We start from the raw sequence: 111,283 nt of genomic DNA on the forward strand, positions 1-111,283 counted from the left end.
CTGCTCGTCGTCAACCTTTCGGCCTCCAGCGACAGCGAGTTCTTCATCAGCGGCTTCGGTGGAGACTTCTTCCACAACGTCTGAACCTGCGCGACACGGCCGATCACGCCGTACGCGCCGCGCAGGTGCGGCGTTGACGGCGTGCACCTGCACGAGACAGCCGAACCGCGCCGGCTTCGGCACTGCTTCGCCGGCGTCACCCTGGCAGGCGGTGCCACCATCGACGTCCCGGTCCGCGCCCGGATCTTCACCTGCTGCAGAAGAACCAGCGCGACCTCGGCGTCGCCTGCCTGTTCATCTCCCACGACCTCGGCGTCGTCCACCACCTGCGCGACCCGGTGACGGTGATGTGCCTCGGCGAGGTCGCCGGGATCGGCCCGAAGAACGGCATCTACGCCAAGCCCGCCAGCCCTTCACCTCGGCGCTGCTGTCGGCCGCGTCCGGCGTCGACGATCGGCGGGAGGCCGACCGCCAGGGGATCGTCCTGTCGGGAGATGTTCTCTCCCCGTTGGCGCCGCCGACAGGCTGCCGTTCCCGCACTCGGGGCCGGCTGGCCCAGGATCTGTGCTGCGAAGAGGAACCCGCACTGATCGAAAGAGGCGCCGGTCACCCGATCGCCTGCCACTTCGCCGCTTCCTAAGGAGATCTCCGTGACCAAGACGGTCATGTCCGTGCTGGCCGCCGCAGCGCTGGCCGTACCACTCGCCGTGTCCGCCCCCGCGTCGGCCGCGACGAACACCGCCTGCGCCGACGCGCCTCCCGTCCAGGTCGCCACGGGCGCCGTGTTCAACAACCCCGTCGCGGATGAGGGCGCCGCCCTCGTCCAGCGGCTCTGCTCCATGGTCAAGCAGGCCCCGGCGGGCGCCAGGATCAGGGTGGCGCACTTCGTCATGTCGGGTACGGCGGGCGAGGGCTTCGCGACCGAGCTGATCAAGGCTCGCGACCGCGGCGTGGACGTGCAGGTGGTCGTGGACGGCGACGCCCGCGGCGGCAAGGTCGCCGCCCAACTCGCCGCGGCGCTCGGCACCGACATCACGGCGAACTCCTGGCTGCATGTCTGCACGGGGCCGATGTCGGGCGGCACCGCCGCGTGCATCGGCAACAAGGGCCAGCACAACAAGTTCTACCTGTTCTCCCGCACCGGCCACGCCTCCGACGTGGTCGTGCAGTCCTCGGCCAACCTCACCGACCTGAACTCCACGACGTACTGGAACAACGCTGTCATCTTCGCCGGCGACAGGAAGCTGTCGCGCGCGTACAACAGCTACTTCGAGGACCTCGCGGCGGAGCGCAAGAACCTGGACTACAACCGCACCGTGCACGCCGGCCGCGTGGTGGCCACCTTCTTCCCACAGGCCGAAGGCGACCTCATTGTCGACAGCCTGCGCAGGGTGTCGTGCAGGCGCGGCGAGAAGATCCGCGTGGGCATGTCCGAGTGGGACACCTTCCGCATCGCGATCGCCGACCGGCTGCGCGAGCTGGCCAGGCGCGGGTGCGACGTGCAGATCGTCGCCGGGATCCTGAGCCCGGAGGTCAGTCAGAGCCTCCTCGCCGAGCCGGGCATCGACCTGCGGCTGCTCGCCGACGGCAGCGCGCTGCCCGGGCGCATCCACTCCAAGTACCTGCTGGTGGACGGCAAGGTGTACACGGGCAGCCACAACTTCAACGAGACGTCGCTGCGCCGCAACGACGAGACCCTGCTGCGTGTGGACGACCGACACATCTACGGCCAGTACGTCGCCAACTTCGAAACCCTCCGCGCCGCCGCCCTCCCCGTCAAGGCCTGACCTCCTTCCCCGGCCCGCCTGCTCTGTCGGCTCACGGTCTGGGTGGTCGGCTGGCTCATGTTGCTGGGCCGTAGCCATCAGCGGTGTCGGCGTCGCGCTGCTCAGAGGGAGCCTTCGGATCCAGTAGGACTGGCTTGCCGGTTCATGACCGTTTGGGGCCAGGAGTTTGGCAAGGGGTTCACGGACCCGAAACAACCCCTTCGTAGCCTCGTGAGATGGCAAAACGGACATGGACCGCTTGGCCGCGTGTACTTGCCGCCCTCACCGTGGCCGCCTACGGAACCGGCCTGAGCGTGACTGCGATGTTGCCCCGCGATGACATGTCTCGGAGCCTGCCGATCGCCGCGTCGATCTCCGGCTCGGGTTCAAGCGCGCAGAAGGGCGCGATGGACGCCTGGCGTGCCGAGTTCCACCAGATTCACCCAGAACTGCGGGTGGACTACCGGGCCAACGGGTCGGAGGCCGGCATTCGCGACTTCATCGCGGGCGCCACCGCGTTCGCCGGCTCCGACGTCGCGATGCGACCCGGCGAACAGGCGCTGGCCGACAGGCGCTGCCGCGGCCGCGTGGCGCACCTGCCCATGGTGGTCGGCCCGATCGCGTTGGCCTACAACCTGCCGTCCGTGCCGGATCTGAAGCTGTCGCCCACCACTGTGACCGGCATCTTCAGCGGGCGGATCACCAGATGGGATGCCCAGGAGATCGCCGCCGACAACCGCGGCAGGCGTCTGCCGCACACCCCTATCCGGCTCTTTCATCGCTCCGACGACTCGGGTACGACCCATAACCTCACTGCCTATCTCAAGGCGGCGGGCCGCTGGCCGTACGAGCCGGCCAGGAAGTGGACCGGCTCCGGGCAAGGCGTTGCGGGCTCCACGGGGATCACCGAGGCCGTCCAGGACACCACGGGTTCCATCGGGTACGTGGAGTACGGATTCGCCAGCAACGCCCGCCTGCGCACCGCCAAGGTGCGCAACGCCTCCGGCCATTTCGTCGCGCTCTCGCCCCAGAGTGCCACCCAGGCCCTGAGGGGCGCCCGCGTCGTGGGCGAGAATGATGGTCCGGTGGTGAAGCTCGACTACCTGACCGAAGCCAAGGGCGCCTACCCCATCATCCTGGTCACCTACGCGATCACCTGCTCGAACAACTCCGACCCGCTGGTGCGGACCTTCCTGCGCTACACCGCGAGCGACGCCGGCCAGTCCTACCTCTCCCTGCACGGCTACGCGCCCCTCCCGGACGACCTCCTCACCAAGGTGCGCGCCCGGCTCGACGCCACGCGCTGAAACTCGGGCATCGAGCCGGCCGACTCCATGTCACGCGCGTCGCGGGCTGACGGGCGGCGCTTTCCCCGCGGTGGTTCTTGCTCACACCCGCAACCCAACCGGGGAGGCATCAGCGTGCCTCCCCGGTTCAGGCCTCAGCTACACGTCCCCGCGTACGCCCTTGGCGAGCTCGGCCGTGAGCGTCCGGACCGCCACGAGCCCGGCCGCCTCGTCGGGTGCGTCGAGCAGCGCCTTGACGAAGGCGGAGCCGACGATCACACCGTCCGCGAACCCCGCGACCTCGGCGGCCTGCTCCCCGTTGGAGACGCCGATGCCGACGCAGACCGGGAGGTCGGTGGCCTCCCTGGTGCGCCGCACCAGGGCGCCCGCGGCCTGTCCGACGGAGGCGCGCGTGCCGGTGACCCCCATCAGCGAGGCGGCGTACACGAATCCCGAACCGGCCGCGGTGATCTCCTTCAGCCTCTCGTCCTTGCTGCTCGGCGCGACGACGAAGACGGTGGCCAGGCCCTGCTTCTCGGCGTGCTCGCGCCAGGTCGCCGATTCCTGGACGGGCAGGTCGGGCAGGATGCAGCCCGCGCCGCCTGCCTCGGCGAGCTCGGTGGCGAAGCGTTCGACGCCGTAGCGGTCGACCGGGTTCCAGTACGTCATCACCAGGATGGGCTTGCCCGTGGCGGCGTGTGCCTCGCGGACGGTGCGCATCACGTCGGCGATCTTGAGCCCGCCGCGCAGGGCGATGTCGTCGGCCGTCTGGATGACCGGTCCGTCGAACACCGGGTCGCTGTGCGGCAGCCCTACCTCGACGACGTCCGCGCCGGATTCGAGGACCGCCTTGACCGCCTCGATGCCACCCTCGACGGTCGGGAATCCGGCCGGGACGTAGGCGATGAGCGCGGAGCGGCCCTCGGCCTTGGCCCGGGCGAGAGTGTCGTTCAACAGCTGGATGTTGCCACTCACTTCGACTCCCCCTCGGCGGCGTCGTACAGCTCGAAGTAGCGGGCGGCCGTGTCCATGTCCTTGTCGCCGCGGCCGGACAGGTTGACGATGATCAGCCCGTCCTTACCGAGCTCCCTGCCGACTTCCAGGGCACCGGCGAGCGCATGCGCGCTCTCGATCGCCGGAATGATGCCCTCGGTCCGCGAGAGCAGCCGAAACGCCTGCATCGCCGCGTCGTCGGTGACCGGACGGTACTCCGCGCGGCCGATGTCCTTCAGATACGCATGCTCGGGCCCGATGCCCGGATAGTCCAGACCGGCCGAGATCGAGTAGGGCTCGGTGATCTGACCCTCCTCGTCCTGTAGGACATACGACCGCGAACCGTGCAGAATGCCCGGCTCGCCCGCGGAAAGCGAGGCCGCGTGCTCACCGCTCTCCACGCCGTGCCCGGCGGCCTCGCAGCCGATGAGACGTACGCCGCTGTCGGGAAGGAAGCCGTGGAAGAGACCGAGCGCGTTCGAGCCACCGCCGACGCAGGCGATGGCCGCGTCCGGCAGTCGCCCGGCCCGCTCCAGGATCTGGCGGCGGGCCTCCACGCCGATGACGCGGTGAAAGTCGCGCACCATGGCCGGGAAGGGATGCGGTCCCGCGGCCGTGCCGAAGACGTAGTGCGTCCGGTCGACGTTCGCGACCCAGTCCCTGAACGCCTCGTTGATGGCGTCCTTGAGCGTGCGGGAGCCGGACTTGACCGGGATGACCTCGGCACCGAGCATCCGCATCCGGGCGACGTTGAGCGCCTGCCGCTCGGTGTCGATCTCGCCCATGTAGACGGTGCATTCGAGACCGAACAGCGCACAGGCCGTCGCGGTGGCGACACCGTGCTGGCCGGCGCCGGTCTCCGCGATGACCCGGGGCTTGCCCATCCGCTTGGTGAGCAGGGCCTGCCCGAGCACGTTGTTGATCTTGTGTGAGCCGGTGTGGTTCAGGTCCTCCCGCTTGAGGAAGATCCGCCCGCCGCCGGCGTGCTCGGCGAACCGCGGCACCTCGGTGAGCGCGCTCGGGCGCCCGGAGTAGTTGACGAGCTGATCCTCGAACTCCGCGACGAAGGCGGGATCGGCCTTGGCCTTCTCGTACTCGACGGCGACCTCGTCCACGGCGGCGACCAGGGCCTCCGGGATGAACTTGCCGCCGAACGCACCGAAGTACCCTTCGGCACTGGGGACTTGACCCTCCGGGTCCGGGATGAAGAATTCGCTGAACATGCGACATGCTCCTATGCCGGGGCAACACGCCCCGGATGCCTGGCTGTGATGGTCACGGGACACGTATCCGCGCGGCGGGGTGGAGAGGCCTTTCCCCTTGCCCCTGCCCGAAAGGCGTGAGCCCCCAGCAGCCCGGCCTGCGGGCACGCTTGGGGATCTGGGGGACAGCGCCCCCGGTTTCGGGTGAAGAGTCAGGGCCGGGGGAGAAGAGATCCCCTCAGACGCCCCGCGCCATGCGCGGCGCGCAAAGCCATCGCATCCCGTTGACCTGACCAGGATCGGAGCCGATCACGTACCGCACCCGGCGGCCGTGCACACGCCGCGCAGGCGCCCGGCAGCCGCGCGGGCGGCAACCAGGGGCAAGGCGGACGGCAAGCGGCATGGCTGAAGCCTAGTACTTCCGGGGGCGTGGGCACCATCATGCCCCGAGGAGGAGTCCCTCAGCGTCCCGGCCACCGAGATCGAGCCGACCCACCGAACCGATGTGGATCTCGCCGCGGTGGGCGGGGAGGACGGCCAGCGGGTCGGCGGGCAGCCCCAGGGGCGTGGTCACACCTTCAGTCCCTCGCGATCTTGTCAGTCGGTGCCGTCGTGGTGAACCATGGGTCCGGCAGCGCCCAGTACGGCTTTCGACGCATCACTGAGCCACGGCTTGGTACTGCGGCCAGTAGCGAGATTCTCGTACAGAGCCAAGCTCGAGATGACGTACCGATGGCTGTTCTGGGTCCATCCCCAGATGTACGCCGAGGACCAGCTACCGCGGCCGTTGGCGCACAGCTGGGATCCTGGCCCTTTCATGGGACACATGAAGCCCCAGTCCCTCGAACCTGCCTGGAGTCTGTCGAACGCGGTTTCGGCCGTGTCCGCGTCCTTGAAGGGAATGACCCGCACGACCACCATGATGCGATTCTTCTTCGTCGAGTTCGCGCTGGCGTAGATGCCCGAGATCATCTCGCGGCAGCGCGCCTTGCGCAGGACTTGCCGGACATGGCCTTCCTGGAACCAGGCGGGGCAGTCATCTGACCTGGTTCCCTTGAGGGTGTAGCGCACGCCCTTGCGGGTGGTGAAGGAGCCGGCGAGCAGCGCGTCAGGCGTGATCGGGGTCTGATCGGTGTCCTCGTCGTCGAGGACGGCCGGGTCGAACGGCTCCTCGGACGGGGAAGGGTCGGGCTCGGCGGTCGGAGAGTACGTATCAGAGGGTGTCGTGGGGGTGTCGAACGGCGAGACGGTGGGCGCGGCCGTCTGGTCCGAGGCGGCGAGGCTCTGGCTGACACCCGTCCTGACCAGGCGCTTGACACCGACGATCCCTCCGGCCACCAAGGCGGCGACCAAGACGCTTGCGACCCCGCCGATCACCCAGCCCACTCGGGAACGCGGCGCCCGAGCCCCGTTCCTGAGCTCCTCGATCAGCGCGAACAGGACGAGGAAATTCGGGATGTCGCGGACGTGAGTGGTCGTCAGCGTCTGCCACTGCTCCCCCACCTCGGCCACGGCGGCGCCGTTCTCGACCCTGACCTCGCTGATTCTGGGCCACGGCACCGCGCCGGTCGGGGTGAGCAACGCCTGCTGGGTGACGGTGATCTCACCGAAGGCGACGGGACGGCCCGCCTGCAGAGCCGCCCGCGCCTGCGGCAGATGCGCCCGCAGGACAGCCCCATGAATGGCGGGTCCCCACTCCTCCGCCCTGTCGAATCCATCGATCACCACCGCCGGCGCGACGCCGTCATTCAGCGAGTACACGCTCCTGAACGGGTCGATGACATCCTTCAGCACCGTCACCGAGCCCCAGGGGAAGCCCTGAACCCTGCCATCGGCTAACCGGACGACCACCCCATGCTCGAAAAGATGCAGCTCCCGGTCCCACGGAGTCACTCCGTCCGCAGGCCCGTAGACCGCTTCAGGCCTGCCGGCTCCGATGCGGGCGGCGATGTCCCTGATCTGATCATTCATGCCCCCATGTTCTAACATCTCTGGTGAATGCAGGCTTCAAAGCGGGACCTGTCCCATGGCCCATCCTGCGCGGGCGCGGCGGCTGTCCGCCATAGATCCGGGCCGCCGCAACCGCTGACCACCATCCGGAGCCGTCGCGTCATGTCGAGCGCAGGCGCGCGGCCGAGACCGGCGCGGGCAGCTCCTCGCAGAGCACGATCGGCATGAGGTCGAGCAGGCTCGAGCTGGACCAGGTCCGTCCGGAGTGGGCGCCGCGGGCGACGAACCGCTCTCCGTCCCACAGCTCGGCGAGAAGGGTGCTGCGCATTCGATCGGCGGCGGCGGACCAGTCGGCCGCCGCGCCGGGATCGCCGAGGTCGGTCGCCAAGCGCGCGAGTTCGCGCATCTGCAGCACGAGGAAGGCGGCAAGGTCGGCGTTCTCGACGACGCGTTCGCGGTCGAAGGTGGTGGCGTTGTCCCAGCCGCTGTCGTTGCCGTGCTGGTAGTGCCGCGGCTCACGGCCCCGGGCGCGCCGGGAGTCCAGCAGAAACGCGCCCAGCGTTCCAGCAGCCGGCAGGTTTCGGCCGGCAAGGCCGCCGCCCTGTGAAAGCCACGTACGAGGCCGAGGACGCCGCCCACAGCGGCACCGGTTACAGCCGCTACGGCCCCGAAGGCCCGATCCGGCAGACCGAAATGGGATCACATCGGGATCGCCCCTGATGGCTCGAATACCAGGATCAGGCCGAGAGCTTCCTGGACGGCGTGAGCGTCGGCTGGGCGCTCAGCGGGACCAGGGACAGCGCGGGGGCGAGGATGGCCTGGAGCGCGAGCCTGCGTGACCGCTCACAGCCCCGATGGGAAAGGCGCATGGCCGTACCCCTGTCCCGTGTGGCGACAGGGGTTCCCTCCCAGACAGCTATCGACTATCGTCGATTATCGATGAACGAAGATGTGAAGCCGCTGGATCGGGCCGAGGCCGAGGAGTACGCGAGCTGGTTCAAGGCGCTGGCCGACGCCACACGCATCCAGATCGTGTCGCTGCTGGCGCGCCGCCGCGAGCCGATGACCGTGGGCGAGATCGTGAGCGTCTCCGGCGTCGGCCAGTCGACCGTGTCGCACCACCTGAAGATCCTGGCCGAGGTGCGTTTCGTGCTGGTCGAGCGGCAGGGAACCTCCAGCCTGTACCGGATCAACGAGGCCTGCGTGAGCTGCTTCCCCACCGCCGCCGACGTGGTGATGGGCAAGCCCGTACCGGCCTCACCCGTTTGCGACTGAACAGGAGATCGCGATGGCACATGACGAGGTCGTGGAGCGCTACTCGGGCCTGGCACGTGCCGCCCTCACCGGCAAGGTCGTCGTCGACTGCGAAGCGGAAGAATTCGACCAAGGCTGCTTCGGGACGGCCGGATACGACGACACCACCGGCGTTCCCGAGGGGGCGTTGCGGGCCGGTCTGGGATGTGGCGACCCGGTGGCCGTCGCCGAGTTGCACGAAGGGGAGATCGTGCTCGACCTCGGCTCGGGCGGCGGCATCGACGTGCTGCTGTCCGCGCGCAGAGTCGGCCCGTACGGCAAGGCCTACGGCCTGGACGCCAGCCCCGACATGCTGGAACTCGCCCGCGCCAACGCCGCCCGGGCGGGCGCGACCAACGTGGAGTTCCTGCACGGCACGATCGAGGCCGTCCCGCTGCCCGGCCACTGCGTGGACGCCGTCATCTCCAACTGCGTGATCAACCTGTCCGACGACAAGCCCGCCGTCCTGGCCGAAGCCTTCCGGGTTCTACGGCCCGGCGGGCGGTTCGGGGTGAGCGACGTGGTCACCGACGGGCCCGTGGATCCGATACGGCGGGCCGCCGCCGAGCAACGGGTAGGTTGCGTGGCCGGATCCCTGACAGTCGAGGAGTACCGCGCCCTGCTCCGCCAGGCGGGCTTCGTCGGCATCGTCATCACTTTCACCGCCGACCACGGTGACGGGGTCCGCTCGGCCATCGTCCAGGCGCACAAGCCCGCGATCGGGCCTGGCCTGGAGATCAGGCCGATGCGAGAGGCCGACGCTAGCCAGGTGCTGTCGATCTATCAGGCGGGCCTCGATACTGGCCAGGCCAGCTTCGAGACCGTCGCGCCGAGCTGGGAGGGCTTCACCGCCGGCAGGGTGCCACACCTGCGATACGTCGCCGTCGACACCGAGACGGACGAGGTGGTCGGCTGGGTCGCCGCGTCAGCCGTCTCGGCCAGGCCGGTCTACGCGGGCGTGATCGAGCACAGCGTCTACGTCCATCCCGGCTGCCAGGCCCACGGCATCGGCCGCGCCCTGCTCATCGCGTTCATCGCCGCCAGCGAGGACGCCGGGATCTGGACCATTCAGTCCGGCATCTTCCCTGAGAACACCGCCAGCCTGACGCTGCACCAGGCGCTGGGCTTCCGCGTCGTGGGCATGCGCGAGCGGGTTGGACGCCACTACGGAGCCTGGCGCGACGTCCTGCTGATGGAACGGCGCAGCACGGTGGTCGGCGCCTGACGCCCTGGAGGTCGCGCCCGAGGCGGCACCCCACTGCCAATGGGGCGCCGCACGCCGCATCCGCACGCTGCCGGAGGAGCGGAAGGTGCCGGCTCAGGAGTCTGCGTGAGCCAGCCGCCACACCGTGGCGGTGAACTGGGCAGCGACGGCCAGGCGTGCTGCTCCTGGGCGTCGAGAATCACGAAGTCGGCCTTGGCCCGGCGCAGGTAGTATCCGGCCGCCAGGCCCGCCTGGCCGCCGCCGATCACCAGGACGTCGACCTCGCGGGTCCATCGGTCATGCGGGGGTGAGCTCCAGCTCCACCGACCTTGGCGCGGGCTCTGTCAGTGGCGCGAACAGGGCGCCCAGCTTGTTCACCGCCTCGGGGATGATCCGGTAGTAGACCCAGGTGCCGCGCCGCTCGCCGTCGATCAGGCCCGCGGTGCGCAGGACCTTGAGGTGGTGGGAGATCGTGGGGGCGGTCAGGTCGAAGGCGTCGGTGAGGTCGCAGACGCAGGCCTCACCGCCGGCGTGGGAGCCGATCATCGACAGCAGGCGAAGCCGTACCGGGTCGGCGACCGCCTTGAGCATGACCGCCAGATCAGCCGCGTCGGTCTCCGACAGCGGCTCCCGAGCGATCGGCGCACAGCACTGGATCGTGACAGCGGTCATGCGGCACTCCCTACTTCGACATCTATCGAAACTATAGGCGATGGTAGGCGACCAAAGCCAACGCGGCGATCACGCAGGCGAGGGCCACCGCGCCCATGACCCAGCCGTAGCCGACCGCCTGGGCCAGCGCCACCGCTCCGAGCGGGGCCAGGGCCTTGTCGGTGACGGAGAAGGCGGCGATGCGGCCCGACAGCGAGGCGTATGCCGCCGCGTCGTACCGCTGCAGGAGCAGGTGCGGCAGCGTGATGGAGGCGATGCCGAAGCCGAGCCCGAATCCCAGCACGCAGCCGATCGCCCCCGAGACCGTGTGCCCGACCAGCGGCAGCAGCAGGACGGCGACCCCCTGGAGGGCGAAGATCGCGGCGGCGATGAGCGCGGCGGGCAGACGGCGCTGCAGGCCGGTGGTGAGCAGGCGCCCGGTCACCGACAGCACGCCCAGCAGCCCGGCCAGCGTCGCGGCCAGAACGGGCGAATGCCCGAGGTGGACAAGGTAGGTGATGAGCAGGACTGCCATCACCGCCGCCGCGCCGCCGTTGGCGGTGAAGGCGATCACCAGCAGCCAGAACGGCCGCCGCCGGGTGGCTGCCTTGACGATCTCGGCACGTTCTTCCCCTGTGGCGGGCTTCTGCTTGGTGCGGGTACGGCGGCGCACGACGAGCGCGTGCAGGGGGATCGCGGCCACGCCGTAGACCAGCGCCAGGATGACGAGGGCCTGACGCCAGCCGTGCCACTCCACCAGCAGGCCGGTGAGCGGCAGGAAGATCGAGGAGGCGAACCCGGCGACGACGGTGAGCGCGAGCAGCGCGTTGGCCCGGCCGCGCGCGCGAGCAGGGCCGTCGAACCAGCTGACGATGACGGCGAAGGCGCTCTCATAGAGCACCATCGAGCAGGCGACGCCGATGGCGGCGAAGACCGCGTACAGCTGGGGAAGACTGTCAACTCGGGACCAGGCGAGCACGGCGAGGGTGCCAAGGACGGATCCGGCGCTCATCAACCCCCGGCCGCCGTACGTGTCGAGCAGGCGGCCGACCAGCGGGGCGCACAGCGCGGCGACCAGGATCGAGGTAGTGAGGCCGGCGGCGATCTGAGTGGTGCTGGCCTGCAGGTCGGCCGCCATGGGGGTGAGGAAGACGGAGAAGGCGTAGTAGAGCACGCCGTACCCGATGGTCTGGGTCACGGCGAGGGCGGCCACGATCTGCCAGCCACGGCTGAAACGCGGCTGGCCGCCGTCCCTCGTGGGGACGGCGGGCCGGACGGTGGAGCTCATCTGCGTTCACCGGTGCAGGAGATCAGCTCACGCCCGTCTGGCGTGGTCGTCCAGAGGTCGCCCGCGTGGCCTTCGGCGATGAACCCCTGGGCCTGCAGCCGCCAGGTCAGAGTCCCGGCCATCCTGGCGATCGCGGGAGCGTAGCCGGGATCACTGCTCAGCCCGCGGGCGGTGACCAGGCGCTCGCCCAGCTGGTGGGTATCCAGCGGACCGTGCTCGCAGATGAGACGCAAAGCCTCCTTCTGCGCCGCGATCGGGTAACCCTCAGACATCAGACGCTCCTTGTTCTGCGGCTTCGGCGCTCGTCGGAAGCCGGCGAATTCAGCCGCAACCGCCGGTGCCGCAGCTGTCGCCACTCGCGCCGACGCTCGCCAGCGCGAGGGGCGTGGCCAGCAGGCCGCCGCTGATGCCGGTGGCCAGGCCGACGCGCTGCTCCTGGGCCTCGGCGAGGTTGGAGGAGCACACGCCGGTCTCGGGCAGGTCGAGCTGCACGTCTCGTGCGGCCTGCCAGTCCCCGGCGACCGCCGCGACGACTGAGCGGACCTGCTCGTAGCCGGTGGCCATCAGGAAGGTGGGGGCGCGGCCGTAGCTCTTGACGCCGACGGCGTAGTAGCCGGGCTCGGGGTGGGCGAGCTCGTCGACGCCGTGGGCGGGGACGGTGCCGCAGGAGTGCTGGTTCGGGTCGATCAGCGGGGCCAGTTGTCGGGTGGAGCCGAGGATCGGGTCCAGGTCCAGGCGCAGCTCGGAGGCGATGGTGTGGTCGGGCCGGTAGCCGGTCGCGGCCACGATGCGGTCTGCCGTGACGGACTGCTCGGCGCCGGACGGGTCATGGCTGACCACGGTCACCTGGTCGCCGCTCCGGGTGAGGGAGTGGGTGTAGAAGCCGGTCAGCAGGTGGATGCGGCCTGACTCGACGTGGGCGCGCAGGCGGGTGCCGAGCGCGCCGCGCGCGGGCAGCGCGTCGGCCGCGCCGCCGCCGTAGGTACGGGCGGCGCCGCCGGCGCGGATCGCCCAGGTGATCGGGGTGTCCTCCAGCTGTGCGAGGGCGAGCAGGGTGGTGGCGGCCGAGTGGCCGGCGCCGACGACGAGGGTGTGTCTGCCCTCGTAGCGCTCGCGGTCGGCGCCGAGGACGTCGGGCAGGGCGTGGTCGACTTCCACGGTGTTCTCGCCGTATGCGGGCAGGCCGCTGGCGCCCAGGACGTTCGGTGTGACGTAGGTGCCGGAGGCGTCGATGATCGCGCGGGCGCGCAGCTCCGCGCCGCCGTCGAGCCGGATCAGGAACGGGACGTCTTCGCGGCCGTTGGTCCGGACCCGGTCGTAGCCGAGGCGGCTGATGGCCGTCACCTTGGTGTGCAGCCGTACCTTGTCGCCGAACAGTTTGGCCAGCGGGGCGAGGTAGTCGGTGATCAGCTCGGCTCCGGTGGGCAGCCACTCGGGGTCGGGCTCGCTCCAGCCGTCGGCTTCCAGCAGGCGCTTGGCGGCGGCGTCGATGTTGAACTTCCACGGGCTGAAGACCCGGACGTGGCCCCACTGGGCGACCGAGGCGGCGACCTGCCGGCCGGCCTCCAGGATCAGGAAGTCCTGGCCGCGCTCGGCCAGGTGGGCGGCGGCGGCGAGCCCGACGGGACCGGCGCCGATCACCGCGACCGGCAGCGCGCCGGTGGCGCCGGAGGTGGCGATCTGCTCAAGTTCAAGGGACGCGGTGGTGCCGCAGCAGCTGTCGCTCATGAGGGCTTCTCCTGGGTCTCTGAAGGGTTAGCGGAAGAGCGGGACGGAGGTGCGCGAGCGGTCCGCGGCGGCGGCCGCGCGGCACGCGGCGTCGCACACCACGGCGTGTGCCTCGTCGAGCGTGACGTCCTGAACCCGGCGGATCCGGCGGAACAGAGCGCGCATCGCGCACCTCCTGTTTAGAAGTTCGTCGAATTAGTTGGCAGCTTGCCTCATTGATTAGAGAGATGTCAAATTAGAGGGGAGCCTAAGCTGCGAGGTGCATCCCTATCGGCCCGGCCGCGTCTACCCCAGTGACTCGCCCGAACCGACATGGAGGCACCTGATGACCACCCAGTGCTGCACGCCCGCCGCCCAGGAAACCTGCTGCGCCCTCGAAGCCAAGGTCGAGTGCTGCGGCACCGTCGACGACGAGGCCGCCGCCGAAGCGCCGAGCAGCTGCGGCTGCCAGTAACTGCCCGACAGGAAGTCCAGCTCATGACCCAGGCCGATCCCGCCGAACTCTGGCGGCAGATGCGCGAGCGCCTCGTCACCTTCGTGGCCCGGCGCATCGACCAGCCCGGCGACGCCGAGGACATCGTTCAGGAGGTCTTCCTGAAGATGAGCCAGTCCATAGACGGCGTCCGGCAGGAGGAACGGCTGGAGGCCTGGGTCTACCAGATCACCCGCAACGCCATCATCGACCACCACCGCCGATCAGCGACGATCGCTCGAACGCGTGCACAGGTCGCCGCCGACCGCAGCCTGCAGTTCGATGAGAGCGACGCCGAGGAGTCGGCTTTGCTGGCGCAGTGCCTGAAGCCGCTGGTCGCCGGGCTGGCCGAGCCCTACCGTGAGGCGATCGTCCTCACCGAGTACGAGGGTCTGACCCAAGCCGAGGCCGCTCGGCGGGCCGGCGCCTCCGTCCCCGGCATGAAGTCGCGGGTGCAACGCGCGCGCAGGCAACTGGGGGACCTGCTGGGCGCGTGCTGCCAGGTCGAGCTCGACGCGCGCAAGGCGGTCCGCTCCGTGGAGAAGCATGGGCACTGCCCCTGTTGAGGCTCAGCCGCAGCCGCCGCCGGGAGTACAGTCAGCCGGCGGGCAGCACGCCTGCAAGCTGGCCTGCAGGTCGCTCAGCGCTCTGCCGATCCTGGCCGGGTCGGCGCGGTAGTAGACCGTCTTCCACTCCCGCCGCGAGGTCAGCACGCCGCCGTCGCGCAGGGTCGCCAGGTGTGTGGAGGTGGCCGACTGCGCCAGCGACATGCGCTCGGCGACCTCGTTGACGGTCAGCTCGATCCCGCCGGAGAACAGCATGAGGATCTGCTGACGCGTGTCGCTGGCCATGGCCTTGAGGAAGCCGCGTGCCGCGTCGGTCAGCTCGATGTCGCTCGCCATCTCCATAGGATGACCCTACTCTTTCATATTGTCATTTCCTTATATGAGGATATGATGCCGCGCATGGACACCATCGTCATCGGCGGCGGCCAGTCAGGCCTGGCCGCGGCTCGATCTTTGCGCGACGCCGGACTCACGCCCGTCATCCTGGAGGCGGGCGAGCACCCCACCGGCTCCTGGGCCCACTACTACGACAGCCTCACCCTCTTCTCACCCGCCCGCTACAGCGCGATGCCCGGCCAGCCCTTCGACGGCGACGGCGACCACTACCCGCACCGCGACGAGGTCGTCGACTACCTGCGGCGTTACGCCGACCGCCTGGACGTGGAGATCCGCACCGCCACCCGCGTCAGCGCGGTGGAGGCCGACGGCTCCGGCGGCTTCCTGGTGCACCTCGAAGGAGGCGACACCCTTCGCACGGCCGGCGTGGTTGCGGCCAGCGGCTCCTTCGGAAACCCGTATGCCCCCGAGTTGCCTGGCCAGGAAGGCTTCACCGGCCAGCTCTTGCACGTGGCCGACTACCGCAATCCCAAGCACTACGCAGGGCAGCGGGTGGTCGTGGTCGGCGCGGGCAACTCCGCCGTCCAGGTCGCCTACGAACTGGCCGACAGCGCCGCCGTCACCCTGGCCACCCGCCAACCGGTCCAGTTCATGCCCCAGCTGGTCGACGGCAAGGACATCCACTACTGGCACACCACCACCGGCTTCGACTCCCTGCCCCCGCAGTGGCTGGCCCGCATCGCCACCGGCACGCTCGTCCTGGACACCGGCGACTATGCCGCCGCCCTGCAGGAGGGCCGGATGGACCGGCGCCCGATGTTCACCGGCTTCGACGGCGAGGACATCATCTGGTCCGACGGCACACCGGAGCGGGTCGACACGGTCATCTTCGCCACCGGCTACCGACCTCACCTGGACTACCTTCAGCCGCTCGGGGCCCTGGACGCCAGCGGGCTGCCGCTGCAGGTCGGCGGTCTGTCGACCACCCACCTGGGGCTGAGTTACGTGGGCCTGGAGTTCCAGCGCTCTTTCGCCTCCAACACCCTGCGCGGGGTGCACCTCGACGCCGCTCATGTCGCCACCCCGATGGCCGCCTACGCCGGTGGCGCTCTCGCCGCGTACGGCCTGTGACATGGGTGTGCCCGCCGGCGGTCCATCCGCTCCTGCGACGATCGCCTTCTGGGTCGCCATGTCAGATCTCCTCCTTTCTCCCAGCCTTCCGCTCGGACTGCTCGAAGGGATGAGGAGGAGGTCCCACCGTCGATCAGATAGGAAGGCGGCGAACGCTTCTCGGCAGGCCTCGAAGGGCCGTGGCGTTCAGCGTTGGTTCTCCGAGTTCAGCGGCACGCGTGACCACGTCGTGCAGGTCCTTGGCGATCCTGTCGCGGTCCTCCAGCAGGCCGAGCCGCTCGGCGTCCCCGCGCGCCTCCGCGCGCCTCCGCGAGCTCGAGAGCGATGGACGCCTGTCCCGCGAAGGATGTCACCATCTTCCTGTCGCCGCCGGTGAACGGGAGCCTTCCCGGGTGCTTCACCAGGGTGATCACCCCTCGTACGGCCTGTGCCGCACCGAGCGGCACCATGAGGGCCGGACCCGCGCCCAGCTCCGCCAGGCGATTCCGGAGACGTGTGCAGGTTGAGCTCCGTCGCCGGATTGCCGGTACTGAAAACAGCACCGGAGGCCGTCCCCTCAACAGGTACCCATGGGCGGGTGGCCGGGAGGGAAACCGTGCCCACGGACACTACGGCGTCCAGCAGCGCGTGCACCCTGTCACGCGTGGCCAGGACGGCGTTGAGCCGCGCCTGAAGCTCTTCCAGCAACTCGTCCAGGCGCATGTGTGGCATCAGCGGATTGGACGTATCGACCAGTCTTCCATTCGCAACGATGAATGGCCCATCCCTCGGAGATCTGTACGGCTATGCGGGCTCGCCTCCACCCGTTGCGGCCAAAGGCGCGGGCCCGTCTCGACCGGGCTTCACGCTCCCGTACAAGTCCGCGGTCTCTCTACCGGGTGCGGCTCCGCTCCCTGCGGATACGCCCTCTCCTCGCGGCTGAGCCGCCGATTCTTGACCGCCCCTCCTGTACGGGGATCACGCACCACATCAGTCGTCCGGCGCGGCGAAGGAGCATCGTTCATGGTGGACGAGGCCGACAGCGCCATTACCTTCGGGTGGTCGACACGATCGGGGCGCCGCCTCTCCGATGAGGCAGACGTCGGGCGGGCAAGCAGGCCGCATCCCGCCGCTGCCCATCTATGTCGACATCCCATGGGATTGGCCGCCTGAGACGCCTGCCCCGACGCCATCGACTCCCTCCGGACGACCATTGGCGGCCGGATCCTCCACCACCTGCGCCACATGCTGCCCGGACCTGGGACGACCGTGATGATCGGGAGTTTGCAGTGCTCGGCATACGAGCCCGAAGCTGGTAAGTGGGGCGGCATCCGTGAGAATCCATGACCAATCCAAAGACAGGCCAGATAGCCACAGATTCCCCCATGGCCTCTGTCGTGCCGCTCCACTTCCTGACGAACGCGCGAATCTCTTATCTTCAGGACCAGGAACGGTGGCGCGATGGATGAGGACCTGCGCACCGGGCTGGACGGCGTCGACTTCAAGATCGCCTTCGAGGTGGACCACGTGGACGAGGCCACCCGGCAGGGGTGGAGCGTGCTCATCCGGAGTCCCGTTCATCACCTTCCGCAGGGTGAGCGCTCGTCGGACGTCGAACCCTGGGCGGGTGGCGAACGCGACCTGTATGTGAGGATCCAGCCGCAGGAGATCACCGGTCGCCGGATCGTCATGCTCTGATCTTCGTGCCGATCGAGCCGTGGAGCCGTCCGGGCGCCCCGTGACAGCAGGTCCGACGCTGACGGGGCGTCATCGGCCGGTCAGCGGGTATGCCGTCCCGGTGAGGCTCTGCCGGCCCGGCCCGGCCCGGCTCGGGTCGGGTCGGGAGAGGCCTGTGTCGATCACGACGGTGAGGGCGTCAATCGGCGCAACAGCCACGAGGAGACAAGCCATGACCGCGGGAAGCGACCTAGGACGCCGCATCGCACACCATCGCGAGCGCCTCGGGCTCAGTTACGACGAGCTGGCCGAGCGGACGGAGCTGTCCTCGGGATATCTCCGCTACCTGGAGGAGAGTCCGGGCTCGCCGACGACAGAGTCGCTCATCAGGCTCGCCCAGGCTCTGGACACGACCGTCGACGACCTGCTGGGCGAGGGCACCGACCGTCCGCAGGGGCAGGGGCCCGCCATGGCACATCCCACGCTGGAAGTGCTGGAAGAGGACGAGTGCCTGCGCCTCGTCGCGCCCGGCGGCATCGGCCGCGTCGCCTTCGGCGGCCAGCGGGGGCCGACGGTGCTTCCGGTGAACTACCACTTCGTCGACGGTGCGGTGGTCTTCAGGACCGCGTACGGCGGGCCCATGGACGAGGACCTGCGCACCGGACTCGAGGGCGTGGAGATCAAGGTCGGTTTCGAGGTCGACCGCATCGACGAGGCCAGACGCGAAGGATGGAGCGTGCTCATCCAGGGACCGGCCCACCACGTCAAGCCCGACGAGATACCGCAGGTCAGCGTGACACCGTGGGCGGGAGGCGAGCGTGAGCTCTACATCCGCATCGTACCCTCGCAGATCACCGGCCGGCGCATTCACAACCTTTGAGCCGCTGGCGAGGAGCGAGCAGCGGCTGGCATCAGCGGAAGAGAACCTCGTCGACGGTGCACCAGATGACGTCCTCTCTCTGCCACGAGCACCTCAGGTCTGAGGGAATCGTGAAGCCGTCGAACAAGATCTCGCGCCCGAGCAGGCGGCGGTGAATCTCTCGTAGCGGTCCTCGTGCCAGCGGGACAGGCTGACAGACTCCAGCCGGCCGTCGGCCGCGATGGCCAGAGTCATGTCATGGTCGTGCAGACGGGCGATGACGTGCCGCTCGTCGACCGGCTTCCAGACGACACTCGGGTCGAGAGCGACGGCGGGAACCATGACGAACTCGGAGGCCAACCTTCCGAGGGCGCTGCGCGCCGTGTCAGGGCTGCTTGAGGACCGCACGGGAATGAGGCCGAGAAGGTGCCAGCGCATCTCGCCCGAGCCGTCGCGGTAGGTCGAACCCGTTCGCCAGGAGGGTGCTGGTCGCCCACACGTATCCCTCCAAGGGCGCGAGCACCTGCCGGGCGTGGAAGCCCCGCCACGACGAGCCCAGCTTGATCGCTTCATCGCGACCTCCCCACGAGTTCGTGCGCGGGCTGGACGACCACGACGGGACAGCGAGAGTGGTGCGGCGCGCCGTGGCTGACCGAGCCGAGCAGCGCGGAGCGGAGCGGACCACGGCAGCGGGAGCCGACGACCACCACATCGGCCTCGGCCGAGGCGCGCCTGATCGCGGGCACGGCCGCGCCGCAGATGATGTCCTCGACGACTTACACCTGGGGGTAGCGGTGGCGCCATGGCGCGAGCAGCGCCTGTGCTTTCCGCTTCTCCTGCTCGAACAGCTCACCGAAGACCGGGCCGTGGCCGAGGGCGAACGGCGAGAAGGCCGGAGGCTGCCAGGCGTGCACGGCTCGCAGCCGTGCCCCGCGAAGACCCGCCTCCTCAGAGGCGTTACGCAGGGCCGCCTCGGAGTGCTCGTCGAACCCGACGGCGACGACGCCGTGCTGCTCTTGGGCGACCTCGTGCACGACGGCGACGGGGCAGTCCACGCGACCGGCGAGCGCCGCGCCGGTGGAGCCGAGGCGCGCGCCGGGGAGCACCCTGGAGCCTCCCGCGCCGACCACGAGCAGCTCGGCGTTGGCCGCCTCCTCCTGCAGCGCCTCCACAACCGGGCCTCCGGCCAGCGTGGTGGTGATGCCCAGGTCCGGCCGGTGCTCCCGAGCGTCGGCCGCTGCCGCGTCCAGTACGGCCTGGCCGTACTCCGCGAGGCTCGGGTAGGCGTCGGCGGAGGACGGCCGTAGGCATGGACTCCTGCCACGTGGACGATCCTCAGCGGGCGGTTCCTGCGGGCGGCTTCGTCGGCGGCCCAGTGCGTGGCGGCCCGCGAGGCGGGCGAGTCGTCCACTCCGACGACGATGTCTCTTGTCATGTTCTCATCGCACCGCGCGCGCCCCTCTGGCGCTGGGGGCGAACGTCCCTGATGTATGGGACTTCCGTACCTCCCGCGGGGGCGACGGGGTGAGGCCGGACGAGGCTTTCCCGGCACAGAGAGGACCTTCGTCCCTACTGGTGCCCTCGCCCTCCCGCGAAGACTGGTCTCGGGGGCCATGTCCCGCCTCCCAGACACGACCCGGAGACATCACGTGGCCATGGACGAGACCCGACTGGAGCAGATGCAGCGCGAACATCGAGGTCTCGGCGTGCTCCTTGTCCGGGCCGGTGAGAGCGCCATCCTTGCCGAAGTGCAGGACGGTGTTCGCGCTGTTCCAGTTCTCGAGACCTGGAGGCCGCCGTGGATCTCGCGGCCCAGGTCGGTGCTGGCGAGGTGGTCGCAGGCGAAGATGGTGCGGACGGCGCGGCCGAGTTCTTGGTAAATGAGGTGTTCGGGGCCGCCGCGAGTGAAGCGGCACTCGAGAAGCGGGCGTGGGACATCCCTTTGATCTTCGACGTGTAGACACTGTCTACTCGGCTGTGGTAGACAGTGTCAATGCGCGAGGAGGACGCGGGGCTGCGTGCCCGTCTGATAGAGGTCGGCGTGGATTTGGTGACCCGCGAGGGGACGCAGGCGCTGTCACTGCGTGAGATCGCCCGGCGGGCCGGAGTCTCGCACGGCGCACCGCGCCGCTACTTCCCCACCCACCTGGAGCTGCTCTCCGCCATCGCCCGCGAGGGCTTCGCGGCCCTGGGCGCCGAGGTCGCCCGGGCGCTGGGCGATGGCCGGGCGGATCCGCGCGCGCAGTTGACCACGCTGGGCCGGGCATATCTCGACTTCGCGCTGGCCAACCGCGGCATGTACGAGCTGATGTTCCGCCACGACCTGCTCGAGAGCAACCATCTGGGCCTGCGGGAAGCCAGTCTTCCGCTGTTCCACGTCGTGATGGATCTGCTGGCCCGGGCAGGCCTGCGGCCGGGCGTGGACCCGCGGATCGCCACGGGCGCCCTGTGGGCGAACGCGCACGGCATCGCCCAACTATGGGCCTGGGGCAGCCTGCAAGTGACCACCGGATCGGCCGAGCCCGAACCGCTGCTGCGGGCCGCCCTGGAGGCGCACCTCGGGCCGGAACCGCGGTGAGGCCGGGACGCCACCGCCAACTCACGCTGGCCGCCAGCGTCACGGGGGCGGTCATCGTCGCCCTCGACGGAACCGTGCTCACCATCGCCCAGCCCGCCCTGCAACGGGACCTGCACGCCTCGTTCGCGCAGGTCCAGTGGACCAGCACCGGCTACCTCATCGCCGTGGCCGCCCTGCTCGTCCTCGCAGGCAGGCTCGGCGACCGCTACGGTCACCGGGAGGTCTTCGCCGCCGGAACCCTGGGCTTCGCCGCCACCTCGGCGGCGATCGCGCTGGCGCCCGGCATCGGCTGGGTCGTCGGCCTGCGCGTCGCCCAAGGACTCTTCGGCGCGCTGCTGCAACCGGCCACCCTCGGAATGCTCCGCGCCGCGTTCCCGGCCGAGCGGCTCGCGATGGCCATCGCGGTGCGCAGCGGCGCCATCGGCCTGGCGGCCGCCGCCGGCCCGCTCGTCGGCGGCGCGCTGACCGCCCACTTCGGCTGGCGTTCGGTGTTCCTCGTGAACGTCGCTCCCGCGCTCGCGATCGGCGTGGCCGCTCTGGCAGTGCGCGTGCCTGCACCGCGCGACTCCGGCGCGGGCGTCGGCACCGGTGCCAAGGCCGCTGCCGACGGCCGCACCGCCCGGCTCGGCCTGACCGGCGCCTGCCTGCTGGCCGCGGCCCTGGCGTGCCTGGTCCACACCCTGGTGGAGGTACCGCGCACGGGATGGACCGTGGGCACCGCGCTCGGGCTGACCGCGGCCGTCGCGGCGGGCGGCACGTTCGTCCAGCACCAGCGGGTCGCCGCCCACCCGCTGATACCCCGGCATGTGCTCGCGTCGGGGGCGCTGACAGCAGCGCTGGCCGTCCTGCTGGCGGCCTCCACGGCGATGTTCGGGGCGCTGTTCGTCGGCAGCTACTTCCTGCAGGAGGTCCTGGCGCTGGACCCGCTGCAGAGCGGGCTGCGCGTGCTGCCGCTGGCGGTGATGATGGTGGTCGGCGCGCCGGTCGCCGCCGTGCTACTGCGCCGGCAAGGTCCCCGCCGGACGGCCCTGGCGGCGATGGCCCTGGTCAGCTCGGGAATGCTGCTGCTGGCCGGCGCGGACCGGTCGGCGGACTCACCGGCGATGGCGGGGGCGTTCCTCATGCTGGGCGCCGGTTTCGGCACGGTGATGGTCACGGCGACGGCCGTCGTCGTGCAGCAGGCGTCCGCCGACGACGCGGGAGTGTCCGGCGGGCTGAAGCAGACCATCATGAACATCGGCCCGGCGCTGGGCATCGCCCTGGCCACCACGTCGATCACGCTCATCGCGCCCGGCCTGGCCGCCGGACAGGCCGTTGACGGGGGATCACGGTGGACGGCCGCGGCCTTCGGCGGCGCGATGGGGCCCACGCTGCTGCTTCTCGCGGCCGTCGTCGCGCTCGGCGTCCCAGCCGCAGCCAGGCTGCCCTCGCGCGCCGCCGGCCCGCTGCCGCCGCCCGCCAGCGGTGGCAGCGGGCTGCCGCGTCGCCCGTAACGGTGATGCGCAGGATGTCATCCAAGTGCAGGCTGATGAGAGCGACATCGATGCACCCACTGGCGGCGGTGTTCTGTGGCCCGTAGTCCGCCGCCGCATCGAAGGCCACAGCTCGTTGCCCCGACGTTCATCCGCACCCCGGGGTACGGCCGAGGCGCTGTCCGACCCGGCGTTCGAGGCGGACGTGATCGAGCGCATCGCGGCGCTCCACCCGATAGGAGAGCCCATGGACGTGGCCGGGCCCGCCGCCTCCCTGATCACGGGGCACACACTGGTCGTCGACGGAGGATGGACGGTCCGATGAGGAAGCTGGAGTTCGAAGACACCTTCGAGGGCGATCGTGTCGACGAGACGAAGTGGGTCCCCTACTACCTGCCGCAGTGGACCACGCGTACGGCCGCGGCGGCCCGCTACCGGCTCGGCGACGGCATGCTCCGGCTGCGGATCGAGGAGGACCAGCCGCCCTGGCGCCCCGAGACGGAGGGTGACCTGCGGGTCTCGTCGCTGCAGACGGGCCTTTTCTCCGGTCCGGCAGGCACTCGCATCGGGCAGCACGGCCGCGGCGCGGTGGTCCGGGAAGAGCAACCCGAGCTGAGGCTCTACACCCCCCAGTACGGCCGGATCGAAATGCGTGCGAAGGCCGTCGACGACCCACGCTGCATGGTGGCGCTGTGGATGATCGGCTTCGAGGACGAGCCGGAGCGCTCCGCCGAGATCTGCGTGGCGGAGATCTTCGGCCGCGACGTCGGCCCCGATGAGGCGCGAATCGGCATGGGCCTGCATCCCTTCGGCGATCCGTCGATCACCGACGACTTCACGGTGGAGACCCTGCCCATCGATGCCCGCGAGTTCCACGTGTACGCCGCCGACTGGACGCCCGGCCACGTGTCCTTCTCCGTGGACGGGCAGCACGTCAGAACCGTGAATCAGGCGCCGGCGTATCCGATGCAGCTCATGCTCAACATCTACGAGTTCGAGCCAGGAGGCGCCTACCCGAAGGAGTTCGCAGTCGACTACGTTCGCGGCTACGCATAGCGGCCCACAGCGCGATGGCGATGTACGGGGTTGAGTAGCAGTGGTACAGCCGTCAGTGGTGAGATTCATCTTGCTCGCCATTGGGCGGCAGGGCCGCCTGATACCCGGAGTGTCGTTACCGCTTCCCGCTGTCGAAACTGACGGGCGTTGCGGCGGGCCCGTAGCTCGCGCAGGTCAGGAATGTGGTTGTACAGCGTGCCCGCGCTCACCTCGAGCAGCTTGGTGATCGAAGTGACCGAGTGTTAGGGGTTGGGCAGCAAATCCCGGGCCGCGCTCAGGCTCTCGGGGGTGGTGACGCTGGGCCGGCCGCCGACGCGCCTCGGGCGGGGGCTTCGGCCAGACCGTCGCGGATGCCGGCGATGACGAGTTCGCGGATGAATGCGGCCAGGGCGGTGAAGACGTGGAGGACCAGCCGGCCGCCTGGGGTGGTGGTGTCGAGGTCGAGAATCTCTTCATTGCTACCGGGACCCCCCATAGTGCTGCGGGACAGGGCCCGGCTGATGGCCGAGGAGGCAGAGAACGCCAACGCGTACGGCTGGTCCGTCCACGACCTCGCCTCCCTCTCCAGAACGACGCCGACGTCGCCCGAGCGCTGGAGAAGTTCGTGGAGGTCCAGCACGACGAGCACGCGCACGTACGCGGCGCCCGGTGGGCGTGACCGCTACATCGTGGTGCCCGTCGAGCAGGTGTCCGGCCGCAGGATCACCACGGCGGGCCTTGCCCAGCCGGCTTTCGAGTCCTGGCCAGACACGCCTCAGCCCAGGTCGGCCGCGACGTCAGGCACAGAGGTCTCCAGTCTGCGGGGGGGACGCCGATAGCCGGTCGAAGGCGGCCTGCGCGGCATCTCCATCCTCGTCCGCCGCACCTCCTGGTAGGGGATCGTGGACAGCAGGTGCGAGATCATGTTGATCCTGGCTCGCCGCTTGTCCTCGCTCTCCACGTCATACCAGGGCGCCTCCGGAATGTCGGTGTGGACGAGCATCTCGTCCTTCGCCCTGGAGTACTCCTCCCACCTGGTGACCGACTCCAGGTCCATCTCCGACAGCTTCCACCGCCGCATCGGGTCGTCCAGACGCGCCCGGAAGCGCCGCTCCTGCTCCTCGTCGCTCACCGAGAACCAGTACTTCCGCAGCAGGATGCCCTCCTCCACCAGCAACCGCTCGAAGATCGGGCACTGATGGAGAAACCGCGTGTACTCCTCCTGGGTGCAGAAGTCCATCACGCGCTCGACCCCGGCCCGGTTGTACCAGCTGCGGTCGAAGAGCACGATCTCCCCCGCGGCGGGCAGATGCTGCACGTATCGCTGGAAGTACCACTGCGACCGCTCTCGTTCCGTCGGCGCGGGCAGTGCCGCGATCCTGGTCACCCGCGGGTTGAGGTATTCCGACACTCGCTTGATCGCGCCGCCCTTCCCGGCCGCGTCACGGCCCTCGAAGAGCACCACGACCCGCTGTCCTTCGGCGCGGACCCACTCCTGCAGCTTCACCAGCTCGCCTTGAAGACGCAGGAGCTCCTTCTCATAGAGCTTGCGCGGCAGTTTGTCCCGTCCCATGCCATCGGATCCTAAGTTGAGCTCTTCGGGGATCCGCTCAAGGGCGTGCGCGTCCTCACCCGCGAGTCTCGGCTGCACGACGAGAGGACCGAGGTCCTCTTACGGTGAAACCTTCGGCACTACGGCACAGCCCTTCTCCGCGATTGCATGAGACGACACAGAGGAGGACGTCATGATCGTGGTCGGGATGATGGTTCGCGTGCCGGTCTGGAGGCCGTCGACTGGGCCGCAGGAGAAGCGGCCCTTCGTGATGTTCCCCTGCGGGTGGTCCACGCCATACCAAGTTGGGCGTGCGAGACCGAGCAGGTCCGCTACGCCGAGGTCGCGCGGTGGATGCGCCAGGGAGGCGAGACCGTTCTGGCGGCAGGCGTGGAACGGGCCCATCGTCAGCAGCCGAAGCTGACGGTGGAGACAGGGATTCTGCCTGGAGACCCTCGCGCCGCGCTGATCCACGAAGGAGAGGCGAGATCGTGGACGAGCAGAACGAGATCCGCCAGCTGAAGGAGACGCTGGCGGGGTGGCGCGAGCGTCACCTTGTCCGCGGCCACCGCAGCAGGGCGGGTACGCGGCCGGCCGGCCGGACCGGGGATGCGGATCTTGTTCAGGACGGTGATGAATCGCGGGCAGTCGGCGACCTGTCCAGGCGTGAGCACGAAAGCCAGCGGCAGCCCGGCGGCGTCGACCGCGGCATGGACTTTGCTGCTTAACCCGCCTCGGGATCGGCCAAGCCCGGCAGCCTTGGCCCGGGCCTTGCGGCGTCGCCGCGTGGCGCCACGATCCTGGCCCGACGATGCGTTCGCGTCGTCCGCGTCGTCGGCGCTGGGTGTGGCCTGCGGCGCATCACCCGCAGCACCGGCGGCTGCTCCGGAAGCGGAGCCCCCTTTTCCTCGGTCAGCGCCTGCTCCAGCGCATCCAAGGTCTCTCCGGCGACCGCCAGCCCGGCCGACTCCTGATGCGCCCGCACGATCGTGGAGTCCACGCTGACCAGCTCCGACCCGACCTGCCCACGCGATGCGGCCTCGGCGATCAGCGCGTCCATCAGCCCTTGGAACACGCCGGCTTTGACCCAGCCGTTGAACCGGGAGTAGAGCGTGGATCAAGGCCCGTAGCGGTCTGGGACGTCACGCCAGCCGGATCCGGTGCGGAACCGCCACAAGATCCCGTTGAACTGATCACGCACCCGCCGTGGCAGCGGCCCGGTAGCCGCCACCGGCAGATGCGGCTCGATAAACGCCCACTCGGCATCTGTCACATCGAAGCGCGCCACATCCGAGTTCTACCAGCCACGGCCAGGCCCCCACTGGGCCTCACCTAGATCCGAACCCCAAATAGCTCCTAGGGCCTGTACGGAGTTGAGATCAGAGGGATCGCCTGCGCTTCGGTTACCGGTCCTGCTAGTGCACTTCCCCTCGTAACGTGGAGACCGAACCAGGAGAGGTTTGGTCGTGGCAGCAGTCACGCGGCGGCGCTTTGATCGGTGCCAGTGCCTAACGCTCGCCCGGAGTGACAACGCCGGATTCGTACGCTAGGACCACCGCCTGGACCCGGTCGCGCAGCCCGAGCTTCGTCAGGATGCGCCCCACGTGGGTCTTGACCGTGGTCTCCGACAAGAACAGCTCGACCCCGATCTCGGCGTTGGACGCGCCTCGGGCCAGGCTGAGGAAGACTTCACGCTCGCGCTCCGTGAGCACCTTGAGCACGGCGTCCGGGTCGGTGTTGGCCTTCGCGACGAGCCGCCCGATGAGCCGCCGGGTCGTGGCGGGCGCGATGATCGAGTCGCCCCGGTGCACGTACCGGATCGCAGCGATGATCTCCTCTCCTGGCGCGTCCTTCAACATGAACCCGCTCGCACCGGCGCGCAGCGCGGCCAGGACGTGCTCGTCGAGGTCGAACGTGGTCAACACCAGCACCTTCGGCGGGTTGTCCAGCCGCTGGATCTCCCGGGTGGCGGTGACACCGTCCATTCGGGGCATACGGATGTCCATCACCACCACGTCGACGCGCCGCGACTCCAACGCCTTCAGGGCCGCCAGGCCGTCAGCGGCCTCGGCGGCGACCTCCATGTCGGGCTGGGACCTGACGACCATGGTCAGGCCGTTGCGCAGCAGCTCATGATCGTCGACGATCATGATCCTGATGATGGGAGACTCCTCGGTTCATAGGGCACGGTGGCCGACAGTTCGAAGCCGGCGCCGGGACGTCTGCCGGCCTCCAGGGTGCCTCCCACCATGCTGAGACGTTCGCGCATCCCGGTCAGCCCGACGCCTGCCTCTTCGGCGGGCGGCCCGTCGCCGTCGTTCGTGATGGTGATGTGCAGTCCGTCCGGGCGCCACGCCAGCATCATGTCGGCCGCGGCCGTCGCCCCCGCGTGCTTGATTACGTTGGTCAGCCCCTCTTGGATGACGCGATAGGCGGTCAGGTCGACGGCGGGACGCAGCGGTCGGGCGTCCCCGACCTCCTGTACGGCGACGCGTACGCCCGTATCGCGCACATGGTCGAGCAGGTCGGAGAGGTCGCCGAGGCCCGGTTGCGGAGCGGTGCCGCCGTCGGTGCGTAGCACCCCCAGGAGCCCGCGCATGTCGCGCAGGGCCTCGCGCCCGACCCCGGCGATGGTGGCGAACACGCCCGCCCCGGGCGAGTCCGGATCGGACAGCCTGCCACCCTCCGCCTGGCTGACCATGACGGCGAGCGAGTGGGACACCACGTCGTGCATCTCGCGGCTGATGCGGTCGCGCTCCGCCCGCGCCGCCTCCTTCCGCTCCCGCGCACGGTCGGCCTCGGCGCGCTCGGCCTTCGCTCTGAGCTCGGACAGGAACAACACCCGCATCCGGCTGAGGCGGCCCAGCGACCAGAAGCACGCCGCCGCGGCGACCAGGCCGACCGACAGCCCGATCCGCCACGCGACCAGCTCGTAGGAGCCCGACGAGCCGCCCCACGAGGCCGGATTCCACAGACGCGCCAGGACCAGGACCACACCCGTCAGGGCGACGGCCAGGCAGAACAAGCTGGGCAGCAGGCCGAGCCGGCCGGACGCCGTGTAGAGCAGCAGCCCGAAGACCAACGTGCTCGGCAGCAGCACCGCCGGATAGTAGGCGCCGCCCGGGTCGTGCAGGGGCGGCAGCGCCACCAGCAGCAGCATCGCCACGGCGGCCAGTCCGTACGCCGCCAGCGGGCGCAGCCGACGCGGAACGACGCAACCATGCAGCACCAGTAGGCCGAGACCCGCGAGCAGGCGGAGCGACAGGGGACTGTCCGAGGCCCGGAGCAGGCTCAACGAGACCAGGCCGAGCGGCAGGACGAGCAGGACGGCGAGCATGGCATCGGCGCTCACCTGATGCCGGTTGAGAAACGAGTCCACCACGGCGCCGGCAGGGGACGGGGACTCTCGCACGCCCACCATTATGGTCGGCGTACGTGAGCGAGGTGCCGGCGGCGGGAGAGGTACGCCAGCGCGGCCACCGCCAGGGCCACACCCCACAGCGGCCACAACATCTCAGGCAGCCAGGCGCCCAGCTCGTCGGCCGCCCCCGCCGGGCCAACCTGCTCGCCGGTGAGCTTCTTGCGGACGTACATCAGTCCGGCGGAGGTGATGGGGAGGGAGACGGCCAGAGCCGAGTAGGCCGGGAATCGCGCCGGAATCGGCCGCCCGCGCAGGAACGGCACCCAGCGCGGCCAGATCTCGCCCCACGGCCGGACCAAGCCGACGGTCAGGACCGCGCCGACGAGACCGAGCGTGCTGAGACCGGCGCCGATCGAAGTGATCTCGGCGATGTAGGCCAGGAACTGGTCGCTGATGCCGACGGGCACGCCCAGGAGCCAGCCGAAGCGGGTGACGGCGTAGACGACGGGGACGGCGACCGCGACAGCGGTCGCATACCGCCCGATCCGTAGCGCGCCGGCGGCGCTGCCGGGCCGCCCGGGCCCTCCGATCAGCGCGCGCGTCCCCAAGAGCATCAGGCTGACGCCGGCCGCCATCAGGATGAGCAGGTTGACGCTCGGCCACGTCAGCATGGTCGCGATCATCGAGAACTCGGCCTGGCCGGCGAGCGCGGCAGCCAGCATCACCGGCAGGTACCCGGCGGTCATCATGATGCGCACGTCGGGCAGGAGCACCGCCAGGCCGACGCCGGCCACGACGGCCACGACGGCGGGGGCCCGGTTGAGTGGGCCTCTGGCGGCGAGCACGGCGACGACGCCGGCCACCAGCGCCGACATCGCCAGCACGCCCCCGCCGGCCGCTGCCGGAAGAGGGTCGAGCAGGGTGTTGCCCGCGCCCGCACGGCTGGCGTCGAACGGATATCCGGGCCCTCCGAAAGCCCAGAGCAGGCCGAGGGCCAGATAACTCGCCGACCAGACGACGATGATCAGGGCCGGCACGATCGTACGGCGGCTTCCTGGAGGAGAGGTGTTCACCCTGCCTAATCTGCCGCCGCGGCGGTGCCCCGCACATCGTCACCGGGTCTCGGCCGGCTCCTCCGGAGGTCGCGACGGCGTCGTCCCAGAGGAGGACCTCACACCGCGCATCGCCGCCGGATTGCAGTCCTGCGTTCTGAGTCCCTGCCTCACCGACAATGCGGCCGCCACATTCTGTTTGGGCCTGTACGGAGTTGAGATCAGAAAGATTCGCCTGCGCGGTGGTTCGCTGTCCTGGTAGGCCATCGCCATGGCGCGTGGAGAGCTCATCGATGGCCTTCCCCTTCTAGCGTGGAGACCTGACCTAAGGAGAAGGTTGGGTCGTGGGAGAGACCAGACGCAGGTTCGATCCGGATTTCCGGGCGGGTGCGGTGCGCATCGTGCGGGAGGAACTGGCGGCGCTGCGGCGGGAGAACCGCCGACTGCGTGAGGACGTCGACGTCCTCAAGCGAGCGACGGCCTTCTTCGCGAAGGAGACCCGGTGAGCGTTCACCCGTTCATCGAGGCGGAAAAGTAGGGCGGCCACAACGTCAAACGGGCGTGTGAGCTGCTGGGAGTCTCCCGTGCCGCCTTCTACGCGCGCCGCCAGGCCGTGCCCGGTCCTCGCGGCGCGCGACAGGGAACTCGGCGAGCGCATTACTCAAGTGCACCGCCACTCGCGTGGCACCTACAGCGCCCCTCGCATTCATGCGGTCTTGCAGGGCGAGGGTGAGCGGTGTGGCCTGCGGCGGGTGGCCCGGCTGATGCGCGCGGCCGGGCTACGCGGCCGTCATCGGCGCCGCCGTCCGGTGACCACGATCGCCGATCCTGGTGCCGCAGTTCGGCCCGATCCGATCGGCCGGGACTTCGAGCCGGACGCGGCCGCACGCTCGAGCCCATCCTCCCTGGGGGCCAGGCCTGCCTGTGCCCGAGCAGCCGCCATCCGATCGCGCGGCGAGCAGAGGCACCAGCAACACACCGAATTTCGTCATAGCAGCAGGTCGAAGACACGAATTGTGCGTGTCCACTCCTCGCTCGCCGGGTTCTTGCGACCAGGCTCTATGACTCTGATCGCCCTGGCGAGCGCCACGGAGAGCCCACCCGCCACGGCCGGTAGCCGGGCCTCGGTTTCTTCGCTGAGCGACAGATCCAGCGGAGGCAGCGCCGCGAGCTCCGCCAGGATCGATGCCAGGTCCAGTTCCTCGTCCAGGTCCCGGAAATCATGCATGCTCTCCTGCAGTCCTTTGGTGATGGGCAGGTCCCAGGGCTGGATGATGTCGCGCCGGTTCGACTTCGCGGCGGCCTCGGCAACGATGAGCATGTCGTACAGTTTGCGGTTGACGAAGTCGCTGTAGCGCTTGAGGTCGGTCTTGTCCACGTCGAGTCCCGCGGCGGCGCGGAAGAAGTGCTCGAACCTGGTAACTGCGATCACGGGCATGTGGATCACCGTCTTCCTTGACTGCCTGTGCTGGTGAATCTTTCGTGCACCAGGCGTACCGCCATGGCGCCTTCTCCGACTGCGGACGCGACCCGCTTGACCGAGCCGCTGCGAACGTCGCCGGCGGCGAATACGCCCAGGTGCCCGGTTTCCAGGGGGAGGAAGGGGTCCCAGGGGGACGTGCCCTGGCCCGTGACAACGAAGCCGCGGTCGTCCAGCGGGAGGGTCCCCTTGAGCCATTCAGTGTGCGGCTCGGCTCCGATGAAGGCGAACAGCGCGCTGGTCTGGATCTCCAGGAGTTCTCCTGTTCGCGTGTTGTGCGCGCGGACAGCCCGTAGCGTGCGGTCTCCGAGCAGTTCGCCTACCTCGGTGTGGTACATGATTTCGATGCCAGGAGTTCGGTCGATCTCGTCGGCGAGGTAGCGGGACATGCTCGCGCGTACGTCGCCGCCGCGCACGAGCATGCGCACCGACGACGAGTTACTGATCAGGTAAAGCGCCGCCTGGGCCGCGGAGTTCCCGCCGCCGACGATGACCACGGGAGATCGCCGGCACATGCGCAACTCGAACGGTGTCGCCGCATAGTAGACGCCGGATCCTTCGAATTTTTCCAGGTGGGGAACGTCAAGCTTCCGATAGCGGGCGCCGGTCGCGATGATCACTGCGTGGGCCCTCACGGCGCACTCGCCCTCCACGATGATGCCGTAGTGGCCCTCACACGGTTCCAGCCCACTCACCTCGGCGGGGACGGTCAGGCGGGCGCCGAACTTGCCTGCCTGGATGACGGCACGCTCGGCGAGCTCGGCACCCGAGATGCCCGTGGGAAAACCGAGATAGTTGTCAATGCGGGACGAGGTGCCCGCCTGGCCGCCCGCAGCTACGGCATCGAGCACGACAGTTGTCAGGCCGTCAGAGGCCGCGTACACGCCGGCGGCCAGGCCAGCGGGTCCCGCGCCTACGATGATCACATCGCATACGGCGTCGCTCGACGCGGGGACAGGCAGGCCGATGGTCTTCGCCAGTTCGGCCGTGGTCGGGTTGCGCAGCACCTGGTCGCCGTGCCAGATCACCACCGGGGTGTCGTGCGGGGAGATGCGCAGCTCGCGCAGAAGCGCGTCCGCGGCTTCGTCCTCCTCTAGGTCAATCCATCGGTGAGGGATCCTGTTGCGTGCGGCGAATTCGCGCAGCCGCCGGGCATCGGGTGAGTATCGGGAGCCGATGATGCGGAACCCGGCGTCCAGACCGATCAGCAGGGCGCGGCGGGTCAGGTAGGACCGCAGGATGAGGTCGCCGAGCGCCGGGTCGCCCGCCACGAGCGTCCGCACCTCGTCGGCCGGCACGGCCAGCACCTCGCCGGGCTCCCGCACGACCGCCGTCACGAATCCCGCCTGGCCGGTGAGGAGGCCGAGTTCGCCGAGGAAACGTCCGGGGCCGTGGACGGCGATCGTCCGCTGTTTCGCGCCGTCCCCCTCGACCACGGCCACCTTGCCCCGCAGGATCACGATGAACTCACGGGCCTGCTCGCCCTCCCGGTGCAGAATGTCGCCCGGCGATACGGATCGCCGCTCGCCGTGCCGCGACAGCTCGGCGATCTGCTGCTCGTCCAGCCGGGGGTAGGCCCCGCACAAGTCCGGTGTCTCCACGCAGGAGGGCTCTGTCATGACGGAGCTCGCACTGTGTCCTCGACCCACTCGCGCAGCTGCGGCACAGGCGGCGCGCCTGCGCGTTGCGCCACGACGCGGCCCTCGTGCAGCACCATGAGTGTCGGGACGGCCGTGATCGTGTATCGGCGGGCGAGGGCCGGAGAGCCGTCCACGTCGACTTTGACGAGTTTGAGCCGTCCCGCCATCTCGCGGGCGAGCTGTTCGAGTGCCGGGGTAACTGTCCGGCACGGCGCGCACCACTGCGCCCAGAAGTCGACGAGGACGGGAAGGTCGGCGCGTTCGGCGACCTCGGCGAAGGTGCTGTCGTCAGCCTCGGCGATCCACGGCAGCGGCCGGTGGCAGACCCCGCACAGGGGCCTGCCTCGGTAGGCGTCGGGGACCCTGTTGGGTCTGCCGCAGTTGGCGCAGTTCACGGTGTGCATGTCAGGTCCTGGGCGGATAGAAGGTGACGTTCAGCTCACCCTTGTCGGCGCCGACCGTGATGGTCGATCCGTCGGGCACGTCGCCGGCGAGCAGTGCGCGTCCGATCCTGGTCTCCACCTCGCGGGCGATGAACCGGCGCAGCGGCCGGGCACCGTAGACGGGGTCATAGCCCTGGTTGGCGATGAGCCGGCGTGCGTCCTCGGTGACCTCCAGGGTGAGCCGGCGGCTGGCCAGGCGGTTTCTGATGTCGATGAACATCAGGTCCACGATGCGTTCGATCTCGGCCTCGGTCAGAGGCTTGAATAGCACGATGTCATCCACCCGGTTGAGGAATTCGGGTCGGAAGTGCATGCGCAGTTCCCCCATCACGCTCTCGCGTGCCTGGGGCTTGATCTCCCCGTCGGCGGTGACCCCGTCCAGCAGGTGCTGGGAGCCGATGTTCGAGGTCATGATGACCACGGTATTGCGGAAGTCGACCGTGCGGCCCTGCGCGTCGGTCAGCCGCCCGTCGTCCATGACCTGCAGCAGCGTGTTGAACACGTCCGTGTGGGCCTTCTCGATCTCGTCGAACAGCACCACCGAGTACGGCTTGCGCCGCACCGCCTCCGTGAGCTGACCGCCCTCCTCATAACCGACGTAGCCCGGAGGAGCACCGACGAGCCGGCTGACCGTGTGGCGCTCCTGGTACTCGCTCATGTCGATGCGCACCATGTTGTCCTCGGTGTCGAACAGGGCCGCCGCGAGGGACTTCGCGAGCTCGGTCTTGCCGACCCCGGTGGGTCCGAGGAACAGGAACGATCCGATGGGGCGCCGAGGATCCTTGATGCCGGAGCGAGCGCGGATGACGGCGTCGGCCACGAGCCGCACGGCCTCCTCCTGCCCGATGATACGTTCGTGCAGGATTTGATCGAGCTTGAGCAGTTTGTCCCGCTCCGCCTCCTGCAGCCTGGTCACGGGGATGCCGGTCCAGCGGGAGACGATGGACGCGATCTCGTCCTCCGTGACGACCTCGCGCAGCAGCCGGTGGCCGTTCTGCCGGGTGCCGAGCCGCTCCTCCTCTGCGCGAAGCCGGCGTTCCAGTTCGGGGAGCCTGCCGTGGCGCAGCTCGGCGGCACGGTTGAGGTCGTAGGCACGTTCGGCCTGTTCGGCCTCCCGCCGCACACTCTCCAGCTCCTGCCGCAGGCTCTGCACCTTGCGCAGGGCCGACCGCTCGGCCTCCCATTGCGCCCGCATCGCCTCGGCCTCGGCACGCGAGGCGATCAGCTCCTTGCGTAGCTCTTCCAGGCGGGACCGGCTCGCGGGGTCGTCCTCCTTGGCCAGCGCGGCCTCCTCGATCTCCAGCCGCATTACCTTCCTGGTGAGCGCGTCGAGCTCGGCCGGCATGGAGTCGATCTCGGTGCGGATCACCGCGCACGCCTCATCGACCAGATCGATGGCCTTGTCCGGCAGGAACCGGTCGGCGATGTAGCGGTGACTCAGCGTCACCGCTGCGACGAGCGCGCTGTCCTGGATCTTCACGCCGTGGAAGACCTCCAGTCGCTCGCGCAGACCGCGCAGGATCGATACAGCGTCCTCGGCCGAAGGCTCGTCGATCAGTACCGGCTGGAACCGCCGCTCCAGGGCGGCGTCCTTCTCGATGTGCTGGCGATACTCCTGCACCGTGGTCGCGCCGATCAGGTGCAACTCGCCGCGCGCGAGCATTGGTTTGAGCATGTTGCCCGCGTCCATGGCACCCTCGGTCGCCCCGGCGCCGACCACCGTGTGAAGCTCGTCGACGAACAGCAGGATCCGGCCCTCTGCCGCTTTCACCTCGTTCAGCACGGCCTTGAGGCGTTCCTCGAACTCTCCGCGGTACTTGGCTCCCGCGACGAGCGCGCCCATGTCCAGGCTGAAGATGGTCTTGTCGCGCAGCCCCTCTGGGACGTCTCCGCGGGTGATCCGCTGGGCGAGCCCTTCGACCACGGCCGTCTTGCCGACGCCCGGGTCGCCGATCAGCACGGGGTTGTTCTTGGTCTTGCGGGACAGGATCTGGATCACGCGGCGGATCTCCGTGTCGCGGCCGATCACGGGGTCGAGCTTGTCCGCGCGGGCGTCGGCGACCAGGTCGCGCCCATACTTCTCCAGCGCCTCGTAGGCGACCTCGGGCATGGCCGAGGTGACCCGCTGGTTGCCCCGGACGGCGGTGAGCGCCTGCAGGAACCGGTCCCTGGTCACACCCTGGCCGTGCAGCAGCCGCCCTGCCGCAGTCGCGGAGCCCTCCTCGATCAGGGCCAACAGCAGGTGCTCGACCGAGACGTATTCGTCCTTGAGCCGGCCCGCCTCCCGGTCCCCGGCGTCGAGCAACCGGGCCAGGCGCTGAGTGAGGAACACCTGGCCGGGCGCGGCGCCTGGGCCGCTGACCTTGGGCCGTCGCGTCAGCTCCGCCTCCAGATCGGCGCCAAGACGTTGCGTGTCGGCACCCGCCTGTTGCAGCAGCCGGGGCGCCAGCCCCTCGGGCTGGTCGAGCAGGGCCAGCAGGAGATGCTCCCCGTCGACTTCGGTGTGACCGTGCCGCAGCGCCTTGGTCTGGGCGTCGTGCAGGGCCTCCTGCGTCTTCTGCGTCATCCTGTTCGGGTCCACTCCAAGTCCCCCTAGCGTCGTGGCAAAGGGCCGCGCAGGGCGGTCTCGAGCTCCGCGATCCGGTCGAGGAGGTCGATCACCACGCCGATCGCGGCGTAGTTGATGGACAGGCCCTCGTGCAGCCGCTGAATGCGGGCGGCCGCCGTGACCTGGGAGGGGATGAAGCACAGCTCCCCTCTGGCGTCCCTGTCCGGCTCCAGCAGTCCGAGCGTCACCAGCCGGCGGACGATCTCCGGGTGCAGTCCCGTGGCCCGCGCGTAGGAATCGAGGTCGAGCCGGGCCGGGCGTGCCAGCGCGTAGATCACGAGCGCCTCCTCGGGTCGAACTGCGATGCGGCAGCGAGCTGCTCGAACAGGCGTCGCTCCGCATCGGTGAGCGTGGCCGGCACCATGATCCGGACTTCGGCGAAGAAGTCGCCCGCAGGGCCGCTCGGGTTGCGCATGCCGCGCCCTCTCAAGCGCAGGCGACGGCCGCTGGACGTGCCCGGCGGCACTCTCAACTTCGCCTCGCCTCCTGGTGTGTCGATAGGCACCGTGGCACCCAGTGCCGCCTCCCACGGAGCGAGCGGCAGGGTGGTGTGGATGTCGCGGCCCTCCACGCGATACCGGGGATGGTCGGCGATCTGCACGATCAGGTGCAGATCACCTGCCGGCGCTCCGTCGCTTCCTCGCCCGCCCTGCCCGGCGAGCCTGATGCGCTGCCCGTTCGTGACCCCCGGCGGGATCGTGACGTCCAGCCGCCTGCCACCAGGCAGTGTGATTCCGCGACGGCCGCCGCGGTAGGCCTCCTCGACGGTCAACGTGAGCTGCGCCTCCTGGTCTGCACCGGGCACAGGGCCCCAGCGCTGCCTGCCACGGCCGCCGAACATGCCGCTGAGCAAGTCGTCCAGGTCAACATCTGTGTCGAACCCAAAGCCCTCGGCCGGTGCCGACCGCCATGTGCCGCCCGAAGCGCGCGTGCCTGCGCGGGCGTAGTCCGCGGGGTCTACATGGGGCGGCACCTGGCGGAAGTCGTGGCCGAAGGCGTCGTAGCGGCGACGCTGCTCAGGGTCAGAAAGCACAGCGTAAGCCTCCGAGATCTCTTTGAACCTGTCCTCGGCCCCCGGATCTTTGTTCACGTCCGGGTGGTAGGCGCGCACGAGCTTGCGGTAGGCGCGCTGGATCTCGTCGGTGTCGGCATTCCTGTCCACGCCGAGCACCTCGTAGAAGTCCCGCCGTGCGGCCATCACTCCGCCTTCTTCGCGACGGCGACTCTTGCGGGCCGCAGCTGCTGCTCGCCCTCGCCATAGCCGGGCCGCAGCACCTCCACGACGGTGCCAGGCTCGACATCGGTCCGTTCGACGGCTGCCATCGCCTCGTGGCGCACCGGGTCGAAGATCACGCCCGTCTCGTCGTGTCGTGGGTAGCCCAGGTTGGACAGAACGGCGACGGCCTGGTCACGCACCGCTCGCACACCGTCGAGCACCGCCTTCGCGTCGCCGTCGCCGCGGCCCGCATGGCTCAGCGCGAGCTCGAGATTGTCCAGGACGGGCAGCCACGCGGCGGCGACCCTGGCGCGTTCCTCGGCCCGCAGCCGCTCCTTGTCGCGGGAGATCCGCTTGCGGAGGTTATCCAGGTCTGCGACGGCGCGCAGCCACCGGTCCTCCAGCTCCGCGAGTTTGGCGTCCGTCTCCGCTGACGCGGCGGCGGCCTCCTCACGGGGCTCCTTCCGGACCTCGGGTACGTTCTCGTTCATGTCAGTCGGGCTCCGAGGTGGTGAACTCCGCGTCGATCACGTCGTCGCCCGGGACGTTGTCCGCTTGGGCCTGGGGCGGCACCCCAGGCGTCTCCGGCTGGCCACCGACGGCGCCGAGTCCGTGGTACACCTGCTGGAGCTCGCCGCTGAGCGACCGTAGCCGGTCGATCGGCGCCTCTTCCTTGATCGCCTGGCGGGCCTCCTCGACGAGCTGCTCCGCACGTGCCTTCTCGTGCACGGGTACGGCGTCCCCAAGCTCCTGTAGCCGGCGCTCCACCTGGTAGGCGACCGAGTCCAGCTCGTTGCGCGCGTCGATGGTCTCCCGGAGCCGGGAGTCCTCGGCACGGTGCTGCTCGGCGTCCGCGACCATCCGCTCGATCTCCGACTTGTCCAGGTTGGAGCTCTCGCTGATAGTGATCCGCTGCTCGGCCCCGGTGTCCTTGTCCCGGGCGGAAACGTTGAGTATGCCGTTGGCGTCGATGTCGAAGGTGACCTCGATCTGCGGCACCCCTCGTGGCGCGGGCCGGATGTTCTCCAGCCGGAAGCGCCCAAGCACCCGGTTGTCGGCAGCGCGCTCCCGCTCACCCTGCAGGACCACGATGTCCACGGCGCTCTGGTTGTCCTCCGCCGTAGAGAACGTCTCGCTCCGGCGGGCCGGGATGGTGGTGTTGCGCTCGATGACCTTGGTCATGAGCCCACCGAGGGTCTCGACACCGAGCGAGAGCGGCGTGACGTCGAGCAGCACGACGTCCTGCACCTCGCCCTTGATGATGCTCGCCTGGATCGCCGCTCCGATGGCGACCACCTCGTCCGGGTTCACCGTCATGTTGGGGTCTTTGCCTCCGGTGAGCCTGCGGACGAGGTTCTGGACGGCGGGGATCCGGGTAGATCCGCCGACGAGGATGACCTCGTCGATGTCCGCCGGCCTGAGCTTGGCGTCCTTGATCGCCTGCTCGACGGGATGGATGCAGCGTTCGACGAGGTCGGCGGTGATCTTTTCGAAGGTGGACCGCATGAGCGTGGTGTTGAGGTGCTTGGGCCCAGAGGCGTCCGCCGTAATGAACGGCAGGCTGACCGTGGTCTGGGTCACCGACGACAGCTCGACCTTGGCCTTCTCTGCCGCTTCGAAGAGGCGCTGCAGCGCCTGCGGGTCCTTGCGCAGGTCGACGCCCTGCTCTCGCTGGAACTCGTCAGCCAGATGATCGACAACCCTGCGGTCGAAGTCGTCGCCGCCGAGATGCCCGTCGCCGGAGGTGGCGCGGACCTCGACGACCCCCTCACCGATGTCCAGAATGCTGACGTCGAACGTACCGCCGCCCAGGTCGAAGACCAGCACGGTCTCGTTGGACTTCTTGTCCAACCCGTACGCCAGGGCGGCGGCGGTCGGCTCGTTGATGATCCGCAGGACCTCGAGGCCGGCGATGCGCCCCGCGTCCTTGGTGGCCTGGCGTTGGGCGTCGTTGAAGTACGCCGGCACGGTGATGACCGCCTCGGTCACTTTCTCGCCGAGATACTTCGCCGCGTCGGCGGCCAACTTGCGCAGGACGAGCGCCGAGACCTCCTCCGGCGCGTACTGCTTGTCGCCGACCTGGAAGCGGACGGCTCCCTCCGGCCCTTCGACGATGTCGGACGAGACAGCGTGGATCTCGCTCTCGACCTCGTTGTAGCGACGGCCGATGAACCGTTTGGATGAGTAGATCGTTCGCTTCGGGTTCAGTATGGCCTGGCGCCGCGCGAGCTGACCCACCAGGCGCTCGCCCTCGGAGGTGAACGCCACCACAGACGGGGTCGTGCGTGATCCTTCCGCGTTGGGGAGCACCGTGGGGTGACCGTCTTCGGTAGCGGCGATCACCGAGTTCGTGGTGCCGAGGTCGATGCCTACTGCCTTCGCCATTGCTCGTTCGCCTTTCCGAGGAGCTCACGGGCCCTGGCCGCGTGCTCAGAGTCGACGAGGACTTCGTACTTGTCGGCCACCAGGCCGGTCTCGGAGACGAAGTCCCTTCGGCCGCCGTGTGCTGCGTGCGCGATCAGGCCGAAGAGCGCCCCGGCGACCGCGCCGCCCAGCAGTCCCCATAGGACCAGGGCGACCATGGACGTGGCCGTGGTCGCGAAGATCCCGAAGAACAGCCCGATGAGCAGGCCGAACCAAGCTCCGCTCAGCGCGCCCCAGCCGGCCGCGCGCAGGTACGTCATGCGCGCGAGGACGTGCTCCACCGAGCGCAGCCCCACGCCCACGATCAGCGTTCCATGTACGGGGAACCCGTGATCCGAGAGGTAGTCGACGGTCTTCTGCGCCTCCTGGTACGTTTGGTAACTGACGAGCCGTTCTCTGTTCGCCGTGACGGAACCGGTCGGCGCGACGGTCATGGCTCCCCCTCTCCCCGCCTCAGGCGGTCACCTCGATGTGCCGGGGCTTGGCAGCCGCCGCCTTCGGAACGGTGATGGTCAGCACGCCGTTGGACAGACGCGCCTCCACCCGTTCGGCGTCAACCTCTTCCGGGAGCAGCGTGCGCAGCTCGAAGCTGCCGGTTCTGCGCGTCTTGCGGTGCCGCCGCTGACGCTCGTGCTCCTCGATCTGCCCGGTGACGATCAGTTCGCGCTCGGAGAACTGGACGTCTATCTGATCCTTCTTCACGCCGGGAACGTCGACCTCCACGACATACGAGTCCTCGGTCTCCGAGATGTCAGCCATGGGAGTCCACACGCCTGTGGGCCCCTCCGCGGCGAACTCTCCCAGGGCTGAGTTCATCAGTTGCCCCAGCCGGTCGTAGACGTCCTCGAACTCGCGCATCGGGTATGTCTCGCCGCCCCTGCGGCGCATTGCCAGCAGTGCCATCGGTCCCCCTACTGGGATGGGGGTTCGGGTTCAGTACTTACAGTTCTGACCCTTGTCTGCGAGCAGGGCGGTCACATCCCCCACGCGTGTAGTTTCGGCGGCTCAGTTTTGCCTCTCATCGTGCGACCGGTCGGGGCCGACACGTCCCTGCGTCACCGCGAGGCGTGTGAGCTCGACGCGGGAGCCGATGGTCAGCTTGCGGTAGACATGCCGCAGATGGAACGCGACCGTGTGGACGCTGAGGAACATCTGCTCGGCGATCCGCCGGTTGGTCCATCCGTCGACGGCGAGCAGCGCGACGGCGTGCTCGGTTTCCGTGAGACTGCCCCAGCCGGAGGCCGGCCGCTGAGTGTAGTGCCAGTGGCGGCGGCGCACCCCCATGCCGCGCAGCCTCCGGCGAACGCGTGCCGCGTCCCTGGTGGATCCGATGTCATGGTAGATCGCCAAGGCCCGATCCAAACTGGTGACCGCCTCCTGCTGCTCCCCTACGGCTTTCAGCGCCACGCCAAGATCCTCCTCGGCCGAGGCCTGCGCCCATACGTCCCCGATCTGCTCGGCAGCGAGGGCGAGAGCCTCGCGATCGCCATCGAGCAGGCCCCGGGCGTGCGCGGCGGACGCGGCCAGCATCGGGAAGCCCAAGCTGGCGTGACTGAGGGCCTCCGCCATGGTGACGATGGACTCGGCTGTTGAACGGTCTCCCGCGCCCATGGCGACCCGCACCATCCACGCGCTCATCGTCGAATCCATGGCGAGCAGCGAAGACGGCTCCTGGAGCGGGCCGGGGAGAGCCGTGAGCAAGGTCATTGCGCTCTGGGGGCCGTCGCGCGCCTCGGTGACCTGGGCTGCCAGCAGGGCGTGCCGCGCACGTGCTTCGCTCGATCCCTCAGCGGGGGCCGCGACACGTCGCATTGCTTCTCGCAGGTCGCCCCGCCGGAGAGCGACGGCGGCGAGCACGCAGCTGGCCACCTCGGCGGCCAGCGGCATGTTGTGAACGGCGGCGAGGCTCAGAGCTTTTCTCCCTTCGGTGACCGCACCGTCGAACCGGCCTGCGGCGAACTCGGCGCGAGCCTCCAACGCCGCGACGTCCGCCGCCCAGGCCAGATGGTCATGAGCAAGCATGTCCGTGCGTGCCTGCTGGAGCATTGCCCGCGCCTCGTCGAGACGGCGCACATCGATGAGCATCGCCGCGATGGTGAGACAGGCCTCGTAGCGGCGTTCGTCCGGCCGGTCCTTGCTGGCCAGCAGCCAGGCGTCCTCGGCCAGTGCAAAGGCGTTCGAGAGCCTGCCCTCGTCCCGCTCGATTGTGGCGAGGGCGGTCAGCGCGGCGACCGTGACTGTTGGACCGTGCCCGGATTCGCCCTCGATGATCTCATCCGCGTACGCCCGTACGTAGTCGTCATGCAGGCGTGTCATGGCGTACAGCCTCACGACGACCGCGCGGTCGCGCACGTGATGCCAACGGGCCGGGAGGGCCAGCACACTGTCGGCCTCGTGGATCGCCTCGTCGCCCCTGCCGGTCCGGTACATGATGTCCGACAGCAGGCATCGCAGTTCCGCCACGTTCTGTGCGGAGCGATTGTCGGCGAGACGTTCCTGGACCATGTTCTCGGCCTCCTCCAGCCGCCCATCGGTGACCGCCGTGTGGACGGCAGCGGCCGAAGCGGTGAAACGGGCGCCCGCCGGTTCTAGGCCTGGGAGAGCGCCGGACTGACTCAGCAGTGCATCCCGCACTGGCGGAGGAACCCATGTGGCTGTGACGGTCCCGACCAGCTCGTAGCGGAAGGCGAGCCCACGCCCGGTGACGTCGAGAATGCCCGCCGCCGTGGCTTCCTCGATGGCGGAGAGCAACGCGGCCGGTGTGGTGCCGAGCAACGACGCGGCCTGCTCGATCGGCAGCGGCCTGCCGAGCACGGCGGCCGTCTCCACCAGGCTTCTGGCCTCCCCGCCCAGGGCATCGGTCCAGCGTCGCACCACCGTTCGCAGCCGGGCGGGCAAATGGGCACGTGACATGGCCCCACAGGACACGTCGAGGCGGCCTTCGTCGCGCAGGCCGGCGAGCAATTCGATGATCAGCAGAGGATTGCCCCCGGCACCGGCCACCAGCGCACGCGTCGTCGGATCGGGCGGCCTCCCGAGAATGTCCGTTGCCAGCTCCGCGACGGCTTCCGGCGAGAGCGGCGCGAGCGTCACCCGCGCGGCGCCATTCCGCTCCAGGAGGCCGAACAGGGAGGCGGCCCGGCCATCGTTCTCGGCGGTCGAGCCGCTCAGCAACCAGCCGACGGGCCGGGTCGTCAGCCGGTCGTGTAGGACACGCACGGTCTTCAGCGTCGCCGGTTCGGCCCGGTGCATGTCGTCGAACACGGCCAGCACCGGCGCTCCGGCCCGCTCTTCAAAGCCCTTCGTCAGGCGGTCCAGCAGGTGCGCCGGTGAGCCGACGGACTCTGCCTCAAGTGGGAGGTCGAGGGCCTCCAGCAGGAAGCCGCACGAAACGAGTTCGCCGAGTTCCTCCACGCTGCCGCAGATCACGCCGACGCCATAGTGGGGAGCGGCACCGGCGGCTTCGTTCAGCAGCCTGCTCTTGCCCGCCCCAGGTTCACCGTCTACGAGTAGCGTGCCGGTCCCGCCTTGTCGCAGCGTGCGAAGCAGCCCCTCGACCTGGCGCCATTCCCGTTCGCGTCCCCGCATCTCGTCCCCTCCGCAGGAGCCCTTTCCGGCGCCGGAGCGCCGAACCCCATGCCTGTCGAGATCTTTTGTGCTCGGCGCACTACATGTCTTGGGGATGTGGACCGGAGGCGGCTGGAGCCAGGGTTGTAGTGCCGCAAGAGAACGCGAAGGGGTGAACGAGATGGCGGAGACCGGTTATGCGCCGTTCAACCGGACGGTGGACAAGACGAACCGGATCCTGCGGGAGATCGAAGAGGCGCACGGTTGGTCTGCTGAGCACCGGAACCGATCCTACGCCGCCCTCCGGGCGGTGCTTCACGCGCTGCGCGACCGGCTGTCCGTCGAGGAGAGCGCGCACCTCGCCGCCCAACTGCCGCTGCTGATCCGTGGTCTCTATTACGACGGCTGGCGCCCCGGCGCGGTTCCGGTGAAGGTCGACCGCGAGGAGTTCCTCGAACGTGTGTCAAGCGGGGTGGACTTCGAATTCCAGGAGAATACGGAGGATCTCGTCAAGACAGTTTTGCAGGCGCTGAGAAAGCACATTACCGACGGCGAGTGGGAGGACGTGAAATCCAGCATGCCGAGGGACCTGGCTTCGGTGCTGCCCTAGCGGTCAGGTCTTTCGCCGTCGCCGCAGGGCGCGGATGAGCCGGAGCGGCAGGAGTCCCACCAGGGGGGCTCGCCTGCCGAGATCGTCCCGGTCCTCTTTGTCGAAGGCCTCGGCGTAGCGGCGGGCATCCTCGGCGGAGGCGTACCGTTTGGTGCCGCCTGACTCGCAGCCTCGCTGGCACTGCCAGCTCATCGTCTCCCGTTCGCTGGTGAACCGGAACCGATGCCCGAGAACCCGACAGCGAAGCATGTAGCCACCGTACAGCGCAGCACGGCCAGGGCTGCGCCGACCCGCCATCCGTCGGTGTTACGTGAAGGAGCCTTGACCATGACCACAGAGTGGCTTGGCACCGTTCGAACCGATATCCCCGCCCGCCTCGACCGCATGCCCTGGGCCGGATTCCACTGGAAGGTCGTCCTCGGGCTCGGAACCGTGTGGATCCTCGACGGACTGGAGGTGACGATCGTCGGCGCGGTCGCCTCCCGCATGACCGAACGTGGCAGCGGTATCGCCGTGAACACCGCCGACATCGGCACCGCAGCAGCCATCTACGTCGCCGGAGCGTGCATAGGGGCTCTCCTGTTCGGCCAGCTGACCGATCGTCTCGGCCGCAAGAAGATGTTCATGGTCACGCTCGGGCTTTACATGGTCGCCACTGTGGCCACCGCCTTCGCCGTCCAGCCCTGGCACCTGTTCCTCATGCGCTTCCTGACCGGGATGGGCATCGGCGGGGAGTACGCCGCGATCAACTCGGCCATCGACGAGCTCATCCCGGCGCGCAACCGCGGCCAGGTGGACCTCGCCATCAACGGCAGCTACTGGGTGGGCGCCACCATCGGCAGCGTCGCCGCGCTCGCCCTCCTCAGCCCGCTGTTCTCGCCGAGCCTCGGCTGGCGGCTGGCCTTCGCCATTGGCGGCGTCATCGGGTTCGCGATCATGGTCACCCGCCGACACCTCCCAGAGAGTCCGCGCTGGCTGTTCATCCACGGGCACGCCGAGGAGGCCGAACGGATCGTGAACCGGATCGAGGCGGAGGTCCGCGCGGAGACCGGTCAGGAGCTCCCGCCCCCCGGCTCTGCGATCACCGTCCGGCAGCGTAAGGCAATCCCCTTCCGCGAGATCACCCGGGTGGCCATGGAACGCTATCCGCGCCGGATGATCCTGGGCCTGGCTCTCTTCGTCGGCCAGGCGTTCCTGTACAACGCCGTCACGTTCGATCTCGGGACGTTGCTGAACGGCTTCTTCGGCGTGACGTCCGGGAACGTCCCGTACTTCATGGCCGTTTTCGCGCTCGGGAACTTCCTCGGTCCCCTTGTCATGGGGCGCTGGTTCGACACCGTCGGCCGCATTCCGATGATCGCCGGCACCTATCTGGTCTCCGCCGCCCTGACCGCCCTGATCGCCGTGCTGCTCATGAACAAGGCGCTGACCACAGGCTCGTTCATGACCCTGATCGCGCTGACCTTCTTCGTGGCCTCGGCGGGAGCGAGCTCCGCCTACCTCACGGTGAGCGAGGTCTTCCCGATGGAGACCCGGGCCCTGGCCATCGCCCTGTTCTTCGCGATCGGCACCGCCATTGGCGGCGTCACCGGGCCGGCCCTGTTCGGCCAGTTCATCCACAGTGGCAACGTGAGCCTGGTGGCGATCGGGTTCTTTATCGGAGCGGCGGCGATGGCCATCGGCGGCATCGCCGAGTTGCTGTTCGGCGTCCGGGCCGAGCAGCAGTCGCTGGAGAACATCGCCCGCCCGCTGACGGCGGAGGAAGAAGAGATGGAGCCCGCCGAGCGCGAGTCCCTGCTCCGGGCCGAGCACGAGCATGGCCTGAGCATGGAGAGCAGGCGTGAGGCGGCGGAGCGCAGGGAGCGGGCCCGCCTGCGCAGCAAGCGCCGGAGGACGCTGGAGAGCGCAGGGGCCCGACGCTTCCGCCCAGGTCCCGGGACCAGGCTGTACTCGCCAGGCGCGATCGGCACCAGTGGGACGGCCAGCCGGCACGCCGCCATCGCCGAGGAAGCCCTCGATCGGGAGATCGACGAGGTGGCTCACGCGCTGGAGCACCACGGCCCTGCGGATCGCGACACGCTCGCCGAGCGCGTCCACGGCCGCACGTGGGGACCGGGCCGCTTCCGCGCCGCCCTGCGCCAGGCGGTCCGCGAGGGACGGGCCCAGGAGTCTTCCCCTGGCAGGTACAACCAGCCGGAGAAGTGAGCCCGGCTCAGTCCGCGTATCTCACCCGGCCTCGGTGTGCTCGTCCGGACGGTAGCCGTACGCGCGGCCTATCGCACGACGGCGTCATTCCAGCGACCGCTCCCAGCGTCTCCGGCCACGGCCATCGAGTCCGCTATGCAGAACAGCTACAGGTAGTCGGCCAGGGAGACGGTACTGTGCAGCATGCTCCCCAGTGATGAGAGCTAGGAGATCGGCAACCACCGCAGGAGAGGAATCACCGCGTGGGGCGCTCCAACGGTGCCTTCACCTGCGCCAGGATGTCACAGCGCGTGTTCCGGTCCTCCCGGGTATGACCCTCTCATGGGGACCTTCCGGAGTACTCACCGATGCTGGCGCGGCTCGGGCAGCTACCGCCAGCGGCCGAAGATGACCTGTTCGGCTACGAAATGAAGTGGGACGGCGCACGGTCGCTCGGCTACGTGCACGGCGCCGCGCTCCGGCTCATCTCGCGCAACGGCCTCGACGTCACGGCCGCCTACCCGGAGCTCGGACGCGGCGTCTCGGCCAGGGAACTGGCGGAGTACCTCGGCCACGCGGACCCGGCCTTCACTCTTCGCGTCTACGCCCACATGATGCCTGGCTCCCATGACCGCGCCAGGCACGCGATCGACAGCCGACTGTTCAAGCCTCGGCCTACCAGCGCCAGCGAGGAGGGCTTGGCCTAGCTCTCCTGCAAGATCTCCATCGCGCGGACCACGTCAATGACGACGCGGTCCGCTTCGTTATGCTCGCTCGCCGTGGCGTCGCGATTGATCCAGATCGTTCGGAGCCCAGCCGCACCGCCGCCCTCAATGTCGGCGCCGAAACGGTCACCGACCATCCAGCCGCCTTCCGCGAGACTCGCGCCACATCGCCGAGCGGCGATCTCGAACAGAGCCCGCTCAGGCTTACGGACGCCTTCATGGCCGGACAAGGCATAAGCGTCCACAACGTCGGCCAGGCCTGATCGCTGAATCTTTCCGAGCTGGTTGTCCGCTGTTCCGTTGGTGACGATCCCTACCTTCCATCCAGAGGCCAGCAGGCGTCCTAGACCTTCCAGAACGTCAGCTCGGCATTGGACGAGATGAGGCATACGTCGGCGGTAGGCCATCCACAACTCTTCGACTGACCCGGAAAGGACGAATCGCTCCCGCACCTTGAGGAACTGGATGGGTTTCCTCCAGCCATGTCGCCTGAGCCCCGCATGGTCAGCGGTCCACGCGCTGCAAGCTCGATGAGATCCCAGAAACCGTCGATGTACACGAGGTGTGATCGTGGCAGTTCAAAGCAGAGCCTGCATAGATCTTGCCGTTGGCGGTTACGCGGGGCACGCGTCTGACGGAACAGCCACGGAACAGCGGCGCAACCCAACCTCCATGACGATCCTCGTCGCTGGACTTTGATCAACGAACGGGCAGGCCGGTGACCGCGCGGCCGATGATCAGGCGCTGGATCTCCGAGGTGCCCTCGAAGATGGTGTAGATCTTGGCGTCGCGATGGAAGCGCTCCACCGGGTGTTCCCGGGTGTATCCCGCCCCGCCCAGGATCTGGATCGCCTGTTCCGTCACCCACACCGCCGTCTCCCCCGCCACCAGCTTGCACATAGAACCCTCCGCCTGGTCGAACGCCCTTCCGTTGCGCGCCATCCACGCCGCCCTCCACGTCAGCAGCCTGGCCATGTCCACCCGGGTGGCCATGTCTGCCAGCAGGAACGCGATCGCCTGGTTCTCGCCGATCTTCCTGCCGAACTGCTCGCGTTCGCGGGCGTAGTCGCGGGCGTACTCGAAGCCGGCGCGGGCGATCCCCACCGCCATGGCGGCCACCGAAGGGCGGGTGGTCTCGAAGGTGCGCATGGCGGCCTGCTCCCCCGCCCTCTCCCCGTTCCGTACGCGTGCCAGGCGGGCGTCGAGCTTGTCCTGGCCGCCGAGCAGGCAGGAGGCGGGCAGCCGTACGTTGTCGAGGACCACCTCGGCGGTGTGCGAGGCGCGGATGCCGTGCTTGCGGAACTTCTGGCCCATGGACAGCCCGGGGGTGCCGGGCGGGACGACGAACGAGGCCTGCCCGCGGGTGCCGAGCTCCGGATCGACCGAGGCGACCACGACGTGGACGTTGGCGATGCCGCCGTTGGTGGCCCAGGTCTTCACGCCGTTGAGGATCCAGTCTCCTGAGGCGTTCCGTACGGCACGCGTGCGGATGGCGCCCACGTCCGATCCCGCGTCGGGCTCGGAGGCGCAGAAGGCGCCGAGCTTGACGTCGTCGGGGGTGCCGAACATCTGGGGCAGCCACTCCCCCATCTGCTCGGGCGTGCCGCCGGAGGACAGGGCGGCGGCGGCGAGGCCGGTGCCGACGATGGACAGTCCGATGCCCGCGTCGCCCCAGAAGATCTCCTCGAACGCCACGGGCAGGGCCAGCCCGCTCTCCTCGAACCACTGGGTGGCGAAGAAGTCGAGAGAGTAGAGGCCGATCTTGGCGGCTTCCTGGATGACCGGCCAGGGGGTCTCTTCGCGTTCGTCCCATTCGGCGCCTGCTGGGCGGATGACGTCGCGGGCGAACTCGTGCACCCATTTCCGCACATCGATGACGTCGTCGCTGAGTTCTGGACAGAAGCCGGTCATCCCGCCACTCCCGCTTACGTGGTCCTTTATCCCGGTATGCCCAAAATCATGGCGTTACCGGTGGTAACAGGGCCGACTCTACCCGCCGCCGTCCCGAACCCGCCACCCGCGGCGACCCTGACAGGGAACCTGACCACCGTCACCGGCACCATGGCCGAGGACGGCCGGGGATCAGGGTGGCCGCGGGCGAGCTCGCGCAGGTCTCCCGCCTGCTGAAGGACGCCTCCGAGATGGCGCTCACCCGTCGGCCTCCGTGCTGGCAGTCGGCTCGACACCTTCCAAGCCGAGCTCACACCCGGCGGCCTCCTGCCGCCAGTCGGGTCGACACGAGGACGGCCAGTGCGCCCACGATCATGACGCCCGCCAGGCCGTACATGAGCAGGTCGAAGCGGGAGAACGCGGCCGCAGCGAGCGGGCCGAGGCTGCTGCCGACGGCCAGGAAGAAGGAGAACAGCGCCAGCGCGGTGCCGCGTGAGCCCTCGGCGAGCGAGGCGATCGACTCGTTGAGCGCGGGAAGGCCCGCGGTGATCGCGGCGACGTAGAGGGCGAGCAGCAGCGCCAGGCCGACCGCGCCAGGACCCGTCGCGCCGGTGACGGCCAGGGTGAAGGCGCCAAGAAGCAGGAAGACGGTCGCGCGGACCGGTGCCGACAGGCGGGCCAGCCAGGGCGTGAGCAGCGGGATCAGCAGGATCGACGGCAGTCCGCTGGCCCTGAGGCCGAGCAGCTCGCCGGAGGAGGTCACGACGCCGGACAGCTGAAGCCCGGTGTAGACGGCGACGAAGCCGCCGAGCAGGACGAGCACGGCCAGGTAGCGCAGCGCCAGAGCGGGGTTGGCCAGCAGCGAGGGCACGACCCTGTAGGTCGCCATGAGCGAGCCGCGCTGCTCGCGCGGCCGGTCGGGCGACATGACGGCCCGCAGGCCGAGCCAGGCCAGCGTGAGCCCGATCGCGGACAGGACGAACAGTCCGCGCCAGCCGACGGAGCCGACCAGGAGTTGACCCGCGACCTGCAGCAGGACGGCCGAGGCCAGGAAGGCGCCGGTGATCGCGCTGATGGCGACGACTCTGCGGCGGGGTTCGACGGACTCTCCCAGGTAGGCCATGCCGGCGGGCGGGAAGGTCGCCACCGCCACCCCCTGGACCAGTCGTAGCGCGATGGCCACGCCAGGATCCGAGCTGATCGCCACGAGCGCGGTGGCCACGGCGGCGAGGGGCATGCCGAGCATGAGGAGCCTGCGCCTGCCGATGCGGTCGGACAGCGGTCCGAACAGCAGGAATCCGACGGCGTAGCCGATGGCGAAGGCGGTGACCAGCCAGGTGAGTGCGCCTGGATCGGTGTGCCAGCCGACCGCCATGTCGGGCAGGAGCGGGATCACGACGTACAGCTGGCCGCTGACGAGCAACGCGGTCAGGACGAAGACGGTCAAGGTGGGCGCGAATGCGGGCGCCACGGGGGCGGGACGGCTCAAGGTCGCGGTACTCATGGGTCGGACAGTAGCCAACCAACTAGTTGGACGTCAACCAACTAGTTGGTCCCGATAGAATGCCGACCATGGCTACGAAGGACTCGACCGCCGCCACCCGGGCCGCTCTGCTGAAGGCCGCAGGGGAGGAGTTCGCCGCCTACGGCCTGGCCGGAGCGCGCGTGGACCGCATCGCCGAACGAGCGGGCGTCAACAAGGAGCGCATCTACGGTCACTTCGGCACGAAGGAGATGCTCTTCGACGCGGTGGTCACCGACGCGATCAACGACCTCACCGAGCAGATCGCGATGCCGAGCGACCCGGTCGAGTACGTCGCCAAGCTGACCGACTACTACCGTGAGCACCCCCAGCTGGTACGGCTGCTGATGTGGGAGGCGCTGAACTTTCGCGGCCCCGACCTGCCCGGCTTCGAGGCGCGCGCGGAGCGGTGCGGGAAGAAGGCCGAGTCACTGGCACGAGGGCTCGGCAGGGAGGTCTCGCCCGAGATCGCCAGGCTGCTCTACACGCTCACCGGGCTCGCGCTGTGGCCGTCGATGATGCCGCAGCTCGGGCGCATCATGCTGGGCGACGACTTCGCCGACGCCGAGGCGGGACGCGACCAGGTGGCGGCCTTCGTCGCCGCGGCGATCGAGGCCGGCGCGCCGGCCGCACCCGCCGACCGCTAGAGCCGGGCACAGCCGACCGTCAGAGCAGGGCAGGGCAGAGCCAGCCGTCAGAGCAGGGCAGGGCAGGGCAGAGCTGACAGCTGGAGCAGGGCAGGGCAGACCGTTAGAGCGGGGAAGAAGGGCGGCGGTGGATGCTGACCGCGTAGCCCCCGTCGTCGTACGGCCGGCCGTCCCAGGTGGCCAGGCGACGCTCCAGCACCAGCCCCGCGGCCTCGCACCAGGCGTCGTAGTCGGCGAGGGTGACGCTCGGCGGCACCGGCAGGTGCGCGGCGTCCAGCCCGAACCCGGCGACCAGCAGGCCGTCAGGCCTCAGCGTGCGCGCCAGGCGTGAGACGGCGCGCGACTCGGCGCCCTCGGCCAGCAGCGGGATCACGTTGCCCGCCGCGACGACGAGGTCGAAGGCGTCGTCGAGGTCGAGGTCGGCCAGGTCAGACTCGATCCAGGTGAGGCCGGGGGCCTTGGCGCGGGCGACGTCGAGCATGGAAGGGTCGAGGTCGGCGCCCGTGACGTCGTAGCCCTGCTCGGCCAGCCAGATCGCGACCCTGCCTGTGCCGCATCCCGCGTCAAGGACGCGCGAGCCCGGCGGGACGAGCGCGGCGCACAGGCGGGCCTCGCCGTGGACGTCCTTGCCGGTGGCGGCCAGCGCCTCGAACCTGCCGGCGTACTCCTTGCCCGAGGTGCCACCGGTGAGGTCGTTCCATCTGCTCATCTACCGGAGATTACCCGCCATCGTGATCATCGGAGGACGCTCGGCGATCGAGACGTCCCTGGTCGTCACCTTGTGGCCGCTCCCCGCGCGGCTGAACTGCGAGAGCCTGGCGGACGGCTCGTGCAGCGGGATCATCTTGCCCTGCCGTTCGAGGCGGGACCAGACGGCCAGCATGATCTGCCCCGCCATCGCGCCGAGCGCCTCTGTCGACTGCGGTGAGTGCTCGCGCGAGCCGAGGTCGACCTGGGCCAGCGCGTCGAGGCCGGCCATCTCGAGCAGGTCGATCAGCAGCCCGATCTCGACGCCGTAGCCGGTGATGAAGGGGACGCGCTCCAGGGCTGAGCGGCGGCCCGCGTACTCCCCCGCCAGCGGCTGGACGAAGCCGGCCAGCTGCGGCCAGTGCAGGTTGATCAGGGGCCTGGCCACGAGCTCGGTCACCCTGCCGCCGCCGGTGGGGGCGCCGAGGAGCGGCCGGTCGTAGCAGCCCTTCACGTACACGACAGAGGGATCGTCGAGGAGCGGTCCTAGCAGGCCCGTCACCATGGAGGCGCGGAAGTCCCTGAGGTCGGAGTCGACGAAGACGACCAGCTCGCCCGAGGTCACGGCCAGCGACTTCCACAGCGCCTCACCCTTGCCGTCGAGCGGCTTGAGCTCCGGCAGGATCTCGTCCTGGGCGTGGACCGCCGCCCCCGCTCGCGCGGCCACCGCGGCCGTGTCGTCGGAGGAGCGGGAGTCGATCACCACGACCTCGTCGACCAGGCCGCGCAGCTCCCGTCTGATCACCCGGATGATCGTGCCGATGGTCGCCCGTTCGTCGCGGGCCGGCAGGACGACGCTGACGGTGGTGGCGCCCTTGCGCTCGAGCAGCGCGGGAAGGGGCCAGTCGTCGGCCGAGGACGTACGGCCGCGCAACCACGCCTCCACCTCAGGCAGCACGAGCCCCTCCCCCGTCGAATTCACCATTCATCAGCTTAGAGTCGCCTGTACGGCGAGCCACCGGAGGGGTGGGCCCGGAGGGGAAGGCCCGCTACGCCTGGGCGGCGTGACGTTCGAGGAAGGTGTAGACGTCCGCCTCGTCCACGCCGGGGAACGAGCCCGGCGGCAGCGCGGCCAGCACGTGGGAGTTGGCCCGCGCCGACGGCCAGGCGTATCCCTCCCACCGCTGGGCCAGCTCGGTCGGAGGGCGGCGGCAGCAGTCGCCCGTGGGGCAGTTGGAACGGGTCCTGTTCGTCGTCTCCCTCCCCCTGAACCAGCGCGACTCCCTGTACGGCACGCCCAGCGTGATCGCGAAGTCCCGCTCGCGGGAGGGGTCGACGTGCGCGACGCAGAAGTAGGTGCCGGTCGGCGAGTCGGAGTACTGGTAGAAGACCGAGAAGCGGTCGGGCGAGAGGAAGACCTGGCGCCCCGACCACTGCAGGCACATCCGCTGCCCCTCGATGGCGCCCTGCTCGTCGGCGGGGAAGACGATGCCGTCGTTCTCGTAGGCCTTGTAGATGGTGCCGCCCGCGTCGTTGCGGACGAAGTGGCAGACCAGGTCGAGGTGGTGGGTGGCCAGGTTGGTGAAGCGGTGGGCGGCCATCTCGTAGGAGACGGCGTAGACGTCGCGCAGGTCCTCCACCGACAGGGCGCGGTCCTGCTTGGCCTCCTGGAGGAACTGCGCGGCGGTGCGCTCGGGCACCAGGACGGCGGCGGCGAAGTAGTTGGCCTCGGTGCGCTGCAGGAGGAAGTCGGCGAAGTCGCGCGGCTTGTCGTGGCCGAGCGCGAGGTGCCCGAGGGTCTGCAGCAGGATCGTGCGAGGGGAGTGCATGCCGAGCTGCTCGTGCTTGACGTAGATGCGGCGGTTGCGCAGGTCGGTGATGGAGCGGACGGAGCGCGGCAGGTCCTGCACGGTGTGCACGGTGTAGCCGAAGTGGGTGACGAGGGCCTGGACGGTGCTCTGGGACAGCGCGCCCGCCCGGTAGCCCACGGCGGCCAGGGCCTCCGCGGCGGCCTTCTCGATGTCGGGGAAGTAGTTGCCCCGTTCCCGCTGCCTGCGGCGCAGTTCGGCGTTGGCCGCCCTCGCCTCCTCGGGGGTGGCGGTGCCACGGGCCTGCCTGGCGCGCAACTCGCCGTACAGGCCGAGGATGTGTTCGAGGACGTCGTTGGGCACGCGGGCGGAGACCTTCAGCCGCGGCAGGCCCAGGCTGGTGTAGATGGGGTCGCGCTGGGCCTCCTCGAGCGCGATCTCCAGTTGGGCGCGGCGGTTGGGGGGCTGGCGGCGCAGCAGCTCCTCGACCGGCACGTTGAGCGCGGTGGCCAGCGATTTCAACAGCGACAGCTTGGGCTCGCGCTTGCCGTTCTCGAGCAGGGAGAGCTGGCTGGGCGCCCTGCTGACCCGTCCTCCCAGGTCGGAGAGGGTCAGGCCGCGCTGCTTGCGCAGGTGGCGCAGCCTTTGACCGAAAGCGATGAGATCGAGCTCCTGCGTCAAAGAGAGCGGTTCTTCGCCTAGCAAGGGGGCCATGTCGGGATCCTAAACGAAAAATCCCCGCATCTTCCAGAGCGCCGCTCGATTGGTCTAGTCCATAGTGAAAACTCGCAATTTCTTCCGCGTTGAATACCGGTGAGTATCATTGTGAGCAGAAATTTCACGATTCTTCTGCAAGATCAAGCCTGTTGACTCCTCGATCCCGGGCACAGACTCGGAACAAGCACCCAGGGGACGACAAAGGAGTGAAAAATGAACGATCGCCTCAAGGGAGCCGCTGAGCAGCTGCAGCGCGAGTGGGAGAGCGACGCTCGCTGGCAGGGCACCGAGCGCACCTACACCGCCGAGGACGTCATCCGCCTGCGCGGCAGCGTCCAGGAGGAGCACACCCTTGCCCGCCTCGGCGCCGAGCGCCTGTGGAAGCTGCTGCACACCGAGGACTACGTCCACGCACTCGGCGCGCTGACCGGCAACCAGGCCGTGCAACAGGTGAAGGCGGGGCTGAAGGCGATCTACCTGTCCGGCTGGCAGGTGGCCGCCGACGCCAACCTCGGCGGGCAGACCTACCCCGACCAGTCGCTGTACCCGGCCAACTCGGTCCCTGCCGTCGTGCGCCGCATCAACAACGCGCTGCTGCGCGCCGACCAGATCACCTGGTCGGAGGGGTCCGACGACACCCACTGGCTGGCCCCGATCGTGGCCGACGCCGAAGCCGGCTTCGGCGGCGTGCTGAACGCCTTCGAGCTGATGAAGGGCATGATCGCGGCCGGCGCCGCGGGCGTGCACTGGGAGGACCAGCTCGCCTCGGAGAAGAAGTGCGGCCACCTCGGCGGCAAGGTGCTGATCCCGACAGGCCAGCACATCAAGACCCTCAACGCGGCCCGCCTCGCGGCCGACGTGGCAGGCGTCCCCTCACTGATCATCGCGCGGACCGACGCCCAGGCCGCGACGCTCCTGACCAGCGACGTCGACCCCCGCGACCAGCGCTTCACCACCGGTGACCGTACCGCCGAGGGCTTCTACAGGGTGCGCAACGGCGTCGAGGCCTGCATCGACCGCGGCCTGTCCTACGCCCCCTACTCCGACCTGCTGTGGATGGAGACCTCCACGCCCGACCTGGACGTGGCCCGCGAGTTCGCCGAGGCCATCAAGGCGAAGTACCCCGACCAGATGCTCGCCTACAACTGCTCGCCCTCCTTCAACTGGAAGCAGCACCTGGACGACTCCACGATCGCCAAGTTCCAGCGCGAGCTCGGGCACATGGGCTACAAGTTCCAGTTCATCACGCTGGCCGGCTTCCACTCGCTGAACTACTCGATGTTCAACCTCGCCCAGGGCTACGCCTCCGACGGCATGACCGCCTACGTGGAGCTGCAGGAGGCCGAGTTCGCCGCCGAGCAGCGCGGCTACACCGCCACCAGGCACCAGCGCGAGGTCGGCACCGGCTACTTCGACCTGGTCAGCACCGCGATCGCCCCCGACTCCTCGACCACGGCGCTCAAGGGCTCCACTGAGGAGGAGCAGTTCGCCCACTGAGACTCGCCGATTCCTCCTAGGGCATGGGAGGGTTCCCCGGCGACAGCCCCGGTTCCGCGCGCCCGCGGAACCGGGGCTTTTCCGCTCTGGGTGATTTCTGGCCGTATCCGCCCTTCAGCGGCCTAAGCTCCCACGAGTGCTCGAACTGCTGAGGGATCGTGTCTATCTCCGGTACTGGCTGGCCGTCGTCGTGTCGTTCCTGGGCGACGCGATCACCAGGGTCACTCTCATCTACGTCGCCGCGACGCTGACCGACGCCCCCGTCGTACTGATCGCGCTGGTGATCGTCGCCCAGCTGCTGCCCTCGGGCGTGCTCGGCGCCTTCGTGGGACCGGTGACCGACCGGCTGCCCAAGCGGGTGCTGCTGATCGGCTCCGATCTGGCCAGGGTGCTCATCGTGCTGGCGATGATCCCCGCGCTGGGCTCGGCGTGGTTGCTGCTCGTCCTGATCTTCCTCGAGGGCGTCGGCAAGGCCTTCTTCGAGACCGCCCGCATCGCCGCCATTCCCAAGATCGTCGGACGGCACAGCATCCCGTCGGCGGTCGCGCTGTTCCAGAGCACCAGCCACACGATCAACCTGCTCGGGCCCGCGCTCGGCGGTCTGCTGGTCGCGGTCGGCAGCGTGCCGGTGGTGCTCATGATCGACGCGGCGACCTTCCTGCTCTCCGCCGCGCTGCTGGGCAGCATGGCCGTGCTGCGCGAGCTGCCCGCGGGGGCGCGCGAGCCGTACTGGGGGGCGCTTCGGGCGGGGGTGCGCGGCGTGCTCGGGGTGGCGTCGCTGCGCCGGCTGGCGGTCTTCCTGGTTCCCGCCATGCTCGTGCTCGGCCTGTTCACCACGAACTTCAACGCCCAGCTGCTGACCGTCTTCGAGCTGCCCGCGCTCTCCTACGGCCTGGCCCAGGCGCTGTTCGGCGGCGGCTCCATCCTCGGCGCCCTGATCGGCCCCGCGCTGCTGCGACGCTATCCCGACCGCCTGCTGACGGCCTCGATCGTGGTGTTCGGGCTGTCGCTGCTCGCGCTCGCCCCCGTCCAGTGGAGCGGCCACCTGGCGGTGATCGGGCTGTGGTGCCTGCTGACCGGGCTCGGCTCGGGGCTGTTCCAGGTGCCCGTCGCCAACACGCTGCTGCGCGACCTGCCCGAGGAGCTGCGCGGGCGCGGCGTGGCCCTGCTCAACGCCGTCATGGTGAACTTCACGATCGCGGGGGTCGTCGCGGGCAGCCTGGTCGCCGAGGTGACCGGCGTCGCCGCCTCCATAGTCTGGTCGGGGGCGCTGCTGGTCTGCGCGGCGGGCGCGCTGTCCCTCCGGTACGGCAAGCACCCCGAAGCCCACTCCGGTCACCGCTGACCGTCCGTCCATCACACCGCTCCAGCGGCGACGCCCGCCGTCTCAGACGCCGTACAGGTGCGCGCTCACCGTCGGATCGTTCTCGAGGATGTGGTCGACGGTGTCCCAGTAGGCCACCAGCCAGGGGTGGTCGAGGGCCTCGTCCCTGGACAGCTTGCGCCCGTACAGCGGGATGTCGGCGGCGAGCCGCGCGGCGCCGACCAGGGAGCAGGCGACGCCGTCATGCCCCTCCACCGGCCCGACCCTGCAGCCGAACGTGACGCGCCCTGCCCCTGGACGGGTGGCCGGCGCGTCCGCGTCCCAGTGGTCGTCCATGATGACGTCGATCCACGCGTCGTGGACGCCGTCATGGTGGTAGCAGGAGGCGAAGTAGATCGCGTAGGCGCCGTTCTCGTTGTTGATGAACCCCGTCACCCGGTCGAACGGGGTCTCGCAGCAGTCGCAGGCGAGAGACTTCACCTGACGATCCGGGTCGATGGCAAGTTCCACGAGCGGCATTATGCCGCCGATCGCGGTGTTCGCCCCACGCTGATCGCGTTCAGGAGGAGCCGGCCCACACGGCGCCTCCGACCGTGACCGTGGCGCTGTCCTTACCGGACAGGCCGCTGGAGTCGGTCACCGTGACGGTCACGGTGAAGGTGCCCTCGCCGCCGTAGGTGTGGGACGGCGTGGCGCCCGTGCCGACCGTGCCGTCGCCGAAGTCCCACGCGAAGGTGAGCTCGGACGAGTCGGGGTCCCTGGCCGAGCCCTGGAAGGTGACGGCCGCCTTGCCCTGCGTGACGTAGGGTCCCCCGGCCTCCGCCCTGGGCGCGAGCGCGGCCGCGATCTGGTCCTCGATCCTGCTGGCGCTCTCCCCCGTCAGCTCGGAGGGGGCCGGCGCGTGCGGGCCTCTGCCGGAGTCGGCGTCGTCGCGGAAGTTGAGGTCGAGGCGCTGCCAATCGTCGTAGCCCGTGAGCGTCTGGCCTGCGCTGGGGCCACAGCCGGAGATGCCCAGGTTGTTGACGTCCACGGACACCGGATCGGGATCCTGCGCGCCGTCCTCGTCCCAGTCGAGGCCGGCGTTGGCCTGGCCACTGCTCCAGCCGCCCGCCCCGCCGTCGGAGCTCCAGTAGGTGACGTTCTGCCCCGCGTCGCCTACGCCGTCCCTCTCCAGCAGCCGCGGCTCCTCGAGCGGCCTGAGCGCCTGGGTGGAGTAGTCGAGCTTGCGTCCTCCGCCGACCTGCGGGATGTAGCCGGTCTGGAAGGCGTAGCTCATGACGCTGATGTAGTTCGGCTTGCAGTTGACGTCGCTGTCGCCGCCGTGCAGGAGGCCGAGGTTGTGGCCGAGTTCGTGCATGAGCGTGCCCGCCTGCTGCCTTCTGCTGCCCACGTGGTGGGTTCCCTCGTCGTTCAACCCCCACGTGTCCGCGCCCAGCGTCACCAGGATGTCGTCGCCGTGGATCTCGGCCCGCCCTGACGAGGTGCCGTTGTCGTGCTGGTGGGCGAAGAGCGCATAGTGGTAGACCAGCCGCTTGGCGGCCAGCGCCTTGGGGTCCTGGCGCTGGGCGGCGGTGCCGAACGAGGCGGACTTGACGGCGTCGAAGCCGGCCCAGGTGGTCAGGTCGTCCTGGTGGGCGATCTCCTCGTCCTCGTCGATGTGCAGGGTGATGCCGTTGCTGCCGTCCGGGTTGGCCAGCGGGGCGTTCGCGAAGGCGGCGACGACGTCCTGACGGGCCTCGGGCCGCAGCGCGTGAGCGGTCATGTGGTCGATCTCGAGGTAGATGTCCCTGCGCCGGGGGTCGGCACCCGTGAGCACGAGATCGGCCACGCCGTCGCCGTCGCCGTCGATCCCCTGGGTCTCCCACGCGTCGAGCAGGCCGTCGCCGTCGGTGTCGGGGCTGATCGTGAGCCTGGTCGTGCAGGAGCCCAGCACGGTGGCGCCCGTGGCCGACGAGGTGATGTCCACGGTGACCTCGGCGGTGCCGAAACGGGCCGCGGTGGTGGCCAGGTGGGCGGTCGGCTCGGCGCCCTGTCCCGCGCCGACCGTGCGGGTGAGGACGGTGTGCGCGGCGCCGAACAGGTCGTTGGCGCGCATCGCCGCGGTGAAGGTGGCGTCGGCCTCGCCGGTGCCGGCGAGGCTCACCTCCAGCGCCAGGACCGCGCCCCGGTCGAGCGTCAGGTGCCTGGCGGGAAAGGCGCAGGTCGCCGTGGGCGCCGCGACCGCGGCGGCGGCCTGAGGAAGCTGGGCGCAGGCGAGGGCGAGAGAGGACACCATGGCCAGCCGTACGGTACGGCTGCGATCTGCACGTTTCACACAAAGAGGCTGACCAGCGAAGAAACACCGGAAACCCACCCGCATCTATGGACACAGGAAACTCGGCAGTCCACCCGCATCACATCAACCGCTTTGCCGCGGTTTGTTCACTTTCCTGAGCTCGACGGCTGCTCCGTGGCGGACGGTGAGCCCTGGTCGGTCGGTGTGACGCTTACCGAGGACGACGGCCCCGGCTCTTCGCCGGGCCCCTCCTGCGGGATCGTGGTGATGCCGGAGGAGGGCTGAGGGCAGTCGCGGTTGCCGCGCCTCTTGCCCGCCGGGTTCACGCAGTCGCCTGGGTCGCCGTTGCCGGGCACGTCCGGCGGCCTGCCGTGGTGCTCGGGCCAGGTGACCCCCTGCGTCTTGGTCCTGGCGGGCAGCAACGTGGAAGGGCCGACCGTCCTGGTGTGGGTGACGACGACCGTCGGGGTGACCGAGGGGCCGGCGGGCGGCGGCTGCACCGTGTCCTCCGTGGGCGTGCCCGGGTTGATCGTCGACCTGGCCGTGCCGTTCGGCATGACGTAGGGCGCGCTCTCAGGCGGCTGGGTGGCGCCGTCGAGCCGTACGCCTCCGCCGCTGGCCGCGGCCACCGTCAGCGCCGCGATCGAGACGGTCGCCAGCGCCGCGAAGCTGGCGTGCGACAGGTGGGCGCCGGCCTTGGCGCGGCGGCGACGCGGCTCGGTCCGCTCGGGCTCGGGCGCCGCCTGCGCCAGGCGCACCCTGCCAGCTCCCGGCGGATACGGCACCGGCGACCAGATCTCGCCCAGCACCCTGCCGACCGCCGCCCTCAGGTCCCACGGATCGCCGACTCCGCCCGCGGCCAGCAGCGCGCGCAACAGGTCGGCCGCCTTGGGCCGCTCGGCCGGATCCTTGGCCAGCGCGGCCTCCACGGCCGGACGCAGCAGCGCGGGCACCCCTTCCACCCGCGGCGGCTCCAGCATGATGCGGCGGGTCAGCACGTCGGGCTCGCCGGTGCCGAACGGGTGGTGGCCGGTGGCGGCGAAGGCGATCAGGCAGCCCCAGGCGAACACGTCAGAGCCCGGCACCGCGGGCCCGCCGGTCAGCCGTTCGGGCGCCACCCAGCCGGGGCTGCCCATGACCTGCCCGGCCTGGGTGTGCACGGCGACGGTGTCGACGTCGCGGGCGATGCCGAAGTCGATGACCCGCGGCCCTTCGGGCGACAGCAGCACGTTGCCCGGCTTGAGGTCACGGTGGACCAGGCCCGCGTCGTGCACCGCGACCAGTGCGGCGGCCACCCCGAGCGCGACGCCGTAGGCGAGGTCGGGGGTGAGAGGGCCGCGGGCCACCACGACCTGGGACAGCGCGGGGCCCTGGATGTACTCGCAGACCAGGTAGGGGCGGTCGCGGTCGGTGCCGTCCTCGATCACCGCGGCGGTGCAGAAGGGCACCACGCGGCGGGAGAACCTCACCTCCTCGGCGAACCTGGCGCGGAGCGTGGGGTCGCTGAGGTGGACGGCGTGCGGCGTCTTCAGCGCCACCAGCCCGCCGCGGGGATGCTCGGCCAGGTAGACCACGCCCATGCCACCGGTCCCCAGACGGCCGAGCAACAGGTACCTGCCGATGATCACCGGGTCGCCCACCGTCAGCGGCCGCACGCCTGCCGGCATACCGCTCGATCCACGTGCCATCCGGGACCTCGCCTCTCCTGCTTAGGGGCACAGTCACTGCACACTGTGTCCGGGCAGGGTGAGGCTTTTCGCCGGGAGTGTCACAAGGGGTATCGAAGGTAAGGCGAATCTTCCTCCGAAGCTAGTAAATGCTGTGGTATGAGGGCTTTTGCGGGTCTGGTGTGACGGCAGGGGCGTCAGGTCGTCAGAGCCGCCGACTCCTCCGCCTCGACCTGGCGGTTCCAGTCCTTCTTGACCGAGCGCCAGCCCTCGTCGTCGACGCCCAGGCGCCAGTAGCCCGAGATCGACAGCTGGTCTAGCGGGATCTCCTTCTCCACCCGCAGGAAGCGGCGCAGTTCCTTGACGCACGCGGCCTCGCCGTGGACGAAGGCGTGCACCCTGCCCGAGGGGAAGTCCAGCCCGCGCACCGCCTCGACGAGCCTGTCGCCCCTGGCCCCGCCCTCCCTGTGCACGTAGACGACGGGCACGTCCAGCTTCTGCTCCTCCTCGGGGCCCTCGACCTCGATGAAGACACGCGCGGTCGCACCGCTCGGCAGCGCCTCCAGCGAGGCGGCGATCGCCGGCAGCGCGCTCTCGTCACCGGCGAGCAGGTGCCAGTCTGCGTCGGGGCTCGGCGCGTAGCCGCCGCCGGGGCCGATCAGGTACAGCTCGTCACCGGGACGCGCCGCCTCGGCCCACGGTCCCGCCAGGCCCTCGTCGCCGTGCACCACGAAGTCGATCGTCAACTCGAGAGCGGCCGGATCCCACGCGCGCACGGTGTAGGTGCGCAGCCTCGGCCAGTGCTCGCGCGGCATGCTCTCCCTGCAGCCCGCCATGGTGAAGGGCGTCGGGTGGTCCACGCCCTCGTGAGGGAAGACCAGCTTCACGTAGTGGTCGGTCAGCCCCTCGGTGGCGAACCGCGCCAACCCCTCGCCGCCGAACACCACGCGGACCATGTGCGGCGTGAGCCGCTCCGTGCGCAGCACGACACCACGATGTTCCGTCATCGAACCCCTCCAGCGTAGTTAGGTCTGCCTAACCTACAACTGGAACGTCACGCGGCGAGCGAAGATTCCGCCCCTGGGTTCTCGACCGCGGCCAGAAAGCGGGCCATGTGCCGGTAGACCAGGCGCGCCTCCGGCAGGAGATCGGCCAGGATCGCGAAGACGTGCGGCATCCTCGGCCACTCCTCGTAGGTCACGGGGACACCCGCCTCACGGGCGCGCAGGGCCACCCTGCGGTCCTCGTCGCGCAGCACCTCGGTGGAGCCTGTGACGATCATCAGCGGCGGCAGCCCCGTGTAGTCGCCGTAGACGGGCGAGACGAGCGGATCGCGCGGGTCCAGGCCAGAGGTCCACCGCTTGGCCAGCCACTCCACCCTGCCTGCGGGCAGCATCGGATCCATCCAGCGGTTGGCCCTGCGCGGGGTGTCGCTCAGGTCGGCCCACGGTGACAGGCAGATGGCGGCGGCCGGCAGCGGAAGGTTCCTGTCGCGCAGCGCGAGCAGGGTCGCCAGCGTGAGGTGGCCGCCCGCCGAGTCGCCCGCGAACAGGATGTCGCCCGGCTCGTGACCGCGCTCGATCAGCTCCCCGTAGGCGTCGAGGGCGTCCTGCAGCGACTCGGCGAGCGAGTGGATCGGGCCCTGCCGGTAGTCGAGGGCGAAGACGGGCCGCCGCGCGACCACCGACAGCCGCCAGGTGATCGGCCGGTGGGTGGCGGGCGATCCGCTGAAGTACCCGCCGCCGTGGAAGTAGAGCAGCGCCTTGCGCTCGTCGAGCCCGTGGCCGGCGCGGACCCACTCGCCCGAGCGATGAGGAACGATGCTCACGTGCCCCGGCTGGCGCATGGGGACGAGCCTGATGATCTCGCCGAGCCTGGAGCAGGCCGTAATGGCCAGGGGGTGGCGCAGAAGCAGGCTGGAGGCCGGCTTCAGCGTGCCGCGGAGCACGCCGTTGAGCGCCCTGCACTGCCAGCTGAACGGATAGTCGGGACAGACGTCCAGGTCGATCTCAGACCGCACAACTGAAGAATTCCCTCTAGAGGATCGTTCTACCGGCAAGTAAGCAACTCCTATATTTTCGGTATATGTCGATGGTGCCGTGAGATCCTTCCCTCCAGGGCGCTCCTGCCATGGAAGCCGGGATCGAACCGAACCATCGCGTCCCGGCCGTCGGCGCGCCCGGCGATTCCGCCGTCGAGGGCCACCGCCGTCGCGCTAGGCGGGAAACCCTGCGACGCCGTCCCGGTCCTCTGCCCTGACATCGCCGCTCTTCACGCATGCTTCGACAGGGCCCTTCCCGCGGCCGGCGAGGACCGGCGGGCCACGGGCGTGCCGGCCCGAGCGCGCCGGCGGGGTGGCGACCGGCCTCAGCGACGGCCGAGCCCGGCAGTACGGCGACGGCGATCGACGACACCCGGTCAGGTCCGCGCACGGTCTATCGCCTTGCCGACCAGTGATCCTTGAGCCGATAATTACCGCTCCACCACCCGTGCCGCGAGTCAGTCACGGGTTGTAGCCATGCCATCACTCACCGGAGGTGACGCACCATTCCCCTCTACGCCCGGCTCGTCCGGTACGGCTTCCGCAAACACGCCACCTATGTATGGGCCGCGGTGGCCGGAGCGTTCACCAACAGCGTCTTCGGCATCCTGCGCGCCTACGTCCTGATCGCCCTCTGGCAGGCCAGACCCGGTCTGGCCGGCTACGACGTGATCGACGCCGTCACCTTCTGCTTCATCACCCAGGCCTTCATCGGCCCGATGCAGCTGTTCGGCGGCGGCCTGACCATCCCCGAACGCATCCGCAGCGGCGACATCGCCCTCGACCTCGTCCGCCCCGCCTCCCTCCAGGCCTGGTCCCTCGCCGAGGACCTGGGCAGGGCCGCCTATCTGTTCCTCGTGCGCGGCATCCCGCCGACGATCCTCGGCGCGCTGACGTTCGGCATCGTCCTCCCCACGGGCGCGGGGCAGTGGGCCGCCTTCCTGACCAGCTTCCTGCTCGCCGTCGTGGTCAGCTTCGCCTGGCGCTACCTCGTGGCGCTGTCGGTGTGCTGGCTGACCGACGACAGGGGCATCGCCACCGTGTCGCTGGTGCTGACGACCTTCTTCAGCGGCCTGATGGTGCCACTGTCGATCTTCCCCGGCTGGCTCGGCGACCTCGCCTCCGCGCTCCCCTGGGCCGCGATGGTGCAGGTGCCTGCCGACGTCTACCTCGGCAAGGCCCACGTCGCCGACGCGCTCGCCTTCCAGGCGCTGTGGGCGGCCGTCCTGCTCGGGCTCGGCGCGCTCGCCACCCAGGCGATCAGGCACAAGGTGGTGATCCAGGGTGGTTAGGACCTACGCCCTGCTCGCCTGGACCTGGACCCGCGCGGCGGCGGCCTATCCCGCCTCCTTCGCACTCATGGTCGTTTTCGGCTTCGCGCTGGCGGCCGTGGACGTCGGAGTGATCCTCGTCGTCTTCGCCAACACCACCTCCCTGGCCGGGTTCACCCGCCCCGAGGTCCTCTTCCTGTACGGCGCGGCCAACATCGCCTTCTCCTCCGTGGACATGTGCGTCGGCAACATCGACAGGATCAGCCACCACATCAAGGCCGGAACCTTCGACGCCTTCCTCATCAGGCCCGCCTCCACCTGGGTGCAGACCACCGTCGAAAGGTTCACCCCCACCAGGATCGGGCGGGTGCTCCAGGCCGTGATCGTGCTGGGCGTGGCGATGGCCGAACTCGACGTACCGTGGCAGCGCGTCTGGATGGTCCCCGTCATGATCGCCACCGCCATGGTCATCTTCGCCTCGCTCTGGACCCTGGCGGGAGCGCTGCAGTTCGTGCTCACCGACGCGCCCGAGGTGTGCAACGCCTTCACCTACGGCGGCGGCCAGCTCAGCCAGTACCCGTTCAGCGTCTACGGCCGCGACCTGGTGCGAGGGGTCACCTACGTGCTGCCGCTCGCCTTCATCAACTGGCAACCGGGCCTGTACGTCCTGGGCAGGGACGACCCGTTCGGCACGCCCGAGTTCCTGCGCTTCGCCGGGCCTGTCGCCGCCCTCCTTCTCGCGCTCCTTGCCGCCTTCGCCTGGCGCCAGGGCGTTCGCCGCTACCGATCGACGGGGAGTTAGCAATGATCGAACTGGACCGGGCGGGACGCTCGTTCAAGGTCAAGCGCGCGGTGGTGCACGCCGTACAGGATCTGTCGTTCCGGGTCGAGCCGGGAGAGTTCGTCGGCTACCTCGGCCCGAACGGCGCGGGCAAGTCGACCACGATCAAGATGCTCTGCGGCATCCTCACGCCCACCTCGGGGCGGGTGCGCGTGGCGGGGCTCGACCCCTCGAGGAGGCGCACGACGCTGGCCAGGAGGATCGGCGTGGTGTTCGGGCAGCGCACGACGCTGTGGTGGGACCTGCCGCTCAAGGACAGCTTCGAACTGATCCGGCTCCTTTACAAAGTAGATCGCAAGGCGTTCCGCGAACGGCTCGACGAACTGGTGGAGACGCTCGACCTGGCGGAGTTCCTGCGCACGCCGGTGCGCCAGCTCAGCCTGGGCCAGCGCATGCGCGGAGATCTGACGGCCGCGCTGCTGCACGCGCCCGACGTGCTCGTGCTCGACGAGCCGACGATCGGGCTCGACGTGATCAGCAAGAACAGCATCCGCGCGTTCCTCCTGCGAGTGAACGCCGAGCGCGGCACCACCGTCCTGCTCACGACGCACGACCTGGGTGACATCGAACGGCTGTGCAGGCGGGTGATGGTCATCGACCACGGGCGGCTGGCCTTCGACGGCTCGCTCGAGCAGCTGATGGCCACCTCACCGGAGGAGACGATCGAGGAGGTGGTGACCAGGCTCTACACCCGCGCGGGTCAGTAGTAACTGCCCTCCTGGGCCTCCTCGTAGTCGTCGTCCAGGTCGTCGTGCCTGCGCGACCAGCGGGAGGGCATCAGGACGGGCAGGAACATCAGCACGCCGAGCAGGGCGTAGACGCCCGTGGTCAGCAGCGTTCTGTTGCCCGCGCCCGCCTCCAGCACCACCTGGTGCATCGAGGGCTCGTCGGGGATGAACGACAGCGCCCTGTTCACGTCGAGGGCGTAGACGACCGTCCAGGCCAGCAGGACCATCGACGGCACGAACGTGGCCAGCGGCGAGACCCTGCCCACCACCACCAGCCCGACCACCAGCCCGACCACCGCCATGGCGGCGAGGGCGATCCACAGGCGCGTACCCGTCACGGGCACGGCCGTCCCCGGCGCGACGGTCAGCGCCTGCTGGGCTGCCCAGCCGCCCCCGACCAGCAGGGCGCCGGTCACGATCACGCCGAGAAGCAATCCAGCGAAATGCCGCAAATTCCTCACCTCAGCCCTGACCCTAGCCACAAAGCAGACACTTCTTCCAGGCAGTCAACGACTCATGCGTAAATTGATAAACGCCCGAGCCCGCGTCTCGTCCACCTGTCTGGCGGGCAGGCAGCGGACGCACTGAGGACACCCACCACGAGCGTGTTCAGCGTGGCTTCGGGGACCACGCACGTCGCGGGCATGAACCATTCCCGTCCACACAGCCGTGTGGGGCCGTGAGAACATGTGGGCACTCATGCGCGCCAACCTTCCACTCCGGCTCACGCGAGCGGCCGCTTTCTCGGCCGTCTGCGTGCTGCTGGCCGCCCTCGGTCACGTGGTGGCGGGCGGTGACGGGCCCCCGATGTGGGCGCTCGGGCTGGGCGGCGGCACGGTCATGGCGCTCGCGCTCGCGCTGTCGGGCAGGGAGCGCTCGACCTCGACGATCAACCTCACGCTTCTGGGCCTGCAGGCGGGGCTGCACGAGCTGTTCGCCCCCGAAGGCGGCGGGGCGGTCCTCACTCTCGCCCATGGGCACGGGGCCGGCCTGGGCTCAGCGCTCGGTTCCGGCCTCGGCCCCAGGCTCGGTGAAGATCTGGGCATGCTGCTCGCCCACCTGACGGCGACGCTGATCACCGGCTGGTGGCTGGCGCGCGGCGAGGCCGCGCTCTGGTCGCTGCTGCGCCGCCTCGGCCACCGGCTGGTCGGCCTGCTCCCCGCGCCCACCACGATCTCGATCCTGCAGGCGCCGGTCCGCGTGATCCCGCGCGTCGCAGGCCGCCGCGCCGTCCTGCGCCACATCGTCAGCAGACGCGGTCCTCCACTTCCCGCTGTCTGACGCCTCTTCCCTTCCTTCGTCCTTCAAGTGGAGTCTCCGCATGTCCTCCTTCCGTCGTACGGCCGGCGTGCTCGCCGCCGCCATCGCCCTCTCCCTCGGCCTGGCGATCCCCGCCTTCGCCCACGTCACCATCAACCCGGGCAGCGCCGAGCAGGGCGGGTTCACCAAGGTCGCCTTCCGCGTGCCGAACGAGCGCGACAACGCCTCGACCACCAAGATCGAGGTCTCCTTTCCCGTCGACCACCCGCTGGCCTTCGTCTCGGTGAAGCCGGTGCCGGGCTGGGAGGTCAAGGTCACCGAGGGCAAGCTGCCCAAGCCGGTGAAGACCGAGTACGGCGACCTGACCGAGGCGGTCACCAAGGTCGTCTGGTCGGGCGGGGAGATCAAGCCGGGCCAGTTCCAGGAGTTCGAGGTGTCGATGGGCCAGCTGCCGACCGACACCACGCAGCTGCTCTTCCCCACCACCCAGACCTACTCGGGCGGCGAGGTCGTGCAGTGGGACGACGAGCCCAAGGCCGACGGCAGTGAGGCGGAGAAGCCCGCCCCGCTGCTCAAGCTCACACCCGCCTCGGGCGACGGTGCGCACGGCACGGCCTCCGCGTCGCCGTCCGCCGCGAGTGGCGAGGCCACCCCGGCCGGCACGGGAGGCGTTCCCTCGGTGACGCCGGTGGCGGCGTCGGGCTCGTCCTCCGACGGCACCGCCAGGCTGCTGGGCGGGGCCGGGCTGGTCGTCGGCGTCATCGGCGTGGTGATCGGCTTCATGGGCCTGCGCCGCCGCTCGGCCTGACGTCCTGCGGGGGGCCCGTGAACGCATGGGCCCCCCGAGGCGCGCGAAGACGGCTCACGAACCAGGAAACCCCGGCCCACGGCCGCGTGAGGCCGTGAAGCCGGGGATCCCCGTGGGCGGTCGCGGCGCGGCGGCCTCAGGAGGTGATGTCCTTGCTGGTGAAGCGGGCCCAGGCGATGGAACCGAACAGCAGGATGTAGGCGCCGAAGGCCAGCAGCCCCGAGCTCAGGTCGTCGAAGGCGATGGGGTCGCGCAGCACGGCGTCGAAGTCGCCCCACCAGTTGGGCAGCAGATACGGCTGCAGCACGTCGAGCTGGGGGATCACCCTGAGCACCTGGGTGGAGATGACCAGCACCACGGTGGCGGCGATCGCGCCGATCGGCGCCTCGGTCAGCGTCGACAGCGCCAGCGCGACGGCGGCCAGCGCGGCCATGCCCGCCGTCACGTAGCCGATGACGATCAGCATCCGCAGCAGGGCGTCGCCGAGCGGGATCGCCACGCCTGACAGCAGCGTGACAGGCCCTGCGGGGAACAGGATCAGGCCGGTGACCAGCGCGGCCAGCGACACGGCCGAGGCGACGGCCAGGCAGAACAGCACGGCGTTGACGTACTTCACCGCCAGCAGCCTCGTCCGGCCGGCGGGAGCGGCCAGCAGGTAGCGCAGCGTGCCGGCGCTCGCCTCACCCGCCACCGAGTCGGCGGCCACGACGGCGACGGCGACCGGCATGAGCAGCGGTACCAGCGCCGACAGCGAGATGAAACTCAGGAAGAAGCCGTTGCCCGTGACCTGCTGGAGCAGACCGCCGGGTCCGTCGGACAGCTCGTCGCCCACGAGGCGCAGCACCACGCCGAGAATGACGGGAACGACCGCGAGGACGGCGAGCATGGCCAGGTTGCGCGGCCTGCGGAAGGTCAGGCTCAGCTCCGAGCCGAGCATGCGCAGGAAGGCGCTGACCGGTCCCGCCCCGCCGTCCTGCGGCGGGACCGACAGGGCCGGCGGTCCTTGCGGGGCGATCCGGCCCGGCAGGTCGGCGCGCGGCCCGACCTCGGCGGTGAGCCTTGACTCGGCCACCGGCACCAGCCCCGGAATCCGCCTCGCCCCGCCTCCGCGCGGCGGGTCGCCCGCCTCCACGTCGCGCACCTCAGGCTCAACCTTCGACATCGAAACCCTCCCCGGTCAGCCCGACGAACACCTCTTCCAGGCTCGGCCGTACGACCGACAGGCCCCTGACCGCCACGCCCGCCTCGACCAGCGAGGCGTTGAGCCGTTCGGTGGCGTGCCCGCCGAGGTCGGCGCTCACCTCCTGGCCTTCGTGCGCGACGCCCGACAGGCCGAGCCCGCGCAGGACCCTGGCCGCGTCGGCCCCGTCGGGCGTCTCGACCCTGACGCGCGGGGCGCGACCGCCGTTCAGCGAGGCGATGGTCCCCTGCGCGACCAGCCTGCCGGCTCGCATGATGGCCGCGTGCGTGCACATGTGCTCGACCTCGCCCAGCAGGTGCGAGGAGACGAACACGGTGGTGCCGTCGGCGGCGATCTCCTTCACCAGCGAGCGCACCTCCCTGGTGCCCTGCGGGTCGAGTCCGTTGGTCGGCTCGTCGAGGATGAGCAGCTCGCGCGGGCCGAGCAGGGCGGCGGCGATGGCCAGGCGCTGGCGCATGCCGAGCGAGTAGTGCCGGTAGCGCTTGGCCGCGGCGGCCGACAGCCCGACCCTGTCGAGCGCCGCCGCGACCCTTGTCCTGGCCGTACGGCGCGGCGCCGTGGGATCGGCCGCGTCGTAGCGCATCAGGTTGGCCTCACCCGACAGGTAGGGGTAGAAGGCGGGCCCCTCGACCAGCGCGCCGACTCTGGGCAGCGGCACCACCGAGTAGCTGCCCGAGGTGGGCGTGACCAGGCCGAGCAGCATGCGGATGGTGGTGGTCTTGCCCGACCCGTTGGGGCCGAGGAAGCCGTAGACCGAGCCTCGCGGCACGGCCAGGTCGAGGGCGTCGACCGCGACCTGACCCCCCTTGAAGCGTTTGGTGAGCCCCTCGGTGACGATCGCGTCGTCCCCCGCGGGCGGGGACGCCCCTGAGGGCGCCCCTGCTTCCAGCGTCACACTCACTTGGCGCCTGCCGCCTTCGTGAGCTCCTCGGGGGTGACCGCGCCGACCAGGAGGCGGCCGTCGTCGGTGAACAGCGCGCTGACCAGCTTGGTTTTGATCAGCTTGCCGCTGCCCCACGCACCGCTCACCGGGGTGGCCGAGCGCAGGACGGTGTCGAGCGCGGCGGCGGCTTCCTGGCCCTGCCCCTCGCTCTGTCCCTGGGTGGGAGCCGCGGGGGTCTTGGGCGTGGGCAGGACCGCGACCGTGGTCCAGCCGGCGCCGACGGTCTTCACCTCTCCCTCGGCGAAGTCGCGCTTCTCCTCGTCCTTCGAGATGCCGAGCGTCTTCTCCTCGACCTTGGCCCCCGCGGGCGGGGTGAAGGCGAAGTTCTCCGGCGCCGGAGCCGAGAAGGTGACCTGGGTGAAGCCGACCTCGAAGGCGGGCTCGGCCGAGCCCTTGGCGTACACCTGGACCCTCAGGGGGACGTAGGTCTCGCCGTCGAGCGCCAGCCGTACGTCCTGCACCAGCGAGCCCGCCTCCTTGGGCGCCAGCACCAGCTCGTAGGCCGGGCGGCCGGCGACCTGGGTGTTGCTGGTGACGCTGACCACGCTGTGCTCGCCGACCTTGGACAGCAGCTGCTCGGCGGCCTGCTGCGGGGTCATCGAGGGCCCGGTCGGCGGCGCGGTGTGCGTCTTCTCGGCGCCGGGCGCGAGCTTGACACGGGTGGCGGTGTTGGACTGGCTGTCCCACACCCAGGTCTGGTCGCCGTTCACGATGACGTTGGTCTCGTTCATCGGCCCGGGGACGGCCAGCCTGAACTGGTCGCGCGAGCCGTACCAGACCTTGGCCTCATGGGATCCGGACAGCAGGGCGATCGGGGATCCTGCCGACGCGGTCTGCGGGAGGGCGGGAAGGCCGAGGGAGGCGGTTTCCAGGACGGTCCCCGACATCGGGGGCAGTCCGTCCTTCTGCACCGCTGCCGCCGCCTCCGCCAGCAGCTGCTGGGCCGAGCGCTCCGGCAGGACCGGGTCTCCGCTGACCGCGGCGATCACCGGCCCCGCGCCTATCGCGGCGCCGATGACGGCCACGGCCGCCATCGGGACTCCCCACCTCACGAGCTTGCCTCTGGACATCTCACTCCTTCACGGTATTGCTTACCTCTCAACAGTGCGTGAAGTGTCCTGTGGCGACCCTGAGACGAGCTGAGAGGGCTCTCAGCGCTGATGGTGCACTATGTGGCCTATGAGAGTTCTGGTCGTCGAGGACGAGCGGCGGATGGCGGCGGCCCTCCAGCGGGGGCTGCAGGCCGAGGGGTTCGCCGTGGATCTGGCCCACGACGGCGAGGAGGGCCTGCACCTGGCCAGGCAGGGCGACTACGACGTGGTCGTGCTGGACATCATGCTGCCCAGGCTGTCGGGCTACAACGTGTGCAAGCGACTGCGCGCGGAGGAGAACTGGGTGCCGATCCTGATGCTGTCGGCCAAGGACGGCGAGTACGACATGGCCGACGGTCTCGACCTCGGCGCCGACGACTACCTCACCAAGCCGTTCTCCTACGTCGTGCTGGTGGCCAGGCTGCGGGCGCTGCTGCGGCGTGACGCGGGCCGCCGTCCTGCGGTGCTGACGGCGGGCGATCTGTCGCTGGACCCGGCCAGGCGCAAGGTGCAGCGCGCCGAGGAGTCGGTGGAGCTGACGCCACGGGAGTTCGCGCTGCTGGAGTACCTGATGCGCCGCCACGACGAGGTGGTGTCGAAGACGGAGATCCTGGAGCACGTCTGGGACACCTTCGACACCGACCCGAACGTGGTCGAGGTCTACGTCGGCTACCTGCGCCGCAAGATCGACGCCCCGTTCGGCAGGAACGCGCTGCAGACCGTGCGCGGCGCCGGGTACCGGCTGGCCGGCGACGGTGGCTGACTCCCCCCTCGCCAGATGGAGGCGCAGGAGCCTGCGCTTCAGGCTGACCGCCCTGGCGGCCGTCGCGCTGGTGCTGGCGTTCGCGGTCTCGGCCTCGACGCTGATGATGGTGCTGGGCAGGTCGCTGATGGACACCGTCGACGAGACCACCAGGCAGCACGCGCAGGCGGTCAGGGCGCAGGCCGACAGCGGCACGCTGACCGACCCGATCACCACGCAGGACGGCACGATCGTGCAGGTCATCGCGGCGAACGGCAGGATCACGCACGGCACGTACGGCGCCGACCGCCTGGTGCCGCTGCTGCCCGCCCACGACAGGAGGCGGGCGCAGAGCCACGAGAACTCCTGGTTCCGCGACGGTGAGCCCTACGGCATCCCCGGGCCGCTGCGCGTCGTGGTGGTCAGCGGGGACGACGGGATCACCGTGCTGGCGGCGCGCCCTGTGGCCGAGATCGAGAAGAGCCTCATCGTCGCCGGCAGGGTGCTGTTCGTGGGCACGCCGCTGCTGGTGGCCTTCCTGGCGGGGGCGAGCTGGCTGATCATCGGCAGGACGCTGCGTCCGATCGCCGCGCTGCGCAAGGGGGCCGCCGAGATCACCCACACGGCCAGGTCCAGGCGGCTGCCCGTGCCGGAGGCGCGCGACGAGGTGCACTCGCTGGCGGTCACGCTCAACGACATGCTGGCCCGGCTGGAGGGAGCCGAGTCGCGCCAGCGGGCGCTCGTCTCCGACGCCGCGCACGAGCTGCGCAGCCCGCTGGCCAGCATCAGGCTGCAGCTCGAGGTGGCGCTCGGCCATCCGGAGGGCCAGGACTGGCGCGAGACGGCCGAGGGCGTGCTCGAGGACACCCTGCGGCTGTCGCGCCTGGCCGAGGACCTGCTGGCGCTGGCCAGGCTGGACGAGCGCGGCGGCAGGCTGGCCAGGAACGAGCCCGTCAACCTGGAGGAGGTGGTCAGGCAGGTGGTCGAGAGGTACGGCGAGGCCCGCCTGACCGCCTGCGAGCCCGTCGTGGTGCGCGGCGACGCCCTGGACCTGAGCAGGGTCCTGACCAACCTCATGGACAACGCCGTACGGCACGCCACCGGCAAGGTCGAGGTGGCGCTGAGGGCCGACGGCGAGCTCACCGTGTCCGACGACGGGCCCGGCATCCCCGAGCAGGACAGGGAGCGCGTCTTCAACCGCTTCACCAGGCTCGACGACGGCCGCGGCAGGGACGAGGGCGGCGCGGGCCTGGGCCTGGCGATCGTGCGCGAGACGGTCAGGGCGCACGGCGGCACCGTCCACCTGGAGGACGCCGCTCCCGGCCTGCGCGCGGTGGTCAGGCTGCCACCCGCCGCCTGAGGCCTGCATCGGACTCGCGCAGCTCCACCTGCTGACCTGCGCGCGCCAAGGGCTTCCATCAAGCGATTGACCGGGACCCCTCACCGGAACTATCTTCCCGTCATGAGCCAGGCCGAGGCCATCCTCAAGGTGGCCACCCAGCTGTTCGCCGCCCTCGGGTACGACGGCACCTCCACCCGGCAGATCGCCGAGGCCGCGGGCCTCAACATCGCGACGGTCAACTACCACGTCGGCGGCAAGCGCGAGCTGTACCTCGCCGTCATGGAGCGCGCCCACCAGGCCGAGCGCGGCGCCCTCGAGCGGGCCATCGCCGAGACCGAGGGCGCCGACCCCGTCAGCAGGGTCCACCAGCTGGCCGACCGCTACCTCGACTTCTGCGTGGACAACCCCGAGGTGCCGGCGCTGTGGATGCACCGCTGGCTGTCCGACGCCGGCGACATCACCGACCTGGAACGCAGGTACGTCAGCCCGCTGGTCTCCCTCGTCAAGGACATCGGCGGCGGCGACAACGAGATGGTGGTGTGGTCGGTCGTCTGGTGCGTGCACGGCTTCGCCAAGGGCGGCATCCTCGACCAGGACGGCCGCCGCAGGACCGCCGGCGACCGCGCGGCGCTGCGGCGCTTCCGCGCCCACCTGCACCTGATGCTGCACCGCACGCTGGGCCTGCCGGGGGATCCTCCGTGACCCTTTCGAGGCGACGACTGCTCGGCTACGGCGTCGGCTCCGTGGGGACCGGTGTGTTCTCCGCGGTGCCCGGGCTGCTGCTGCTCTACTACCTGACCGACGTGCTCGGCGTGGCCGCGGGTCTGGCCGGAGCCGTCCTGGTGGCGCCGAAGGTCTGGGACGTGCTGCTCAACCCCGTCGTGGGGGCGGCGAGCGACCGCGAGGCCGTGCGCACCGGCAGCCGCTTCAGGCTGCTGCTGCTCGGCTCGGTGACCCTGCCCGTGGCCTTCGCCGCGACCTTCGCCGCGCCTGGCGCGCCGCTGGTGGCAGTGGCCTTCATCCTCGCGGCGTCGGCGTTCGCCTGCTTCCAGGTGCCGTACGTGGCGCTGCCCGCCGAGATGTCGGCCTCGCCCGCCGAGCGGACCCGGATCATGTCGTGGCGGGTGGTCTGCCTGACCGTCGGCATCCTGGTCGCGGGCGGGCTCGCCCCCGCGCTCGCCCAGGCGGCCGGTTACGCCGTCATGGGCGTCGCGATCGGCGCGGTGATGGCGGCGGCGCTGCTGGCGGCCACCTTCGCCACGCGCTGGGTGCGGTCGAGCCCGGGGCCCGCTCCGCTCGGCCTGGTGGCGGCCTTCAGGGTCGCGCGCGGCAACAGGGCCTTCTTCGCGCTGCTGTCGGCCTTCGTCGTGCAGGCGCTCGGGGTGGCGGTGATGCTGGCGGGCGCGCCCTACGTCGCCGCGCACCGGCTCGGCGACTACGGGCTGACCTCGGCGATGTTCGTCGGGATGGTGGGGCCGAGCATGCTGGCCGTACCGGTGTGGGCCTGGCTCGGACGCACCAGGGGCATGGTCCGCGCCTACCTGGCGGCGGCGGCCGGGTTCGGGCTGGTGGCGCTGGCGCTGGTCGCGGCGCTCTCCGCGCGCAGCGTGGCCGCGGTGCTGGCGCTGACCGCGCTGGCGGGGGTCTGCTACGCGGGGCTGCAATTACTGCCGCTGTCGCTGCTGCCCGACACCGTGCACGCCGACACCGCCCGCACGGGGCACGCGCAGGCGGGCGCCTTCACCGGCCTGTGGACCGCGGGCGAGACCGCGGGGATGGCGGTCGGCCCAGGACTGTTCGCGCTGGTGCTGGCGGTCAGCGGGTTCGTCTCTCTGGAAGGGTCGGCGGCCCAGCCCGCCGCCGCGCTGACGGGCCTGACGCTGGGATTCACCGCGCTGCCCGCCGCGCTCATGTTCGCCAGCCTGCCGTTGATCATCTGGTACGCCAAGGAGTCGCGTGAACGTGTCGGAGCTGCTTGAGGCCGTGTCCCGCCTGCGGGCCGACGACCTGCCCGTGCGAGGGGGGAAGGTGACGGCCTACGTCTACGACACCGGCAGGCCCGAGGTGCACGAGGCGGCGGCCAGGGTCTACTTCGAGATGCTGGAGACCAACACCCTCGATCCGACCGCGTTCCCGAGCGTGGTGGCGATGGAGAAGGAGGTCGTCGGGCAGGTCGCGGACGTGCTCGGCGGCGGCCACGGCATCTTCACCAGCGGCGGCACCGAGTCGATCATGCTGGCGGTGAAGGCGGCGCGCGACTCCCTGGACGTGGCGCGACCTTCGATGGTCGTGCCGGTCACCGCGCACCCCGCCTTCCACAAGGCCGCGCACTATCTCGGCGTGTCGGTGATCCAGGTGCCGGTCTCGATGGAGACCTACCAGGTCTCGCCCGACGACGTGGCCGCGGCGATCACCCCATCCACGATCATGGTGGTGGTGTCGGCGCCTTCCTATCCCCAGGGCGTGATCGACCCGATCGAGGAGGTCGCGGCGCTGGCCGCCGCGCGCGGGGTGCCTTGTCACGTGGACGCCTGCGTGGGCGGATGGCTGCTGCCCTGGCTGCGCGAGGCGGGCGCGCCCGTGCCGCCCTTCGACCTGTCGGTGCCGGGGGTCACCTCGCTCTCCTGCGACCTGCACAAGTTCGGCTACGCGCCGAAGGGCGCCTCCGTCGTGCTGTTCGCCGACCCCGCCATGCGCCGCAAGGCGTACTTCGCCTCCGCCGCATGGCCCGGGTACACGGTCATCAACGCCACCGTGCAGAGCTCGAAGTCGGCGGGGCCGCTGGGCGGGGCGTGGGCCACGATGCGGGCGCTGGGCAGGGAGGGCTATCTGGAGCTGGGCCGCTCCACCCTGAAAGCCGCGCTACGGCTGCGCGAGGGCCTGGCCGAGGTCCCCGGCCTTCGGGTGCTGGGCTCGCCCACCTCGTCGCTGATCGCCTTCGGCGCCTCGCCCTCCTCGGGCATCGACGTGTTCGTGCTCTCGGACGAGGCGCGGCGGCGCGGGTGGTTCGTCCAGCCGCAGCTGTCGTACGCGGGGATCCCCGCCAACCTGCACATCACGGTCACGGGGGTCACGCTGGCGGGGGTGGAGGAGCTGCTGTCGGTGATCGCCGAGTCGGCCGCCGCCGCCAGGGAGCGCGGGCCCGTGGAGGTGCCCGAAGGGCTGGTGGAGCTGGTGGAGACGCTGGAGCTCGACTCACTCGACGACACGGCCTTCGCCTCGCTGGCCTCGTCGGTAGGGGTGGACCTGACGGGCGGCGGGCAGCCGGAGATGGCGGTGGTGAACACCATCCTGGACGCGCTGCCGGCCCCGAAGCGAGAGGAGATCCTGGTGCGCTTCCTGTCGATGATCTACACCTGAGGACTCTCCCCAGGAAGCGCACCGCCCGTCCCGCGCGGCCGGCCGATCGCCGTAGACCCCACCCGCCGTCTCCGAACCATCACGGCCGCCGCGGTATCAGCGATCGGTCCTGGCGCCGACACTTCCGACGATCAGGTCGGACAGCGCCGTGACCGCCTCCGCCGCGGTCGTCTGCCCCCTGTTCAGCTCCGCGGCGATCGTCTCGGCCGCGCCCAGCACGCCGACGCAGCGCAGCCGAAGCGCCTCGGACGTCAGGCGCGAGTGGGACAGCAGTGCGGCGGCCAGCCAGTCCCTGAAGCTGTCGAGCATCTGGTGCTGGATCTCCTCCATCTCCGGATTCCCCTTCAGCGCGGCGGACACGGCGTTGAACTCCGGCATGTCGGTGGCACAGGCGAAGTATGCGGCGCTCATGGCATGGGCGATCTCCTCGACGGCGGGCGCGGCCTCCCGCAACGCCCGCGCCGACGCGTCCCGGTGTCGCTCGTCCAGTCGCCGGTAGAGCGCGAGCAGCAGGCCGGGCCGGGTGCCGAAATGGTCGTACACGATCGGCCTGCTCACGCCCGCGGCCTCAGCGAGGGTCGCCAGCGTCAGACCGTCTGCGCCCTGGTCGCGCACCATCGTCATGGCGGTGTCGAGCAACTGCTCCCGCCTGGCCTGCTTGGACAGGCGACTCGTTGGTGTGGTCATCGTCCTCCCTTGCGCTATCGCCCCAGTTTAGCTACAAAGTGTAAGTTACAAAATGTAGGTTGACCGGAAACGAGAGGAACCACAGTGGAGCATTCGACATCCGTCCTGGTCATGGGCGGTTCGGGCCAGGCGGGCGCGGGAGCCGCCGCCCTCCTGCGCCAATGGCATCCGGCACTGCCGCTGACGATCGCGGGTCGCGATCTCGGTCGCGCGCAGCGGGTCGCCGACGAGCTCGGTACCGCGACGGCCGTGACCATCGACCTGGAGCGGAGCGATCTCGGCCTGCCGGCCGACCAGCGCCACTCAGCGGTGGTCGCGGCTGTGTGGGACTCCCGGCTGCACGGGCTGCGCTACGCGCAGCACCGCGGGTTGCCGTACCTCAGCATCTCCAGCGGTCTGATGGACATCGCACCGGAGGTCGTCGTGGGCGCCCAGCGGGCAGGCGGGGCACCGATCCTGGTGGCCAGCCACTATCTCGCCGGTCTCGTCGTCCTCGCGGCACTGGACTCGGCCCGGGAGTTCGACCGGATCGACACCATCAGGATCGGCGCCATACTCGACGAAACGGACATCGGCGGGCCCGCGGGGATAGCGGATCTGGAGCGCTGGTCGGCCGTCACCTCGGCGGGACTCGTGCGCCGTGACGGCGTCTTCACCTGGCTCGGCAGTCGCGACGCGCAGGCGGACGTGACCGGCGTCGACGGCACCGTCCTGCCCGGCCAGAGCATCCCCATCCTCGACGTGCCGAGCCTCGCCCTCGCCACGGGCGCACCGAACGTCCGCTTCGACCTGGCGGTCGGGGAGTCCCCGAGCAGGCGCCGTGGCGAACCCGCTTCCATGGAGGTCCGGATCGAACTCGAAGGAGCAGGTTCCACGGGCGCACCGCTCACCACGAGCCGACATCTCGTCCACCCCGAGGGGCAGCGGCCCCTGACCGCGCTCGGCGTCGCCCTCGGTGTCGAACGACTGCTCGGTCTGCGCGGCGATGCCGTGGCGCCGGGCATCCACACCCCCGAGGCGTTGCTCGACCCCGCCTACGCGGTCGAGCGGATGGTGGAGATCGGAGCCACGTTCGTCGGCCGACGAGACGACCGCTGAAGCACCCCGCGCCCCGATCTCCCGGCGGTCGAAGCGCGGCGGAGGGTCTCAGGCGCCGGGTCGCGCGAGGCGGGTGACCTCGGCCAGCGCCGTCCTGGCCGAGGCGGCGTCGTGGACCCTGAAGACCCGCGCGCCCTGCAACGCCGAGACGGCCAGCGTGGCGATCGTGCCCGCGTGCCGTTCCTCCACGGGCAGCCCGCCCAGCGCCTCGCCCACGAAGTCCTTGTTCGACACGGCCACCAGCACCGGCCAGCCGGTGGCCGTCATCTCGTCCAGGCGGCGGCTGACCTCCAGCGAGTGGAAGGTGTTCTTGCCGAAGTCGTGCGCAGGGTCGATGAGGATCGACTCCCTCGCCACCCCGGCCGCGACCGCCCGCTCGGCCAGCTCCACGGTGTAGGAGACGACGTCGGCGACCACGTCGGCGTAGGCGATACGGTGCGGCCTGGTGCGCGGCTCCACCCTGCCCGCGTGCGCGCAGACAAGCCCCACCCCGTGTCTGGCCGCCACCTCGGCCAGGCCGGGGTCGACGCCGCCCCACGTGTCGTTGAGCAGGTCGGCGCCCGCCTTGGCCACCACGTCGCCCACCTCGGCCCGCCAGGTGTCGACGCTGATGATCAGCTCGGGGTGGCGCTCGCGGACGGCGGAGACGAGGTCGGCCACCCGCCTGATCTCCTCGTGGGCGTCGACCGTCTCGCCGGGGCCCGCCTTGACGCCGCCGATGTCGACGATGTCGGCTCCGCCCTCGACGGCCTGGGCGACCGCCTCGAGCGCGGCCCCGAAGCCGTAGGTCCTTCCCCGGTCGAAGAAGGAGTCGGGAGTACGGTTCACCACGGCCATGACCGCGTACTCCCCCGGGCCGAACTCCCTGCCGCGCAGGCGCAAGATGCTCATCACCTCGGAGCCTACAGAGCCGTACGGCCGGTCGGCCCCACCACCGCGACCGGCCCCGGGGACGAGAGTGGTTCTCGACCCCGGGGCGCGGGTCAGGCGGCCGTGGAGCCCTTCTCCGCCGTCGCAAGGAAGTCCTGGGCGATCAGGGGAAGCCTGCGGCGGGCGTGGACGACGGCGATCACCCGGCGCACGGCCGGATCGAGCGAGCGCACCACGAGCCCCGCCCTGGCCGCCTGCTCGGCCATGCCGCGGTACCACAGCAGCGAGGCCTGCCCCGCCCGCACCGCGTTGAGCCAGCCGTTGCGCTCGTCGGTCTCCAGCACGACGATCGGGTTGACCGCGTACTTGCCGAACATCGCGTCCAGTTCCCGCCTGCGGACGCTGCCTCTGGCGGGCAGGGCCAGACGCAGCCCGTCGAGCCTTCGCATCGGGACGGGATCGGGCAGATCGAGCCCCGGAGGGGAGATGAGCACGATCTCCTGGCGTTCGAGGGGATGGGTGATCAGGTCGGTGGGCACCGGCAGGTCGGTGAGGCCCAGATCGGCCCGCTGGTCTCTGACCGCGTTCACGACCGCGTCGCGGCCGTCGCAGCGGATGATGTGCACCCTGACACCCGGATGCTCGGCCGCGTAGGCGGGGAGCAACCGGCCTGCCAGGCCTGGTTCGAGGTTGGCGGTGGAGGCGATGCGAAGCTCGGCCTCCGAGGCGCCGCCGTGGGTCGACAGGGCCTCGATCTCGCCGACCGCGTCGAGCGCCTCTCTGGCCAGTTTGACGACCCTGCGGCCCTGCGCGGTGACGACCACCCCGCGCCCCGAGCGGGCGAACAGCGTCATGCCCAACTCGCGCTCCAGGTCTCGGATCGCGCGCGAAAGCGCAGGCTGCGCGATGTAGAGCGACCTGGCCGCGTCGGTCATGGTGCGGTGCTCCGCAGTCGCGACCACGTAGCGGAGCTGCTGCAGATTCATGACATTGAAGCTAGGACAACGGCCGCTCCTCGGACGGCGACATAGCGGAGATCACCTCGAATGATTTCGGACTGTAACCGAGTACCGCTACATCCGTGACGGGTGAGAAATCAGTATGCTTCTGCCCCAAATTTGGCAAAGGTCTGGACTGCGGTTCCCACGTCGGACAACCGTGTCAAGGGGAGACAGCGTGACAGGCAACGGGCAGTATCCACCCCCGCCTCCGGGACCCCAGGGGCAGCCCGGTTCAGGCCCACCCCAGCAGCCGCCCTTTCCCCCGTGGCCTCCCCAGCAGGGCGGGCAGCACTACCAGGAGCCGGCGACCCGGCAGTACCGGCCGCCGCCCCCTCAGCCGCCCGCGCAGCCCACCGCGCAGCCGCCTGCCCCGCAGGGCCCGCCGTACGGCGGGCCGCCACAGGCGGGCCCGCACGCCCCCTATGCGCCGCAGGCTCCCTACCCCCCGCAGGCTCCCTACCCCCCGCAGGCTCCCGCCCCGCCGTACGGCAGGCCTCCCAACGCGCCGCACCAGAGCCCGGCGCCCCAGGGCCCGCCGTTCCAGGGCCCGCCTCAGGGCCCGCACCAGGGTCAGCCGTACGGCGTGCCGTACGGGCAGCCCCCACAGGGGCCTCCCCACGGCCAGGGCGGCCCCTACCCGCCGCACCCGCAGGGCGGGGGTCCGCGGCCCGGCTGGGGACCACCCCAGGGCCCGCGCGGGCCATGGCAGCGGCCGCCCCAGCGCGGCAAGTCCAACGCGGGCGCGATCATCGGGGCGGTGTTCGGCTCGGTCGCTGCGATCTTCGTGCTGCTCGTGATCGGCGCGGCGCTCTTCAAGAGCGCCTCGCACACCGACACCACCTCGCCCGTGGCGATCCCGACGTTCACTCCGCCGACCTTCGAGCCCGAGCCCGACCGCAGCGAAGGGCCGATCGAGCCGACGGACAGGCCGACAGGGCAGACCTCGCAGCGGCCGACGCGGGAGCCGTCCGCCCGCCCCTCGCAGCAGCAGACGCTCAAGCCGCCCGCCAGGGTCACGCTGAACACCAGCCTGCAGGCCAACACCCTCTACCGCGCCGGCAGGCTGCCGCGCACGACGTGCAGGGCGGGCAACGCGAGCCTGTTCAGCCACAGCCAGCTGAAGGCGCTCATCCTGAAGACCGGCAGGTGCATGGACGCGGCATGGGCGCCGATCCTGCGCAAGCAGGGCATCGACTGGAGCCCGCCCAACTACGCGATCGCCGCCAAGCGCGGCAGGGGCGCGTGCGGCGACTACCCCTCGCCCGGCAGCATGGTGCCGTACTACTGCCCGCGCAACAACACCATCTACGCCTCCACCTCCGCGCTCGCGCGGGGCAACGGCAACTCCATCGGGTACGGGCAGATCGTCGCCTGGCACGGCGCGACGATCAGCATGATGGCCCACGAGTACGGTCACCACGTCCAGCAGATCACCGGCATCCTCGGCTCGCACTGGCGCAAGCACCTCGACTCCTCCAGCGAGAGCGGGCGGCTGGCACTGAGCAGAAAACTGGAGCTCCAGGCGACCTGTTTCGGCGGTATGTTCATGAGGGCCGTCGCCGACAGCTATCCCATCAACTCCAGCCGTCGCGACACCCTGTTCTGGTTCTACTCGCGCGTGGGCGACCACCCTGGCTACCCCCGCGACCACGGCAGTCTCACCAACAACAACCGGTGGTTCCGCCAGGGATGGGAGAGGAACATGACCTACCAGTGCAATACGTGGCTGGCCTCCTCGTCCTCGACCTCCTAGCTTCATGGGGCGTTCATCCCACATTGGTCATCTGTCATTGATGTCCCGATATGGGGGCTAGAATCCTGGCAATCTCGTGACCAACGGGGGGCAAACCCCAGGGTTTGGCCTGGTGCGACGTATGAAGGAGCCGGTGTGTCGAAGCGCCCTGGGGGAGACGCCGCCGAGCGCGGCAGGAAACGGCGGGCTCCTCGGCGCGCCGCCGCCTCTGACACTCCCACCAGAGACCGCGAGACACAGCCGAGCAACCGCGCCCCCAAGCTCCCTCGCGCGCCGCGTACCCCCGCGTTCCTGGCCAGGCTGCAAGCCTCCGGCGGGCCCCGGTTCGCCAGGAAGATGACCACGGGCTCGATCATCGGCTGGACGGCCCTGTCGGTCGTCGTGCCCGGCGCCGCGCACCTGCGGGCGGGGCGCCGCCGTACCGGACTCATCCTGCTGGGGCTCTTCGGCCTGCTGCTGCTCGTGGGGCTGATCTACGGCCTGTCCTTCGTGGGCAACTACGGCGCGGCGGCGCGCGACAGCACGATGATCACCGTCTCGGCGGCCGCCGTGATCGGCGCGCTGTGCTGGTTCGCGCTCGTGCTGACCTCCTACATCGCCCTCGGCCCCGACCGTCTCAACGGCCGGGGCCAGATCATTTCCGGGATCGCGGTCGGCCTGCTGTGCGTGTCGGTCATGGCGCCCTTCGCGCTGACGGCCAACACCGTGCTGACCTTCCGCGAGACGGTCAAGGCGATCTTCCCCTCGACGTCCGACCCGGAGATCCAGCCCATCAAGGAGGCCGATCCGTGGAACGGCAAGAAGCGGGTCAACTTCCTGCTCATCGGCGGTGACGCGGCGGGCAACCGCACCGGCATGCGGACCGACAGCATGAACGTGGCGAGCGTCGACATCAAGACCGGCAACACGGTGCTGTTCAGCCTGCCCCGCAACCTGCAGCACGTGCGCTTTCCCCCCTCCTCGCCGCTGGCCAAGCACTTCCCCAACGGCTTCATGGCCGAACTGCCCAACGGCGGGCTGCTGAACGAGGTCTGGCAGTTCGCCAACGACAACCCGCAGATCATGGGGGGCAAGAACAAGGGCCCCAAGGCGCTGATGGACGCCATCAGCCACACGCTCGGCCTGCGCATCGACTACTACGCGCTGATCAACATGTACGGCTTCGTCGACCTGGTGGACGCGATCGGCGGCATCAGGCTGCGGGTGGAGAAGGACATCCCGTGGGGCGGCCACTACGGCACCGCGGGCACCATCAAGGCGGGCTTCCAGCGCCTGTCAGGCGAGGAGGCGCTGTGGTACGGGCGCTCCCGCGTCGTCGACGACGACTTCGGCCGGATGGGCCGCCAGCGCTGCGTCATCGGCGCCTTCGCCCAGCAGGCGACGCCCGACAAGATCCTCACCAACTTCGGCGAGATCGCCAGGACTGCCAAGCGGATGGCGCAGACGAACATCCCGCAGGAACTGCTGGAGCCGCTGGCCAACCTGGCGCTCGAGGTGAAGGACGCCCGCATCACCAGCCTGCAGTTCGTGCCCCCGCAGTTCTACACCGGCTCCCCGGACTGGCCCAAGATCCGCAGGGCGACGGTCAAGGCGATCAACGACTCGCTCAAGCCGGCCAAGCGGGCGCTGGCGGCCGGGGTCACCGCCTCGCCGGGGACGACGTCCTCGCCCACGTCCTCGCCCACGGCGACGCCGTCGGCCAGCCGTACGGTGAACCCGTCGCAGACCCCGACGCGCAACGGGCAGTCGGCCGCCAACAACGCCTCGGCCAAGAGCCTGTCGGAGCTGTGCGGCTTCTGACCCCGGTCCCGAGCGGCTACCGGGTGACGAGCACGAGCATACGGCGCAGGTAGGCGGCCCAGGCGGGGTCGCCTGCGACCTCGACGCCGCCGCCCCTGCCCCACATCCACAGCAGCACCTCGGCGGGCTCACCCGCGACCAGCGCGCGGGGCGCCTCGACGCCGCCCTCGGAGATCCGCACCGACGTGGGCGAGGGACGGACCGTCCACTCGCGCTCCCCCGCCCGCACGACGATCGCCTCCTCTCCTTCGGGCCCGGCCAGGTGGCCGCCCTCCATCGCCGCGAACTCCTCGGGCGACTGCGCCGCCTCGTAGGCCAGGAAGGCGGTCAGCACCTCGTCCACGCCGTCGGCGGCCAGGTCGGCGGGGATCGGCGTCACCGGCAGGCCCGCCGCCAGCTCGGCGTCGACGCGGTGGATGACGCTCTCGTGGGCCATTCTCCTGATCCAGAAGCCGACGCTCTGGTCGGGTTCGTACCAGGTCAGAGCGGGCGAGTCGGCCGGTCTGGCGGCGAACTCGGCGGTCAGCGCACCGTACGCCGCGTCGAGGACGGCCAGCGGCTCGCCCGACAGGTCCGGATCCCACGGGTCGGGGTAGGAGCCCGTGCGCATGGTGACCGTCTTGTGCATGTAGACGGCGGTGATGTGGGTGAGCAGGTCGGCGGCGCTCCATCCGGGGCAGGACGGCACGGGGGCGGCGGGGTCTCCGGCGGCCGCCGCCTTCCTCAGCAGGGAGTAGTCGGCGGCCAGGCACTCGAGCAGGCGGTTGTTGTTCACGGGAAGGCAGCCAACCACATCGGCCCCCCGGGATCCACCGCCGGGGTTTCGTTGCCGGTCAGGCCACCGCCCTGCGCGGGAGCAGCGCGAAGGCGCCCAGGTAGAGCACCGCCGCCACGATCAGCAGGCCCTTGTAGCCGACCACCAGGGCGAGGTACTCGAGGCAGCCGCCCACCATCGCGCCGAGCAGGTTGGCGCCGAAGGAGGTCGTCGCGTCGGCGGACTCGGAGAAGCGCTTGGCGAAGACCACGTTGGCCGCGAAGATCGGCAGGAAGGCCACTGTCACGGCCGCCACGACGCGCACCGGCACGGGGAGCCCGAGCAGCCACGTGTTGGGCACCAGCCACGCCAGCACCAGTCCCGCGAACAGCACGCCGTACATCACCGGCAGGGGTGGCGTGCGGAAGCGGCGGGTCACCTCGACGGCCGCGAGCACGGCCACCAGCACCCCGGCGAAGACGATGGCGTTGACCACCCACGTGGTGCCGAACAGCAGCGCGAACCCGGTGACGCTCTTGGTCTCCAGCAGCAGGAAGCCCACGCCCAGCAGGAAGAGGTCGGCGTAGGGCCGCATCCTGGCGAACGGCCCCGCGACCACGCGCACCGCGAGGAGCGAGACGATCAGGATCAGGCCGAGCGTGATGATGTACAGCGAGGGGATCGTCGAGTCCTTCAGGTAAAGGAAAGGCCTGTCGTCGCCGGTCGGGACGGGTGTGCCCGCCGCCGCGCCCGCCCACTGCGGACCGCAGCGCTGGGCGTCGGGGGTGAGGCCCGCGGTGATGACGGCCTGCTGCCCCGACTGGCTGACGACGTCGACGCACGGCTTGTGCCCGAAGGCGTTCTGCATGGTCGAGGCGAGCCTGTCGACCAGCCAGCTCTCGCGGTAGTAGTTGTACATCGAGAACGCCCCGCCGGGCTTCAGGTGCTCGCGGGCGGCCCGCATCGCCTCCTCGGTGAACAGGTAGCTCTCCAGCCGCAGCGAACTGGCCCCCGACACCAGCGTGAGCGAGTCGGGAAGGGCGAAGAGGATGAGGTCGTACTTCCTGTCGGTCTGCTCCAGGTAGGCACGGCCGTCGGTGATGGAGGTGGTCACGCGCGGGTCGCTGTAGGGGTGGTCGGGGTGGTAGGTGCCGCCCAGCTCGCGCAGCTTGGGGTCGATCTCGACGGCGTCCACCCGCTGCGCGCCCTTGGACAGCGCGATCGCCACGTCGGTGCCGCTGCCCGCGCCGACGATCAGAACGTCCTTGGGCGGCGCGGCGGCCCTCTCGTACGGCAGGCCGTACTGCGCCTCCCACTGCAGCCTTGCCGCCGCGGGCACGGCCTCCTGGTGCGGGATGCCGTTCACCTGGATGTTCATGACCCGCACGCCTGCCCGGTCGAGCTCGTTGTAGGTCACCTTGTAGTAGGGCGACCACAGCGCGCCCGCGGTGAGCGTCTCGACCAGCAGCAGCCCGACGACCAGCAGCGAGGGCACCACCACCAGCAGCACATACGGCACGCGCGGCCTGGGCACGAGCAGCACCCCGTAGGCGACGGCCGCCAGGACGCCCCACACCACGGGCGGCGCGCTCAGGAACGACAGCGCGGTGAACAGCGCGATGCCGCTGAGCGAGCCGATGAGGTCGTAGCGGTAGGCCTCCAGGCGAGGCAGCTCGGGAAAGCACCGCCCGACCAGCTCGGCGGGGCCCATGAGCACCAGCGCGGCGGCGACGAAGATCACCGGCAGGATCACCCACGCGGGCGGTCCTGTGGTGGCCAGGCTGGTCCAGTACAGGACGCCCTCGGTCTCCCTGTTCACCGTCACGGGGAACATCAGCACGACCAGCACCAGCACCGCCAGCACGACCGGCGAGTAGTACGGCTGCCGCCTGGACCGCCCGACGCGCAGGAAGCCGAGGCCGATGCCGAGGAAGGAGCCGAGCAGCACGAAGTTGGTGAAGTAGCTCAGGTGCACGATGTTGGAGCCCGTCCACCGGATCAGCGCCAGCTCGAGGAAGAGCATGAAAGCGCTGGCCAGGATCAACCGCGGCCTCACGGCCATCCAGTGATCACGAGTGGAGTCGGAGGAGGCGGCCTGCACCTGTGCGGTCATGCCGCCACACGCTAGTGAACCGGCCGTCGTCAGGGAAGCCCCCACGCGGCGTCCCGATAAGCGTGAAATGCCGTGTTTTCCCAGGTCACAACCCTCGAGAGTCGCTGGACGCGAGAGGTGATGTTGAAGGAATGTGGGGAGGTTCGATCCCTCCATCAGAATTCGGTGATCCCCCATGCGAGTGCTCATCCAGCTACGCCCGTCCCCAGACCTGGTCGCGGCGGTCACCGACCCCGGCCTGAGCGCCACGACCGCCGACGTGGCCGACGGCCTTCCAGGGGTGATGCTCGACCCGTCCTTCACCCCCGTGGCCGTCCCCAGGCCCGTTCCCCCCGCGGGCGGCGACCCGCTCTCGCTCGACCAGCCGCTCGACTTCTCCATGGCCGCCGAGGAGGCCTCGGTGCTGGTGCGGGGCGAGATCTCCGACGACGAGCTGACCACGAGGCTGGCGCTGCTGCCCACGCTGCGCCCCGACGTCGTCGGGGTCTTCGCCGACCCCGTCATCGAGCCGAACCTCACCTGCGGCGGCGACGCGCCCGTCGGCGACTGGCGCGACGTCGAGCGGCTGCTCGGCACCTCGGCCCTGCACGCCGAGGGCCTCGACGGCTCGGGGGTGGCGCTGGCCGTGCTCGACACCGGCATCAACGCCGCCCACGTGGCCAGGCACCTGGGCAGGGGCGTCAACCTCGACGCCGAGCGCAGCTGGAACCCCTCGGGTGTGCAGGGCCGTCCAGGCGAGTTCGAGGTCGACCACGGCACGATGTGCGCCTTCGACACCCTGATCGCCGCGCCCCAGGCGTCGCTGATCGACATCCCCGTGCTGCTGTCGAGCCGGATGGGCGGCTCGGTCCTCGACGGCCTGCTATCGGACGCGGTGGCCGCCTTCGCGCACCTGCGGACCGTGCTCGAGGCCCAGCCCGCCGAGTCGAGGTCGCTGGTCATCAGCAACTCGTGGGGCTCCTTCTCCCCCCGATGGGACTTCCCTCCCGGCCACCCCGGCAACTACTCCGACAACGCCGCCCACCCCTTCAACCTCGTCGTGGCCTCCCTCGACAGCGCGGGCGCCGACGTGCTGTTCGCGGCGGGAAACTGCGGGCGCGAGTGCAAGGACGGCAGGTGCGCCTATCCCGACCGGCCGATCGGAGGCGCCAACTCCCACCCCAGGGTGCTGTCGATCGGCGGCGTCGACACCGAGGGCGAGCGCGTCGGGTACTCCTCACAGGGGCCAGGACGGCTGGCCGCGCGCAAGCCCGACCTGTGCGCCTACACGCACTTCTCCGGCTCGAAGGCGTTCGGCGACGGCGAGCCGGACTCCGGCACCTCCGCCGCCTGCCCGGTGGCCGCGGGCCTGGTCGCGGCGATCCGCACCCGGTGGCCCGCCGCGCGCCTGTCGCCCAGCCAGCTGCGCTCGCTGCTGCGGCGCACCGCCGACGACCGCAGCGACGTCGGCTACGACTTCGACTACGGCTACGGGGTCGTCGACCCCGCGGGAGTGCTCGCCGCCCTGCGCCGAAGGGCCAAGCGCGTAGCCTGACCGTATGGTCCTGGTCACCGTACGGCTGCCGCCCGGCGCGACGCTCGCCGACGCGATGGAGCGGCTCGGGCTGGCGGAGGAGGAGGTGGACACCGGCTACGGCCTGGTGCTCATCGACCCTGACCAAGGGCTGTACGGCTTGCGCGTGACCGAGGAGGCGGGCCACCGCACCGGCCCGCCCTTCTCCGACCCGAGGATCGAGCCCTTCGGCCCCGAACCGCGCTAGGCGAGCGCCAGCGCCTGCTCGACGTAGCCCACGATGCGCTCGGCCTCGTGTCCGTCCACGTCGAGATCCGGGTTGTAGATGGTGAGCGACCATCCCGCGCAGCCCGGTCGCCGCAGCGCGATGGCGGTGAGCTCGGTCAGCTCCTCCCAGCGCAGTCCCCCCGGCTGGGGGTAGTCGACGGCGGCCAGCTGGTCGGTGGCCAGGACGTCGAGGTCGACGTGCAGCCACCACCGCGACGCCGACCTCTCGACGGAGGCGATGGCGTCGTCCGCCAAGGCCGCGACGCGTCCGCTGAGCTCCCTGTCGGTGGCGAACCACAGCGAGCCGCGCAACGAGCCGACTCCGTGCTCCAGCAACTCCTCGCTGTCGCGCGGGCCCAGCAGCGCGGTGGCCTCGGGGCGCAGCACGGGCGCCAGCTCCGGCCCGACGTCGGCGGAGGTGACGCCGAGAGCGAGGCCGAGCTCGCAGTCCGCGGCCTCTCCCGTGGTGGAGTCGGCGGGCGGCCAGGCGTCCTCGTGACCGTCCACGAACAGCAGGCCGACCGAGCCGTGGACCGAGCGGCAGGCGGCCAGCGCCCCTGGCAGCACCGCGCAGTCCCCGCCGACCAGGAGCGGGAAGGCGCCTCCCGCCATGATCGCCTCGACCTTCCGCCTGACCTCGGCGAGCATGGACGCCAGCGCCTGCTCCGCCAGGAGCCGCGACGCCTCGCCGCGCCGTGGCACCGGCTCGCTGAACGCGACGTCGCCGACGTCCCTCACCTCGTGAGAGAGCCCCGCCCGCGCGACCAGACCCGCTCGGCGCAACGCGTGCGGTCCCCGGGCCACCCCGGTCCGCACCCCCGCGGAGTTGAACCCCGCTCCCAGAACGTCGATCCTCACCCCTCCAGTCAACCCGCCCGACCCCGGATCGCACCACTCCGACGCCCCGGCTGTGGTCAGGCGTTGTCCCGGCTGAAGACTCTCGTGCCCACCGTCAGGCTGATCGCCGCGAAGGCCGCCACCACCAGGACGCCCACCGCGACCACCCCGCTGGCGTAGGTTCCCGCGAACAGCTCGCGCATGGCCTCGAGCACGTACCGGAACGGGCTGACGTACGACAGCGTGCTCAGCCACTGCGGCGCCATCGACATCGGCAGGAACGTGCCAGACAGCAGCATCAGCGGCCAGACCGCCGTCATCATGACGGGCGCGAACAGGTGCTCGTTCAGCCGCATCGCCGCCGCGTACGACAGCGCCGCCAGGCTGACGCCGAGCACCACCACCAGCGCCATCGCGCCCAGCACGCCGAGCAGCGGGGCGCGCAGGCCGATGAGGTAGGCCACGGCCACCAGCAGGACGGTCTGCACCACCAGCGTGAAGGTGTTGTTGAGCACCCTGCCGAGCAGCAGCGGCAGCCGGCCCGCCGGGGTGACGCGCAGCCGCTCCAGCACGCCGGAGCGCCAGTCGAAGACCACGCCGAACCCCGCCATGCCCGCGCTCAGCAGGCCGAGCTGGATGATCAGTCCGGGGACCAGCGTCTCCCAGGTGCCGAAGGTGGCGAAGATCGGGCCGAACAGCACCAGGAAGAACAATGGCTGCGCGGCGGTGATCAGGATGGCGAACTTGTTGCGCAGCGTGATGCGCGTGTTGTGGCGGAAGATCAGCCAGGTGTCCCTCATGCCGGCCTCCCCGCGATCTCCAGGAACGCCTCGTTCAGCGTGCGCTCGCCCTTGAGCTGGTCAGGGGTGCCCTCGGCGGCGATCCTGCCGCCGTCGACGATCAGAAGCCGGTCGCAGAGCGCCTCGGCCTCCTCCAGGTAGTGCGTCGACAGGAAGACCGTCAGGCCGAGGGAGCGGATGTGCTCCCAGAGCGCGGCCCTGCTCTGCGGGTCGAGGCCGGTGGTCGGCTCGTCGAGGAAGAGCACCGAGGGGCGGTGCAGGAGGCCGAAGGCGATGTCGAAGCGGCGTCGCTGGCCGCCGGACAGGGCGCCGCCCGGCATGCCCTCCAGTCCGGTGAGCTCCAGCGTGGCCAGGACGTCGGCGATGCGGGAGCGGGCCTCGGCGCGGCTCATGCCGTACAGCATGGCCTGGAGTTCGAGTTCGTCGCCGAGGGGGTTGACCGGGTTCACACCTCCGCTCTGGGAGACGTAGCCGATGCTGCGCCGTACGCCTCGGGGGTCGGAGCGCAGGTCGTGACCCGCGATGGTGGCCGCGCCCGAGCTGGGCCGCAGCAGGGTGGTCAGCATGCGCATGGTCGTGGTCTTGCCCGCGCCGTTGGGGCCGAGGAAGCCGACGATCTCGCCGGGGGCGACGGTGAGGTCCACGCCGCGGACGGCCTCGACGCCGTTTCTGAAGGTCTTGGTCAGACCGGATACATCGATCACATTTTTAGAGTAGCTCCAATTTTGGTGTGACTGCAAGCTTGTAGCATGTGCCCATGGACGAGGGGCTGCGCGAGCGCAAGAAGCGGCAGACCAGGCGGCGCATCGCCGACATGGCGATGGGGCTGTTCATGGCGCGCGGGTTCGACCAGGTCACGGTGGCCGAGGTGGCACGGGCCGCCGACGTGTCGGTCAACACCGTCTTCAACTACTTCGGCACCAAGGAGGATCTCTTCCTCGATCGGCAGGAGGAGGTCGAGGACCTGCAGAGCAGGGTGGTGCGCGAGCGCGGGAAGGGCGAGAGCGTCGTGGCGGCCTTCCGCCGCGACTTCATGGAGGCGATCGAGGAGCGCGACTGGCGCCACGGCCTCAACGAGGGCGCCGACGTGTTCGGGCGCCTGGTGGGCGACAGCCCCTCGCTGATGGCGCGCTTCAGGGAGCTGGAGCACGCCCAGACGCAGCGGCTGGCCAGGACACTGGCCGAGGAGTCGGGCGCGGACCCCGACGACCTGACCCCCTCCCTGGTGGCCGCGCAGATCCTGGAGACCACCAGGCTGCTCTCACGGCACGCCACGGCGCGCACGCTGGCGGGCGAGAGCTGGGCCGAGATCGTTCCGCTCCTCAGAAGCCAGACGGAGCAGGCCTTCGACCTTCTGGAGAAGGGCATCTCGGGCTACTGTGTGCGAGTGTGACGCTCATCGAACGGCTGCGGCCGTTCTTCCAGTGGCTCGCGGGCACCGACGCGTTCATGAAGGCGGGCCCGAAGATCGTTCCCGCGATGGACCGCCTCGCGCACAGGCTCACCCGAGGCCGTCCCATCAGTGACCGGATGATCCCCACGCTGGTGCTGTTCACGACGGGGTCCAGGACCGGGCAGCCGCGCGAGACCCCGCTGGCCTGCCTGCCCGAGCCGGAGGGCACGCTGCTGATCGTGGGCAGCAACTTCGGCAGGGACAGGCATCCGGCGTGGAGCGGCAATCTGCTGAAGACGCCGCGCGCGGCCGTGAGCTTCAGGGGCGAGCGCTACCCCGTGCTCGCCAGGCTCCTGGACGGCGAGGAGCGCGAGCGGGCCTGGCCCGGGCTCATCGCGCAGTGGCCCGTCTACGACCGTTACACGGCGAAGTCGGGCCGCGAGCTGCGCGTCTTCAGGCTCACCCGCGCCACGGCCGACGAGGCCTAGCGGGAGTAGAACTCCACCACGAGCTGCTCGTCGACCGGTACGGCGATCTGCTCGCGCTCGGGCCTGGCGGCCAGCGTGAAGGTCAGGTTGGCGTGGTCCACGCTCAGGTAGGGAGCGATCCGCTCGTCGGCGTAGATCCCCTCGGCCGCCGCGACGAAGGGCTGCATCGGGCGCGAGCGCTCGCGCACCGCGACGACCTGGCCCGGCTTGACGAGATAGCTGGGGATGTCGACCTTGCGGCCGTCGACGCTGATGTGGCCGTGCGTGACGTACTGCCTGGCCGCGTAGATCGAAGGGGCCAGGCCCGAGCGCAGCACGAGGGAGGCCAGGCGGCTCTCCAGCAGCACGACCAGCTCGGCGCCCGAGGCGCCCGACTTGCGGACGGCGAGGTCCCAGTAGCGGCGCAGCTGCCGCTCGGACACGTCGTAGAACCAGCGCAGCTTCTGCTTCTCCATCAGCCGCAGCCCGTAGTCGCCGGTGGTGCGGCGGTTGGTCTTGCGGCCGTGCTCGCCCGGCGGATAGGGGCGCTGCTCGAAGTAGCGGACGGCTTTCCTGGTCAGCGGGACGCCCGCGCGTCGGGACAGTCGCACCTTCGGGCCGGTGTAGCGCACGTTCACCTCAATGTGGTTAGGTAATCCTTACTAAGGTAAGCCTAACCTACTTTTGACGCTGATCTCAAGGAGACGCCATGCCGCTGGCCGCCCCGCCGCTCCCGGAGCGGATCCGCACCCTCGCCGCGACCTCCCGCGCCGGCCAGCTGGTCGTCGACGGCGTCCGCTGCCCCGTGACCGGCGCCGTCGACGGCGCGGGCCGTCCCGTCCTCCTCGTCAGGCCCGGTGAGCCGCTGCACCCGCTGCGCGGCGACGCGGTGGTGTCGGTGAGCCTGACCTCCATGCGGGTGCTCGGCGGGGTCGAGCACCCGAGGGGCATCGTCGAGGTGCAGGGCTGGGCCGAGGCCCTCCCCGAGGACGAGGTGAGGGCCGCCGCGGTCGCGATCGCCGAGCACGTCGCAGACGAGGCGCTCTTCGAGGCCATCGAGGGATACGGCTCGCCGGGCGCCCCGAGGGTGCTGCGCCTCGACGTCGGGCAGGTGGTCTACCTGACGGGTGAGGACTCCGGGGTCCTGGACGCCGACGAGTACCTGGACGCCTCGCCCGACCCGCTCGCCGAGGTGGCCGAGCGGGTGCTCGCCCACGTCAACGGCGCCCACAGGGCTCAGCTCGCCTCGGGAGTGGGGCGGCTGCTCGGCCTGCCCGCCGAGCCCGTGTGGCTGTGGGAGCTCGACCGCTACGGCGCGACCGTCAGGATCGGCGAGGACGACCCCGCCCTGGTGCGCTTCCCCTGGCCCGAGCCCGCCGGCACCGTCGTGTGCCTGGAGGAGTCGCTGCGCGCGATCCTGTGCACCTGCTGAGGCCCTGAGGGCGCCCGAAAAGGCAAGCCTTGATCCATTCGCCGCCCGGCTCGCCTACCATGCATGTCGTGAGCAGACCCGGCCGGCGCGAACGCGCCCTGATGACCGTCGCGGCCCTCGCCGGCACGTTGATGCTGGCCTTCTCGGCGATCCTCATCGGCGGCTCGCTGCCGTCGTCGGGCCCGTGGGGCGCTCAGGACGAGGCGGAGCCGCCGTCACCCGCCCACCACTCCGTCCAGGGCGTCGGGGCCGCGACGCGCACCCCGCGGGCGCCCGAGCGGCCTGTCGCCCAGCGGGTGACGCCCGAACCTGACAGGAGCAGGCCTTCGCGGCCGACCAAGCTCAGGCCCGAGCGCAGCCCGCGGCCCACCCCTTCCGCGGCGGAGCCGAGCACGGCGGCGCCCGAAGTCTCCGCCGCTCCCCCTTCGCCTCTTCCGAGCCTGGTGGAGGCCACGCCGCAGGCTCCCAGGCCCACACGCACCAAGAAGCCCAAGCGGCCGAAGAGGCTAGTCCACCGCGACTCGAAGCTCAGGGAAGTCGCCGACCCTGAGCTTGAGCGAGGCGGTCCCTGAGGGCAGGGCGAACAGCGTCCAGTACTCCCTCGTCTGGCCGGGGCCGAAGGTCTCGGCGCTCAGCCGCACGCCCGCGGTCTCGCTGCAGGCGCAGTAGGCGTCGGTGTCGTCGTCGGTCGTCACCATGATCCGGCCAGGCAGGTACTCGCGGCGGGCGGCCACGTCGGTCAGCCGGACGTTGCTGGCGCTGCGGTACTTGTACGACATCCACTCCGAGGACCGGCTCAGCTCGTTGTAGTGGGCCTCCTGGTCACCGTTGTTGGTGACGCGGTAGGTGAGCACGGCCAGCTGGCCGGGCAGCGTGCGCAGCCCCGTCACCTCCAGCCCGAACGGCTGGCCCTCGGCGCGCGAGGTGGCCTTCGATCCCTCGGCGCCGGGAGCCGCGGTGGAGGTGGTCGTGGGCGAGGGGGTGGCGGTCTCGGGCTTGAGGAAGGTCACGGTGACCCTGCGGTTGCGGCGGCGGCCCTCGTCGCTCGCGTTGTCGTAGAGCGGCCTGCGCGAGCCGTACCCCTTGGCCTCGAAGGCGATGCCGTCACGGGTGACCAGCGACGACAGCGCCCGCTGGACGGCCTGGGCGCGCCGCCGCGACAGCGGGTCGTTGATCGCGTCGGTGCCGGAGGAGTCGGCGTGGCCCTCGACGGTGACGGCGGGCCCGGTCGAGGCGTCGACGAGCTTGGCCGTACGGGCCAGCACGCTCCTGGCCTTCGGCGTCAGCGTCGCCTTGTTCACCGCGAACAGCACGTCGGAGGAGAGGCTGACGCGCAGGTCCCTGCCGTCGTCGGCGGTCTCCTCGCTCTTGTCGAGCGATTCGGAGGGCACCTGGACGGGGTGGCTGAGGGTGCTCACCTGCTGGGCGCCGGGGTCGGGCAGCGCCATGCCCGGAGCCGGCACCGGCGGCTCGTCGCTGACCGGCACGTCGAACATGGGCGCGGTCTCGGGGGTGACGATGGTGACCGTCTCGGGCTCGCCCGAGGGAGCGGGCAGCACGCCGTAGACGGTGATCGACTCCCCGGGCTCGAGGGAGTAGGGCAGGTCGTCGCGGTCCTGGTCGGAGCACAGGCACACCCCGTCCGCCGGCTTGTACGGCAGCAGCAGCCGGTGCGCGGCGCCGTCGAGCACGCCGATGCCCGAGGCCCACCTGATCTGCCCGAGCGGCCTGGTGCTGTCGCCCATCGGGCCCGTCCAGGAGATGTCCTCCTCGGTGCCGGCGTTGGAGAGCCGCAGCTGCACGACCAGGTGCCTGCCCTCGACCCTGTTGACCGCGACGGGCTCCACCTTGAGCAGCGTCTTGTCCACGCCGTGGACCGCGGCGGCCAGCGCGGGCCTGTCGTCGCCGCCCGCCGAGGAGCCGGGCGAGGGCGCGGGCGACGAGGAGGAAGGGGCCGCGGACGAGGGCGTCACGGAGGAAGGCGCCAAGGTAGGGGGCGCCTGGGACTGCTGCGCCGCGGGCAGGAAGGACATGGGGCTACATCCGGCCACCAGGATCACAAAGGCGGCGAAAGTCACAAACCTTGACCACATTGGGTAGATCCTGCCACACGCGGTTACTGGCGTGTCAGCCGATTGGTGAGGGTCTCGTCCACGGCGTCCGGTGACAGCACGTGGTCCAGCACCATGACCGCGCAGCCACTGATGCCCGCGGCCGCGCCCAGCCGGCTGGTCTCGATCCGCAGCCTGCGCGTGGCCAGCGCGGTCGAGCGCCGGTAGACGACCTCGCGGATGCTCGACACCAGAGGGCCGAACGCCTCGGCCACGTCGCCGCCGAGCACGACCACCGCGGGGTTGAGGATGTTGACCGCTCCCGCGAGGACCTCGCCGATCCTGCGACCCGCCTCGCGCACCATCGCCATCGTCTCGGCGTCGCCGGCGCGGACCAGCGCGGTGACGTCCGGGATCGTCTTGACGTCGCGCCCGGCCGCCCGCAGGTCGCGCAGCAGAGCGGTGCCGCTCGCCACCGAGTCGACGCAGTCGACGTTGCCGCACCTGCACAGCACGCCTCCGCCGTCGCGGACGGGGATGTGCCCGATCTCGCCCGCCGCGCCGAGCGCGCCGCGCAGGATCTCGCCTCCCGCGATGACGCCCGCGCCGATCCTGGTGGAGACCTTCACGAACATCAGGTCGCCGGTCTCCTCGGCGTAGACGCCGCGGTGCTCGCCGATCGCCAGGACGTTCACGTCGTTGTCGACGAAGACCGGCACGGGGAAGCGCTCGCGGATCAGAGGGGGGATCACCACTCCCGTCCAGCTGGCCATCACCCTGGCCGACTCGGTGCGGCCCGCGGCGAACTCGACGGTCGCGGGCACGCCCATGCCGACGCCCTTGACGGGCACGCCGGGGCGGCCCTCCATCAGCTCGTCCCAGGTGTCCATGAGCAGCGGCAGCACCACGTCGGGGCCCTGCTCGACGTCGATCACGAACTCGCGCCCCTCGAGCTCCACACCCGCCAGGTCGCACACCGCCACCCTGGTACGGCTCGCGCCCAGCGCCGCGACGAGCACGACCCCGCCCGCGGCGTTGAACTCCAGGCGCACGGGAGGGCGCCCACCCGTGGAGGGGGCATCGGTCCGCTCGACGACGAGACCGCGTTCGAGCAGCTCGCCGACGCGCAGCGAGACGGCGGGACGGGACAGGCCCGTCACCCTGCCGAGGTCCGCGCGCGTGACTGCCTCACCGGTGCGGATGAGGTCGAGAACCTCCCCGCTGGTGGCGAGCGTGGCTGCGGTACGTCTGGGCATCGGCCAAGTGAATCACAGACGGTTAGGTAATGAAAAGTCACGACTTTCTCATCTCAAATAGCAAAAGCCTGGTTGTGTAGACCCGAAACTCTGGCTAGTGTCCGTTCTGTCCTTCCTTGGTAGACCATCGGAGCCCTGGCGTGTCCTCCCCCACCTCTCACACCGCCGATCTGGTCGTTTTCGGCGGCACCGGCGACCTGTCCATGCGCAAGCTGCTGCCCGCCCTGTTCCACTCCGACCTCGAGGGCCGTCTCGCCCCCGAGACGCGGATCGTCGCGATGTCGCGCGGCGGCCTCACCGACGCCGACTTCCGCGGCAAGGTGGACGCCGAGGTGCGCGCGGCCGTACCCGACGACGGGGTGGCCTGGCAGCGCTTTCTCGGCCGCCTGCACCACGTGTCGGTCGACGTGGGCGGCGAGGACAAGAGCGGCTGGTCGACCGTGGTGCGGATGCTGGCGGGGCACGAGGACAGGGACAGGGTGTTCTACCTGGCCAGCCCGCCCATGACGTTCGGCCCCTTCTGCAGGGAGCTGCAGGAGGCCGGTCTGGTGACCCCGCGCTCGCGGGTGGTGCTGGAGAAGCCGCTCGGCCGCGACCTGGTCAGCGCCCAGCGCATCAACGACGAGGTCGGCGAGATCTTCGACGAGCGGCAGATCTTCCGCATCGACCACTACCTCGGCAAGGAGACGGTGCAGAACCTGCTGGTCCTGCGCTTCGCCAACGCCTTCCTCGAGCCGATCTGGAACTCCCTCTGGATCGACCACGTGCAGATCACCGCCGCCGAGACCGTCGGCACCCCCGGCCGCCGCGGCTACTACGACCACGCGGGCGCGCTGCGCGACATGGTGCAGAACCACCTGCTGCAGCTGCTCACCCTGGTCGCGATGGAGCCGCCCGCGCGCAACGACCGCGAGTCGATCCGCGACGAGAAGGTGAAGGTGCTGCAGTCGCTGCGCCCCATCGTCGGCAGCGAGGTGGACCGCTTCACCGTGCGCGGGCAGTACACCGGCGAGGGCGACATGCCCTCCTACCTGGACGAGCCCGCCTCCACGCCGACCACCGAGGCCTCGCGCAGGGTCGAGACGTTCACCGCGATCCGCGCCGAGGTCAAGAACTGGCGCTGGGCGGGCGTGCCGTTCTACCTGCGCACCGGCAAGCGCATGCCGTACCGGCGCTCGGAGATCGTGATCCAGTTCAAGGACGTCCCGCACTCCATCTTCCCCGGAGGCACCCCCAACCGCCTGGTGCTGCGGCTGCAGCCCGAGGAGGGCATCGAGCTGCACATCATGGCCAAGGAGCCGGGAGCGGGCGAGACCATGCTCAAGCCGGTGCCGCTGTCGCTGTCGTTCGGCAAGACGTTCACGGCGCGTGTCCCCGAGGCCTACGAGCGCCTGCTGACCGACGTGCTGGCGGGCAACCCGACCCTGTTCATGCGGCGCGACGAGGTCGAGGCCGCGTGGCGGTGGATCGACCCGATCCTGGCCGCGTGGGAGTCGTCGGCCGAACTTCCCGAGCCCTACCCCGCAGGGACGACCGGTCCCGCGGGCGCGCACGAACTGCTCGGCCGCAGCGGCCGGGCCTGGCACGAAGAGGAGGCGTAAGACAGTGAGCCCGACGAACCCGATCATCCAGCAGGTGACCGAGCGGGTGGCCGAGCGCTCCCGTGCCAGCCGTACCGTCTACCTGGAGCGGATCAGGCGCGAGGGCTCGCTCGCCCGCGAGCGCGGCCCCGCCCGCGCGCACCTCGGGTGCGCGAACCTGGCGCACGGCTTCGCCGCCGCCTCCGCCGAGGACAAGCCCCTGCTGCGCGGGTCGGCCAAGCCTGGCGTGGCGATCGTGACCAGCTACAACGACATGCTGAGCGCGCACCAGCCGTACGAGACCTACCCGGGCGAGCTCAAGACCGCCGTGCGCAAGGCCGGCGGCGTGGCGCAGGTCGCCGGCGGCGTGCCCGCCATGTGCGACGGCATCACGCAGGGCCGCGCCGGCATGGAGCTCTCGCTCTACAGCCGTGACGTCATCGCCATGTCGACCGCGATCGCGCTGTCGCACGACATGTTCGACGCCACGCTGATGCTCGGCGTCTGCGACAAGATCGTGCCCGGCCTGCTGGTCGGCGCGCTGCACTTCGGCCACCTTCCCGCCGTCTTCGTCCCTGCGGGGCCGATGACCTCGGGGCTGCCCAACAAGGTCAAGGCCCGCACCAGGCAGCTGTTCGCCGAGGGCAAGGTCGGCAGGGACGAGCTGCTCGACGCCGAGTCGCAGTCCTACCACTCCCCCGGCACCTGCACCTTCTACGGCACCGCCAACTCCAACCAGGTGATGATCGAGGTCATGGGCCTGCACCTGCCGGGCTCGACCTTCGTCAACCCGCACACCGAGCTGCGTCACGCGCTGACGGAGGCGGCCGGGGCCCGCGCGGTGCAGATCACCGCGCACGGCGAGGAGTACGCCCCCGTCGGCGAGGTCGTCGACGAGAAGTCGATCGTCAACGCCTGCGTCGCGCTGCTGGCCACCGGCGGCTCCACCAACCACACCCTGCACCTGGTCGCCATCGCGGCCGCCGCGGGCATCGTGCTGACCTGGGACGACCTGGCCGAGCTGTCGAAGGTCGTGCCGTCGCTGACGAAGATGTACCCCAACGGCCAGGCGGACGTGAACCACTTCCGCGACGCGGGCGGCATGCAGGTGCTGATCGGCGACCTGCTCGACAACGGCCTGCTGCACGGCGACGTGCTGACGATCGCGGGCCGCGGCCTCGACCACTACCGGTCGGCCCCTTCGCTGAAGGAGGGGTCGCTGGTGTGGGAGGAGGTCACCTCCGGCAGCTCCGACCTCGACGTGCTGCGTCCCGTCGCCGAGCCGTTCTCCGCCGACGGCGGCATCCACATGCTGGAGGGCAACCTGGGCTGCGCGGTCAGCAAGGTCTCGGCCGTCAAGCCCGAGCACCTGGTGATCGAGGCGCCCGCCAAGGTCTTCGACGACCAGCTTCAGCTGCTTCGCGCCTTCGAGGCGGGAGAGCTGGACGGGCAGGACTTCGTCGCGGTCATCCGCTACCAGGGCCCCTCGGCCAACGGCATGCCCGAGCTGCACAAGCTCACCCCTCCGCTCGCGGTGCTGCTCGACCGCGGCCAGCGGGTGGCGATCGTGACCGACGGCAGGATGTCGGGCGCGTCGGGCAAGGTGCCCGCGGCCATCCACCTGTCGCCCGAGGCGGCCGACGGCGGCCCCATCGCGCTGGTGCGCGAGGGCGACCTCATCAGGCTCGACTCGGCGGCGGGCAGGCTGGACGTGCTGGCCGACCTGTCGGAGCGGGTCCCCGAGGGCCGCGCGCTGAGCGACGCGGAGTGGGTCGGCACGGGCCGCGAGCTGTTCTCGGCCTTCCGCAGGATGGCGGGGCACGCCGAGCACGGGGCGAGCGTCTTCGGCGTCAACGGCGCGGAGTCGCCCACCCACGGCCCCGGCCTCGGCTTCGCCGCCCCCGCGGGCTTCGCGCACTCCGAGGTCGCCGAGTGAGCCCCACCACCGCGCAGAGGCCCCGCCTCACCAGGGTTCCCGCCCTTCTGAAGGCCCCTACCCCCATCGACCGCCGGGCCCTTCCTGAGAACCACGACGCCGTCCACCGTCCGGCCCTGCGGAAGACCCGCGCCGTCACCCGCCGTCCGGCAGCGCGGAAGGGCGCGGCCGCCGTCCTCGCCGGAGGTGCGCGGTGAGCGCGTTCGACCTGCCCTGGCTGGTGGCCGACATCGGTGGCACCAACGCCAGGTTCGGACTCGTCCGCGAGCCCGGCGGGCCGCCCACCGAGGTGGCCGTGCTGGCCGGAGCCGACCATGCCACGCTTCCCGACGCCGTAGCCGCCTATCTCGCAGACCATGCGGGCGGAGTGCGGCCGGGAGCGGCGTGCCTGGCGGTCGCCGGGCCGATCGACGGCGACGTCTACCGGCTGACCAACCTGCCGTGGACGGGCTCGGTGCGCGACCTCGGCATCCCCTACGCGACGCTGCTGAACGACTTCGAGGCGCTGGCGCTGTCGCTGCCCCACCTGGACGGCGACGAGCTGATCACGCTGGGCGGCCCACCGCCCGCGCGGGGGGTCAAGGCCGTCCTCGGCCCCGGCACGGGGCTCGGGGTGGGGGCGCTGGTGCCCTCCGAGCGCGGCTGGGTGCCCGTTCCTGGCGAGGGGGGCCACGTCACCGTGCCCGTCCTCGACGACAGGGAGCTGGAGGTGGTCCGCGTCCTGCGGGCGGGCGGCATGGCGCACGTGGTGGCCGAGGACCTGCTCTCGGGGCCAGGGCTGACGCGCCTGCACGGCGCCCTCGCGGTGGTGAACGGCGTCTCCGCGCCCAGGCTGACGGCCTCCGACATCGTCGCCAGGCTCGACGACTCGCTGTGCGCGCAGACGGTCGAGGTGTTCTGCGGGATGCTCGGCAGCTTCGCCGGCAACGTGGCGCTGACCCTCGGCGCCAGAGGCGGGGTCTACCTCGGCGGCGGCGTGCTGCCCCGTATCGTGGACCGGGTCCGCGCCAGCGACTTCCGCCGCCGGTTCGAGGCCACGCCCCACCTGGTCGACTACCTGTCGGCCATCGCGACCACCCTGATCGTCGCGCCCCAGCCGGCGCTCACCGGAGCGGCCGCGTGGCTGGCGCAGCAATCGTTGAAGGAGCTCGTCCCATGAGTCTGCTCGACCTCGCCCCCGTGGTGCCCGTCGTCGTCATCGACGACGTGGAGACCGCCGTGCCGATGGCGCGCGCCCTGGTGGAAGGTGGCCTGCCGGTCATCGAGGTCACGTTGCGCACGGCCGGCGCGCTGGAGGCGATCTCCCGCATCGCCGCCGAGGTGCCCGACGCGGTGATCGGTGCGGGCACGATCCGGACTTCCTCCGATATTTCGGCATCCGTGGAGGCTGGGGCGAAGTTCCTGGTCTCCCCTGGGACGACGCCCTCGCTGGTGGACGCCCTGCTGGCAAGCGGGGTGCCCTTCCTGCCCGGCGCCGCGACCGCCTCGGAGGTCATGGCGCTGGCCGAGCGGGGCATCGGCGAGCTGAAGTTCTTCCCCGCCGAGGCCGCGGGCGGCCTGCCGTACCTCAAGTCGCTGGCGGGGCCGCTGCCGGACGTCAGGTTCTGCCCGACGGGCGGCATCAGGCTCGAGACCGCGCGTGACTACCTCGCTCTGCCGAACGTCGGCTGCGTGGGCGGCACCTGGCTCACCCCCGCCGACGCCCTGGCGGCCGGTGACTGGGAGCGCGTGAGGAAGCTCGCCGCGGAGGCGGCCGCGCTGCGCTGAGAGCGGTGCCGGGCTGAGAACGGTGCCGGGCTGAGAACGGTGCCGGGCTGAGAACGGCACCGAACCGAGAGCGACAGTGATGAGACTCGTCGGCGGGACAACCTCCCTCGCCCGCCGCCGGCCATGAGCGCGCCGTGACCCGGCGCGGTGCTCGTGGAGCAGGCCCGTGGCGCGCACCCGCGCCCCGGGCCTTTCCGCTGTCCTCGCGGGGCCTTTCCGCTGTCCTCGCGCCGCGGGGGGACCGCTGGAACGCAGCTCGCGGCGGTATCATCGCGGGATGGGCGCACCGAGGGAAGTGATCTTTGCCATCCGCCTCGGCCGCTGCCACGCGAGCCTTCCCCGCGCGCTCTCCCACCCCTCCACGGGCTCCCCCGCCGTGCCTGGCCACGGCTGCGCCACCCCTCTCCGGCGGCGTGCCGCCCTGGACAAAAGGCGCCATACGCCGACTTGACGCGGAGCACGAGAGGATTCGAATTGACTGTTGGGCATGAGATCAGGAAGCTGAGCTGCCCCATCAGCGATGATGGAAGCATCAACCATGGCGACGAAGCGCCTTCCGGGGGGACGAGGTGGACGTGATCGGTGAAGACGCGCAGCAACGCGCCGAGGACGGCAAGAGCGACAAGAAGAAGGGCTCCTCGTGGAAGGAGCTGCCGATCCTCATCGTCGTGGCTCTCGGCCTCGCCCTGCTGATCAAGACGTTCATCGTCCAGCCGTTCTACATCCCGTCGGAGTCGATGGAGAACACCCTGCTGATCAACGACAGGGTGCTGGTGAACAAGCTCGTCTACCACACGCGCGACATCGAGCGCGGCGACGTCATCGTCTTCAACGGTGAGGACTCGTGGGATCCCGAGGTCGTCACCGAGGAGCCGAGCAACCCGGTCACAGGGGCGCTGCGCTGGGTGGGCGAGCTGTTCGGGCTCGTGCCGGGCGAGAAGGACTACATCAAGCGGGTCATCGGCGTGCCGGGCGACACCGTCAAGTGCTGCGACTCCAAGGGCAGGGTCACGGTCAACGGCGTGCCGCTGGACGAGACGAGTTACCTCTTCCCCGGCGACGAGCCCTCCGACCGGCCCTTCACGGTGAAGGTGCCCGCGGGAAGGCTGTGGGTCATGGGCGACCACCGCTCGGTCTCCTACGACTCGCGCGGCCACACGGGCGACCCGGGCGGCGGCACGATCGCGGTCGACAACGTGCTCGGCAGGGCCTTCGTGATCATGTGGCCGGTCTCGCGCTGGACCTCCCTCGACATCCCTTCGACCTTCGATCAGCCGGGTCTGAAGAAGTGAGCGCGGGTCAAGGACCCAGATAGGCCAGAACGGCGGCGACGCGGCGATGGACGTCGCCGCTGTTCTCCAGGCCGAGTTTGGTGAAGATGGCGTTGACGTTCTTCTCCACCGACGACACCGACAGGTGCAGCGCCCGCGCGATACCGCCGTTCGACCTTCCTCTGGCCATCTCGCGCAGCACGTCCCGCTCGCGCGGCGTCAGCTCCTCCTGCTCGGCCCGCACCGCCCGCCTGGCCAGCAGCCCCTCCACCACCTTGGGGTCGATCACCGAGCCGCCCGAGGCGACCGCCCTGATCGCGCCGAGCAGCTCCTCCAGGTCGCCCACCCTGTCCTTGAGCAGGTAGGCGAAGCCCTCGGTGCCGTGCTTGAACAGCTCGAAGGCGAACAGCGCGTCGGAGTACTGCGAGAGCACCACCACGCCGACCCCAGGATGCTCGGCGTGCACGCGGTGGGCGGCGTCGATGCCCTCGAAGCCCGCCCTCCACGCGCCTCCCGGCATCCTGATGTCGGTGACGACGACGTCGGGCGCGAGCCTGCGCACCGCGTCGAGCAGTTCGTCGGCGTCGCCGACCGCGCCCACGACGCTGACCTCGCCCGACAGCTCGAGCAGCCGCCGCGTTCCCTCTCGCACCAGGTAGTGGTCGTCGGCCACCACCGTGCGCAGCCGCTCACCCATCGACAGGCACCCAGGCCGTCATCTGTGTTCCCTTTCCCGAGGCGGCTTGCATCTCCAGCCCTCCGCCGAGGGCGTCGAGGCGGTCGGCGAGCGTGGCCAGGCCGCGTCTGGCGGTCGCGGCGGGGTCGTACCCCCTGCCGTCGTCGACGACGCGGGCGCGCAGGCGGCCGTCCTCGCGGTCGAGCCGCACCTCTATCCTCGTCGCCTCTGCGTGCTTGAGCGCGTTGGCGACGGCCTCGCTCACGGTGAAGTACATCGCGCCCTCGACCTCGTCGGAGAAGCGGGTGGCGCGCAGGCCCTCGCCCGCGCTCACCTTCGTGGGCACCGGCAGCTTCGCGCAGCGCTCCTCGACCGCCTCGACCAGGCCGCCCTGCCCGAGCGCGGAGGGATGGATGCCGGCGGCGAGCTCGCGCAGGTCCGTCAGGGTCTGACGGGCCTGCTCGCGCAGCTCGGCGAGCAGGTCGGCGCCGCCGCCCGTGGCCCTGGCCAGCTCGAGCCCCGCGATCAGGGCGACGAGCTGCTGCTGCACGCCGTCGTGGATGTTGCGCTCGATGCGCCGCCGCTCGGCCTCCTGCGCGTTGACCAGCCGTACGGCCAGCCCTTCGCTCTGGATGGCCAGCCCCGCGGGTACTGCCAGCGCCTCCAGGAAGCGGCGGTCGTCGGCGGTCAGCCTGCCGTGCTGCCTCGGGCCGCACTCCAGCTGGCCGAGCCCGCCCCTGACCGGCACCACGAGCGCAGGGGGGCCCGCCTCGACCCCGGCCACGACACGGGTGCCGTCGGCCAGCCGTACGGCCGCCCAGGTGGTCTCCAGCGCCGAACGCACGCTCGCCGCCAGCCTGCCGATCAGCGCCACGGGCTCGGGGCGCTCCTCCATGGCCGAGCCCAGGCTGGAGAGCACGTCACCCACGGAGGGTCGTACGTCGAAGACGAACAGCAGCCTGGAGCCCCGGATCCCGATCCTGATGTCGAGCAGCCGGTGCCTGACGATCGCCACGCCGACCGCGGCGGGCAGCGATCCGAGGGTGCCGGTCATCCCGACCAGTCCCCATCCGGCATCGCCGCCCATGAGGAAGACGATGAGCGCGACGAAGGACAGGATGTTGGCGGTCGCGCCCGTGACCATCCACGCGTACTGCCCGCGCTCGGTGACCGCGCTGCGCCGCCAGCGTACGACCAGTCCCACCAGCACGATGACGGCCATGACCCACACAAGGGCCTGCCCGAGCGCGCCCACGGCGGCCGCCGTCATGGACACCGGCTGGGTCTGCGGTCCCGAGACGGGCCACGCCGCCGCGACGCCGAGCGCGTGGGCGCTGATCGTGCCCGCCGAGATCCACGCGACGGGCCGCCACCTTCTGGAGGGCAGCCGGCCCTCGGGGAACAGCAGCGGCACGAAGATCGAGTTCAGCCCGAAGTACACGGCGAACAGGCCCGTCAGCCAGCCTGGCACGCCCGTGGGTGTTCCGGCCCCGAGCGCGATGCCGGCCCCGAGCGAGCCGAGGCCCAGAAACGCCGCGGTGGCCAGCAGCAGCCAGCCGTAGGGGCTGAAGGGCCGCCTGACGGCCAGCAACCAGCCGAGTGCGGGGGTGACGAGGCCGAGCAGGATGAAGGCGAGCTGAGAGGCAGGCGGGGGCAGCCCCGACTCCAGCAGCGCGCCGGCGATCAGGCTCGCGGCGGCGAGCGCCGCGAGGAGCCCGGCCATCAACCTCGAACCCATGAACACCCATCGTGGTGAGAAAGCCGGGGAGAGTCTATGAGGTTAACCGCATATTCGACCTTACGGCCGGCATGGTGGGCGCGGGGAGCCGGGCTCGGTTGGGTGGAAGGCATGAGATCCGTTGCCATCACCGTGACCGCCTCGTCGCTGCTGCTGACGGCGTGCGCCGCCGCACCGGCGGCCCAGGCCTCCGCGACGCCGTCCGCCGCGTCCGTCCCGGCATCCGCCGTCGTGCGCGACGTCACCATCCCCGACACCCCGGCAGGCAGGCAGCTGAGCTGGCTGATGTCCGCCGTTCCTGACGCGCCGGTCCCAGAGCAGCAGCTCACCGAGCACTTCTCCGCGCTCATGCTCTCCGCCCTGCCGCCGGCCGAGCTCAACGAGGTCCTGGTCGGCACCAAGGACCTGCGCCTGATCAAGATCCTCTACGCGGTGGACACCGCGATCACCGCCGAGGTGACCACGGGCGGCAGGACGCTCTGGATGGAGCTGACGGTCGACGCGGAGGGGAAGATCTCCGGGCTGCGGCTGACGCCTCCCGTCACGCCCAAGCCCACCCCCACGAGCTGGAAGGAGATCGACGAGCGGGTCCGCAAGGTGGCGCCGAGAGTGGGCTTCCTGGCCGCCGAGATCACCCGTGACGGGCGCTGCGTGCCCGTGCGCTCGCTCGCCCCCCGCACTCCCAGGCCGCTCGGCTCGATGTTCAAGCTCTACGTCCTCGCGGCGGTCGCCAAGAAGATCCCCAACTGGGACACCAAGCTGACGATCAAGCCTTCGCTCAAGAGCCTGCCGAGCGGCGAGCTGCAGGACCGGCCAGACAACAGCAAGGTGTCTGTGCTGGAGGCGGCCAAGCTGATGATCGCCATCAGCGACAACACCGCCACCGACCTGCTGATGCACAAGGTGGGCAGGAAGACGGTCGAGGCCTACCAGTCGCGCAACGCCCCCCTCCTCACCACGCGGGAGCTGTTCACGCTCAAGGGGGCCGCCTATCCCGAGCACGCCAAGCGCTACCTGTCGCTCGGGGAGAAGCAGCGCAGGGCCTACCTGGACAAGGTGATCGCCAAGATCCCGCTCAGTGAGATCCGGCCGTGGACCGCCCCTCGCGAGCTGGACACGATCGAGTGGTTCGGCTCCCCCGCCGACGTGTGCGCGGCCCACGCCAAGCTGCGCGGGCTCGGCGACAGGCGGGTCGGCCTGGTCATGTCCCAGACCGACGCGGGCCTCGGCCTCGATGCGAAGAAGTGGCGTCCCGCCTGGTTCAAGGGCGGCTCCGAGGCCGGGCTGGCGGCGCTCGGCCACTCGGCCACGACGAAGGACGGACGCACGTTCTTCGTCACCACGATGGCCTCCGACACGGCCGCGCCGCTGGACGAGGGGAACGCGGGCACCGAGATGCTCGCGCTGGCCAGGGGTGCCTTCACGCTCATGAGCGAGCGCTGACAGACGCCTGGCGCGAAGGGGGCGGCGCGGTCAGGCGGACTCCCTGATCACCAGTTCCGTCGGCAGTATCACCGGCTCGACGCGGGCCGCCCCGTCGATCAGCGCCAGCAGCAGGCTGACCGTCTCCTCGGCCACCCTGGCCAGCGGCTGGCGGATGGTGGTGAGGGGCGGGTGGGTGGAGACGGCGACGGAGGAGTCGTCGAAACCGCCGACCGCGACGTCGTCGGGGACGCGCCGCCCCGCCGTCCGCAGGGCCGCGAGGGCTCCGGCGGCCATCAGGTCGGAGGCGACGAAGACGGCGTCGAGATCGGGAGAGCGCTCCAACAGCTCGGTCATCGCCCGCTCGCCGCTGGCGCGCGACCAGTCGCCGTGGGCGATGAGCTTCTTGGAGGCCTTGCGGCCCAGCACGTCGGCGAAGCCCTCGAGGCGCTGCGTGCCGCCCGGCGTGTCCATGGGGCCGGTGATCATGGCGATGCGCCTGCGGCCCTGCTCGACGAGGTAGGAGGTCATCTGGCGGGCGCCGAGGCGCTCGTCGGCCGCGGCGTAGGGGATGACGTTCTCCTTGCCGATGACCGCGCCCTGTGCCACGACGGGAACGTCGGAGCCGAGGGCGTCGGCAAGGGGGTCGCCCGCGTGGGTCGAGACGAGGAACACGCCGTCGGCGTGGCCGCCCCTGATGTAGCGGATGACCCGCTGCCTGTCGCCGTCGTCGCCCGCCATCATCATGACGAGCGAGACGTCGCGTTCGGCCAGGCGGCGCACCGCCGTACTGATGAGGACGCTGTAGTTGGGGTCCTCGAACAGCTTCTCGTGCGGGTCGGACAGCACCATGACCACCGAGCCCGTCTTCTGTGTGACCAGGCTGCGCGCGGCGCGGTTGACGACGTAGCCGGTCTCGGCGATCGCCCTCTCGGTGGCCGCGCGGGCCGCCGCGCTGACGTACCTGTCGCCGTTCAGCACGCGTGACACCGTGCCGCGGGAGACACCCGCGGCGGCGGCGACGTCGTGGATGGTGGGACGTTTCACTTGACGGCTCCGGAGGACAGATCGGTCCTCCAGTATCGCTGCATCGTCAGGAACAACGCGATCAAGGGGATGATCGACAGCAGCGCGCCGGTCAGGATCAGGTTGTAGAGGGTGGGCTGGTTGGCCCCCGCGGCGAGCAGGGTGTAGAGCCCGACGGTGAGCGGGAACTTGCCGTCGTCGCCGAGCATGATGAACGGCAGCAGGAAGTTGTTCCAGATCGCCACGAACTGGAACAGGAAGATGGTCACCATGCCGGGCACCATCAGCGGGACGGCCACCCTGGTCATCAGCCGCCACTCCCCCGCGCCGTCGAGCCTGCCGGCCTCCAGCAGCGAGTCGGGGATGGCCGCGGTCGCGTAGATGCGGGCCAGGTAGATGCTGTAGGGGTGCAGGATCTGCGGCAGCAGCACCGCCCAGTAGGTGTCGGCCATGCCGATCTGGGAGAAGAGCAGGTACTGCGGGATCGCCAGCACGACGGCGGGGACCAGGATGCCGCCGATGAGCAGGTTGAAGATCGCGTCGCGCCCAGGGAAGCGGTACTTGGCGAGGGCGAAGCCGGAGACCGCGCTGACCGCGGTCGACAGCAGCGCGCCGCCGCCCGCGTAGAGGAGGGTGTTGGCCAGCCACAGCCAGAACACCCCGTCGCGGTAGGCGAAGAGCTCCTCGATGTTGGACAGCAGCCCGGTGCCCGGCACCAGGGTGGAGGTGGTGAACAGCTCCGCGGGCGACTTGGTGGCCGCCACCAGGACCCAGCTCACCGGGAACAGGCAGTAGATCGCGCCCAGGAGCAGCAGCCCCGTCGGCGCCAGGCGCCTGGTCATGACTCCTCCCCGAAGGCGCGCCCGCGCACCACGCGCAGGAAGCCGAACGACAGCACGAGCGAGACGGCCGCGATGACGATCGAGGTGGCGGCGGCCGAGTAGAGGTCGCCGGTGACGAACGCGTCGCGGTAGACCTTCATGAGCGGGCTCCAGGTCGAGCTGATCGTGTTGGTGAGCGGCCGCAGCGTGGTCGGCTCGGTGAAGACCTGGATGGTCGCGATGACCGAGAAGACCGTGGTCAGGATGATCGCGGGCACCAGGATCGGGATCTTGACCCTGAGCGCGATCTGCGTCTCGGTGGCTCCGTCGATCCTGGCGGCCTCGTACAGCTCGCGGGGGATGGCCCGCAGGTTGGTGTAGAGGACGAGCATGTTGAAGCCGACGCCGCCCCACACCGCCACGTTCGCCATGGAGAAGGTGACCGTGGTCGCGCCGAGGAAGTCCACGTCGAGCAGGGCGCGGAGAGGGCTGAGCGAGGGCAGGTAGAGGAAGCCCCAGAGCAGGGTGGCCGCCACGCCGGGAACCGCGTAGGGCAGGAAGATCGCGATGCGCGAGAACCTGGCCAGCCGTACGTGGGCGGAGTCGAGCAGGAGCGCGAACAGCAGGGCCAGGCCCAGCATCACGACCAGCACGAGCGCGCCGTACCCCAGCACGCGCAGCCACCCTGCCCACAGCTCGCCGTCGGTGACGGCGGCGGCCAGGTTGTCCAGGCCCACGAAGATCTCCTGGCGCGCGCCCTTGCCCAGCCCGAGCCCCGACACCTTCACCCTGCGCATGGACAGGTAGAAGGTGTAGCAGATGGGCAGCGCGAGGAAGAGCGTGAACAGGACGATCGCGGGGGTCAGGAAGAGGTACGGCGCGGCCTTGACGCGTCGGTTCATGGCGCGATCTGAAAACCGGACTTGCGCATGTCGGCGACGGTCGCCTCCTGCATGGCGCGCACGGCGTCGGAGAAGGACGACCTGGCCTGCACGGCCTTGTCGAAGGAGTCCTTGAAGGCGTTGTAGGTGACGCCGACGTTCGGGCCGAAGGTGAAGCCTCTGGCGCCGGCGGCGACCCCGGCGGCCTGCTGCCAGAAGTCCGGCTGGGTGGAGAAGTAGTCGGGCGCCTCGGTCAGCGCGCTCTGTCCCTTGGTGGCGGCGGGGTAGATCGCCGCCTCCTTGACCAGCAGGCCGACGGCCTTGGCGTCGGTGTTGAGCCAGGTGGCGAACTTCGCGGCGGCGGCCTGGTGCTTCGACTTGGCCGCGACGGCGACCGACGAGCCGCCCCAGAAGCCGCTGAAGTTCTCCCCCGCGTTCCACTGCGGCAGCGGCGCGGCGGCCCACTTGCCCTTGGCCTTGGGGGCGTTGCTCGACAGCGCGCCGGGTGCCCAGATCGCCGAAGGCCAGGTGAGCAGCTTGCCGTCGTTGAGCGCCTTGTTCCATTCGGGTGTGAAGTACGGCATCCCGTCGATGACGCCCTCCTTGACCAGGCCGCCCCAGAAGTCGGCGACCCTGGTGGTGGGCTCGTCGGCGACGTTCACCTTCCACGACTCGCCGTCGATGCCCCACCACCGGGCGCCCGCCTGCTGGGCCAGGCCGGTGAAGGCGCCGGGGTCCTTGCTGGAGAAGGTGCCGAGGAAGACCTTCGGGTCCTGCTCGTGCACCTTGCGCGCGGCCTCGGCGTACTCCTGCCAGGTCTTCGGCACGGCGATGCCGTACTTGTCGAACAGGTCCTTGCGGTAGAAGAGCATCATCGGGCCGCTGTCCTGCGGGATGGCGTAGACGGTGTCGGTGCCGAGCGTGACCTGACCCCACACGCCCTCGGAGAACTCCGCCTTGACCGGGGCCGCGGCGGCCGTGAGATCGGCGACCGCGTCGGCGGCGATGAACGAGGGCAGGTGCTGGTACTCGGCCTGCACGAGGTCCGGCGGGTTGCCCGCCTTGGCCGCGGTGAGGAACTTGGCCGCCGCGTCGTCGCCGCCCGCCTGCTTGCTGACGGTGACCTGGATGTCGGGATGCTCCTGGTTCCAGACCGCGACGATCTTGTCCATGTTGGGGGCCCAGGTCCAGTAGGTGAGCTTCACCGGACCCTGGGGAGCCGCCTGGGTCGCTTCAGGGGCCGGTGCGGCCCCCTCCGAAGCGCAGCCCGCCGCCGCCAGCGTGACCACGAGAGCGGCCGCGCCCAGGAGTTTTGTACGCATTTGTCCTCCGAGCACCGAGATGAGAACTCTAAGCTGTCGGCAGTGCGCCGCAGACTCTGTGAACGTGCACAGACTGGTTGCCCCGAGACGAACCGTCAAGTGCCCGTTACGTTCTCGTTAAAGTCCAGGTGGGTTCCCTACACGGTAGATGTCCCGCTACTGTGCACGTTCACAGAACGATTGGGGATGTTGATGCGTGACGGAATGGCGTTCGGGGGCGACTACAACCCGGAGCAGTGGCCCCGGGAGGTGCAGGAGGAGGACATCGTCCTCATGCGCGAGGCGGGGGTGAACCTGGTCAGCCTCGGCATGTTCTCCTGGGTGCTGATGGAGCCGGCCGAGGGCCGCTTCGAGTTCGGCTGGCTGGACGAGATCGTCGACCGGCTGCACGCCGCGGGGATCGCGGTGAACCTGGCGACGCCGACGGCTGTCCCTCCTGCGTGGTTCGTCAGGAAGCATCCGGACGCGTTGCCGGTGAACCGCGAGGGCAGGCGCATCGGGTTCGGCGGGCGGCAGAGCGCGTGCTCCAGCTCACCCGACTTCCAGGCCGCCACCTCCAGGCTGGTCACCGCGCTCGCGGGCCACTACAAGGACCATCCCGCGGTGGTGATGTGGCACGTGCACAACGAGTACGGCGCGCCGCTGGGCGAGTGCTACTGCGATCACAGCGTGCGGGCCTGGCGCGAATGGCTTCGCCGTACATATCAGGATTTGTCGGCTTTGAACGACGGCTGGGGCTCGACGTTCTGGGGTCAGCGGTA

115 protein-coding genes and 6 pseudogenes (2 of these 121 cut by a window edge) are annotated in these 111,283 nt (G+C 70.3%); 51 read left to right on the plus strand and 70 right to left on the minus strand.

The genetic code is table 11. The annotated features are described in order from the left end of the window. From ABFX55_RS21785 to pstS, 4 genes are all read left to right on the plus strand, one after another. A protein-coding gene (locus ABFX55_RS21785; RefSeq protein WP_346123718.1) for a DUF6623 family protein crosses the window boundary here: on the plus strand, positions 1–84 show its 3' portion. Its footprint begins 375 nt before the window's first position; 84 of the gene's 459 nt are visible here — the last part of the coding sequence; its start codon lies off the left edge, out of view; the stop codon is at positions 82–84. Between the two features lie 265 nt (positions 85–349). Continuing rightward, positions 350–640: an oligopeptide/dipeptide ABC transporter ATP-binding protein gene (locus ABFX55_RS49880; RefSeq protein WP_379478973.1), complete on the plus strand. Its 291-nt coding sequence runs from the start codon at positions 350–352 to the stop codon at positions 638–640. Positions 641–650: 10 nt separating this feature from the next. Next, entirely contained in the window at positions 651–1,787 is a 1,137-nt protein-coding gene (locus ABFX55_RS21790; protein WP_346123720.1) for a phospholipase D-like domain-containing protein, read from the plus strand. 266 nt (positions 1,788–2,053) lie between these two features. Beyond that, a complete protein-coding gene (gene pstS, locus ABFX55_RS21795) occupies positions 2,054–3,073 on the plus strand; it encodes a phosphate ABC transporter substrate-binding protein PstS (RefSeq protein WP_346123721.1) in 1,020 nt (339 codons plus the stop codon). 138 nt (positions 3,074–3,211) lie between these two features. On the opposite strand, the gene trpA is transcribed toward pstS, so the two are convergent. From trpA to ABFX55_RS21825, 7 genes are all read right to left on the minus strand, one after another. Next, entirely contained in the window at positions 3,212–4,027 is an 816-nt protein-coding gene (gene trpA, locus ABFX55_RS21800) for a tryptophan synthase subunit alpha (protein ID WP_346123722.1), read from the minus strand. Next, positions 4,024–5,268, minus strand: coding sequence for a tryptophan synthase subunit beta (trpB, locus tag ABFX55_RS21805; RefSeq protein ID WP_346123724.1), 1,245 nt, complete (start codon positions 5,266–5,268; stop codon positions 4,024–4,026). The genes trpA and trpB overlap by 4 nt, the downstream gene beginning before the upstream one ends. 217 nt (positions 5,269–5,485) lie before the next feature. Further along, entirely contained in the window at positions 5,486–5,650 is a 165-nt protein-coding gene (trpM, locus tag ABFX55_RS49885) for a tryptophan biosynthesis modulator TrpM (protein WP_379478975.1), read from the minus strand. Between the two features lie 36 nt (positions 5,651–5,686). Next, a complete protein-coding gene (locus tag ABFX55_RS21810) occupies positions 5,687–5,821 on the minus strand; it encodes a hypothetical protein (RefSeq protein WP_346123726.1) in 135 nt (44 codons plus the stop codon). A 23-nt stretch (positions 5,822–5,844) separates the two neighbouring features. Continuing rightward, positions 5,845–7,218, minus strand: coding sequence for a DUF6585 family protein (locus tag ABFX55_RS21815; RefSeq protein ID WP_346123727.1), 1,374 nt, complete (start codon positions 7,216–7,218; stop codon positions 5,845–5,847). Between the two features lie 139 nt (positions 7,219–7,357). Continuing rightward, positions 7,358–7,900: an MGH1-like glycoside hydrolase domain-containing protein gene (locus tag ABFX55_RS49890; RefSeq protein ID WP_379478977.1), complete on the minus strand. Its 543-nt coding sequence runs from the start codon at positions 7,898–7,900 to the stop codon at positions 7,358–7,360. 34 nt (positions 7,901–7,934) lie between these two features. Then, complete coding sequence (locus ABFX55_RS21825) at positions 7,935–8,066, minus strand: hypothetical protein (protein ID WP_346123731.1); 132 nt, start codon at positions 8,064–8,066, stop codon at positions 7,935–7,937. Positions 8,067–8,136: 70 nt separating this feature from the next. Here ABFX55_RS21825 and ABFX55_RS21830 point away from each other — a divergent pair, with 70 nt between their 5' ends. Both ABFX55_RS21830 and ABFX55_RS21835 read left to right on the plus strand, forming a co-directional pair. Beyond that, positions 8,137–8,472, plus strand: coding sequence for an ArsR/SmtB family transcription factor (locus tag ABFX55_RS21830; protein WP_346123733.1), 336 nt, complete (start codon positions 8,137–8,139; stop codon positions 8,470–8,472). Between the two features lie 13 nt (positions 8,473–8,485). After that, on the plus strand, positions 8,486–9,715 hold the full coding sequence (locus ABFX55_RS21835; RefSeq protein ID WP_346123735.1) for a GNAT family N-acetyltransferase: 1,230 nt from the start codon (positions 8,486–8,488) through the stop codon (positions 9,713–9,715). A gap of 166 nt (positions 9,716–9,881) precedes the next feature. Here the strand turns inward: ABFX55_RS21835 and ABFX55_RS21840 are convergent. The 6 genes and pseudogenes from ABFX55_RS21840 to ABFX55_RS21865 all read right to left on the minus strand — a co-directional run. Next, a pseudogene (locus tag ABFX55_RS21840) lies at positions 9,882–9,966 on the minus strand (NAD(P)-binding protein); the annotation flags it as partial. 25 nt (positions 9,967–9,991) lie between these two features. Next, positions 9,992–10,366: a metalloregulator ArsR/SmtB family transcription factor gene (locus ABFX55_RS21845; RefSeq protein WP_346123737.1), complete on the minus strand. Its 375-nt coding sequence runs from the start codon at positions 10,364–10,366 to the stop codon at positions 9,992–9,994. Positions 10,367–10,397: 31 nt separating this feature from the next. Next, the gene (locus ABFX55_RS21850; protein ID WP_346123739.1) at positions 10,398–11,633 is read right to left on the minus strand and encodes an MFS transporter; all 1,236 of its coding nucleotides are present in this window, start codon (positions 11,631–11,633) and stop codon (positions 10,398–10,400) included. Beyond that, positions 11,630–11,905: a hypothetical protein gene (locus tag ABFX55_RS21855; protein ID WP_346123741.1), complete on the minus strand. Its 276-nt coding sequence runs from the start codon at positions 11,903–11,905 to the stop codon at positions 11,630–11,632. Before ABFX55_RS21855 ends, ABFX55_RS21850 begins: the two co-directional genes overlap by 4 nt. Positions 11,906–11,954: 49 nt before the next feature. Continuing rightward, positions 11,955–13,361: an FAD-dependent oxidoreductase gene (locus ABFX55_RS21860; RefSeq protein WP_346123743.1), complete on the minus strand. Its 1,407-nt coding sequence runs from the start codon at positions 13,359–13,361 to the stop codon at positions 11,955–11,957. Positions 13,362–13,388: 27 nt separating this feature from the next. Beyond that, positions 13,389–13,526, minus strand: coding sequence for a hypothetical protein (locus ABFX55_RS21865; RefSeq protein WP_346123745.1), 138 nt, complete (start codon positions 13,524–13,526; stop codon positions 13,389–13,391). Between the two features lie 160 nt (positions 13,527–13,686). Here ABFX55_RS21865 and ABFX55_RS21870 point away from each other — a divergent pair, with 160 nt between their 5' ends. Continuing rightward, on the plus strand, positions 13,687–13,815 hold the full coding sequence (locus tag ABFX55_RS21870; RefSeq protein WP_346123747.1) for a hypothetical protein: 129 nt from the start codon (positions 13,687–13,689) through the stop codon (positions 13,813–13,815). A 23-nt stretch (positions 13,816–13,838) separates the two neighbouring features. After that, a complete protein-coding gene (locus tag ABFX55_RS21875; RefSeq protein ID WP_346123749.1) occupies positions 13,839–14,399 on the plus strand; it encodes a sigma-70 family RNA polymerase sigma factor in 561 nt (186 codons plus the stop codon). Positions 14,400–14,402: 3 nt separating this feature from the next. Here the strand turns inward: ABFX55_RS21875 and ABFX55_RS21880 are convergent, their stop codons facing one another. After that, a complete protein-coding gene (locus ABFX55_RS21880; RefSeq protein WP_346123751.1) occupies positions 14,403–14,741 on the minus strand; it encodes an ArsR/SmtB family transcription factor in 339 nt (112 codons plus the stop codon). 57 nt (positions 14,742–14,798) lie between these two features. On the opposite strand from ABFX55_RS21880, the gene ABFX55_RS21885 reads away from it, so the two are divergent. Next, on the plus strand, positions 14,799–15,866 hold the full coding sequence (locus ABFX55_RS21885) for a flavin-containing monooxygenase (protein ID WP_346123753.1): 1,068 nt from the start codon (positions 14,799–14,801) through the stop codon (positions 15,864–15,866). 206 nt (positions 15,867–16,072) lie between these two features. Here the strand turns inward: ABFX55_RS21885 and ABFX55_RS21890 are convergent, their stop codons facing one another. Beyond that, positions 16,073–16,408 carry a GAF domain-containing protein gene (locus ABFX55_RS21890; RefSeq protein ID WP_346123755.1) on the minus strand — a complete coding sequence of 112 codons (336 nt, stop codon included), beginning with the start codon at positions 16,406–16,408 and terminating at the stop codon, positions 16,073–16,075. An 871-nt stretch (positions 16,409–17,279) separates the two neighbouring features. Here ABFX55_RS21890 and ABFX55_RS21895 point away from each other — a divergent pair. Both ABFX55_RS21895 and ABFX55_RS21900 read left to right on the plus strand, forming a co-directional pair. Continuing rightward, positions 17,280–17,543, plus strand: a complete 264-nt coding sequence (locus ABFX55_RS21895) for a pyridoxamine 5'-phosphate oxidase family protein (RefSeq protein ID WP_346124113.1) — start codon at positions 17,280–17,282, stop codon at positions 17,541–17,543. Positions 17,544–17,754: 211 nt separating this feature from the next. Beyond that, complete coding sequence (locus ABFX55_RS21900) at positions 17,755–18,402, plus strand: pyridoxamine 5'-phosphate oxidase family protein (protein WP_346123757.1); 648 nt, start codon at positions 17,755–17,757, stop codon at positions 18,400–18,402. A 93-nt stretch (positions 18,403–18,495) separates the two neighbouring features. Here the strand turns inward: ABFX55_RS21900 and ABFX55_RS21905 are convergent, their stop codons facing one another. From ABFX55_RS21905 to ABFX55_RS21915, 3 genes and pseudogenes are all read right to left on the minus strand, one after another. Further along, on the minus strand, positions 18,496–18,954 hold the full coding sequence (locus ABFX55_RS21905; protein WP_346123759.1) for a DUF6544 family protein: 459 nt from the start codon (positions 18,952–18,954) through the stop codon (positions 18,496–18,498). Next, positions 18,951–19,757 (minus strand): annotated as a pseudogene (locus tag ABFX55_RS21910) (universal stress protein). Before ABFX55_RS21910 ends, ABFX55_RS21905 begins: the two are co-directional and overlap by 4 nt. Beyond that, positions 19,682–19,996, minus strand: a pseudogene (locus ABFX55_RS21915) (universal stress protein); the annotation flags it as partial. The pseudogenes ABFX55_RS21915 and ABFX55_RS21910, both read right to left, overlap by 76 nt. 183 nt (positions 19,997–20,179) lie before the next feature. On the opposite strand from ABFX55_RS21915, the gene ABFX55_RS21920 reads away from it, so the two are divergent. The 5 genes from ABFX55_RS21920 to ABFX55_RS21940 all read left to right on the plus strand — a co-directional run bounded on the left by ABFX55_RS21920 (position 20,180) and on the right by ABFX55_RS21940 (position 23,487). Next, positions 20,180–20,341, plus strand: a complete 162-nt coding sequence (locus tag ABFX55_RS21920; RefSeq protein ID WP_346123761.1) for a hypothetical protein — start codon at positions 20,180–20,182, stop codon at positions 20,339–20,341. Between the two features lie 33 nt (positions 20,342–20,374). Next, positions 20,375–20,959, plus strand: a complete 585-nt coding sequence (locus tag ABFX55_RS21925; RefSeq protein ID WP_346123763.1) for a TetR/AcrR family transcriptional regulator — start codon at positions 20,375–20,377, stop codon at positions 20,957–20,959. Continuing rightward, a complete protein-coding gene (locus tag ABFX55_RS21930) occupies positions 20,956–22,452 on the plus strand; it encodes an MFS transporter (protein ID WP_346123765.1) in 1,497 nt (498 codons plus the stop codon). Before ABFX55_RS21925 ends, ABFX55_RS21930 begins: the two co-directional genes overlap by 4 nt. A 115-nt stretch (positions 22,453–22,567) precedes the next feature. Beyond that, a complete protein-coding gene (locus tag ABFX55_RS21935) occupies positions 22,568–22,756 on the plus strand; it encodes a hypothetical protein (RefSeq protein WP_346123767.1) in 189 nt (62 codons plus the stop codon). Beyond that, complete coding sequence (locus tag ABFX55_RS21940) at positions 22,753–23,487, plus strand: glycoside hydrolase family 16 protein (protein WP_346123769.1); 735 nt, start codon at positions 22,753–22,755, stop codon at positions 23,485–23,487. Before ABFX55_RS21935 ends, ABFX55_RS21940 begins: the two co-directional genes overlap by 4 nt. Before the next feature lie 274 nt (positions 23,488–23,761). Here ABFX55_RS21940 and ABFX55_RS21945 read toward each other — a convergent pair whose 3' ends face one another. After that, complete coding sequence (locus tag ABFX55_RS21945) at positions 23,762–24,121, minus strand: recombinase family protein (RefSeq protein WP_346123771.1); 360 nt, start codon at positions 24,119–24,121, stop codon at positions 23,762–23,764. A gap of 120 nt (positions 24,122–24,241) precedes the next feature. Next, complete coding sequence (gene ppk2, locus ABFX55_RS21950) at positions 24,242–25,039, minus strand: polyphosphate kinase 2 (protein ID WP_346123773.1); 798 nt, start codon at positions 25,037–25,039, stop codon at positions 24,242–24,244. Positions 25,040–25,186: 147 nt separating this feature from the next. On the opposite strand from ppk2, the gene ABFX55_RS21955 reads away from it, so the two are divergent. After that, positions 25,187–25,540, plus strand: a complete 354-nt coding sequence (locus ABFX55_RS21955) for a universal stress protein (protein WP_346123775.1) — start codon at positions 25,187–25,189, stop codon at positions 25,538–25,540. A 125-nt stretch (positions 25,541–25,665) separates the two neighbouring features. On the opposite strand, the pseudogene ABFX55_RS21960 reads toward ABFX55_RS21955, so the two are convergent. The 6 genes and pseudogenes from ABFX55_RS21960 to ABFX55_RS21980 all read right to left on the minus strand — a co-directional run. Further along, positions 25,666–25,767: pseudogene (locus tag ABFX55_RS21960) on the minus strand (IS5/IS1182 family transposase); the annotation flags it as partial. After that, positions 25,743–26,078: a hypothetical protein gene (locus tag ABFX55_RS21965; RefSeq protein ID WP_346124130.1), complete on the minus strand. Its 336-nt coding sequence runs from the start codon at positions 26,076–26,078 to the stop codon at positions 25,743–25,745. The pseudogene ABFX55_RS21960 and the gene ABFX55_RS21965, both read right to left, overlap by 25 nt. A gap of 57 nt (positions 26,079–26,135) precedes the next feature. Next, positions 26,136–26,306 carry a transposase gene (locus tag ABFX55_RS49895; protein WP_379478986.1) on the minus strand — a complete coding sequence of 57 codons (171 nt, stop codon included), beginning with the start codon at positions 26,304–26,306 and terminating at the stop codon, positions 26,136–26,138. Positions 26,307–26,526: 220 nt separating this feature from the next. Beyond that, entirely contained in the window at positions 26,527–27,168 is a 642-nt protein-coding gene (locus ABFX55_RS21970; protein ID WP_346123777.1) for a response regulator transcription factor, read from the minus strand. Next, entirely contained in the window at positions 27,165–28,430 is a 1,266-nt protein-coding gene (locus ABFX55_RS21975) for a sensor histidine kinase (RefSeq protein ID WP_346123779.1), read from the minus strand. The genes ABFX55_RS21970 and ABFX55_RS21975 overlap by 4 nt, the downstream gene beginning before the upstream one ends. Positions 28,431–28,438: 8 nt before the next feature. After that, a complete protein-coding gene (locus ABFX55_RS21980; protein WP_346123781.1) occupies positions 28,439–29,452 on the minus strand; it encodes a hypothetical protein in 1,014 nt (337 codons plus the stop codon). 323 nt (positions 29,453–29,775) lie between these two features. On the opposite strand from ABFX55_RS21980, the gene ABFX55_RS21985 reads away from it, so the two are divergent. Together ABFX55_RS21985 and ABFX55_RS49900 are read left to right on the plus strand one after the other, a co-directional pair. After that, on the plus strand, positions 29,776–29,937 hold the full coding sequence (locus tag ABFX55_RS21985; protein ID WP_346123783.1) for a hypothetical protein: 162 nt from the start codon (positions 29,776–29,778) through the stop codon (positions 29,935–29,937). A gap of 78 nt (positions 29,938–30,015) precedes the next feature. Next, a pseudogene (locus ABFX55_RS49900) lies at positions 30,016–30,225 on the plus strand (IS3 family transposase); the annotation flags it as partial. Positions 30,226–30,419: 194 nt separating this feature from the next. Here the strand turns inward: ABFX55_RS49900 and ABFX55_RS21990 are convergent. The 11 genes from ABFX55_RS21990 to ABFX55_RS22040 all read right to left on the minus strand — a co-directional run bounded on the left by ABFX55_RS21990 (position 30,420) and on the right by ABFX55_RS22040 (position 42,830). After that, positions 30,420–30,869, minus strand: a complete 450-nt coding sequence (locus ABFX55_RS21990) for a DUF1931 family protein (RefSeq protein ID WP_346123785.1) — start codon at positions 30,867–30,869, stop codon at positions 30,420–30,422. 5 nt (positions 30,870–30,874) lie between these two features. Beyond that, positions 30,875–32,512 (minus strand): FAD-dependent oxidoreductase, encoded by a 1,638-nt coding sequence (locus tag ABFX55_RS21995; RefSeq protein ID WP_346123787.1) that lies wholly within the window; start codon positions 32,510–32,512, stop codon positions 30,875–30,877. 14 nt (positions 32,513–32,526) lie between these two features. After that, entirely contained in the window at positions 32,527–32,955 is a 429-nt protein-coding gene (gene trxA, locus ABFX55_RS22000) for a thioredoxin (protein WP_346123789.1), read from the minus strand. Between the two features lies 1 nt (position 32,956). After that, entirely contained in the window at positions 32,957–35,560 is a 2,604-nt protein-coding gene (clpB, locus tag ABFX55_RS22005; protein WP_346123791.1) for an ATP-dependent chaperone ClpB, read from the minus strand. 26 nt (positions 35,561–35,586) lie between these two features. Continuing rightward, a complete protein-coding gene (locus ABFX55_RS22010; RefSeq protein ID WP_346123792.1) occupies positions 35,587–35,880 on the minus strand; it encodes a chaperone modulator CbpM in 294 nt (97 codons plus the stop codon). Continuing rightward, positions 35,877–36,773, minus strand: a complete 897-nt coding sequence (locus tag ABFX55_RS22015; protein WP_346123794.1) for a DnaJ C-terminal domain-containing protein — start codon at positions 36,771–36,773, stop codon at positions 35,877–35,879. The genes ABFX55_RS22010 and ABFX55_RS22015 overlap by 4 nt, the downstream gene beginning before the upstream one ends. Positions 36,774–36,799: 26 nt before the next feature. Further along, complete coding sequence (locus ABFX55_RS22020) at positions 36,800–37,309, minus strand: nucleotide exchange factor GrpE (RefSeq protein WP_346123796.1); 510 nt, start codon at positions 37,307–37,309, stop codon at positions 36,800–36,802. 1 nt (position 37,310) lies between these two features. Further along, positions 37,311–39,203 carry a molecular chaperone DnaK gene (dnaK, locus tag ABFX55_RS22025; protein WP_346123798.1) on the minus strand — a complete coding sequence of 631 codons (1,893 nt, stop codon included), beginning with the start codon at positions 39,201–39,203 and terminating at the stop codon, positions 37,311–37,313. Beyond that, positions 39,188–39,676 (minus strand): general stress protein, encoded by a 489-nt coding sequence (locus ABFX55_RS22030; protein ID WP_346123800.1) that lies wholly within the window; start codon positions 39,674–39,676, stop codon positions 39,188–39,190. Before ABFX55_RS22030 ends, dnaK begins: the two co-directional genes overlap by 16 nt. A 19-nt stretch (positions 39,677–39,695) precedes the next feature. Next, positions 39,696–40,100, minus strand: coding sequence for an Hsp20/alpha crystallin family protein (locus ABFX55_RS22035; RefSeq protein WP_346123802.1), 405 nt, complete (start codon positions 40,098–40,100; stop codon positions 39,696–39,698). 147 nt (positions 40,101–40,247) lie between these two features. Continuing rightward, a complete protein-coding gene (locus ABFX55_RS22040) occupies positions 40,248–42,830 on the minus strand; it encodes a LuxR C-terminal-related transcriptional regulator (protein WP_346123804.1) in 2,583 nt (860 codons plus the stop codon). A gap of 160 nt (positions 42,831–42,990) precedes the next feature. Between ABFX55_RS22040 and ABFX55_RS22045 the strand changes: the two genes are divergently transcribed. Further along, a complete protein-coding gene (locus tag ABFX55_RS22045) occupies positions 42,991–43,419 on the plus strand; it encodes a DUF2267 domain-containing protein (protein WP_346124115.1) in 429 nt (142 codons plus the stop codon). Between the two features lie 3 nt (positions 43,420–43,422). Here the strand turns inward: ABFX55_RS22045 and ABFX55_RS22050 are convergent, their stop codons facing one another. Then, the gene (locus ABFX55_RS22050) at positions 43,423–43,611 is read right to left on the minus strand and encodes a hypothetical protein (protein ID WP_346123806.1); all 189 of its coding nucleotides are present in this window, start codon (positions 43,609–43,611) and stop codon (positions 43,423–43,425) included. 135 nt (positions 43,612–43,746) lie between these two features. On the opposite strand from ABFX55_RS22050, the gene ABFX55_RS22055 reads away from it, so the two are divergent. Both ABFX55_RS22055 and ABFX55_RS22060 read left to right on the plus strand, forming a co-directional pair. Continuing rightward, on the plus strand, positions 43,747–45,624 hold the full coding sequence (locus ABFX55_RS22055; RefSeq protein WP_346123808.1) for an MFS transporter: 1,878 nt from the start codon (positions 43,747–43,749) through the stop codon (positions 45,622–45,624). Positions 45,625–45,971: 347 nt separating this feature from the next. Then, entirely contained in the window at positions 45,972–46,310 is a 339-nt protein-coding gene (locus tag ABFX55_RS22060) for a DNA ligase-like domain-containing protein (RefSeq protein ID WP_346123810.1), read from the plus strand. Here the strand turns inward: ABFX55_RS22060 and ABFX55_RS22065 are convergent. The 3 genes from ABFX55_RS22065 to ABFX55_RS22075 form a co-directional block, all read right to left on the minus strand. Next, positions 46,307–46,780, minus strand: a complete 474-nt coding sequence (locus ABFX55_RS22065; RefSeq protein ID WP_346123811.1) for an HAD family hydrolase — start codon at positions 46,778–46,780, stop codon at positions 46,307–46,309. The genes ABFX55_RS22060 and ABFX55_RS22065 overlap by 4 nt on opposite strands. Before the next feature lie 247 nt (positions 46,781–47,027). Further along, entirely contained in the window at positions 47,028–48,239 is a 1,212-nt protein-coding gene (locus ABFX55_RS22070; protein ID WP_346123813.1) for an acyl-CoA dehydrogenase family protein, read from the minus strand. 289 nt (positions 48,240–48,528) lie between these two features. Beyond that, the gene (locus ABFX55_RS22075) at positions 48,529–49,722 is read right to left on the minus strand and encodes an MFS transporter (RefSeq protein ID WP_346123815.1); all 1,194 of its coding nucleotides are present in this window, start codon (positions 49,720–49,722) and stop codon (positions 48,529–48,531) included. A 68-nt stretch (positions 49,723–49,790) separates the two neighbouring features. Here ABFX55_RS22075 and ABFX55_RS22080 point away from each other — a divergent pair, with 68 nt between their 5' ends. Then, the gene (locus ABFX55_RS22080) at positions 49,791–50,387 is read left to right on the plus strand and encodes a TetR/AcrR family transcriptional regulator (RefSeq protein ID WP_183645573.1); all 597 of its coding nucleotides are present in this window, start codon (positions 49,791–49,793) and stop codon (positions 50,385–50,387) included. 103 nt (positions 50,388–50,490) lie between these two features. Here ABFX55_RS22080 and ABFX55_RS22085 read toward each other — a convergent pair whose 3' ends face one another. From ABFX55_RS22085 to ABFX55_RS22095, 3 genes are all read right to left on the minus strand, one after another. Beyond that, the gene (locus ABFX55_RS22085; RefSeq protein WP_346123817.1) at positions 50,491–51,096 is read right to left on the minus strand and encodes a class I SAM-dependent methyltransferase; all 606 of its coding nucleotides are present in this window, start codon (positions 51,094–51,096) and stop codon (positions 50,491–50,493) included. Next, on the minus strand, positions 51,097–52,032 hold the full coding sequence (locus tag ABFX55_RS22090) for a glucosyl-3-phosphoglycerate synthase (protein ID WP_346123819.1): 936 nt from the start codon (positions 52,030–52,032) through the stop codon (positions 51,097–51,099). A gap of 91 nt (positions 52,033–52,123) precedes the next feature. Then, positions 52,124–53,596 carry a helix-turn-helix domain-containing protein gene (locus tag ABFX55_RS22095; protein ID WP_379478988.1) on the minus strand — a complete coding sequence of 491 codons (1,473 nt, stop codon included), beginning with the start codon at positions 53,594–53,596 and terminating at the stop codon, positions 52,124–52,126. A 216-nt stretch (positions 53,597–53,812) separates the two neighbouring features. Between ABFX55_RS22095 and aceA the strand changes: the two genes are divergently transcribed. Beyond that, complete coding sequence (gene aceA / locus ABFX55_RS22100; protein WP_346123821.1) at positions 53,813–55,096, plus strand: isocitrate lyase; 1,284 nt, start codon at positions 53,813–53,815, stop codon at positions 55,094–55,096. A gap of 136 nt (positions 55,097–55,232) precedes the next feature. Continuing rightward, positions 55,233–56,441 (plus strand): MFS transporter, encoded by a 1,209-nt coding sequence (locus tag ABFX55_RS22105; RefSeq protein ID WP_346123823.1) that lies wholly within the window; start codon positions 55,233–55,235, stop codon positions 56,439–56,441. A 42-nt stretch (positions 56,442–56,483) separates the two neighbouring features. On the opposite strand, the gene ABFX55_RS22110 is transcribed toward ABFX55_RS22105, so the two are convergent. The 5 genes from ABFX55_RS22110 to ABFX55_RS22130 form a co-directional block, all read right to left on the minus strand. Then, entirely contained in the window at positions 56,484–56,939 is a 456-nt protein-coding gene (locus tag ABFX55_RS22110; protein WP_346123825.1) for a hypothetical protein, read from the minus strand. Between the two features lie 40 nt (positions 56,940–56,979). After that, positions 56,980–58,734, minus strand: a complete 1,755-nt coding sequence (locus ABFX55_RS22115) for a PKD domain-containing protein (RefSeq protein WP_346123827.1) — start codon at positions 58,732–58,734, stop codon at positions 56,980–56,982. 107 nt (positions 58,735–58,841) lie between these two features. Beyond that, positions 58,842–60,350, minus strand: coding sequence for a serine/threonine-protein kinase (locus tag ABFX55_RS22120; protein WP_346123829.1), 1,509 nt, complete (start codon positions 60,348–60,350; stop codon positions 58,842–58,844). 209 nt (positions 60,351–60,559) lie between these two features. Then, the gene (locus tag ABFX55_RS22125; RefSeq protein WP_346123831.1) at positions 60,560–61,369 is read right to left on the minus strand and encodes a siderophore-interacting protein; all 810 of its coding nucleotides are present in this window, start codon (positions 61,367–61,369) and stop codon (positions 60,560–60,562) included. A gap of 47 nt (positions 61,370–61,416) precedes the next feature. Then, entirely contained in the window at positions 61,417–62,382 is a 966-nt protein-coding gene (locus tag ABFX55_RS22130) for an alpha/beta hydrolase (RefSeq protein WP_346123832.1), read from the minus strand. Positions 62,383–62,975: 593 nt separating this feature from the next. Here ABFX55_RS22130 and ABFX55_RS22135 point away from each other — a divergent pair. The 3 genes and pseudogenes from ABFX55_RS22135 to ABFX55_RS22145 all read left to right on the plus strand — a co-directional run. Further along, entirely contained in the window at positions 62,976–63,695 is a 720-nt protein-coding gene (locus ABFX55_RS22135) for an ABC transporter permease (RefSeq protein ID WP_346123834.1), read from the plus strand. Beyond that, positions 63,688–64,476 (plus strand): ABC transporter permease, encoded by a 789-nt coding sequence (locus ABFX55_RS22140; RefSeq protein ID WP_346123836.1) that lies wholly within the window; start codon positions 63,688–63,690, stop codon positions 64,474–64,476. The genes ABFX55_RS22135 and ABFX55_RS22140 overlap by 8 nt, the downstream gene beginning before the upstream one ends. 2 nt (positions 64,477–64,478) lie before the next feature. Beyond that, positions 64,479–65,168: pseudogene (locus ABFX55_RS22145) on the plus strand (ABC transporter ATP-binding protein); the annotation flags it as partial. Positions 65,169–65,215: 47 nt separating this feature from the next. Here the strand turns inward: ABFX55_RS22145 and ABFX55_RS22150 are convergent. Continuing rightward, positions 65,216–65,695, minus strand: coding sequence for a hypothetical protein (locus ABFX55_RS22150; RefSeq protein ID WP_346123840.1), 480 nt, complete (start codon positions 65,693–65,695; stop codon positions 65,216–65,218). Between the two features lie 247 nt (positions 65,696–65,942). Between ABFX55_RS22150 and ABFX55_RS22155 the strand changes: the two genes are divergently transcribed. Further along, a complete protein-coding gene (locus ABFX55_RS22155) occupies positions 65,943–66,524 on the plus strand; it encodes an MFS transporter (protein ID WP_346123842.1) in 582 nt (193 codons plus the stop codon). A gap of 40 nt (positions 66,525–66,564) precedes the next feature. Continuing rightward, on the plus strand, positions 66,565–67,311 hold the full coding sequence (locus tag ABFX55_RS22160; RefSeq protein WP_346123844.1) for a YcnI family copper-binding membrane protein: 747 nt from the start codon (positions 66,565–66,567) through the stop codon (positions 67,309–67,311). Between the two features lie 136 nt (positions 67,312–67,447). Here ABFX55_RS22160 and ABFX55_RS22165 read toward each other — a convergent pair whose 3' ends face one another. Genes ABFX55_RS22165 through ABFX55_RS22175 form a run of 3 tightly spaced genes read right to left on the minus strand, consistent with a single transcriptional unit; the run spans position 67,448 to position 70,525 of the window. Further along, positions 67,448–68,473, minus strand: coding sequence for an ABC transporter permease subunit (locus ABFX55_RS22165; RefSeq protein ID WP_346123845.1), 1,026 nt, complete (start codon positions 68,471–68,473; stop codon positions 67,448–67,450). Next, entirely contained in the window at positions 68,460–69,413 is a 954-nt protein-coding gene (locus ABFX55_RS22170) for an ABC transporter ATP-binding protein (RefSeq protein ID WP_346123846.1), read from the minus strand. The genes ABFX55_RS22165 and ABFX55_RS22170 overlap by 14 nt, the downstream gene beginning before the upstream one ends. Then, positions 69,410–70,525, minus strand: a complete 1,116-nt coding sequence (locus tag ABFX55_RS22175; protein WP_346123848.1) for a LolA family protein — start codon at positions 70,523–70,525, stop codon at positions 69,410–69,412. Before ABFX55_RS22175 ends, ABFX55_RS22170 begins: the two co-directional genes overlap by 4 nt. A 109-nt stretch (positions 70,526–70,634) precedes the next feature. On the opposite strand from ABFX55_RS22175, the gene ABFX55_RS22180 reads away from it, so the two are divergent. From ABFX55_RS22180 to ABFX55_RS22200, 5 genes are all read left to right on the plus strand, one after another. Continuing rightward, the gene (locus ABFX55_RS22180) at positions 70,635–71,309 is read left to right on the plus strand and encodes a response regulator transcription factor (protein ID WP_183645591.1); all 675 of its coding nucleotides are present in this window, start codon (positions 70,635–70,637) and stop codon (positions 71,307–71,309) included. Next, positions 71,302–72,648 carry a sensor histidine kinase gene (locus ABFX55_RS22185; protein ID WP_346123850.1) on the plus strand — a complete coding sequence of 449 codons (1,347 nt, stop codon included), beginning with the start codon at positions 71,302–71,304 and terminating at the stop codon, positions 72,646–72,648. Before ABFX55_RS22180 ends, ABFX55_RS22185 begins: the two co-directional genes overlap by 8 nt. A gap of 102 nt (positions 72,649–72,750) precedes the next feature. Next, entirely contained in the window at positions 72,751–73,332 is a 582-nt protein-coding gene (locus tag ABFX55_RS22190) for a TetR/AcrR family transcriptional regulator (RefSeq protein ID WP_346123852.1), read from the plus strand. Then, positions 73,329–74,609 carry an MFS transporter gene (locus ABFX55_RS22195; protein WP_346123854.1) on the plus strand — a complete coding sequence of 427 codons (1,281 nt, stop codon included), beginning with the start codon at positions 73,329–73,331 and terminating at the stop codon, positions 74,607–74,609. The genes ABFX55_RS22190 and ABFX55_RS22195 overlap by 4 nt, the downstream gene beginning before the upstream one ends. Beyond that, on the plus strand, positions 74,593–75,990 hold the full coding sequence (locus tag ABFX55_RS22200) for a pyridoxal phosphate-dependent decarboxylase family protein (RefSeq protein WP_346123855.1): 1,398 nt from the start codon (positions 74,593–74,595) through the stop codon (positions 75,988–75,990). The genes ABFX55_RS22195 and ABFX55_RS22200 overlap by 17 nt, the downstream gene beginning before the upstream one ends. Positions 75,991–76,086: 96 nt before the next feature. Here the strand turns inward: ABFX55_RS22200 and ABFX55_RS22205 are convergent, their stop codons facing one another. Next, entirely contained in the window at positions 76,087–76,677 is a 591-nt protein-coding gene (locus ABFX55_RS22205) for a TetR/AcrR family transcriptional regulator (protein ID WP_346123857.1), read from the minus strand. An 84-nt stretch (positions 76,678–76,761) separates the two neighbouring features. On the opposite strand from ABFX55_RS22205, the gene ABFX55_RS22210 reads away from it, so the two are divergent. Continuing rightward, the gene (locus tag ABFX55_RS22210; RefSeq protein ID WP_346123859.1) at positions 76,762–77,775 is read left to right on the plus strand and encodes a saccharopine dehydrogenase family protein; all 1,014 of its coding nucleotides are present in this window, start codon (positions 76,762–76,764) and stop codon (positions 77,773–77,775) included. Positions 77,776–77,823: 48 nt separating this feature from the next. On the opposite strand, the gene folP is transcribed toward ABFX55_RS22210, so the two are convergent. Together folP and ABFX55_RS22220 are read right to left on the minus strand one after the other, a co-directional pair. After that, positions 77,824–78,666, minus strand: a complete 843-nt coding sequence (gene folP, locus ABFX55_RS22215) for a dihydropteroate synthase (RefSeq protein ID WP_346123860.1) — start codon at positions 78,664–78,666, stop codon at positions 77,824–77,826. 92 nt (positions 78,667–78,758) lie between these two features. After that, positions 78,759–79,631 (minus strand): LysR family transcriptional regulator, encoded by an 873-nt coding sequence (locus ABFX55_RS22220; protein ID WP_183645595.1) that lies wholly within the window; start codon positions 79,629–79,631, stop codon positions 78,759–78,761. 190 nt (positions 79,632–79,821) lie between these two features. On the opposite strand from ABFX55_RS22220, the gene ABFX55_RS22225 reads away from it, so the two are divergent. Next, positions 79,822–81,399: a neutral zinc metallopeptidase gene (locus ABFX55_RS22225; RefSeq protein ID WP_346123862.1), complete on the plus strand. Its 1,578-nt coding sequence runs from the start codon at positions 79,822–79,824 to the stop codon at positions 81,397–81,399. A 135-nt stretch (positions 81,400–81,534) separates the two neighbouring features. Next, positions 81,535–83,199 (plus strand): LCP family protein, encoded by a 1,665-nt coding sequence (locus tag ABFX55_RS22230; protein ID WP_346123864.1) that lies wholly within the window; start codon positions 81,535–81,537, stop codon positions 83,197–83,199. Positions 83,200–83,215: 16 nt separating this feature from the next. Here ABFX55_RS22230 and ABFX55_RS22235 read toward each other — a convergent pair whose 3' ends face one another. Both ABFX55_RS22235 and ABFX55_RS22240 read right to left on the minus strand, forming a co-directional pair. Beyond that, complete coding sequence (locus tag ABFX55_RS22235) at positions 83,216–83,974, minus strand: maleylpyruvate isomerase family mycothiol-dependent enzyme (RefSeq protein ID WP_346123866.1); 759 nt, start codon at positions 83,972–83,974, stop codon at positions 83,216–83,218. Between the two features lie 58 nt (positions 83,975–84,032). Then, positions 84,033–86,066 carry a spermidine synthase gene (locus ABFX55_RS22240; protein ID WP_346123868.1) on the minus strand — a complete coding sequence of 678 codons (2,034 nt, stop codon included), beginning with the start codon at positions 86,064–86,066 and terminating at the stop codon, positions 84,033–84,035. A 175-nt stretch (positions 86,067–86,241) separates the two neighbouring features. Here ABFX55_RS22240 and ABFX55_RS22245 point away from each other — a divergent pair, with 175 nt between their 5' ends. Then, on the plus strand, positions 86,242–87,600 hold the full coding sequence (locus ABFX55_RS22245; RefSeq protein WP_346123870.1) for a S8 family serine peptidase: 1,359 nt from the start codon (positions 86,242–86,244) through the stop codon (positions 87,598–87,600). 4 nt (positions 87,601–87,604) lie between these two features. Continuing rightward, positions 87,605–87,826 carry a hypothetical protein gene (locus tag ABFX55_RS22250; protein ID WP_183645600.1) on the plus strand — a complete coding sequence of 74 codons (222 nt, stop codon included), beginning with the start codon at positions 87,605–87,607 and terminating at the stop codon, positions 87,824–87,826. On the opposite strand, the gene ABFX55_RS22255 is transcribed toward ABFX55_RS22250, so the two are convergent. Genes ABFX55_RS22255 through ABFX55_RS22265 form a run of 3 tightly spaced genes read right to left on the minus strand, consistent with a single transcriptional unit; the run spans position 87,823 to position 90,187 of the window. Then, positions 87,823–88,704 (minus strand): arginase family protein, encoded by an 882-nt coding sequence (locus ABFX55_RS22255; RefSeq protein WP_346123872.1) that lies wholly within the window; start codon positions 88,702–88,704, stop codon positions 87,823–87,825. The genes ABFX55_RS22250 and ABFX55_RS22255 overlap by 4 nt on opposite strands. Positions 88,705–88,760: 56 nt before the next feature. Then, positions 88,761–89,483 carry an ABC transporter permease gene (locus tag ABFX55_RS22260; RefSeq protein ID WP_346123874.1) on the minus strand — a complete coding sequence of 241 codons (723 nt, stop codon included), beginning with the start codon at positions 89,481–89,483 and terminating at the stop codon, positions 88,761–88,763. Continuing rightward, the gene (locus ABFX55_RS22265) at positions 89,480–90,187 is read right to left on the minus strand and encodes an ABC transporter ATP-binding protein (RefSeq protein ID WP_346123876.1); all 708 of its coding nucleotides are present in this window, start codon (positions 90,185–90,187) and stop codon (positions 89,480–89,482) included. Before ABFX55_RS22265 ends, ABFX55_RS22260 begins: the two co-directional genes overlap by 4 nt. Positions 90,188–90,240: 53 nt before the next feature. Between ABFX55_RS22265 and ABFX55_RS22270 the strand changes: the two genes are divergently transcribed. Together ABFX55_RS22270 and ABFX55_RS22275 are read left to right on the plus strand one after the other, a co-directional pair. Beyond that, positions 90,241–90,876 carry a TetR/AcrR family transcriptional regulator gene (locus ABFX55_RS22270; RefSeq protein ID WP_346123878.1) on the plus strand — a complete coding sequence of 212 codons (636 nt, stop codon included), beginning with the start codon at positions 90,241–90,243 and terminating at the stop codon, positions 90,874–90,876. Next, complete coding sequence (locus ABFX55_RS22275) at positions 90,873–91,364, plus strand: nitroreductase family deazaflavin-dependent oxidoreductase (protein ID WP_346123880.1); 492 nt, start codon at positions 90,873–90,875, stop codon at positions 91,362–91,364. Before ABFX55_RS22270 ends, ABFX55_RS22275 begins: the two co-directional genes overlap by 4 nt. Here ABFX55_RS22275 and rpsD read toward each other — a convergent pair. Continuing rightward, positions 91,361–91,975, minus strand: coding sequence for a 30S ribosomal protein S4 (gene rpsD, locus ABFX55_RS22280; RefSeq protein ID WP_346124119.1), 615 nt, complete (start codon positions 91,973–91,975; stop codon positions 91,361–91,363). The two genes, ABFX55_RS22275 and rpsD, sit on opposite strands and share 4 nt — an antisense overlap. 77 nt (positions 91,976–92,052) lie before the next feature. Between rpsD and ABFX55_RS22285 the strand changes: the two genes are divergently transcribed. Continuing rightward, positions 92,053–92,775, plus strand: a complete 723-nt coding sequence (locus tag ABFX55_RS22285; RefSeq protein ID WP_346123882.1) for a DUF2470 domain-containing protein — start codon at positions 92,053–92,055, stop codon at positions 92,773–92,775. A 68-nt stretch (positions 92,776–92,843) separates the two neighbouring features. Next, positions 92,844–93,347, plus strand: coding sequence for a hypothetical protein (locus ABFX55_RS22290; RefSeq protein WP_346123884.1), 504 nt, complete (start codon positions 92,844–92,846; stop codon positions 93,345–93,347). Here ABFX55_RS22290 and ABFX55_RS22295 read toward each other — a convergent pair. Then, positions 93,282–94,748: an OmpA family protein gene (locus ABFX55_RS22295; protein ID WP_346123885.1), complete on the minus strand. Its 1,467-nt coding sequence runs from the start codon at positions 94,746–94,748 to the stop codon at positions 93,282–93,284. The genes ABFX55_RS22290 and ABFX55_RS22295 overlap by 66 nt on opposite strands. A 143-nt stretch (positions 94,749–94,891) precedes the next feature. Continuing rightward, on the minus strand, positions 94,892–96,082 hold the full coding sequence (locus ABFX55_RS22300; protein ID WP_346123887.1) for an ROK family transcriptional regulator: 1,191 nt from the start codon (positions 96,080–96,082) through the stop codon (positions 94,892–94,894). A 140-nt stretch (positions 96,083–96,222) separates the two neighbouring features. On the opposite strand from ABFX55_RS22300, the gene zwf reads away from it, so the two are divergent. From zwf to lepB, 5 genes are all read left to right on the plus strand, one after another. Next, a complete protein-coding gene (zwf, locus tag ABFX55_RS22305) occupies positions 96,223–97,683 on the plus strand; it encodes a glucose-6-phosphate dehydrogenase (RefSeq protein WP_346123889.1) in 1,461 nt (486 codons plus the stop codon). Positions 97,684–97,687: 4 nt separating this feature from the next. Further along, the gene (edd, locus tag ABFX55_RS22310; RefSeq protein WP_346123891.1) at positions 97,688–99,598 is read left to right on the plus strand and encodes a phosphogluconate dehydratase; all 1,911 of its coding nucleotides are present in this window, start codon (positions 97,688–97,690) and stop codon (positions 99,596–99,598) included. 193 nt (positions 99,599–99,791) lie between these two features. Beyond that, positions 99,792–100,757, plus strand: a complete 966-nt coding sequence (glk, locus tag ABFX55_RS22315) for a glucokinase (protein WP_346123893.1) — start codon at positions 99,792–99,794, stop codon at positions 100,755–100,757. Further along, the gene (gene eda / locus ABFX55_RS22320; protein WP_346123895.1) at positions 100,754–101,365 is read left to right on the plus strand and encodes a bifunctional 4-hydroxy-2-oxoglutarate aldolase/2-dehydro-3-deoxy-phosphogluconate aldolase; all 612 of its coding nucleotides are present in this window, start codon (positions 100,754–100,756) and stop codon (positions 101,363–101,365) included. The genes glk and eda overlap by 4 nt, the downstream gene beginning before the upstream one ends. A gap of 569 nt (positions 101,366–101,934) precedes the next feature. After that, a complete protein-coding gene (gene lepB / locus ABFX55_RS22325) occupies positions 101,935–102,657 on the plus strand; it encodes a signal peptidase I (protein WP_379478989.1) in 723 nt (240 codons plus the stop codon). Positions 102,658–102,664: 7 nt separating this feature from the next. Here the strand turns inward: lepB and ABFX55_RS22330 are convergent, their stop codons facing one another. Beyond that, positions 102,665–103,333: a response regulator transcription factor gene (locus tag ABFX55_RS22330; protein ID WP_183645614.1), complete on the minus strand. Its 669-nt coding sequence runs from the start codon at positions 103,331–103,333 to the stop codon at positions 102,665–102,667. After that, a complete protein-coding gene (locus ABFX55_RS22335; RefSeq protein ID WP_346123899.1) occupies positions 103,326–105,050 on the minus strand; it encodes a sensor histidine kinase in 1,725 nt (574 codons plus the stop codon). Before ABFX55_RS22335 ends, ABFX55_RS22330 begins: the two co-directional genes overlap by 8 nt. Positions 105,051–105,161: 111 nt before the next feature. Between ABFX55_RS22335 and ABFX55_RS22340 the strand changes: the two genes are divergently transcribed. Beyond that, complete coding sequence (locus tag ABFX55_RS22340; RefSeq protein WP_346123901.1) at positions 105,162–106,493, plus strand: serine hydrolase; 1,332 nt, start codon at positions 105,162–105,164, stop codon at positions 106,491–106,493. 30 nt (positions 106,494–106,523) lie between these two features. On the opposite strand, the gene ABFX55_RS22345 is transcribed toward ABFX55_RS22340, so the two are convergent. From ABFX55_RS22345 to ABFX55_RS22360, 4 genes are read right to left on the minus strand one after another with little or no spacing between them, the layout of a single operon-like run. After that, on the minus strand, positions 106,524–107,519 hold the full coding sequence (locus ABFX55_RS22345) for a LacI family DNA-binding transcriptional regulator (RefSeq protein ID WP_346123903.1): 996 nt from the start codon (positions 107,517–107,519) through the stop codon (positions 106,524–106,526). Continuing rightward, positions 107,516–108,340, minus strand: coding sequence for a carbohydrate ABC transporter permease (locus ABFX55_RS22350; RefSeq protein WP_346123905.1), 825 nt, complete (start codon positions 108,338–108,340; stop codon positions 107,516–107,518). The genes ABFX55_RS22345 and ABFX55_RS22350 overlap by 4 nt, the downstream gene beginning before the upstream one ends. Further along, positions 108,337–109,221, minus strand: coding sequence for a carbohydrate ABC transporter permease (locus ABFX55_RS22355; RefSeq protein WP_346123906.1), 885 nt, complete (start codon positions 109,219–109,221; stop codon positions 108,337–108,339). The genes ABFX55_RS22350 and ABFX55_RS22355 overlap by 4 nt, the downstream gene beginning before the upstream one ends. Further along, positions 109,218–110,522, minus strand: a complete 1,305-nt coding sequence (locus ABFX55_RS22360; protein ID WP_346123908.1) for an ABC transporter substrate-binding protein — start codon at positions 110,520–110,522, stop codon at positions 109,218–109,220. Before ABFX55_RS22360 ends, ABFX55_RS22355 begins: the two co-directional genes overlap by 4 nt. 192 nt (positions 110,523–110,714) lie before the next feature. Here ABFX55_RS22360 and ABFX55_RS22365 point away from each other — a divergent pair, with 192 nt between their 5' ends. Then, positions 110,715–111,283: the 5' portion of a beta-galactosidase gene (locus ABFX55_RS22365; RefSeq protein WP_346123910.1), read on the plus strand. Its footprint extends 1,393 nt past the window's final position; the window shows 569 of its 1,962 coding nt (coding positions 1–569); the start codon lies at positions 110,715–110,717; its stop codon lies off the right edge, out of view.

Origin of the sequence: Nonomuraea roseola, from assembly GCF_039535395.1 — a bacterium.
GTDB classification, from domain to species: Bacteria; Actinomycetota; Actinomycetes; order Streptosporangiales; family Streptosporangiaceae; genus Nonomuraea; species Nonomuraea roseola.

Excerpts from the sequence above, each read along its gene's own strand:
- ABFX55_RS22190 (WP_346123852.1), top strand. The coding sequence starts at position 72,751 with ATGAGCCAGGCCGAGGCCATCCTCAAGGTGGCCACCCAGCTGTTCGCC.
- ABFX55_RS22180 (WP_183645591.1), top strand. The coding sequence starts at position 70,635 with ATGAGAGTTCTGGTCGTCGAGGACGAGCGGCGGATGGCGGCGGCCCTC.
- ABFX55_RS22050 (WP_346123806.1), bottom strand. The coding sequence starts at position 43,611 with ATGAGCTGGCAGTGCCAGCGAGGCTGCGAGTCAGGCGGCACCAAACGG.
- ABFX55_RS22355 (WP_346123906.1), bottom strand. The coding sequence starts at position 109,221 with ATGAACCGACGCGTCAAGGCCGCGCCGTACCTCTTCCTGACCCCCGCG.
- ppk2 (WP_346123773.1), bottom strand. The coding sequence starts at position 25,039 with ATGGGACGGGACAAACTGCCGCGCAAGCTCTATGAGAAGGAGCTCCTG.
- ABFX55_RS22240 (WP_346123868.1), bottom strand. The coding sequence starts at position 86,066 with ATGACCGCACAGGTGCAGGCCGCCTCCTCCGACTCCACTCGTGATCAC.
- ABFX55_RS22360 (WP_346123908.1), bottom strand. The coding sequence starts at position 110,522 with ATGCGTACAAAACTCCTGGGCGCGGCCGCTCTCGTGGTCACGCTGGCG.
- ABFX55_RS21815 (WP_346123727.1), bottom strand. The coding sequence starts at position 7,218 with ATGAATGATCAGATCAGGGACATCGCCGCCCGCATCGGAGCCGGCAGG.
- ABFX55_RS22340 (WP_346123901.1), top strand. The coding sequence starts at position 105,162 with ATGAGATCCGTTGCCATCACCGTGACCGCCTCGTCGCTGCTGCTGACG.
- ABFX55_RS21990 (WP_346123785.1), bottom strand. The coding sequence starts at position 30,869 with ATGCCCGTGATCGCAGTTACCAGGTTCGAGCACTTCTTCCGCGCCGCC.
- trpM (WP_379478975.1), bottom strand. The coding sequence starts at position 5,650 with ATGCCGCTTGCCGTCCGCCTTGCCCCTGGTTGCCGCCCGCGCGGCTGC.
- ABFX55_RS21850 (WP_346123739.1), bottom strand. The coding sequence starts at position 11,633 with ATGAGCTCCACCGTCCGGCCCGCCGTCCCCACGAGGGACGGCGGCCAG.
- ABFX55_RS21835 (WP_346123735.1), top strand. The coding sequence starts at position 8,486 with ATGGCACATGACGAGGTCGTGGAGCGCTACTCGGGCCTGGCACGTGCC.
- ABFX55_RS21940 (WP_346123769.1), top strand. The coding sequence starts at position 22,753 with ATGAGGAAGCTGGAGTTCGAAGACACCTTCGAGGGCGATCGTGTCGAC.
- ABFX55_RS22035 (WP_346123802.1), bottom strand. The coding sequence starts at position 40,100 with ATGCGCGAGTTCGAGGACGTCTACGACCGGCTGGGGCAACTGATGAAC.
- ABFX55_RS22030 (WP_346123800.1), bottom strand. The coding sequence starts at position 39,676 with ATGACCGTCGCGCCGACCGGTTCCGTCACGGCGAACAGAGAACGGCTC.
- ABFX55_RS22155 (WP_346123842.1), top strand. The coding sequence starts at position 65,943 with ATGCGCGCCAACCTTCCACTCCGGCTCACGCGAGCGGCCGCTTTCTCG.
- ABFX55_RS21880 (WP_346123751.1), bottom strand. The coding sequence starts at position 14,741 with ATGGAGATGGCGAGCGACATCGAGCTGACCGACGCGGCACGCGGCTTC.
- ABFX55_RS21855 (WP_346123741.1), bottom strand. The coding sequence starts at position 11,905 with ATGTCTGAGGGTTACCCGATCGCGGCGCAGAAGGAGGCTTTGCGTCTC.
- folP (WP_346123860.1), bottom strand. The coding sequence starts at position 78,666 with ATGAGCATCTTGCGCCTGCGCGGCAGGGAGTTCGGCCCGGGGGAGTAC.
- ABFX55_RS22175 (WP_346123848.1), bottom strand. The coding sequence starts at position 70,525 with ATGTCCAGAGGCAAGCTCGTGAGGTGGGGAGTCCCGATGGCGGCCGTG.
- ABFX55_RS21900 (WP_346123757.1), top strand. The coding sequence starts at position 17,755 with ATGACCGCGGGAAGCGACCTAGGACGCCGCATCGCACACCATCGCGAG.
- ABFX55_RS22350 (WP_346123905.1), bottom strand. The coding sequence starts at position 108,340 with ATGACCAGGCGCCTGGCGCCGACGGGGCTGCTGCTCCTGGGCGCGATC.
- ABFX55_RS22245 (WP_346123870.1), top strand. The coding sequence starts at position 86,242 with ATGCGAGTGCTCATCCAGCTACGCCCGTCCCCAGACCTGGTCGCGGCG.
- aceA (WP_346123821.1), top strand. The coding sequence starts at position 53,813 with ATGAACGATCGCCTCAAGGGAGCCGCTGAGCAGCTGCAGCGCGAGTGG.
- ABFX55_RS22045 (WP_346124115.1), top strand. The coding sequence starts at position 42,991 with ATGGCGGAGACCGGTTATGCGCCGTTCAACCGGACGGTGGACAAGACG.
- ABFX55_RS21905 (WP_346123759.1), bottom strand. The coding sequence starts at position 18,954 with ATGAAGCGATCAAGCTGGGCTCGTCGTGGCGGGGCTTCCACGCCCGGC.
- ABFX55_RS21875 (WP_346123749.1), top strand. The coding sequence starts at position 13,839 with ATGACCCAGGCCGATCCCGCCGAACTCTGGCGGCAGATGCGCGAGCGC.
- ABFX55_RS22125 (WP_346123831.1), bottom strand. The coding sequence starts at position 61,369 with ATGACGGAACATCGTGGTGTCGTGCTGCGCACGGAGCGGCTCACGCCG.
- ABFX55_RS21825 (WP_346123731.1), bottom strand. The coding sequence starts at position 8,066 with ATGCGCCTTTCCCATCGGGGCTGTGAGCGGTCACGCAGGCTCGCGCTC.
- ABFX55_RS22330 (WP_183645614.1), bottom strand. The coding sequence starts at position 103,333 with ATGGGTGAGCGGCTGCGCACGGTGGTGGCCGACGACCACTACCTGGTG.
- ABFX55_RS21830 (WP_346123733.1), top strand. The coding sequence starts at position 8,137 with ATGAACGAAGATGTGAAGCCGCTGGATCGGGCCGAGGCCGAGGAGTAC.
- ABFX55_RS22300 (WP_346123887.1), bottom strand. The coding sequence starts at position 96,082 with ATGCCCAGACGTACCGCAGCCACGCTCGCCACCAGCGGGGAGGTTCTC.
- ABFX55_RS22075 (WP_346123815.1), bottom strand. The coding sequence starts at position 49,722 with ATGAGTACCGCGACCTTGAGCCGTCCCGCCCCCGTGGCGCCCGCATTC.
- ABFX55_RS22260 (WP_346123874.1), bottom strand. The coding sequence starts at position 89,483 with ATGAGGGACACCTGGCTGATCTTCCGCCACAACACGCGCATCACGCTG.
- ABFX55_RS22270 (WP_346123878.1), top strand. The coding sequence starts at position 90,241 with ATGGACGAGGGGCTGCGCGAGCGCAAGAAGCGGCAGACCAGGCGGCGC.
- ABFX55_RS22205 (WP_346123857.1), bottom strand. The coding sequence starts at position 76,677 with ATGACCACACCAACGAGTCGCCTGTCCAAGCAGGCCAGGCGGGAGCAG.
- trxA (WP_346123789.1), bottom strand. The coding sequence starts at position 32,955 with ATGCACACCGTGAACTGCGCCAACTGCGGCAGACCCAACAGGGTCCCC.
- ABFX55_RS22020 (WP_346123796.1), bottom strand. The coding sequence starts at position 37,309 with ATGAACGAGAACGTACCCGAGGTCCGGAAGGAGCCCCGTGAGGAGGCC.
- ABFX55_RS21885 (WP_346123753.1), top strand. The coding sequence starts at position 14,799 with ATGGACACCATCGTCATCGGCGGCGGCCAGTCAGGCCTGGCCGCGGCT.
- ABFX55_RS22070 (WP_346123813.1), bottom strand. The coding sequence starts at position 48,239 with ATGACCGGCTTCTGTCCAGAACTCAGCGACGACGTCATCGATGTGCGG.
- ABFX55_RS22085 (WP_346123817.1), bottom strand. The coding sequence starts at position 51,096 with ATGAGCAGATGGAACGACCTCACCGGTGGCACCTCGGGCAAGGAGTAC.
- ABFX55_RS22060 (WP_346123810.1), top strand. The coding sequence starts at position 45,972 with ATGCTGGCGCGGCTCGGGCAGCTACCGCCAGCGGCCGAAGATGACCTG.
- eda (WP_346123895.1), top strand. The coding sequence starts at position 100,754 with ATGAGTCTGCTCGACCTCGCCCCCGTGGTGCCCGTCGTCGTCATCGAC.
- ABFX55_RS21865 (WP_346123745.1), bottom strand. The coding sequence starts at position 13,526 with ATGCGCGCTCTGTTCCGCCGGATCCGCCGGGTTCAGGACGTCACGCTC.
- ABFX55_RS21860 (WP_346123743.1), bottom strand. The coding sequence starts at position 13,361 with ATGAGCGACAGCTGCTGCGGCACCACCGCGTCCCTTGAACTTGAGCAG.
- ABFX55_RS22095 (WP_379478988.1), bottom strand. The coding sequence starts at position 53,596 with ATGGCCCCCTTGCTAGGCGAAGAACCGCTCTCTTTGACGCAGGAGCTC.
- ABFX55_RS21965 (WP_346124130.1), bottom strand. The coding sequence starts at position 26,078 with ATGGACGCGCTGATCGCCGAGGCCGCATCGCGTGGGCAGGTCGGGTCG.
- ABFX55_RS22055 (WP_346123808.1), top strand. The coding sequence starts at position 43,747 with ATGACCACAGAGTGGCTTGGCACCGTTCGAACCGATATCCCCGCCCGC.
- ABFX55_RS22285 (WP_346123882.1), top strand. The coding sequence starts at position 92,053 with ATGCCGCTGGCCGCCCCGCCGCTCCCGGAGCGGATCCGCACCCTCGCC.
- clpB (WP_346123791.1), bottom strand. The coding sequence starts at position 35,560 with ATGACGCAGAAGACGCAGGAGGCCCTGCACGACGCCCAGACCAAGGCG.
- trpB (WP_346123724.1), bottom strand. The coding sequence starts at position 5,268 with ATGTTCAGCGAATTCTTCATCCCGGACCCGGAGGGTCAAGTCCCCAGT.
- ABFX55_RS21970 (WP_346123777.1), bottom strand. The coding sequence starts at position 27,168 with ATGATCGTCGACGATCATGAGCTGCTGCGCAACGGCCTGACCATGGTC.
- dnaK (WP_346123798.1), bottom strand. The coding sequence starts at position 39,203 with ATGGCGAAGGCAGTAGGCATCGACCTCGGCACCACGAACTCGGTGATC.
- ABFX55_RS22250 (WP_183645600.1), top strand. The coding sequence starts at position 87,605 with ATGGTCCTGGTCACCGTACGGCTGCCGCCCGGCGCGACGCTCGCCGAC.
- ABFX55_RS22080 (WP_183645573.1), top strand. The coding sequence starts at position 49,791 with ATGGCTACGAAGGACTCGACCGCCGCCACCCGGGCCGCTCTGCTGAAG.
- ABFX55_RS22335 (WP_346123899.1), bottom strand. The coding sequence starts at position 105,050 with ATGGGTTCGAGGTTGATGGCCGGGCTCCTCGCGGCGCTCGCCGCCGCG.
- ABFX55_RS21925 (WP_346123763.1), top strand. The coding sequence starts at position 20,375 with ATGCGCGAGGAGGACGCGGGGCTGCGTGCCCGTCTGATAGAGGTCGGC.
- ABFX55_RS21870 (WP_346123747.1), top strand. The coding sequence starts at position 13,687 with ATGACCACCCAGTGCTGCACGCCCGCCGCCCAGGAAACCTGCTGCGCC.
- ABFX55_RS22110 (WP_346123825.1), bottom strand. The coding sequence starts at position 56,939 with ATGCCGCTCGTGGAACTTGCCATCGACCCGGATCGTCAGGTGAAGTCT.
- ABFX55_RS21955 (WP_346123775.1), top strand. The coding sequence starts at position 25,187 with ATGAGACGACACAGAGGAGGACGTCATGATCGTGGTCGGGATGATGGT.
- ABFX55_RS21845 (WP_346123737.1), bottom strand. The coding sequence starts at position 10,366 with ATGACCGCTGTCACGATCCAGTGCTGTGCGCCGATCGCTCGGGAGCCG.
- ABFX55_RS22160 (WP_346123844.1), top strand. The coding sequence starts at position 66,565 with ATGTCCTCCTTCCGTCGTACGGCCGGCGTGCTCGCCGCCGCCATCGCC.
- ABFX55_RS22040 (WP_346123804.1), bottom strand. The coding sequence starts at position 42,830 with ATGCGGGGACGCGAACGGGAATGGCGCCAGGTCGAGGGGCTGCTTCGC.
- ABFX55_RS22165 (WP_346123845.1), bottom strand. The coding sequence starts at position 68,473 with ATGTCGAAGGTTGAGCCTGAGGTGCGCGACGTGGAGGCGGGCGACCCG.
- ABFX55_RS22220 (WP_183645595.1), bottom strand. The coding sequence starts at position 79,631 with ATGAATCTGCAGCAGCTCCGCTACGTGGTCGCGACTGCGGAGCACCGC.